We start from the raw sequence: 112,526 nt of genomic DNA, 5'->3' as shown, positions 1-112,526 counted from the left end.
CGGCCCGCAAGAATGACCCTCAGGTCATTGAAGCCCTCTGCAAGGTTGCAATCCTGCCAGGTTCACTGGTCGAACTCGATGCGACCGGGCAGTGGATTTACCACGCAACAGCAGGCGGCACTGGCGTACCTCTGGTGATGCAGCACAACTACATCGGCGGTGGTGATATCCGTGACGCAGTGCCAGCGGGCGATACTGGCGCGGCCATCATGTGTGAAGACGATGTTGATTACCATATGCGCGTCAAAGCAGGTGAAGTGCTGCTGGAAAATGAAGGTCTGGTGTCCGCAGGTGATGGCACCCTGGCTAAATCGACCGCCCCTACCACCGACCACATCCTCTTCTACTCACGCGAGAAATACACCGTTGGCGCTGAAGCCCAGCTCGTGAAAGTTCGCAAATCAGGGAAAGCAACCGCATGAGCATGATCGTATTTAACAAGAAACTGGTTACCGACTATAACCAGGTAAAACAGGCGTGGAACCAACTGCTGATGCAGCGTGAAGCGTTTAACGTCAACCAGAACACTATTTCCACCCAGTATGGCGGCGCGCTGGAAGTTAACCAGGCCGCGCTGATCTCCAAAGACTACTGGCGCGAAGTGGATAACATCACTACCCGAGTCTTCCGTAATGACGAAGGTAACGGTCTGCTGGACGACCTGCTGGGGCTGGGTACGCCGATTTCTATCGGTAAGACTGCCGCTCTGTATCGCGTAGCCAGCGATGCCGGTAAGGTTCATCGCACGCTGACCGGTCATGTGCCGGAAGAGCTGGATAAAGTCATCTACGACGAAGCTGGCGACCCGATCCCAATCTTCAACACTGGCTACAGCCGCGAGTGGCGAGAGTGGAACGGCATGCAGTCGGAAAATCTCGATGCCATGGCCGACGACCAGGAAGCGCACGTTGCCGCTATCCGCGAGGATATGGCCGACTACATGCTTTCCGGTGACTCGAAGGTGAAGGTGAAGGGCTACGTCGGCGCTGGTATCACCAACCACGCCAACACCAACCAGGTTGATCTGGGTGCGTCCGGCCTGAACATCAACCTGACCACAGCAACGCCTGATGAGATGGTCGCATTCTTCACTGGCCCGTTCGCGAAACTGCTGGACGATAACTATGTCCAGGAGAAGGTGAAGGTGTGGGTATCGCCTGACATCATGCGCAACATGAGCAAGCCGTACTCCTCCGCTGCTGGATTCAAAGAAGGCACCGTGCTGGAGTATATCCTGCGCTACGGCCGCATTGAGTCTGTTAACCAGACCTTTAAGCTGACCGGTAACCACTTCATCGCGTACGTGCGCAACTCGCAGTACATCAAGACGCGCATTGCCGCGCCGGTGGGCACCTTCATGATCCCGCGTCAGAATCCGTTCGACAACTACAACACTCTGGTCTGGAGTGCTGTCGGTCTTCAAATCAAGCGCGATTTCAATGGTCGCTCTAAAGTGTTCAACGCACAGGGTTAAGGGGCTTCGGCCCCTTCTCTACGGGAGAGAGCATGAAAAAGTTAAAGGTTGAGAAGACTGGCTGCTGGGGAACAATTAACGGCGTATTCCAGCAACTGCCAGTAGGTCATGAGTTTGTTGCGATTGAAGTTCCACCGGCTTTCGCTGGTCGTGTATCGGTGGTGAGCGAAGTTGAAGAGCAGGAGCTTGAAGTTGCCACGCCAGGTGCCGACGATAAACCTTCAGAGCAGGCAGAGCAGGCAGAGCAGGCAGGAACCACCGCTAAATCGAAAAAGGCGAAATAACCATGGAAACCCCGCTTACGCCAGAAGAAATTAAAGGCTTCCTCGCTGAGTTGGGGTACGCCATACCTGATGCCTTGCTTACGCCGATCCTCTGCGTGGTGAACAAGATTGTCCCGTGCCTCGATGGAGCCGGGTATGACGAGTGCACCGCGAAGCTGATCCTGATGTATGCCGCAGCGCTTATGGCTACGTCGTCCGGCGCTCGCCGTATCAAATCGCAGGGGGCACCGTCTGGCGCGTCCCGCTCGTTTGAATATGGCGACGACAGCATTACCTGGCTGCGCGACTCGCTGGCCCGGCTTGATACCAGCGGTTGCACTGGTGAACTGCCTATCAGCGCCGGTAACAGCGTGGGCCTGTTCCTTGTGGTTGGGGGCTGCTGATGACGTACAAATCAGTGACGGAAGGCAAGCCGAAGCCTCTCACCCGCGTCTGGGTGATGACTGACACCGGACGGGAAACTACCGGCTACGTCAAATCGGACGGTGAGTGGCATATCAACTGCCCGCGCATCCGGGCGACCGGCGCGAAAGTGCTGCGCTGGAAGGAGGGCTGATGTCGTCTACAGCTTCATGGTCCTACAACAAGCCATGCACGATATGGCGCAAGGGTGCAGGTGGCAATGATGAGTGGGGCGATCCTGTCGACCCATACGAACCGCCTGAAACCATCATGTGCGACTACATCGGCGGCCTGTCTGCAAAGCTCGGCTCAATAGGAAAAGAGGTTGTCGTTAAGAACACCTTCTTTACTGCGTATGCGTTAGCTGATGAGGGCGATTACATCCTGATTGGTGTTAGTGCTGAACCTGATCCGGTCGTGGCAGGCGCTGATGAGGTCCGTCACGTGACGCGCTGGAACGATACTCTCGACGGCCTGGAAGATGACTGGGCGATAATTACGGGAGTGTAGCCATGGGCATCAAAGTGCGCGGCGTTAAGCAGTCGAAAGCCGGGCTCAACCGCATTATCAACGACGTGAAAGGGCGCAAAGTTGTCCGGGCGTTACAGTCAGCGATGATAATCGGCAGCTCCCAGGCTGCGCTTTATACGCCTATCGACACCTCAACGCTGCTAAATAGCCAGCATCGTGAGTTGATAAACAACGGCGTTAGGCTGACAGGGCGGGTGGGGTACACGGCGAACTACGCTGTTTTCGTTCACGATCCGAATGTGCCGCAAACCTTCCGCCGCGCCACTGCACAGAAAGAGTTCCTCACTAAAGGCTTTGAAGACACCCGCAGCCAGATTGATGCCGTAATGCGCAAGGAGCTTTCAGTATGACGCCAGAAATGTATGAGCGCGTGCGCAATTTCTTTGTTGATGCTGGGCTTACTACTGGCTTCATCGTTCAGATGTTGGCTTGGGATGATACAAAGAAGTTAACCGATGCATTTATCGTATTCCGACCTAACGGTGGCACGGACATTCTTAACGATATTGGCTCGGATTTCTATGTGCTGGTAGACGTTATTTCAGCAAAGGATAAGCGTCGTGCAGCAGCGGAAAAAGCCAAGGAGTTAATCGAATACGCCACCCAAAATGATGTTAGCGATGAGTGCCTTGGGTTAATTCAGAACCGAGGAGGTTTTCCATCGCCCATCACGACCGAAGAGGGCCGCCTGGTCTTCCGACTCCAGTTCATGTGCGTCTACGGCGAATAACCCAATCATCAACCCATCAGGCTGCCATCCGGCGGCCTTTTTTATTTGAGAGGTACACATGCAAGGCTGTGCTAATGATTTTGGCAAGCTGATCGGGAAAGTAGCTGTGCTACGCATGGCCTTTGGCTGCCCCGACGCAGTGCCAGCGCTTTCCGAGTGGAAGCGTCTCGGCGCTATGACGACCAAGGGCATCGACTATTCGATGAACACCATCAACTCCGAGGCAGATGATGCTAAAGGGCTGGTGGAGAACCTGGTCAACAACATGGATCTGACGATCTCCGGCGAAGGGGAGTTTCGCAAGTCTGATAAAGATAACGAGATCGGCGCGTGGCGTCTGTCGAAGTACATCTTTGACGAAGTACAGGCAGGCCGTCAGCCTAACCTGTGGGTGCGTTTCGACTTCGCTGGTGAGAACGCTGGCACTTATATCCAGGGCTACATGAACACCACCTCATGGTCTGGTGACTTCGGTACCAACGATATCTCCACCTTCTCCGGCGAGTGGAAGGTCTACGACGCCGACACTGTCGTGTTTGAAGTTGCTGATTCCATCGCGGCCACTGGCGTTGAAGTTACCCCTGCAACTGCATCTCTGGTCGTTGGAGCAACCCAGCAGCTGAGCGGTGCAGTTCAGCCAACCAATGCGACTAACAAGGCGATCACCTGGACGACTTCTGCGGCATCTATCGCAACCGTCAGTTCAACCGGTCTGGTAACGGCCGTCGCCGCCGGAACCGCGACCATTACGGCCACAACCGCAGATGGTGACTTTACCGATACCTGCGCTGTTACCGTGACAGCCGCACCGTAATCACTACAAAGGGCGGCGTGCTGCCCTTGATACTGGTTACGGAGAGCAATATGACCCCTTTGAAAGAGATTGGCGAGTGCCTGATTGGTGCTGGCGGCCGTGAATACTTCTTCCGCCCATCGTTCCGTAACATGACTCGGATCGGCGAACCAGAACATATCGTCCGCACTTTCTATGCGCTGTTCAATGACGATGTAGCAAAGATGCTTGAAGCGGCGCGCGAAATTCACGGCGCGATACCAGAGCATCAGCGCAGATTTTACGCCCACTATTTCGGTGACGTTTCGCTGCCACGCTGGGCACTTGATGCAGCAGGCTCTGCCGCGTTTGTGCGTGATGCATTACTCTCGGCTATTAACGTCATTCAGTCCTGCTGTGAAGAGGAAGTTTCTGAGCTGACAGGCTGGCATGAGCCTTCACGTACTGGAAGGCGTACGTTTGTATGGCGCCGTGGCGCCCTCCCGCCTGAGAACCTGATTCTGATAGCTCAGTCGCTGATCATGCATGGCGTTATCGGACGAGCCAAGGTTCGTAAGTTGCAGAAGCACGAAAGCAAGGAAACGACGCCGGAGTTTCATGCGACTGAATACATCATGGCGGCGCGAAACCATTTCGGGATCAGCAGGGAAGAGGCTGAAAACCTTACAATGACCGAATTCGCCATGATGCTTAACGCCAAATACCCTGACCAGAAAGGCTTCACCAGGGAAGAGTACGACGCTGTTATGGACGATGACGATCGCCGCTGGCAGGAAATGATTGAGCGCGAAAAATCAGCAAAGAAAGCGGCCTGAGTTAATAATGGATGTACCGTAATCGCCTGACCGGGCGTAATATGGCTCGACAATAAAACTCAGGGGATAAGAGTGAAAAAAAATACTGTTGGCTTTGGTGATTCCACTGGTTCTTGCTGGCTGCAAGCCGGGCGAGGAAAAGGCTATTTCGCTGGCACAATCTGAAGTGTCCGCCAATCTACTGGATCCTGGCAGCGCGCAATTCCGCAACGTGAAAGTTGTGAAGATGACAGATGCCGATGATGGCCGTGTTAACGCAGTTGTTTGCGGGGAAATCAACGGAAAGAACGGTTTCGGTGCCTATGCAGGGTTTCATCCATTCTTCGTTGAGCTGAAAATGAAATCGAAGGGGATGTTCTCAAAAGGTGTCGACTATACCCTTGGTGATCACTTCCTCAGCTCGAAAGATACGCCTCCACCACTGGCCTACACAGAACGATGCCAATAAACGACACGAATAACTAACCCACCAATCGGTGGGTTTTTTTATGCCCGGAGAAAACTGATGTCTGAGAAAGCAGGCGAGATTTATTACGACATCGAGGCCGATGTATCTGGCTTGCTCAAGGCCCAGGGAAAGGCCAATAAGTCGCTCGACTCCATCGGCAACTCGGCGACCAATGCAGCCAAAAAGATGGATGAGTTGCAGACGAACATCAACCGCGTCGCCGGGGCAATTGCCGCCTCACTCGTAGTTGACTGGGGTAAGGCGTTTCTCGTTGCTGCTGACAACATGAGCCAGCTCAACGCGCGTATAGAAAGGCTCACTGGCAGCGCAGCGACAGCATCGCAGACTATGCAAAGTCTGATGCGCATCAGTTCGGCAACGGGTGGTTCGCTACAGGATACAGCGAAGCTGTGGGAGACTCTCAGCACGGCGTTGCGCGATACCGGCGCGACGAACGGTCAGATCATCCAGCTCACAGAAACACTACAGAAAATAGGTCGTATTGGCGGATCCTCGACAGAAGAAATGGCGAATGCTCTTCGTCAGTTCGGCCAGTCAATTTCATCCGGTACGGTTCGGGCGGAGGAGTTCAACTCCATCCTTGAGCAAATGCCTGAACTGGCGCGGCAGATTGCCGCCGGGATGGGCGTAAGTATCGGAGAACTTCGCCAGCTGATGCTGGACGGGAAGCTGACGGCAGAAGATGCTCTCAACGCCATTCAGAAGCAAACCGGCTCAGTGAATGCAGAGTTCGAGAAACTCCCGCGCACGCTTTCACAGGCTAATACCGCGCTGACAAACTCATTCCTGTCGATGATCGATTCAGTTAACCAGGCAACAGGAGCCAGCAATGGCCTGGTTGCGGTTATCGACTCGATGACGGCGGCACTGGACAGACTGGTGGGGAAGGCAATCTCAGCGGATTCGCAAATTTCAGATCTGAACAGCACAGCAGAAATGTTTACCCGCCGGGCCCGCACCTGGTCATGGCTTGGGCTTGATGGCTGGGAGGCGCAAAACAAAGCGCTGGCGGGACTGAGTAATAAAGCCGCTATGCTGGTTGGCGATTTAGCAGCTGTAAGTAAAGCGTCACAGACCGCCGTCAACACCAAGCCGATCGAGATAAAGACCACGGCAACGACCACCGGGAGCAAGTCGAAGGGTGGACCGTCAGTCGCACAGAAAGAGGCGGTTCAGTACGCTAAAGCGCAGGAAACTGTTAACCAAAAACTGGACGAGCTGAGGCAGAAGGCCGAGCTCTCAGCTGGCAGTGTCGGTGAACTGTCCAGAGCTCAGGCCGTGCTTAATGCGCAGCAGTCTCTCGGCAACACAGCCACGCAGGAGCAACTTCTGCTGGCCGGCCAACTGGCAGGTAAAGCTTGGGACAATGCCAACGCATTGCGTGAGCAGGCTAAGGCTGAACGGGAGCGCACAGAGGCAGCCAATAAGTTCAGTACCATCCAGGGTAAAACCAGCAAAACTGCCGGGCTGGATAGCCAGTATCAGAAAGACATTGCTGACATCCAGCTTTACGCGCAGCTTTATCCGCAGAAGATCGGGGAGGCTGAGGCAGCGCGCGCCGCTATCGAGCAGCAGTATCGTGATCAGCGTAACGCTGCGATGTGGGAAGAGTGGGCGCAACAGAACGCGGCCACTCAGGCAGCGGCTGCGGCTTTCGACTCTCTTGGTTCGGTGGCCAGCAATGCGCTGACAGGCATTGTCACCGGAAGTATGTCGGCCAGCGATGCAATGCGCAGCATCGGCATGACCGTCCTGAACAGTGTGGTTAACTCTTTCGTGCAGATGGGCCTCGAGTGGGTTAAGTCGGCGATTATGGGTCAGACCGCTACGACATCAGCTGTGGCAGTTTCGACAGCAGCTCAAACCGCAGGAATTGCTACCACTACGGCAGCAAGTACCGCGGCAGCTGCGACACAAACGGCGGCCTGGACGCCTGCGGCAATGCTGGCGTCTATCAGTACACTCGGTGGAGCAGCTGCCATAGGAATTGGTGCTGTTCTCGGTGCGCTGGCTATGGGGGTTGCTGGTAAGCGTAAGAATGGCGGGCCTGTCTCTGCTGGCGGGATGTATCAGGTCGGCGAAGGCGGCATGCCGGAGATTTACCAGGCCAGCACCGGTAAGCAGTACATGATACCGGGCGACAACGGCAAGGTAATCAGCAATAAGGAGATGAATGCCGGCGGAGGTGGAGGAGTGGTAATCAACATCCAGAACTACACGTCATCCTCGGTCGATGCGCAGGCAGGTACGGATGCTAATGGTGGAGTGACGGTGGATGTAATTGTCGCCGACCTGAACAACGGCGGGCCAATCAGTAACGCCATAACCAGCAACATGAACGTTAAACGCACGCCAAGAGGGCAGGGCTGATGCCAATTATCGACTATCCCGACTGGCTTCCGCTGGCGCAGAAGGCCAGCAAAAACATGACGCTCGATACCGGGTTCCAGACCGATCAGCCAGCGGTCGGGCCGGCTATCTTTGAGAATCAAACTGATGACCTGAAAGTGACCTGGTCACTGACGTGGATCTTCACTCTTGCGCAGGAGCGCGCTTTCCAGCAGTGGCTACGCAGCCCGAACTATCTCAACCGGGGCCTGAACTGGTTCCGGATGAATATCAATCTGGGCGGCAGTGGCCTGCAATTGCAGGAGCTTCACTTTACGCAGATGCCAGTCCAAACCAGTATCGACGGTGGGGTGGTAACCTGGACGGGGACGGTTATTGCGAACCACCTCTACAATGCCGACGACGAGTTCGACGACATCATTGTTGAGCTGCCGCCGCCTTGGGATTCGCGGCTGGATATCGTTGTAACGGGTTATCCGGACAACAGAGACCCAGAATCACTGCCGAGGGTGCCGTAATGCCGAGCTTCAGGGAGTACAAGCAGCAGCGCCCCACGCGCGGACTGTACGACACCATTACGTTCTACCACCCATCCTTTGGTTACGTTCGTCTTGTCGACAAGCAGTTCTTCCCGAAGACGCTTGGTGGCCAAACGTTCACGCCAGCGCGCTTTGAAATCGAAGAGAGTCAGCAGAGCGGTACGCCGGTGATCGACGCGACGGTGAAGTTAGGGCGGCTGTCGTCGGATATCAAAGCGCTGATGAAACAGTGGAAGGGTGCGGCCAGGCTGACTGCCATCACGGCCACGCGGCAGATCTTCGACAGCGGGGATGTGTCGGTGCCGATTAAGTCGTGGCAGCTTTACGTCAAGACGGTGGATATCGACGCTGATTCCGCATCGGTCACTCTCTCCGTCACCAACCCTCTGAACAACAACATTGGTCGCCTTTATGATCCAGTCGAATACACGGGACTTCAGTACCTCTGATTTTATCAGCAGGATGATCGGCGTGTCGTGGGCTAACCGGGCCTGTTCGTTCGAAAAGGTGGATTGCTGGGGGCTGGTAGTGCTGTATTACCGGCATGTTCTCGGCATTGAACTGCACCAGACTCCGGACTACGAAGCCGGGGCAGATTTCTTTACCTGCTATCAGGGAGACGTCGTTTTCTGGCGCCGGTTCGATAAGCCAGTCGAGGGCGGGATATTCGTCGGGTATCGCGGTGCGCAACCGGCACACGTTGGGCTGGTGCTTAACAGGCAGGCGCTGCACTCTCGCGGCGAGAATGGAAGCGTGCGCATGGACTCGTTACTGGTCATTCAGAGGGCATTTACAAAGGTGGAGTTTTTCGAATATGGCGCTGGTTGAGATATCGAATTTTCCAGGAACGCCTAAGTTGCGTTGCAGGGTGCCAAACGGCACCCTTTTTTATGACTGGCTGGCGTCCAATGACGCTACTTTCCACCACGACCTGCTGATCGTCCGCAATGGAGTGAAGCTGTGCGATGACGATGAGCTGGCGTTTGAGCTGAGCGAACTGGACCATATCCGGATTTTCGACCAGCCAAAGGGCATTGTCGGCGACATCCTGAGCCCGATATTTAAAGTGGTGGGCCAGGTGTTTTCGTTCCTGGCGCCGAAGCCCGCTATAGCAAACAACGGCGGTAATACCGTAGATTCGCCCAACAATAGCCTGACCGGTCAGACAAACACCGCGCGCGTCTACAAAGCCAAGCCGGATATCTACGGCCAAATCCGTTCGTTCCCGGATCTGATTCAGGAATCGGTATTTGAATACGTTCACCAGACTTCCACAGACGGCGGCCTGAAGTACGTCACTGAATGGATGTGTATCGGGATCGGCAAATACGATTACGAGTCCGTGCGCTACTCAGAATCCAGCTTGGGCTCTCTGGCTGGTGCCGAGTTCCAGTTTTTCCAGCCTGGCGAAGTAATCCCGCAGATCGTCGAGGGATACGGGTTCGATGACGTTGACGGCCAGGAGGTTCCCGGGCAGAACGAAGCCAGCGACTTCCCGATCGAAACAGCAACGGCAAACACGGTGGTCAGCGGAACGTATTCCGGCGGCCAGATAGCGATGAAAATCGTGAAACAAGCCGAGTTCGACTATTTCATGGGCCTGGTTCTGCCGCATGCTGTAACCTTCACCATCAATGTGACGTATAGCACGGCCTCCGGCAACGTGACTACCGATGCGACATTCTCCGGCACGCTGATCTCCGCCGTTGAAACAAACGACGGCGCGGTTGTTAACCCGGTGCGCTGGTACACGTTTACGATGAACCAGCTGGAGGGGCCGCAGGACATTCCGGCTAACGCCACGATCAACACTACGAAGTTTATCCTGAACGATAACGAGGCGCTGGTAGTGGGGCCGTTCTTCTCCCCGGTCGAGTCAACGCAGCTGTGGCTGCATACCCAGTCCAGCCTCGGCGGGAAGAAAGAGACCAACTGGAAGGTTGTCATCTGGAAAATCGACGACGACTACAACCAGGTGCCGGGAACGCAGCAGACGTTTACGTACCGGCAGACGACGCCGCACCAGTCGACGAGCGAGGTGTTTTATCGCACTGACAAGATCACTCCGACCGGCGGGTTCGGGAAATACGCGGTCAGCTTCCAGCGCACGGATAACTCCGGTGACGCGTCACTGCTCAAGGTCGAAGAGATCCACAGCATCAACATCAGGACAAACGTCGTTCACCCGACGGACACGCTGGTGCGGGTGAAGGTGAGGGCGACGGAGAACGCGCTGGGCAGCCGTGAGCGGAAATATAACGCGCTGGTGACGCGCCATACCATCACATACGACCTGGACACGCAGGCGGTGGATTACACGCTGCGTCCGTCGCGCTCGTTCGCTGATGCGGTGGCGCATACCTGGCTCATTATGGGCGAGCAGCCGGTAAGCAGCATTGACCTGTACGGGCTGTATTCGATTGCCGAAAGCCTGCTTGACGAGCGTCTGGGTTACTTCGACTACACATTTGACGATGAGAATGACTCTCTCGGTGACCGCGTGCAAGCGATATGCAATGCGGCTTCAGTGGTGGCTTACTGGGATGACGGCGTGCTGACGTTCACCAGGGATCAGAAAGTGGATTACCCGGCGGCGGTATTCAACCGTGCGAACATGAAGACGGACGAGTACAAAATGACGTACGAGGCCACTCTTCCTGGCGGTTATGACGGCGTGCAGGTGTCCTACGTGCATCCAACCACGAACAACAAGACTTACATCAATTACCGCGTACTGAACGGAGCCATCGTCGAACAGGAAGCGGAAAACCCGAACAAGCTGGAGATAGTCGGCTTCCGTAACGAGTATCAGGCCCGGGAGCGCGCATTACGCGAAACCAAACGCCTGATCTACTCGCGCGTGAAGATGAACGCCAAAGTGTTTGAGGACGGCATTATCCAGGTTGGAAGCGTCATTCAGATGCCTGACATCTACGACAGCAACCAGCAACAGGGTTATATCACAGGCCGCGCCGGGAATAACTTCGATACCAGCGAGCCGATCGCGTTTACCGGTTCAATGTACGTGCTGGTGACCGACAGCATGGGTAGTCCGACGCAGCGCTATCCGGCCACGGCCCGGAGCGACACGAAGTATGGTTTCACCGCGGCTATACCCGACATTCAGCTCAATATCTGGAACGGAGACACTGTGCAGCTCCCGTCGCGCTATCTCATTGCGACAGTGGAGGAACTGGACAGTCAGCTATGGACGGTCAACAGCATCAAACCGAACACAGATAATACGGTTTCACTGACGGTCGCGGAGTACAGCGACGCCATCTACCAATAAGACCGTCTCCGACCAACCGAACCCGGCCACCGTGCCGGGTTTTTTTATGGAATCAATATGGTTACGACACCAACAAACCTGCCTGTTCCAAGCGAATCACCGCGCGATCTGAAGTTTAATGCGGGGAAAATTGACGAGTTCGTTACGTCATTTTCACAGTGGTACATCGACCGCTTCGGGATTCAGCACTATACGATTGAAGGACTGAAGCAGCTTGTGCTTCAGCAGATCTACAATCTTGGCTGGAACCTGAAAGGTACATTCCAGGGCGGTGGAACCGTGTCCGCAGCTGGAGATCTGCTACAGGATACCGTTTCTTTAATTTGGTACCGTTGGGATGACCTTGCTACCCTACCGAAAACTGTTCCTTCCGGGTCAACCCCTTCATCTTCTGGCGGAACCGGACCTGGCAAATGGCAACCTGTAGATGTTGCTGATGTGCTGAGGAAAGACCTGGCTGCTGCTGATGGATTCAAACTGATAGGCCGCTGCGCGACGGTAACTGCTCTGCGCCTGGTAGAACCTACCGTCAATAAACAGATGATCAGTCTGGTCGAGTACACTGCCGGCACTGGGTATGGTGGCGGGATTTTGTGGTACGACAACACAGACGCGACCAGCGCCGATAATGGTGTTGATGTGTTTGTTACTGCTGGCGGCAAGCGCTGGAAGCGCCTATCTTCTCGCGTTACGCTACTTGATGCTGGCGGGGTACCAGGAACAGACAGCAGCGTTGCTTTGCAGCGGCTGGTTGATGCCAAAAAAGGGAAACTGGTTGTCATTCCTGAAGGCGAATTCATCGTCGCCGGGGTAATGCTCAATAACAGCGCCTATAACAATACTCGCTTCCAGTGCGAGGGTATATTGAAGTTAAAGCAACGAGCTTCTACTTCAGAAAACAATGCCGGAATGCCAGCTTACATGGGCATCTTATTGAGAGATGTTTTCGATGTTACAGGGCATCTCAGATTCGATGGGCAGAGAACTGTTCAGCCAGATGAGGAGCACATTTATTGTGTCGGCATAGCAGGTGGTGGTGGTCATGACTTTACCGTTGACATAAAAGAAATTAAAGGTGATGGTTTTTATATATCACAGTCTGACTGGCTGGCTAATAGCACCATCACAGATGGCATCCGAATCAGCGGTACTATTTCTAACACTGCGATCGATGGGCGAAACGCAATCTCAGTTATCAGCTGTAAAAACTTCAATATTGATGTATCCATTAAAAATGTTGGTGGTGTAGTTGGCGGTGTTCAGCAGCCTGGTGGAATTGATTTGGAACCGAATTCCGACTATCAGATTGTTGAAAATGGTAACATTAATGTAGTTGCAGATAATAGCGCATTTGGAATATGCATATTTGGTAAGTCATATAATGTCAATAATGTTAAAGTCAAGGCAATCCTTAGCACTAACTGCAAGCCGTATCTTACACGTTTTAAAAATTGCGAAATTAATATCCAAAATAAAGATGGAGGTGTAGCTGCTGAAGTTGATACATGTATGGATAGCAAGATTAAAGTTCGACACCATAATTGCAACTCTGGTGCTATTTACGGCTTTAACGGGCAAGTAGTTGGATGTGAAATTGAGACAATCGGGACGCAGTGGAAGGATTCAGTTGCAGGACATTACGACATTCAATCATGTGTATTCAAAGTTTCAGCTTATGATTGTCTGGGCACAGGCACCGGATTCGCCTGGATAATAGGTATTCCTAATGGAAAAACATCAGCGTACATACCTGCATATAATCGTTACAGCATTGACTGCCCAAGGCAGACCAACGTAGTGTATGCAATTCGTAACGTAAGCAATCTTGTATTAACCCGGTGTATTCTATGTAACAGTAATCTTGGCGGATGGAACAACTGGGGAGAGGCAGTACTTGGTCAGGTGGCGAACGTCATTGAAAGTACAATATGTAATACTCTCAGCAGCTCAAACGCTATGCCAGGTTCTGGCTATTATCCTCAGGGAGTTATCGTTAAAGCAAACTCTAATACGGTTACCTCAGGGCAGGTGCTCTATGGATGGCTGAGACTAACAACAGGCAATAGTCACATTTTAGATACAGACTGGAAAGCCGTGAAATTGTTGTGGTGAAACAGGCCCCGTCAGGGGCCTGTTTTGTTATTTGCATTTCTTGTCGAAATCAACAATTGCAATATCTTTAACGATATGTAGATCAAATAATCTCTCATTTCGAGTAAAGCTGGAAGTACACATCTCGCTCAATGCATTTTTCACCGTATCTTTATCAGGCACCCTTGGAAGGTACAAGCCTTCAAAGTTGAATCTATTGTAAGGCCACGACCAATTGTAAAAATAATTTGGTATATTGAACTTGAAAATCGGGAAGTTATTTTCTGAATTCAGCAGAACCGGCGATTTCGCATGTGATCCATTGAAAGCAATATAGTTATAATCTATTCCTCTTAAGCTATGCTTTATATCATTAATAATAACAGAGCTATATTCGGACTGAGCTTTGGATGCAGCGCCAAATGCATAGATATACACTGTAAAATAAGTGAGTGGAATTAGCAGTAAAAGGATTAAATATTTTGCTTGAGTGTTTTTAGTTAATACGTAAACACAATAAAAGACAAGCAGGTTTATTCCACTAAACCCTACGTATAACCGTGAAAAATAAGGTACGGCACTCTCAAGAGGTAGCAGGGAGCCCATCGTGGAAATCAAAGAAATAAAAGGTAGTGAAACTAATGCTAGGTATGTGAATATTAATGAAACACTTTTCTGAGTCCCCTTTTTTTTCTTTGCAAGCTTGATGCAACAAAGCAATATTAAGCATGTAACTGCTAAGAAATAAATTGCCGCCATACCATGAAAGAAAAATCTATCAACGAAGTTATAATATGCAGTGAGATTGTTGACAGCATTACTAAACAAGCCACCTCCATCTATTCCTGGATGGCTGGAATTGTGTGACCCTGAAAATGTATTCGGTAGGATAATTTTCAAGTATAAGAATGCTGATAAAGCAAGGGCCAAAATTCTGGATGCAGCAAGCATTAACGCATATTTATGCTCATTCCTATGCTCAATAGTGTGCATAAACTGTATTATGCTGCAAAAAATGTAAAGATTTATAGATGGCTGGTAGGTGCAAAAAACCAAAATTACAGTGGCTAATGATAATAAAAAGTCTAATTTATAGTCATTCTTATTTGCACTGATCAGTAGAAGTGGTGCGCATAATGAAACACACATCGGCAGCACATCAAATCTATAAGACAGTATCTCTGGTAGTGATGGCGTCAACACATATCCAAGAGGAACGATAAAATAAATACCTCCGGAGGCTATGTATTTCTTATGAAACATATAAAGTGCTAAGGCTATCAATGAGCATGACAAAATCAGAGGTAAAGGGAAAATGTCAATTAATCTATGATTAAAAGATAGCAACTGCATTAACCAGTCTGAAACTGGTCTGCCATCAACCCCCCACCTAGTATAACCTTTTGTTGCCCTCCCCATGTCGTCAATATAATATTGAGAAGACAAAAATATTGGAAGAGAAAGAAATAATATAGCGATTAAGTAATCTTTATATTTTATTGTTTTCATTTTCCAATCCCAGCCTTTGATTTTAGTATGTAACGTGGTCGATTTTTAACTTCTATATAAATCCTGCCAATGTACTCACCAAGAACACCAATCCCTATAAGCTGAATGCCGCCAAGGAAAAGAATTGAAACGAGAAGAGATGGGTAACCTCGCACAGCATTGCCAAAGGCGAGGGTGTCTATAATCATCCACGCACCGTAGAGGAACGCCACGCCAGCAACCAGTAAACCTATGTAGGTCCACATGCGGAGAGGGAAGGTTGAAAAGCTCGTAATCCCCTCGAGAGCCAGGTTCCACAGTTTCCAGCCGTTGAATTTCGTGCTTCCGGCTACACGTTCTGCGCGGGCATATTCAACAACATCAGTGCGGCCACCAACCCAGCTCAGCACACCTTTCATGAACAGGTTTCGCTCCGGCATGAGTTTGATGTTTTCCACTACCTCGCGAGACATCAGGCGGAAATCGCCAACGTTTTCCTCGATCTTTGGATTGCTGATTTTGTTGTGTAGCTTATAGAACCATTCAGCGGTCTTGCGCTTCAGTCTGCCATCTGTAGAGCGATCAGAGCGTTTGGCCAGCACCATATCAGCCCCGGCCTGCCACTTTTCAATAAGGTGAGGAATAACCTCGATAGGATCCTGCAAGTCTACGTCAATTGGGATAATCGCTTCACCGGTGGCGTGATCAAGCCCAGCGAACAGGGCTGGCTCTTTACCAAAATTACGGGTGAATGAAAGAGGAACTACAAGCGGATCGGCAACAGCAAGCGCGCTGATAATTGATTCTGTCGCGTCTTTGCTGCCGTCGTTTATGAACACTATCTCGACTTCGTGCTGCTGAAGCCCTTCAAATTCCCGAACTGTTTTATAAAAAATCGGTATCGCGTCTTCTTCGTTAAAGACGGGAACGACTAGAGAAATTTTCATTTCGCATCCCTAAAGACAATGAACTTAGAATAAATAAAACCGCACACCAGACTGATGGAGGAGAAAAGAATGAGAGTCACGATTGGAGCCATTCCGGATTTATCGGCAGCCCAACCAACAGCTGCGCTAAGCGAGCCCATGAATCCAACGTAGAGCATGTAGCGCATCGTTGTTGTCGAGGACTTAAAGGTGAATCTAGCGTTTGCAAAGAAACTGAATGACACTGCCACGACGAATCCGGCGAAGTTACCAAGCGCCTGACCTGTGTGAAACCCGTATATGCAGATAGCAAACACAACCCAGTGAATGAGCGTGTTAATGACGCCGATTGATGTGTACTTAGCAAAGAGCTTTAACATTATATAAATCAGTCAATTCAGAAAGGTCTGAAGTTTAGCACCACTGTGAAACTTGATCGACCCTCATATTTGACGATACTGTATATACATACAGTTATTTTGTGAGGTGATTATGCCACGCACAGCAGACATTCATGCCGCTTTTATAGCGGCAATAGAGGTTAACCCAAAAGGGTACCGCTATCTACGAACAGACAGCTTCATCAAAAAGCTGCGGGGGTTAAACTGGCACTTCAGCCGTGCAGAAGCAAACTCATGGATAGAACGCTACCAGTCCGACTTTGCAGATAAGACAACTGATGGCAGTGATAATAGATACTGGATCCTGCGTAACATGGGGAGGGTGCACTGATGGGATTTGCCTCGCCAGCTGCTGATTATGTTGAGCGTCAACTGTCCCCAGCAATCCTGTGCAACATCGGGGCGGATAGTAGGGTGCTCGAAACTGATATGGGGTTCGCGATAATCGAACCTGTTGTTAAGAAGACGCCGGGCAATGTATTACTGATTCTGTGCGACGGTCATACGCAGTTTGCCAAACTGATGGGTAAGGCGTTAATCACGGACGATGGCGAGGCGATAGAGGGCCCGGCACTGGAAGAGGTGGAGGTAATGGGGCGGGTGACGTTCTTCATCAACCGTGCGAGGGATGACGACGACTGCCCGGTGATGTGATGGGGCATGGGTGGGGCACAAAACAGCACTCGATCTAAGGTGAACTTAGACGACTGACGTTTTCGACGACTATAACCATCTGTTATTTGGTGCGCTCTTGGACGATCTTTGTCGATTATGAAAATTGTATGCTCATGTGATGGGCATGCAGGTGTAATCATTACCCATCTTACGCTGGCAGCCTGAGGGCTTTAATGCCACAATATTTTTTTCTTCGCATGCAGGAAAGATGATGAAAAAAGTAGCAATTGTGGCTGCGATGCTGACCTTAGCGGGATGTGTTCAGGTTGATAACTATCAGGAAGTGATTAAGCACCCTGTCCCTTCGCAACTGGCAGGTTACTGGCAGTCGAAAGGGCCGCAGAGCGCGATGGTGAGCCCGGAAGCGATCGCCACGCTGGTGGTGACGCCGGAGGGGGATACGCTGGATTGCCGTCAGTGGCAGCGCGTTATCGCGGTGCCGGGTAAGATCATGCTGCGTTCAGATGATTATTATAACGTGACCCGTAAGCTGGATGTCTATCCGCTGGAGCGTGATGGGGCGGCGCTGGAGTATGACGGTATGGAGCTGTACAAGGTTGACCGTCCAACGGTGGAATGCGCCGATTACCTGAGCAAGAATCCGCTGGAGAGTAAGCTTCCGTAACTTTTAACCCGAAGCAAAAAACTTGTTTGAGAACGACTGAAGGCTTTCAGCGATGCTCTGGTCCGGCTGTAAATCGCTGAGGCGTTTCCTGTAGGCCGGGGCGAGGCGCAGGGATGCGCCGAGAGGGCGGGCTTTACAGGGATGTTACCTCCGCCCGTCCCCGATAAGCCGGAAGGAATAAGCCGAAGGCACCGCGAAGCGGCGATTTTCCGCCGGAAGCCCGGGTCGCCAGGGTGGTGGCGACTGAGCCACCCTGGCACGTTCACCGGTTATGTTGTGACAGAGTAGCAAGGAACATAAAGTGAACGGAATGACCACCAGAGCCGTATGTTCCCCCTCACCCCAGCCCTCTCCCTCAAGGAAGAGGGGGCCGTCTGTGCAGACATTATTTTGTGAGGATGGCGTACGCTTCGGGAGCGGGTCCGCAGACCGCACTGTTCCAGCACTACAGCGCGTCCTCAATCACCCACACGCTAACGCTCCCCCCGTTACAGAAGAACGTCCCTTCGCCATCCGCTGCCGTGGTCACGGTTTCTTCACGGTTGCCTAAAAAATCACGCCAGGTTTTATTGCCGTAATTCTCTCCGAGGCAGATCGTCTTCTCGCCGTTATCCCCATTCGACAGCACCACCACACAGCCTGGATGATCCTCAGTCCCGCTGCGGCTGAACGCAATACAGTTTGGATGATCGAAAAAGAGGGTCTGCACGCCGTGGGCAAAACGCTGCCGGGCGAGGATCAGCTCGTGGAGCTGTTCAATCACCGGCATATCAATGTGATACGTTTCGCCATCTCCTCCGGTGTCGTCATAGCTGGCGCCAAAAAGATCCGGGTAGAACACGCTCGGCACGCCGTTTTCACGCAGCAGGATGAGCGCGTAGGCCAGCGGTTTGAACCAGGCTTCTACCGGGGCTTCCAGCGCCTGCAAGGGTTGGGTGTCGTGGTTGGCAACCAGCGTCACCGCATGGAACGGATCGGCTTCCACCAGCGTACCGGTGAAAATCTGGCTCATATCGTAGTCGCGTCCCTGGCGTGACGCTTCGTGAAATTTCATTTGCAGCGGCGCATCAAACAGCATGGTTTTGCCGTCCACCTGATTGATGTAGTGCTGCAATTTATCCACTTCGTGAGACCAGTATTCCGCCACGATAAACAGCGGTTGCGGGGCCACCTCCTGGACGTGCTCAATCCACTCTTTATAGAACCAGGCCGGGATGTGTTTTACCGCGTCCAGGCGGAAGCCGTCGCAGTGGGTTTGCTCCATCACCCAGCGCGCCCAGTATTTGATCTCCTCCGTCACCGCGTGGTTGCGAAAATCAATATTTTCACCCATCAGGTAATCGAAATTGCCCATCTCATCGTCGACCTGATCGTTCCAGCCTTCCCCGGTGTAGTCGTTCACGATTTTGAAGATACCGTCCTCATTAGGGTTTTCAATGTGGTCGATACCGCTGAAGCATTTGTAATCCCAGACAAACTGCGAATACTGCCCGGCCCGAACGGGGAAGGTGTAGCGCGTCCAGGCTTCACATTCGATGATCTCATCGCTGATTTGGGTGCGATCCTGCGCATCCACGCGCTGCACGCGGACGGGTTCCTTTTCATCGGCCCCCATTTTGTGGTTGACCACCACGTCCAGAAGCACCGCAATCTGGTTGCTTTTTAAGGCGTTAACGGCCTCCAGCAGCTGGGCTTTATCGCCGTATTTGGTGGCAACGCTGCCTTTCTGGTCAAACTCACCGAGGTCGAAAAGGTCATAAGAGTCATACCCGACGGAATAGCCGCCGGACGCGCCTTTGTACGCCGGCGGTAGCCAGACCATATTAATGCCGATTTCGTTCAGGTTGGGGGCTAATGCCGTGACTTCTCGCCACAGTTCACCGCCGGTGGGGTAGTACCAGTGAAAGCATTGTAAAAGTGTTGGGTTGCGCATGCACCATCTCCATGAGGTCGCGAAACTCAAGTATGGAGCAGGTTTGGCAGAAATGCCTGGCGAACGAAACGGTTAACGCTCGCACGCCAGTTAAATGGCTAATTGATATCGCTATTACTTTGCGGAACCAGTACATGACCGCCCTGGTTACCGTAGGTGGAGAGCACGGTTTTCTGGATGGAAGATTGCCCAACCAGCTTCGCCAGCTCATCCATTCTGGCTTGTAGCAACGTTTTCACCTGACTTTCGTTGTCCAGGATCACCCGCAGCGTCGGGCGAAGCTGCTCCTGAATCTGCGTCGAAGGTTCACTTTCCTGAGTGAGACGAGCCAGTGAGTGCACCGCATTAACATAGTCGGTTTCACAGATGATCAGATCATCCCATAGTCCCTGCCGGGCCAGTCGCAACATCAACTGGCTCTGCTCAAGGAGTTGCTGATAAAGGGCATAAAGTTGCGGTGCGTTACTCATTAGACGGCGTCCTGCATCAGTTGTGGCGTACCGGCAACCTCCTTCCACCCGTCAGCGATATTGCGCAGCAAGGTTTCCACCTCTTCGATGGCGCTGGCGTCGTTATTCACGTTGGCGTGCAGGAGGCGACGTACCATATAGGCATATAGTGCAATCAGGTTTTGCGTAAGCTCATCCCCGTTATTTTCCACCAGGCCAACCTTCAGCCCGTTTTCGATAATGTTGATGGCTTTTGAGAGCGCCAGCCCTTTTGCCGGAATATTACCGTCTGCCAGGAACAGACGCGCGCGTACCAGTGCGCTGAGGGCCCCGTCAAATAGCATGATAACCAGCTGCTGCTGGCTGGCGCTCATCACCGCGCTTTCAACTTCTATCTTTGCGTAGGCTTGCGTGCCTTTTGCGCCGTACATGTTATCCCCCTCGGGTCTGATTAGCGTTTACTACTTGTTGCTGGACGTATTTTCAAACTGCTGCGTCAGGTAGCTGCTGGTGTTGTTCAGCGAGGTCATCAGTACGTCCAGCTGGGTAAACTGGGCTTTGTACTGTGCCACTCTCGCGTCAATACGTTCACTCACTGAGTTGTATTGATCCGTCAGCTTGTTCAGCGTTTTGCTGACGCCATCTTTGGCCGCCTGGATAATCCCTTTGCTGGAAAGCCAGTCAGTCAGATGGGTGGCCATGGTGGTGGTGATCCCGGTGGTTTTACCGTCACCCACAACCAAATCTTTCACCGCAGACGGGTTCTCTGTCAGCGTTTTTTTCAGCTTGTCGCTGTCCAGCTCCAGCTTGCCCGTGCTTGGATCGGAGGTAATGCCCACCTGAGTCAGCGTTTTATAGGCGGTTCCGCCGACGGTGCTGCTCAGCATGGTTTTCAGCTGCGTCTGGATAGTACGCAGCGTGTTGTCCCCGAGCAGGGCGCCGTTGCTGGAATCCTGCGCATCCTTACCCGGATCGACAGCGGTGTATTTTGTCAGTGACGCGAAGCTGTCTTGCAGGGTATTGTAGGCATCCACCCAGGCTTTCATCGCCGTTTCCGCTTTTGACGTATCTTTAGTAATCGTCAGCGTCTGGTTACCGGTGGTGACGTCGTTCAGGTTCAGGGTGATATCTTCCAGCGCATCGCTGATGGTGTTGCTGCTGTTTTCGATATCAACGTTATTCACCTTCAGCTTTGCGTTCTGCGCGGTGACGCTTTCCGTCATGCCGTTGCTGGCGTCGGTGCTGGTGCCGTTGTAACCCATAAAGGATTGCAGGGCGCTGTCGCCGCTCACGCTGATGCTGACCGCGTTATCCGCCCCGGTTTCGGTGGAGGTGATGGACAGACGATACTGACCGTTACCGACGTTAATAATACTGGCGGTCACGCCCGCATCAGCTTTGTTAATCGCATCGCGAATGCCGTTCAGCGAGGAGTTTGCCGCGCTGATATCGACGGTCACCGGATCTTTTCCGTTACCGGCGGTAAACGTGATCTTGCTGTCAGCCGTGGCAATTGCGGTTTTGGCGTCTGCCTGGGTGTTTTTTGTGGTCAGCGTCTGCGCCTGCGCCAGCTGTGACACGCTGATGGTATATTTACCTGCAATCGCGCTGCCGGTGGTGGTGGCGCTGAATGCCGTGGTGCTGCTTGCCGTGCTGGTCGCCGTAAACAGGTCGGCTTTATTCAGCGCGGTGTTGGCAGTCTGAAAGGCTTCCAGTGAACTCTTCAACGTGCCGTAAGCGCTCAGCTTGGCGGTATAAGATGACTGTTGTTTGGAAATCGGCGTCAGCTGCTCTTTTTCGGCCTTAGTCAGACTATCCAGAATGTCTGCTAACTGAAGACCCGAGCCAATCCCCAATGATGAAATACTTGCCATATTTATTCCTTAATCTATCGACACGTAGAACGAATAGTGGGGTTATCGGCCTTAATGGGGGAAAGTTTACGGTTAATTTCTTTTTTTTAATGGCGGGAATAACGGTAATAGAGAAGAGCTTTTCCGTGGCTAAAAAAATTAACGCGATCCTGAAAAAAAATCTAAAGGTTGTTTTGGACCAGACGATAACACCTTTGACGGCGATGAAGCCGAAGGGTGGAAACCCAAATCTAACCAAACAGATTTGATGAACAACAGGAATCGAAATCATGGCACAGTACATTAATACCAACAGCCTCTCGCTGATCACTCAGAACAACATCAACAAGAACCAGTCCGCTCTGTCTTCTTCTATCGAGCGTCTGTCTTCTGGTCTGCGTATCAACAGCGCGAAAGATGACGCTGCGGGCCAGGCGATTGCTAACCGCTTCACCTCTAACATCAAAGGCCTGACTCAGGCTGCACGTAATGCTAACGACGGTATCTCTGTTGCTCAGACTACGGAAGGCGCACTGTCTGAAATCAACAACAACTTACAGCGTATTCGTGAGCTGACCGTTCAGTCTCAGACTGGTACTAACTCCGATTCCGACCTGGCTTCAATCCAGGACGAAATCAAATCCCGTCTGTCTGAGATCGACCGTGTATCTGGCCAGACTCAGTTCAACGGCGTGAACGTACTGGCTAAAGACGGTAAAATGAACATCCAGGTCGGCGCGAATGATGGCGAAACCATCACCATCGACCTGAAGAAAATTGATTCAAAAACTCTTGGCCTGGATAGCTTCAACGTTAATGGTCCTAAAGATGCAAAAGGAACCTTGGGTACAGCTGCTAACACAGACTTTACCTCTTACTACGGTTCTACCACCAGCGTCACCAAAGCGACTGTAGAAGAAAAAAGCGCTAACGACTTAGCGACCCGTCTTGGTGTGGCGAATGGCAGCGTTGCGTTAACAGCTGACGAAGTTTACAAAGATGACAATGGTAATCTGTTTGCAAAAGTAACGATTACTCCTGCAAGTGCTGCGGAAGTTAACAACCTGAAAGCAAACGGTTTTGAAAGCGAATCAGGAAAGGCTAAAGAGTATTTCATCGCTCTGGATCCTCAGTCAGCAGATACTAAGACTGCCGCTGACACAGCAGCGTTCACTATCGATACTTCTAGCCTGAGCCTGAAAAACCTGACTACCGGTTCTTCTTCTAACCCACTGGCTAAACTGGACGAAGCGATCGCGTCTGTTGACCAGTTCCGTTCTTCACTGGGTGCGGTACAGAACCGTCTGAGCTCTGCGGTTACCAACCTGAACAACACCACCACCAACCTGTCTGAAGCGCAGTCCCGTATTCAGGACGCCGACTATGCGACCGAAGTGTCCAATATGTCTAAAGCGCAGATCGTTCAGCAGGCCGGTAACTCCGTGCTGTCCAAAGCTAACCAGGTTCCTCAGCAGGTTCTGTCTCTGCTGCAAGGCTAATCACCTGATTACGCTTAAACCCCGCTTCGGCGGGGTTTTTTCTGTCCGCATTCACGCGTAACCCCCCAAATAACCCCTCATTTCACCCACTATTCACCCGATTAAAACCCCTCCAGAATCGGATAATCATGCCGATAACTCAACTAACGCAGGGCTGTTTATCGTGAATTCACTCTATACCGCTGAAGGTGTAATGGATAAACACTCGCTGTGGCAGCGTTATGTTCCGCTGGTGCGTCACGAAGCATTGCGCCTCCAGGTGCGTTTGCCGGCGAGCGTGGAACTGGACGATCTGCTACAGGCGGGCGGTATCGGGTTATTGAATGCAGTTGACCGGTACGACGCTCTGCAAGGAACGGCATTTACGACTTACGCAGTGCAGCGTATTCGTGGTGCGATGCTGGACGAGCTGCGCAGCCGCGACTGGGTGCCGCGCAGCGTTCGCCGCAACGCGCGCGAAGTGGCGCATGCGATGGGGCAGCTGGAACAGGAGCTGGGGCGCAACGCGACGGAAACCGAAGTGGCGGAACGTCTGGGCATTCCTGTTGAAGAGTATCGCCAGATGTTGCTCGATACCAATAACAGCCAACTCTTCTCTTATGATGAGTGGCGCGAAGAGCATGGCGATAGCATCGAGCTGGTGACGGATGAGCATCAGCAAGAAAACCCGTTACACCACTTACTGGAAGGGAATTTGCGCCAGCGCGTGATGGAAGCCATTGAAGCTTTACCGGAACGTGAGCAGCTGGTGTTAACCCTCTATTACCAGGAGGAGCTCAATCTCAAAGAGATTGGCGCCGTACTGGAGGTGGGCGAGTCACGGGTGAGCCAGCTGCACAGCCAGGCCATTAAACGCCTGCGCACCAAACTGGGTAAGTTATAGGTGAGTGATTCGCCTTGGTAATGCCGCACAACGTATTGACAACCAGGAGTTATCATGACGGTGCAGCAATCTAAAAGACGGCCTTTAAGCCGCTACCTGAAAGACTTTAAACACAGCCAGACGCATTGCGCCCACTGTAAAAAATTACTCGACCGCATCACGCTGGTCCGACGCGGTGAAATCGTGAATAAGATTGCGATTTCCCGCCTCGACACGCTGATGGATGAAGCCGCCTGGCTTGAAGAGCAAAAAGAGTGGGTAGCGCTTTGCCGTTTCTGTGGCGATCTCCACTGCAAAGAGCAAAGCGACTTCTTCGATATTATCGGCTTCAAGCAATTCCTGTTTGAACAAGCGGAGATGAGTCATGGCACCGTTCGCGAGTACGTCGTTCGCCTGCGCCGCCTTGGCCAACATCTGGCCGTAAACAACATTTCCCGCGATCTGCTGAAAACCGGTTATCTGGATGAAAATCTGGAGCCGTGGCTGCCTGCAACCAGCACCAACAACTACCGCATTGCGCTGCGCAAATATGCGCAATATAAGGTGCAAATGCCGGGTGCAGTGAATCAGAAAGACCACGTCGGAACAACTTCTGATATATATTAAAAAAGAATAACATGTAGCGCAGTCGCCTTTAACGTTGCAGGCGATTTCTCTACACTACGTAAAAATTCCACTGTATCGGGGTATTTATGAAATTAGCACTTCTGGGTCGTCAGGCATTGATGGGTGTTATGGCCGTTGCGCTGGTTGCGGGGATGAGCGTAAAAACGTTCGCCGCAGAAAACCTGCTGAACAAAGTCAAAGAGCGCGGCACGCTGCTGGTCGGGCTGGAAGGAACCTATCCTCCGTTCAGCTTCCAGGGCGACGACGGTAAACTGACCGGTTTTGAAGTGGAATTCGCTGAAGAGCTGGCGAAACACCTCGGCGTTAAAGCCTCCCTGAAACCAACCAAATGGGACGGTATGCTGGCGTCGCTGGACTCCAAACGTATTGACGTGGTGATTAACCAGGTAACCATTTCCGACGAGCGTAAGAAGAAGTATGACTTCTCCACGCCGTACACCGTGTCCGGTATTCAGGCGCTGGTGAAGAAAGGTAACGAAGGCAGCATCAAATCCGCAGCGGATCTGAAAGGTAAGAAAGTCGGCGTCGGTCTGGGGACCAACTACGAAGAGTGGCTGCGCCAGAACGTGCAGGGCGTGGACATCCGTACCTATGATGATGACCCGACGAAATACCAGGATCTGCGCGTAGGCCGTATTGACGCCATTCTGGTCGACCGCCTGGCAGCGCTGGATCTGGTGAAGAAAACCAACAATACCCTGGCTGTCGCGGGCGATGCGTTCTCCCGTCAGGAATCCGGCGTGGCGGTGCGCAAAGGTAACGAAGATCTGCTTAAAGCCATTGACGGTGCCATTGCTGAGATGCAAAAAGACGGCAGCCTGAAGGCGCTTTCTGAGAAGTGGTTCGGCGCAGACGTGACGAAATAAGTCTCTGACTGACAAAAAAAGGCGCTTTTAAAAGCGCCTTTTTTATTTCTCGCGCGTCTGCGTGCATAATGAAATAACAATTGTTTGCGTGACCGGAGGAACCATGTCACTACAGAATTTAACGCGCTTTCCTCGTCTGGAATTTATCGGCGCACCCACGCCGCTGGAGTACCTGCCGCGATTCTCTGACTATCTGGGGCGCGATATTTTCATTAAGCGTGACGATGTGACGCCCATGGCGATGGGTGGAAATAAGCTGCGCAAGCTGGAATTCCTCGCCGCTGATGCTCTGCGCGAGGGGGCGGACACGCTGATCACCGCCGGGGCAATTCAGTCTAACCACGTTCGCCAGACGGCGGCCGTGGCGGCAAAGCTGGGTCTCCACTGCGTAGCCCTGCTCGAGAACCCGATCGGGACGCAGGCAGAGAATTACCTGACTAACGGTAACCGTCTGCTGCTGGATCTGTTCAACGTGCAGGTTGAAACGGTCGACGCCTTGACCGACCCGGCTGCTCAGCTTGACGAGCTGGCGACGCGTCTGGAGGCGCAGGGTTTTCGTCCGTATGTGATCCCGGTTGGCGGCTCGAATGCGCTGGGTGCCCTCGGGTATGTTGAGAGTGCGCTGGAAATCGCTCAGCAGTGCGACGGCGCGGTAGGTTTATCCTCGGTGGTGGTGGCGTCCGGCAGTGCGGGTACCCATGCCGGTTTAGCGGTCGGGCTTGAGCAGCTGATGCCGGACGTCGAGCTGATTGGCGTGACGGTTTCCAGAAGCGTTGCGGACCAGAAACCGAAAGTCGTCACGCTGCAACAGGCGGTGGCTGAACAGCTTGCGCTTCAGGCGAAGGCGGAAATACTGCTGTGGGATGACTATTTCGCACCGGGCTATGGCACCCCCAATGATGAAGGGATGGAGGCCGTTAAGCTGCTGGCCCGTCTCGAAGGTATTCTGCTTGACCCGGTCTATACCGGCAAGGCAATGGCGGGCCTTATCGACGGCATCGCCCGCAAGCGCTTTAAGGATGAAGGACCCATTTTGTTTGTTCATACTGGCGGGGCGCCTGCGCTGTTTGCCTATCATCCTCATGTCTAAAATCAGGTAGAAAAATAATAATGCAAGAAAGTATTCAACTGGTTATTGATTCGCTGCCGTTCTTGCTAAAGGGCGCGGTGTTTACTTTACAGCTCAGTATCGGCGGGATGTTCTTCGGGCTGGTGCTCGGGTTTGTGCTGGCACTGATGCGCATGTCGAGCATCTGGCCAGTGCGGTGGCTGGCGCGGTTTTACATCTCCGTATTCCGCGGAACGCCGCTTATCGCCCAGCTGTTTATGATTTACTACGGGCTGCCACAGTTCGGTATCGAACTGGATCCGATCCCGGCGGCGATGATTGGCCTGTCGCTGAATACGGCGGCGTACACCTCTGAAACGCTGCGTGCGGCGATCTCGTCCATCGATAAAGGGCAGTGGGAAGCCGCGGCCAGTATCGGGATGACCCCGTGGCAGACGCTGCGTCGTGCGATCCTGCCCCAGGCGGCGCGCGTGGCGCTGCCGCCGCTGAGCAACAGCTTTATCAGCCTGGTGAAAGACACCTCGCTTGCGGCGACCATTCAGGTGCCGGAGCTGTTCCGTCAGGCGCAGCTGATCACCTCGCGCACGCTGGAAGTGTTTACCATGTATCTGGCGGCCTCGCTGATTTACTGGGTGATGGCGACGGTGCTGTCCGCTCTGCAAAACTATTTTGAAAACCAGCTTAACCGCCAGGAGCGTGATCCAAAATGAGTGCAATTGACGTCAAAAACCTGGTGAAAAAATTCCACGGGCAAACGGTGCTGCATGGCATTGATCTTGAGGTTGAGCAGGGCGAAGTGGTGGCAATTATCGGCCCGAGCGGCTCAGGCAAAACCACGCTGCTGCGCAGCATCAATTTACTGGAGCAGCCCGAAGGCGGGACGATCCGCGTGGGTGACATCACCATTGATACCGGGAAACCCATGAGCCAGCAAAAAGGGCTGATTCGCCGCCTGCGCCAGCATGTCGGCTTCGTGTTTCAGAGCTTTAATCTCTTTCCGCACCGCACTGTGCTGGAAAACATTATCGAAGGCCCGGTTATCGTCAAGGGTGAATCTAAGGAAGACGCGACGGTCCGCGCCCGCGAGCTGCTGACGAAGGTTGGCCTGGCCGGGAAGGAAACGAGCTATCCGCGTCGCTTATCGGGCGGGCAACAGCAGCGTGTCGCCATTGCGCGCGCGCTGGCGATGCGCCCGGATGTGATCCTGTTTGACGAACCCACATCCGCGCTCGATCCTGAGCTGGTCGGGGAAGTGCTGAACACTATCCGACAGCTGGCGCAGGAGAAACGTACGATGGTGATTGTGACGCATGAAATGAGCTTCGCTCGCGATGTTGCCGATCGGGCTATTTTTATGGATCAGGGGCGGATAGTTGAGCAAGGGCCGGCTAAAGCGCTTTTTGCTGATCCGCAGCAGGCCCGAACCCGTCAGTTCCTTGAAAAATTCTTAATGCAGTAGCATTTTCACGTCCAATTTGCTCCAGATGCCGCTTCTGGGGCAAATTATCTTCCCTTAAACACAGTTTTGTTGCTTTTTTATTCCGCCCGATGTGGATAAGCCATCGCCAAATTAAAGATAATCTGCCTGGGGCCGATATTTTATATAAATAATCATGCTTTATGTGTTAGGTTATATTCACCATAATAATGATTATCTTTATCAGAGGCTTCATTCAGTAAGTATGAGGGATATAGACTTTTTCACCTGGCGACGGGAATGCTTTCTCCGGTTTCAGGAAATGACCTGTGCCGAAGAGGTATATCAGGAACTTCAGCGACAAACGCAGGCGCTTGAATTTGATTATTATGCGCTTTGTGTTCGACACCCTGTGCCATTTACCCGCCCGCGAACGTCCGTCCATTCCAGTTATCCGCAACAATGGATGGCGGAATATCATTCTGAGAATTATTTCGCCATCGACCCGGTACTTAAGCCGGAGAATTTCATTCAGGGACATTTGCCCTGGACGGACGAATTATTCGCGGATGCCCAGCAATTATGGGACGGTGCGCGGGACCACGGTTTACGTAAAGGAATAACGCAGTGTCTGATGTTGCCAAATCATGCGCTCGGTTTCCTCTCGGTATCACGTAACAACTTACAGGCAAACGCCATATCCAGTGAAGAAGTTGAGCTGCGTTTGCAAATGCTGATCCAGATGGCGCTCACCACACTGTTGCGCTTTGAACACGAGACGGTGATGCCGCCTGAGATGAAATTCAGCAAGCGTGAACGGGAAATTCTGAAGTGGACCGCAGAAGGGAAGACGTCGGCAGAAATCGCCATCATTCTCTCGATCTCGGAAAATACCGTGAACTTCCACCAGAAGAATATGCAGAAGAAATTCAACGCACCGAATAAGATCCAGATAGCGTGTTATGCCGCAGCGACGGGGCTTATCTGACTGATATCACGTTCTGCGTGTCAGACGAGAAAACGGCTGAATGCTCTGCATCCAGCCGTTTTTGTTACTGGCGGTAGGCTTGTTTAATCTGCTTAACAGTATTGGCAAAAACAGCGGATTCCGCCTGGTCTTCCATCAGCGCGATCTGTTTTTCCATTTTAATGATCACACGACCAGCATCAGCCTGACCCATCGCTTGTAGCATAAGCGTCAGCAGTGATTTCAGGCAGTTTACTTCCTGTGCCAGTTCCTGGTTATTCTCGGCAGTGGCAAATTCAGGTGTGCTCATTTATTTTCCTCATTATAAAACAGCGCATGAGCGCGACGATGAAAGTTAAGGCGGCGGAGTATACCACAAGCTATGGCAAAAAATGCAGTGGTTGTTTTTCATACTTTTCCGCGTATTGTTTATTGGCCGGGGCGGATTATGAAGGTAATCTGTCCAATATGTTAGCGACAATTAAATGTTTATTGCCGGTGCGCTATTCGTTAATTGTTGTTACAAAAAATCGCTCGCTCTTTTTCGATTGAGTTAACAACTGTTTTGGTAAGTTTTTGAATGTCGATGCTAAAAAATAGCGCTAACATCGCAGCGTACAAGGGTTTTCTTTCCACTTTCTGTACAGTCTAATTTCCAAAAACGAGACCAGAATCGAATAGCGGATTTTTTAGCGTTTTAATCTTGCCCGGAAAACCGTTAATATAAACCCAATTAGCAGTCAGTAGCGTTATCCCTATTCTGGAGACATTTCCTTTGATCAACGTCCTTCTTGTTGATGACCACGAACTGGTGCGCGCAGGGATACGACGCATTCTTGAAGATATAAAGGGTATTAAAGTTGCCGGCGAGGCGTGCTGTGGCGAAGATGCCGTCAAATGGTGCCGCGCTAACTCCGCAGACGTGGTGCTGATGGATATGAACATGCCCGGTATTGGCGGGCTTGAAGCCACGCGCAAAATCGCGCGCATGTTCGTTGATACCAAAGTCATCATGCTGACCGTCCATACCGAAAATCCGCTGCCGGCCAGGGTTATGCAGGCAGGCGCTGCCGGCTATCTCAGCAAAGGTGCCGCGCCGCAGGAAGTCGTCAATGCGATCCGCACCGTTTTCGCCGGGCAGCGTTACATCGCTTCTGATATTGCTCAACAGATGGCCCTGAGTCAGATTGAACCGGAAAAAACGGAATCTCCGTTTGCCAGTTTGTCTGAGCGCGAATTGCAGATTATGCTGATGATTACTAAAGGTCAGAAGGTGAATGAGATTTCAGAGCAGCTGAATCTCAGCCCGAAAACGGTCAACAGCTATCGCTATCGTATGTTCAGTAAACTAAACATACACGGTGATGTCGAACTGACTCATCTGGCCATTCGCCATGGTTTGTGCAATGCGGAGTCGTTAATAAGTCAGTGAGTGAAGCGTTCGATTCAAAAGCATTTCTGAAAACCGTCACCAGCCAGCCAGGCGTCTACCGTATGTACGATGCTGGCGGTACGGTTATCTATGTCGGTAAGGCAAAAGATCTGAAGAAACGCCTTTCCAGCTATTTCCGCAGCAACCTTGCCTCCCGTAAAACCGAAGCGCTGGTCGCTCTCATACACAACATTGATGTCACCGTCACGCACACGGAAACGGAAGCGCTGCTCCTTGAGCACAACTACATAAAGTTGTATCAGCCGCGCTACAATGTTCTGCTGCGCGATGATAAGTCCTATCCGTTTATCTTCCTGAGCGGCGACACGCACCCGCGGCTGGCGATGCATCGTGGCGCTAAGCATGCGAAAGGTGAATATTTCGGTCCTTTCCCGAACGGTTATGCCGTGCGGGAAACGCTGGCGCTTTTACAAAAAATCTTCCCTGTTCGCCAGTGCGAAAACAGCGTTTATCGCAACCGCTCCCGGCCGTGCCTGCAATACCAGATTGGCCGCTGCCTGGGGCCGTGCGTTGAAGGGCTGGTAAGCGAAGACGAGTACGCGCAGCAGGTGGAATATGTCCGCCTGTTTTTAGCCGGGAAAGACGATCAGGTGTTGACGCAACTGATTGCCCGTATGGAAAAAGCCAGCGCGGCGCTGGAATTTGAGGAAGCCGCACGCATCCGCGACCAGATCCAGGCGGTGCGTAGGGTGACCGAGAAGCAGTTTGTTTCCAATACGGGTGATGACCTTGATGTAATCGGCGTAGCCTTTGACGCCGGTCTGGCCTGCGTTCACGTGCTGTTTATTCGTCAGGGAAAAGTGCTCGGCAGCCGCAGCTACTTCCCGAAAGTGCCGGGCGGCACCGAACTGGGTGAAGTGGTGGAGACGTTTGTCGGCCAGTTTTATTTGCAGGGTAGCCAGATGCGTACGCTGCCATCCGAGATCCTGCTCGACTTCACGCTGGATGATAAAACCCTGCTGGCGGACTCGCTTTCAGAGCTGGCGGGCCGGAGGGTGAATGTCCAGACGAAACCGCGTGGCGATCGCGCGCGTTATCTGAAGCTGGCGCGAACCAATGCCGCCACGGCGCTGACCACCAAACTGTCCCAGCAGTCAACCGTCAGCCAGCGTTTAACCGCGCTTGCGACGCTGCTCAAACTGCCGGAAGTGAAACGCATGGAATGCTTCGACATCAGCCATACGATGGGCGAGCAGACCGTGGCGTCGTGCGTGGTTTTTGATGCCAACGGTCCGCTGCGGGCAGAGTATCGTCGCTATAACATCACCGGCATTACGCCCGGTGACGATTATGCCGCCATGAACCAGGTGCTGCGTCGTCGCTATGGTAAAGCGATTGAAGAGAGCAAAATTCCGGATGTTATCCTTATCGACGGCGGGAAAGGTCAACTGGGGCAGGCGAAGGCGGTATTCGAATCGCTCGATGTGGAGTGGGATAAACACCATCCGCTGCTGTTAGGGGTGGCGAAAGGGGCGGATCGTAAGGCTGGCCTGGAAACGCTGTTCTTTGAGCCGGAAGGTGAGGGCTTTAGCCTGCCGCCAGATTCCCCGGCGCTGCATGTGATCCAGCATATCCGCGATGAGTCGCACGATCACGCCATCAGCGGTCACCGCAAAAAACGGGCGAAAGTTAAAAATACCAGTACCCTTGAGACGATTGAAGGCGTCGGACCAAAACGTCGCCAGATGCTGTTGAAGTATATGGGCGGATTGCAAGGATTACTCAATGCCAGCATGGAGGAAATTGCAAAAGTGCCGGGTATTTCGCAAGGGCTGGCAGAAAAGATCTACTACTCGTTGAAACATTGAGGGCTCTGTAGCAACATAGAGCTAAATTTTACTGACAACAGACAGTTACCGTCATCATGCGATTTAATATCCCTACGTTGCTCACTCTCTTTCGCGTTGTGCTCATTCCGTTCTTCGTCCTGGCATTTTACCTGCCGGTCGTCTGGGCGCCTTTTGCCTGTGCGCTCATTTTCCTGATCGCTGCCGTTACGGACTGGTTTGACGGTTATCTGGCGCGTCGCTGGAATCAGAGTACCCGTTTTGGCGCGTTCCTCGATCCGGTTGCGGATAAGGTGATGGTGGCAATCGCGATGGTGCTGGTGGCGGAACATTATCATACCTGGTGGGTGACGCTGCCCGCCGCGACCATGATTGGACGTGAAATTATTATCTCTGCCCTGCGCGAGTGGATGGCGGAGCTGGGTAAACGCAGCAGCGTGGCGGTCTCCTGGATCGGTAAAGTCAAAACCACCGCACAGATGGCGGCGCTGGTGTGGATGCTGTGGCGTCCAAATGCGTGGGTAGAGTGGGCGGGCATTGGTCTGCTGTGGGTTGCAGCGGTGCTGACACTGTGGTCAATGCTGCAATATTTGAACGCTGCGCGCGGTGATTTGCTTGAACAGTGATCGTTTCGGCTTAATTTTCAGCAAACGATCCTGAGATGCAAAAAATAACGTTGACTCAAAACGTCATATCAGTAGAATGCAACGCATCGAACGGCGGCACGGTTAGCCGGACGATAATGAAATCAAGTATTTAGCAAGTGGCTTGATGATATGCGGGAATAGCTCAGTTGGTAGAGCACGACCTTGCCAAGGTCGGGGTCGCGAGTTCGAGTCTCGTTTCCCGCTCCAAATTAAAGCATCGGCAGTTTGCGGGTGCAGGTCGAAAGACAAAAGATTTAAGGCGCGTTAGCAAAGCGGTTATGTAGCGGATTGCAAATCCGTCTAGTCCGGTTCGACTCCGGAACGCGCCTCCACTTTCTTCCCTGGCCGGATGGTGGAATCGGTAGACACAAGGGATTTAAAATCCCTCGGCGTTCGCGCTGTGTGGGTTCAAGTCCCACTCCGGCTACCATGGGAAAAGTAGAATAAAATCAATGATAAGCAGTGTCGTATAAACCACCGAAAGGTGGTTTTTTATTGCCTGATTTTCGCTATTTGCTATTCTTTCGCCATTCGGCTTCGCCACAAAAAGAGGGCATTACTTCCCCCCCGACTACCGGAACAACAGGAATTTTTTCTATCACAGACGCGCGGTCTGTGACGCGTATTTGTGACCAGCGATTCCCTGTTTTTCGTTAAGTGTGTCTCCCGGATCCGATATCCCTTTTACTTTTAAATCGTGGAAAGTGAACATGAAGTCAGGCTCAGGAAATTTCTCTGCGGCAATGGCGTTCGCTTTTCCCTGCTGCGCATTAAAGGCATCTCTTGTGGCTCTCAAACGGAATGGACAGAAAGCAGGTGGCAATTATCTATGATGTTGCTGTCTGTACGCTTTATAAAAAATTTCCTGCATCCAAACCGGCTTAAATTTGTGCACATAGGGTTTCAACCGGAAAATTTACAAAAATAATAATTCGAAGCCTGATAGAAACTTAGAAACGAAGCGGTGAAGCTTTAAACAGTCGCTACGACTCAGATGTATTGCGCGTTAACAGAAACAAAACTACTGTATATAAAAACAGTATTTGAGGTATGTGCAATGGAATTCATCAGGCCTACAGAACTGCGAGAAATTCTCGCACTCCCACTGTACAGCGATTTGGTGCAATGTGGTTTCCCCAGTCCCGCAGCTGATTATGTAGAGCAGCGTATTGATCTTAATGAGTTGCTTGTTTCCCATCCCAGCTCAACGTATTTCGTTAAAGCCGCAGGGGATTCGATGACAGAAGGGGGGATCAGCGACGGTGATCTGCTGGTGGTTGATAGCTCACGGGTTGCTGAACATGGAGATATCGTCATTGCGGCCGTGGATGGTGAATTTACTGTTAAACGCCTTCAACTGCGTCCGACTGTTCAACTCAATCCGATGAACAGTGCTTACAATCCGATTGTGGTGGGCAGCGAAGATACGCTGGACGTTTTCGGTGTAGTTACTTTCATCGTTAAATCGGCGAGCTGAGTATGTTTGCGCTCTGTGATGTGAATTCGTTCTACGCATCATGCGAGACGGTGTTCCGTCCCGATTTGAGGGGACGGCCGGTGGTCGTTCTCTCGAACAATGATGGCTGTGTAATCGCACGCAACGCCGAGGCCAAAGCTGCCGGAATTACAATGGGAGAGCCTTTCTTCAAGCAAAAGGACTTATTCCGGCGCGCTGGGGTTGTTTGCTTCAGCAGTAACTACGAACTCTATGCTGACATGTCCAATCGGGTGATGACAACGCTGGAGGAAATGAGCCCTCGCGTCGAGATTTATAGCATCGACGAAGCTTTTTGCGACCTGACAGGAGTTCGCAACTGCCGGGATCTGACGGAGTTTGGCAAAGAAATCCGCGCTACCGTTATGAAGCGGACGCATCTGACCGTCGGGGTTGGCATTGCGCAGACAAAAACACTCGCAAAGCTGGCGAATCACGCTGCCAAGAAATGGCAGCGCCAGACTGGAGGGGTAGTTGATTTGTCCAATATTGACCGACAGCGTCGGTTGCTGGCTATCGTACCGGTAGAGGAGGTGTGGGGTGTAGGGAGGCGCATCAGCAAGAAGCTAAACGCTATGGGCATCAAAACGGCTCTGGACCTTTCTGAGCAAAGTACGTGGATTATCAGGAAAAACTTTAACGTCGTACTCGAGCGAACCGTGCGAGAGCTGCGCGGAGAGCCATGTCTTGATCTTGAAGAGTTTGCTCCTGCTAAACAGGAAATTGTATGCAGTAGGTCATTCGGCGAACGCGTTACTGAGTATGAACAGATGCGCCAGGCTATTTGCAGCTATGCGGCGCGTGGTGCCGAAAAGCTTCGTGGCGAGCATCAGTATTGCCGCTTTATCTCCGTATTTGTGAAAACGTCTCCCTTTGCGCTTAAAGAGCCGTATTACGGTAACAGTGCGTCCATGAAGCTTCTTACCCCCACTCAGGATTCACGGGACATCATCAATGCTACTGTAAAATGCCTGGACAAAATCTGGAAAGATGGCCAACGGTACCAGAAGGCCGGCATTATGCTTGGGGACTTCTTTAGCCAGGGTGTGGCCCAGCTCAATTTGTTTGACGAGAACGCGCCGCGTGCCGATAGCGAAAGGTTGATGGAAGTGCTCGATCATCTGAACGCTAAAGAGGGAAAGGGAACCCTTTACTTTGCCGGACAGGGCATACAGCAGCAGTGGCAAATGAAGCGTGAAATGCTTTCGCCGCGTTACACTACCAGGTATTCCGATCTTCTCAGGGTCAGATAATCTTTTGAGCACTCAGGGACATTTCGTGTCAGGAGCGGACGTTGCAAAAGCCAGCTGTTTCAAATAACAGACGTATTCTCGAACCGGATACGCATGTTTTTCAACAACCCCTCTCTGGCTCGGGCGGTAGTACCCCATTTTCGCGGTTTATTTCTGTTGCAGCCAGCGCTGAACGCCCGTTGATGCCGAGTCAATTGCGCCAGCCAGATAGCCCGAGAACTGCGGCGACCATTCACTGGCGATACCGGTTATCTCGGCAGACCATTCTCCCCTGGCAGGAAGTTGCTCAGGCATTGCGTGCCCGACTTCCTGCTGGAGATCAAATTCCGTTGCTGTAAACGGATCGGCTGCCCAGTCTTTTATATACTCAGCTTCGGGTTCTGCCGCCTCCTGTCCAAATAAGCGTACAAGCTGTTCCCGGCAAAGGTCTTTGAGCACAGCGTCGCTGACGGTCCATCGCGATTTTGCCGGTACGCCAATAAAACCAAAAATCGCCGTTTTACCCGAATCTGGCTCAGATACATCGTGGATCTCTACCATTGGCCCAACGCGGCTTCCTGCATTTCCTGAAAGCTGTCGCTCATGTAATAAGTCTGTTTTATATACAGCGACATATTTTGCATGGGGAGCCATCCATGTCGGGATTTTCCGCCAGTTTGACAGCACCTGTTCCGCCATCGCCGGTCTGAAATCTATTTTAGCTGCCAGGGCAGGAGGCAAAGCGAGGAAGACATGCTCACCGGAAAACACGGCCTTTTTACTGCCTTCGGACCGGGTATGGACCTGCACTTCCTTGCCAGCCCGGGAAACCGCCACCACCTGATGGCCGGTTTTAATCTTCTCAGCCGGGATCTGACTTTTAAGTGCCGCCGTCAGCGCCTGCATTCCTTCCTTCAGCCCGAAAGACGCCGGGGAGCTCTCCCATGCCGGATAGCGTTCGGGGGGCGAAGTCAGCTGGCGTTCGTAGAGCATGTCACCCGGACGGCCGTGCGCGATTACCGGAAGGTTAAGCCGCGCGATCAGTTGCGCGAAGTCCGGTTGAATATCAGGCCAGAACCACGCTGCCCCCATATCTACATGATTGCCAGCGGAGGTGCCCGCCAGTTCCAGGCCTGACAGCACGCGCCCGCCCGTTCTGTCACGAGCCTCAAGGATCACATAATCCACACCCGCTTTTTCAAGCAGCGTGGCGGCATAAAGGCCGCTGATGCCCGCACCAATGATTACAGCGCTCTGCTTCATAATGTCGCTCCGGTCAGGGTTGTCGGGCTGAGATGTCCCGTTTTCAGATAAAAAAGTGCGCCAGAGGCGGTGGCCATCAGAGCAGGCCTGTCACCCGGTGGAAACCGCAGCCAGCTTCCTGCCTCATAGCAACCTTCCGGCGCATGGAGTTCCCCTTGCAGAAGAAGGAGCTCTGCTCCGCCAACAAGCGGCGCACGGAAAACCCGCTCGCCCGGAGCAAGCTTCTGAAGCAGAACGGTTTCCAGGGGGCCGGAGTATAAAGGGCAGATTTGTCTTTGCGGCTGACCGTGCCAGTTAGCTGCCTCCTGGGTATTTATCCTGACCGGCTGGCGTTCATCGGCAGACATCTGGCGCAGCTTGACAAAAATCGTCGTGCCGTCGCGACTTGAGGGCTGGTGAGAAGAACCGTCCGGGCTGCGCAGGTACCAGCCGGCAGGGTGATCGACACCGTTTTCGGTAAAAGTCCCCTCGAGCACCAGAATCTCCTCTCCGCCGGGATGGCTGTGTGCGGGAAATTCGGATCCGGGCGCATACCTGACAAGGCTGGTTGCACGGGCCTGCTCACGGCCTATCCGGTCGAGCATGACGCGTTCCACACCCGGCTGCGGGGAAGGCACCCAGCGATAATCATCCGGCGTGATGATGGCTCTTTGCGAGAAATCAGAATTCAGTAACATCATAATCAGTCAGTTGACGGCACCCATTGGGATGCCGTCTGCGGGCCTATTTATTCGGCAGGTTATCGTAAACATCCAGAGCACGCGCGGTATAGGTCAGCGCAGCACCGGTATTGAGGTTGATGGCGACGGCAAGCGCTTCGGCAATCTCCTCGCGTGTGGCACCGTGCTTAACCGCAGCATCCACGTGCACCGCCAGGCATCCGTCGCAGCGGGTGGTGACGGCCACGGCCAGCGCGATCAGCTCATGGGTTTTAGGATCAAGGTGCTTGTTTTCAGACGCGCCTTTATCCATTTGCTGAAAGCCTTTCATAAACTCAGGTTGCAGTTTGGCAAATTTGCCAATGGTGGCGAGCAGGCCGCTGCGATATTCATTCCAGTTTAAGAACATTGAAAACTCCGGTTTGTTGTCTCAGAAAAACATAATTACATAACGTCGTAGATACGTACGTCAGGGTCGCTGTTCAGGTAAGGTTTCAGGCCTGCAACCACATCCTGGGTAAAAAGCGGGCTGTTAAGATAGGCCTGCGCCTGGGCTGTGGTCGCAAAACCGTGCAACACCTGCACGTCCTGGTCGCGGATAAGCAGTTCTTTCGAGGTGGCGCCGTCGATGGTGGTCAGAAACGGGGTTTTGTACTTCTGATAGACCCCCGCGGCTGCCGCACGGTTTTCATTGCTGATATCAAGGGTGATTTGCAGATAGGCCATCGTTCTCTCCTTCGCTCAGGTTAAGGCAATGCCGTCAGGGCCACTGCCGTTCGTTGAGAGGGATTATCGGAAAGCTCGCGAGCGCCAACAAATCAGATAATCTTGCGAAGCGGAGAAGAAATTCTATGTCGCCTGGTTTTGCGGTCCGGAAGGCATCAGGTAGTCTCAGACACAACGTCCTGCACAAGCCAGTCGTGAAAAACTTTGACTTCTTCACGCATGACGTTCTGCTGCGGAGTGACCAGGTAGTAAGACCAGGTCAGCGGCCAGCGATGATCGGAGTGCAGCTGAACCAGCTGGCCCGTTTCAATCAGCTGCTTCACCAGGGCGTAGCGCACCACGGCCACCCCCCGGCCACTCAGTGCGGAGAGAATAACGGCAGAGGTGGAGTTAATATGCAGGCCGCTTTCCTGCGCTTCAGGCGCACCAACCGCGCTCAGGACATCGTCCCATGAGGGAAAATTCGCCCCCGGATGCGGCGTGTCATCGTGGATCAATTTCTGGGTGGCAAGCCACTCAGCGCAGGTGATTTTCTCTGCCGGAACCAGCCGCGGACTACAGACCAGTACCGCCTCTTCATCCATCAGCCAGGTCTTATTCACGCCGGGCCAGTCCCCCTGGCCGCAGCGGATGCCGATATCCGCCTCGCCGTGCGACACGTCCATCAGCTTCTCCGTCACGTTAAGACGCAGGTCGATTGTCTCATGGGTTTCTGAGAAGCGGTTCAGGCGTTCCATCAGCCAGTTCATGACCAGAACCTGTGAGGCGGTGACGAGAACAACGGATCGTGCCCGGCGGCCGCGCAGTTTATTTAGGCCGGTTTCCAGCTTATCCAGCCCCTGAGTGATGTCCTGTAAGGCTTCCTGCGCTTCATCCACGAGGGTCAGACGCTCTTTCCCGGAGCGGGTGCGGTGGAGCAGCGGGTGTCCTACCCAGTCCTCCAGCGAGCGGACCAGCTGACCCACGGCGGCTGGCGTAACGCCCAGCTCCCGGGCGGCGCCGGTGAAGCTGCCGTGTCGGGCAGTGGCCTCGAAAGCATGCAGCCACTTCAGTCGGTTTAGCGATCGCATTGCAGGGATCCTTATTCAGCGTTTTTTTCAGTATACCTGAGCGAGAAAGATTTTCTTTCCTGCATCGCAATTTCTTCTCAGTCGTCAATCCGGCTTCAGGGTGGCATTCTGGCTTCACACGATGAGGAGCAGCGCTTTTCATCAATGACAACCAAATGAATTTAAAGAGGTTAGCGATGAACGCATCTTTTGCCGGTAAAAAACTGTTAGTGGTTGGTGGTACCAGTGGAATGGGCTTTGAAACAGCGAAGCGGATTCTGAAAAACGGCGGCAGCGTTGTACTGGTTGGTAATCGTCAGGATAAAGCCGAGCAGGCCCGCCAGGCGCTGGCTGCTGACGGTCAGGTTTCCATCATCGTTGCCGACCTAATGAAAGAAGAAGGTATGCAGCACGTGGTGAACACCATTAATGCCGAACACAAGGATATCAGCCTGCTGGTCAATGCGGCCGGTGTATTCTTCCCGAAACCGTTCACCGAACACGAAATGTCTGATTACGACATGTACATGAACATCAACCGTGCAACCTTCTTCATTACCCGCGACGTGGTGCGCAACATGGTTGAGGGCGGCATTAAAGGCTCAATTGTCAATATCGGCTCCATGTGGGCGCAGCAGGCCATCGGTGCCACACCGTCTTCAGCCTACTCTATGGCAAAAGCCGGTCTGCACGCGCTGACCAAAAACCTGGCGATTGAGCTGGGCGAAAAAGGGATCCGCGTGAATGCCGTTTCTCCGGCCGTTGTTCACACGCCGATTTACGAAGGCTTCATTCCGAAAGACGACGTGAAGGACGTGATGAACAGCTTCGACAGCTTCCACCCGATTGGTCGCGTGGGTACCCCTGTTGATATCGCGGAGACCGTTGCCTTCCTGCTTTCTGACAAGACTGGCTGGGTCACCGGCGCCATCTGGGATATCGATGGTGGCGTGATGGCTGGCCGTAACGCCTGATGACTCTGCCGCACGCGGGCGACCGCGTGCGGCACTGGAGTACTTATGCAAATCCAGACCGTAAACTATGACCTTGTCACTACGTGGTGTGGTGGCATGGCGAGCCGCACGCGTTGCCAGTCCATCACGGGTGACAGAAGTCAAAGCCACGTTATCGATTCCGATGAACCTGTCTCGCTGGGTGGCGAAGGGCGGGCGCCCGGTCCTCAGGATCTGCTGCTGGCCGCCTTTAACACCTGCATGACGGCCGCCTTTGTTCAGGAAGCCATTGGTGCGGGCATCACGCTGACCCATCTTGATATTGAGACCCACGGTGAGCTTCTGACGGGAATATCCCGATACTGTGAAAAAACCACAGATGCCTCTGCTGGCAGGCTGCAATATGTCATTCACGTCAGCGGGAATGGAACGGCCCATCAGTTTGAATACGTCCATCAGCGGGTCATTAACGCCTCCTTGAACCGGTGGTTACTGGCTCAGAACATGTCGATAGAGGGTGATTTAATTCTTATCTGACGCGGTCCGGACACCCTGATTATCCTGAAGAAAATACGATGACCACACCACGAGTGCCCCCTGGCAGGATGGCGAGCCCATCGATACGGATCTACTTAATGCGATGAAAGCCCGACGTCCCGGTAGGGAACTGATTGGCATTGACCGCATATTGCTTAAAAGCTTTCCGCTGGCCACAGGCTGGAATGAACAGATGGTGCGGGTTCGTCAGCATTTCTCACTCAGCCTTGAATAGCGGGAAATCATCATGCTGCGCGTTGCCTGGCTGAATAAAGCAGAATTTGAATGGACCTGCTGGGTACCGGAAAAACGCCGCTGCATGTCACGCCGGGTATGATGATCGGCGCTGAACGAACCCTGACAAGTCCCTTCGTCAGCACACCGGCGCAAACCGAACGCGCGCTACAGTTCAGTCACCTGTTTCAGTCGTTGCCCGTCACAGAACTGCTGCCGTTTGAAAGGGCAAATGAGGCGCTCAGCAGACTTAAGCAGGGTCTGGCACGATACCGGATAGTGCTCACCATGAATCATGGTTGATTTATCACATGTCCAAAGTACATTTTCTTCCCGTTGCAGACCAGAAAAAGAATATCATCCGCCTGTCGGCCGCACAGGCTCCCGGCAGTTCGCTGGCTACGCTTCCCGCCACTGTGTTTGTGCTGGGGATGGCAGCCTGTATTCTGCCGTGAGGTTCACTGGCGCGAAAAAAGGTCGTAACGCCACCTTTATGGTCGGCACCGGGGCAGGCGTCATCACCGGCCTGACGCAGCCTGAGTTAGTTAAAAAACGCAACGGCATCTATCTGCGATGTGGCACACCCTGGTTTGAGGGGGGATACCGGATAACTTACTGGCATTGCCCCTCAGGGCGGGCATGTCCGGCGGGGAAAGGAACAGTATGAGACAGGCCATTTCACCAGCAGTCAAATGCTGTTCCAGGGCGATATAAGCAAACTGCCGATCAAGCAGGGCACACTTTCGTCATTCGTGAAATAGTGCATAGATATTCTGGAAAATGTGTTTGATAACGGGAAGACTCATTTCGAAATGATTCCCGCACAGGTAAATACGCCTGTACGGGAATGGCCATTCAGTAATTTTACTTGCTCATAACTTTACCGTCTGGATATCAATCCTGGCCGTGAACCATATCCGCACAATATTGAATGCCAATACCGAACGCACCGCCGTGTTTCTGGCTGATCGAGGTGGTCAGATCGTACGTTTCATGACGCGCCCAGTCCCGCTGTAGTTCAAGCAGGTATGTCAGTGCAGTAATCGGTTTTGCGCCTGCCTGAATCATACGCTGCACGGCGCGTTCATGAGCTTCCGCGCTCATGTCACCGCTGGCGTCGGTAACGATATATACGTCGAAACCCTGCTCGATAGCAGTCTGGACCGGGCCATTCAGACAGACGGATGTCCACAGACCCGCAAACACCAGACGGTCGCGACCCAGTGTGTTGACAGCATCGACAAAGTTACGATCTTCCCATGCGTTAGAGGTCGAGCGGTTAATGTACGCGGTATCATCCGGGAACACCGCGGCTACTTCAGGGAATACCGGGCCGGCAAAATCATGACGTGAAATCGTTGATACCAGCGTTGGGATATTAAATCCTTTTGCCGTTTCGGCGAGAATAGCGGTATTTTGTCTCAGCAGACCAATATCAATATTTTTCACGTTAAACGCCATCTGACTCTGGTGATCAAGTAAAATCAGTGCATGGTTTTGAGGGCTTAACAGATTATTGGCAGCAGCAGGTGTGGCGTTGATAGTCATAATATTTCCGCGATGATTGTTTGATTTAAAAGATGTATTAATAAACAGCCTTGTGAACGCAGGAAAACTATACAAAAAATAGTTTTCATTTGTCTGTTCATTTTTGCAATAGTGCCTTTGCAAAAATGAACAGTGTGAAGAATCAATGAATTTTATATAAAAAGAGATTCAAACTATCGTTTGAAAATAGATTTTCTGTTTTCGGATAAATAGTTCGTACAGTGATTCATAAACTCTCTTATTCTTGCCGATTTCCTCACGTCAGGATGCGCGAGCAGCCAGATGTCTTCGCCAACGCCCTCAACCTCTGGGCTGATTTGCTTCAGTTTATCTATTTGATTGCCATGCATGCAGGGTAAAAGACCGAGCCCCATTCCACTGGCTATTGCTGAGGCCACGTTAAGCACGGAATCGCCGCGAAAGATGATATTTTTCTCGGGGATATTTTTTTCAATCCACATAAAAGCGTTCAGCCGGGACATGGCGTAACTAAAAGAGACCCAGCGATGCTCCGACAGCGTTGCAAAGTCGAGCCGTTTTTCCTCCCAGCGTTCACGTAAACCGTACACGGCCCAGCATGCTGCCCCCACTTTGCGGCCGGAAAGGTGTTCAGGAATAGTGGTGGTGGCACGAAAAGCGATATCTGCGCCGCCGTCGAACAAATTCACTGATTCGTTACCAGTCGAAACCTGGAAGGAAATGCGCGGATTGAGGTGGATAAATGATGCAATCAGGGGGTTTAGGTAATCCTGTAAGAGGGCGTCCGATGTGGTCACGCTTATTTCACCGGATAACCCGCACTCCTCCTCTTCGATATTTTGCAGAACATAGCTGATATCTTCTTCAATACGATGCCCCAGTTCAATCAGAGCCGCACCTGCTTTCGTGGGAACATACTGCGTACGATGCCGCAAAAAAAGGGCGAGCGACAGAGAGGACTCTATTGCCCCCAGTCGGCGAAACAGGGTTGAGTGGTTGATGCCCAGCGCGTCAGCGGCGCGCGATAAATTGCCGTGCTCGCCAATGGAGATAACGGTTTTCAAATCATCCCATGAAAAATTCTGTGGGGTTGTTTTCTTCATACTCTCTAAATCCTGTGAGTTTATCTACCTGTCAGCTGCGACAACAAAATGACATGTGAAAAACGGATGATCAAAAAAATGGGAATTCATCTGAGAAGCCATGACCTGCTTTCCTGATGCTAACGAATGTCACCCTATCGATTGCCGGCACCGTAAATCGTTTTGACGAAAAATGGTAAGAACCGTTGAACACGCTTTTAGAAGTCAGTCTGGATATCGAAGATGAACCGTTACACGGCCGGACTGGAAGGCAGTATGAGCCGTCGCGGTAACTGCCATGACAACGCGGTTGCAGAAAACTTTCTCCAGCTACTGAAGCGTGAACGGATAAAGAGATTGATCTACGCCGCGAGAGGCGAAGCCAGAAGCGATACTCTTGATGACCTGAAATGTTTTATAACAGCAGGCATCGGCCTGTTTCAGGCGAGCAGACACCACCGGCTGAATATGAAAACCTATTTTTTCAACGGCTGAGAAATGCCTGGATTATCCGTGGTGATCCAACCCTTTTGAAGGGAATTAAACAGACTGGCATTATGCTATCGTGTAGCGGGCGCGATATGCACTGTGGAAATTTGCAGGTTTGCGATACCGACGCCCCATGCCATTACCTCATTTAAGGGACGCTATGTCTTTACCGCCATTGTACGCGTTGCGTGCGTTTGAAGTTGCTGCACGGTTGAACTCCTTTAGTAAAGCCGCTGAAACGCTCAATATTACGCCGGGCGCGGTCAGCAGACATGTTCGTACCCTTGAACTGTGGTTCGACTGCGAGCTTTTCAAAAGGCAAGGTCCTCGGGTGGAAGTCACTGAAGCCGGGCGAGTGCTTGCCGGGCAGCTTAATGAAAGCTTCACGAGCATTGAATGGGCCTGCCGGGCATTTCGTAGTGAAAACCATCTGCTGCGGCTAAAAGCACCCAGTACCCTGACCATGAGATGGCTTCTCGACGTGCTGCGGTCCTTTCGTCATCACCATGCGAAGCCGCAGGTTGAGATTGCCAGCGTCTGGATGGATATTGATACCGTTGATTTCAATCTTGAGCCATACGACTGCGCCATTCTTCTGGGTAATGGGCGTTTTGGTGACACAACGGAAAGCCAGCTGCTTTTTCAGGAATGGCTTATCCCGGTTTGCGCCCCGTCGCTTATCGAACCTGCCCGACAGCACCTGACGCAATGCGATTTGATCCATCCTTCACCGGACAGACGTGACTGGCGGCGCTGGCTGCGAAGAACAGGAATGTTCCCTGGGCTCGATATGAGTAGCGGTATGGTGTTTGATACTCTTGAACAGGGAAGTATCGCCGCGATGAATGGGCACGGCATCGCTATCGCCGACCTGCATCTCACGCTTGATGCCTTGAAAAGCGGCCTGCTGGGGCTGCCTTTCAGGGAAGCTATCGCGACGGGGGATGGCTATTATCTCGTCTGGCCAAAAAATTCGCTCAAAAGAGAAAGCATTCAGCATCTTTTGGCCTGGCTGCATAATCATACCCCGGTCGTTCCGGCGCTGGATATCGATTATCTGGAATATGATGACAATCGGGTTTATGAATACCGTTATGAATAAGATATGTTTGCCATCTTTTTATAACGTTCCGGTAAAGCGCTGTTCAGGTTGAGCACCTTATCCAGAATATAAAACGCTGGCGTGTTTTTTTGCTGCTCAGCATCAATGATTGCCGCGCGTAATAGCGTGGCGGCAGACGAAATTTTGTGAAAATACGCTTCAGACTCGGGTGTCTGTAATTCACCAGACGTGGCGTAACGCACGTCCGGCCAGCCAGAGAAGTTAAGCAATGGAAGGGGGTTACCTTCTTCAGGCTGACAGGATGAAAGCAACGCAGCTGCTTTTTTGGGATCGCTATGGGCAGCTGAAAGCATGTACACGCGCTGCGAAAACGGTAACAGGGCATCAGAATGATTTTTGATGGAGAGAAGCATGGACATAAAATTCGTTATATCGCCATCGGATGGCGTTTCGGATGGCGATATAACTTTCATTAACTGAAATAAAGCATCAAGCGTCATGTTTGCCTCGGTTCCTCTCATTATTACCTTTCAGTTTGTGCCTGAACGTTTGAGCCCCCCGTCAGGAGGGTCGAGAGGATAATATTTGAAGGGGGGCGTTTTTGAAAAACGATTAATAATGGCAATCACTGTGAGTTTTTCTCACTATAGCGTCATCGTTTCACACTCCACCCAGGTACGCCTTTCTCACCTCCGGATCCTTCAGCAACGCCTCGCCGCTGCCGCTTAACCGAATCTGCCCGTTAACCATCACATAGCCGCGGTCAGACAACTTCAGCGCATGGTGCGCGTTCTGCTCTACCAAAAAAATCGTCATCCCGTTACGAGCCAGTTCGCGTAGCGTCTGGAAAATCTGTTTAACCACGATGGGCGCGAGACCGAGGCTGGGTTCATCCAGCAACAAAAGTTTAGGACGGCTCATTAGCGCGCGGGCGATAGCCAGCATCTGCTGTTCACCACCGGAGAGCGTCATCGCCCGCTGGTTACGTCGCTCTTTGAGGCGGGGGAAGAGGTCGAACATGCTTTGCATATCTTCCGCTGCGTGCTGATTGCCGATGGGGATTGTCCCCATCAGCAGGTTCTCTTCTACAGACATATCCGGGAAAATGCGGCGCCCCTCTGGAGCCTGCGCGATGCCACCGGTGGCAACATAGTGGGTGGATTTCTGAGTGATATCCTCGCCGCAGAAGAGGATCTGCCCGTTGCGGATCCGGGGCTGACCAAAGACAGACATCAGTAATGTTGATTTCCCCGCGCCGTTAGCGCCAATCAGGGCCACGGTTTCCCCTTTGTTTACCTCAAGCGAAACCTGCTTCAACGCCTGAATCACCCCGTAGAAAACATCCACATCATGAAACTGAAGCATCGGTTCGCTCACAGATTTACCTCGCTTTCGTCGGTGCCCAGATACGCGGCAATCACTTTTTCATTGTGCTGGATCTCAGCTGGTTTACCTCTGGCAATGACATCGCCGTGATCGAGCACAATGATGTCATCTGAAATGCCCATCACCATCCCCATATCATGCTCGATCAGCAAAACCGTGATGTCGTGATGGTCGCGCAGAAACCGGATGATCTCGCTCAGCTTATGCGTCTCCACGGGGTTCAGGCCGGCAGCTGGCTCATCGAGACAAATCATCTCCGGGCCGGTACACATGGCCCGGGCGATTTCGAGGCGTCGCTGCTGGCCGTAGGACATTTCTCCGGCCAGACGGTTCGCGCAATCCACCAGACCCACCACTTCCAGCCAGTAAAACGCCCGGTCCAGCGCATCGTTCTCTGCCCGACGATAAGCCGGGGTGTTCAGCACCCCCGCCAGCAGGTTACGGTTGACGCGCATGTGCTGTGCCACCAGCAGGTTTTCTACAACGGACATCTCGCGGAACAGGCGGATGTTCTGAAACGTGCGCGCAAGACCCGCGCGGTTCACCAGGTGCGTGCCGCCAAACATCTTATAGAACAGGCGTTGACCAAGCTGCGCCGGGTTGAGCCAGTCGCCCGGCTGGAATTTCTGGCCGAGCACCTGAATGACATTGGTGGTTTTATTTCGTGTATTGAACAGAATGTTGCCGCCCGAGGCCCGGTAAAAACCGGTCAGGCAGTTAAAAACGGTCGTTTTTCCCGCACCGTTAGGCCCAATGAGAGCGGTAATGGAACCGCGCTGCACCTCAAGATTGACGTCGTTTAAGGCCTTGATCCCGCCGAAGTGCATCATCAAATGTTCTACACGCAAAATCGTTGCGTTCATGGCGCCACTCCTTTCCGTACGGAAAATCCGCTGCGGTTGATGCGAATCAGACCGCGAGGACGCCAGATCATCATCACCACCATCAGCATGCCAAACAGCAGCACGCGGTATTCCGCAAAGCTGCGCAGCAGCTCCGGCGTGACGGTCAGCACAAAGGCGGCCAGCACAACGCCCAGGGTAGACCCCATCCCGCCCAGAACCACGATCGCGAGGATCAGCGCCGATTCAAAAAAGGTGAAGGAGGTCGGGTTAACAAACCCCTGATAGGTGGCAAAAAACACCCCGGCGATACCTGCCGTTGATGCGCCCAGAGTGAAGGCCGAAAGCTTGACCAGAACGTGATTAAGCCCCAGGGAACGGCAGGCAATTTCATCCTCACGGAGTGCTTCCCACGCCCGTCCAATGGGCATTCGGGTCAGCCGGTGTTTAATGTACAGCACCAGCATGACTACCAGGAAAAGCACCGCATAGATGAAGATAAACTTCATGTTGGGGTTATAGGTCAGGCCGAAGAACTCGTGGAAAGGGACGCCGCCTTCTTTGGCGCGTCGGCCAAATTCAAGGCCAAAAAAGGTCGGGGCAGGGGCTGAAACGCCGTTAGGCCCGCCGGTGAAGGTGAGCCAGTTGTTCAGCACCAGGCGGATGATCTCGCCAAACCCGAGCGTGACGATGGCAAGATAATCCCCATGCATGCGCAGCACCGGAAAGCCGAGCAGAGCGCCCGCGCCCGCGGCCATTAGCGCCGCCAGCGGCAGCATGCTCCAGAACCCAAGCCCCAGATACTGATACCCGAGCGCCAGCCCGTAAGCGCCAATGGCATAGAAAGCGACATAACCCAGATCCAGCAGTCCGGCGAGCCCGACGACAATGTTCAGCCCAAGACCGAGCAGGACGTAAATCAGCCCGAGAATGGCAACCGTCAGAACGTATTTAGTGGCCACAAACGGGAAGCAGATCGCCAGTGTGATTATCAGCGGAATGATCCAGCGCATGCGGCTTTTATACGCCGGTGGCCGAACATACACCCCCGCATTGTCGGATTCAAAGCGCGCATGCAAACGTCTTCCGGCCGCCGTAGCTGAAAAGGCGCTCAGCAAAAAGCGTCCCACCATCACCGTGCCTACAATCCACGCCAGCCGCTGGCCGTCAAAGGTAAAGCTGTAACCATCCAGTATCACGCCCGCAATCGGGCCGAAAATAATCAGGGCGATCATTCCGGAAAAAATCGAGTCCAGAATGCAGCGCTTCAGGGAAAAACCGTCAGAGGTCATCGCGTTGTTCCTTACACTTTAGCCACGACAGGGCGGCCCAGCAGCCCCTGAGGACGGAAGATCAGAATTAAGACCAGTAATCCGAAGGAGAAGACGTCCTTATAATCCGAGTTCACCATCCCGGAGAATTGCGCTTCTGCGACGCCCAGAATCAGCCCGCCAAGCATCGCGCCGGGCAGAGATCCGATGCCGCCCAGTACCGCCGCCGTAAAGGCCTTGATGCCGATAACGAACCCGACGTAGAAATCAAAGGTGCCGTAATTCATGGTGATGAGCACACCCGCCAGCCCGGCCATGGCTGCGCCGATAACAAACACCAGCGAAATAATTCTGTCGGTGTTGATACCCAAAATGGAGGCCATCTTACGATCCTGCTGCACCGCACGGCACATGCGTCCTAAGCGGGTACGGTTGATAATCCAGGTCAGCACCAGCATGCCCGCGAACGAGGCGATGAGAATAAAAACTTTGGTATAAGTTATCTGGACAAACCCTTCTCCAAGGTGAAAACGCAGCACGCCATCCAGCATGGTGGGCACGCCCTGCTGCCGCGGACCCTGGCTGAGCTGGACGTAGTTTTGCAGTATCAGCGACATCCCGATGGCCGAAATCAGCGGCGCCAGACGCGTCGAGTTGCGTAGCGGCTTGTAGGCGATGCGCTCAATCGTCCAGCCATAAACGCCGGTGACCACAATGGTGAAAACCAGCGTGCCCAGGATCAGCAGCGGAAAGGAGTGGAGCCCAAAAAACGCCAGCAGGGCCAGGCCAATGGCCGAGAGATAGGCGGAGATCATATACACTTCGCCGTGGGCGAAATTGATCATACCGATAATGCCGTACACCATGGTGTAGCCGATGGCGATAAGACCGTAGACCGAACCCAGCGTTAAGCCATTAATTAACTGTTGCAGGAAGAATGTACTCATGGTCGCGCACCTGAATAAAGGGGTTACGCCGACAGGCAAACCTGCCGGCGCAGAGCAGATTCCGTCCCGTTATGGCACTTCTTTGTATTTGCCTTTGTCGTCCCACTGGTAGACCACGTAGTCTGACACCTTGAGGTCACCTTTGCTGTCCCAGGCTTTTTTACCCATCACCGTGTCGACAGGATTAGCCTTCAGCCACTCGCTGGCTTTTGCGGAATCCGTCCCATTCGTGGCCTTGAATGCCGCCGCGATAGCCTGTACCGAAGCGTAGGCGTATAGGGTATATCCTTCTGGTTCAAACTTACCGGCGCGGAATTTCTCAATGACGGCTTTTCCGTCCGGGATCAGGCGCGGATCTTTACCGAAGGTCATGTAAATACCGTTGGTGTATTGCGGCCCGCCGGCGGCGGTAACCATCTCTTCATTGACGATACAGTCACCCGAAAAGAACTTCGCCTGCACGCCCTGTTCACGCATCTGGCGAACCAGCGGGCCTGCTTCCGGGTGACAGCCCCCGAAGAACACCACGTCCGGTTTTTGTGCGCCAATCTTGGTCACCAGCGCGTTAAAGTCTTTTTCCCCGCGCGATAGCCCTTCGTACATCACATCCTTAACGCCGCGTTTCGCCAGGGCCGCTTTGGTGGCGTCCGCCAGTCCCTGACCGTAGGTGTCTTTATCGTGGATGATGACCACCCGTTTGGCGTTCAGCTTATCGATAATAAAATCGCTGGCAATCTGGCCCTGCTGGTCGTCACGACCGCACATGCGGAACATATCGCTCATGCCGCGCTCGGTAATAAGCGGGTTCGTAGAGCCGGGGGTAATAGAAAGGATCCCGGCATCGCTATAGACCTCGGAGGCGGGCATGGTCGACGAGGAGCAGAAGTGGCCGACGACCGCTTTCACGTTATCCTGATCGACTAAGCGGTTGGCAACGGCGACGGCCTGCTTGGGTTCGCAGGCGTCGTCACCCTGTATCAGTTTGATTTTCTCACCATTGATCCCGCCTGCGGCGTTAATGTCTTCTGCCGCCTGCGTAGCGCCATGCCAGTATTGATCGCCATAGGTTGCGTTTGGGCCTGTGAACGGCCCGGCAACGCCGATCACAATATCGGCCTGCGCGGAAAAGGCCGTCACCAGACAACCGGCCAGCACCAGGGAGAGGGGAGTTTTGGTAAATTTCAGCGACATTATTATGTTCCTTAGCAAAGAGGTTTTTGCACCAGGTATAAACCCGAACGCCTGATGGCATCGTTAATCCAAAAACAAGAGCGAGAACAAAATGCACTTTAGAAGCAATCTCCTGCTTAATACGGCGAGGATCCTACGCACCGCGAAGCGCGCAGAACATTAAGCAAAAAGGTTGCCAGAATGGTTAATCCCTTGACCGGGTCACAACACGTTGAGTATAGAGCGCCGTTTTATGCGCCTTTGTGGGATGAGATGAATTTACAGCGGAGATCACATCTCCTTAACAACAAAGCCCATAAGTTGTGCAACGGTCACGATTTGCACGTTTTTGCAGCAGTAAAGACCTAAACTTAAGATAGGCACGCACGGCGATATATGTCAGGATCGTTTTTTTTATCAGGAGTATCAGCAATGGCTGAAGGCCCATTAAATGAAAGCGAGATGGCGTGGCTGGAAGAGACATTAATCTCTTACGGTCACGACGATGCATCCGTGATTGACGTGTCCGAACTGGACGGCATGCTTACCGCAGTACTTTCCGGTCCCGTTGTGGTGGAGCCCGACACCTGGCTGGTGGCGGTCTGGGGTGGGGAGAAATATATTCCGCGCTGGAAAAACGATCGTGAGATGAACCGTTTTATCGATCTCTGCTTTAAGCACATGAACGATATTGCCGAGCGTTTGAGCGAATACCAGGATCAGTTTGAACCGCTGTTTGGCTATAACGACGTTGACGGTCAGAGCTATACCGTGGTGGAAGAGTGGTGCTATGGCTACATGCGCGGCGTGGCGCTGACGGACTGGTCATCCCTGCCGGAAGCGCTGGAAGCGGACCTGGCCGTGATTGCCCTGCACGGAACGGAAGAGAACAGCGAGAAGCTGGATGCGCTGACCGAAGAGGAGTATATGGCCAGCATCGAGAGCATTCAGCCTGCGGCGCTGCGTTTGTATAACTACTGGGTGGCTAACCCGCAGCAGCAGGAAGTGAAAAAGCCTGTCGTGAACGGGTCGAAGGTGGGGCGTAACGACCCGTGCCCGTGCGGGAGTGGGAAGAAGTTTAAAAGCTGCTGCCTGCATTAAATCATTAATTACTGTGGCCTGAATGGGGCACGGGTGTTGAGTCCCCGCTAAAATCGGCGAACCGGAGACCAGATGACAAGGGCTGGACGCCATGGATGGCGGCCAGAGGCGAATCGAGACAGGATGTCGAGTTGAGCCGACCGCAGGCAGATGGTCGGGAGGTGAGCGCAGTGCGAAGCACCGATTTTCCGCGGGGCCGCGGGGATTGATAAGGGGGCCGCGGCGGCCCCCTTATCCCGTTCACATGCTGTGAAAAAATTATATTCTGTTGATCTTAAGGTGAACGGAACAGTACCTTAGGACCTGTATAAATAAGTTATCCCACTTCCGGCAGCATTCCCGCTGCAATCAGCACCTGCACCAGAATAATCACCACCCCACAACCAAACACCGCGCACAGCATTGGCGTACCGCCCGCTACGCGATACCCCTGCTGCGGATGCTGCATGCGGCTCTTCCACGCCAGCAGGGAAGGCAGCAGCAGCGCCAGTACCGATAACGCCACGCCGGCATACCCCAGCGCCATCACAAACCCGCGCGGGTAAAAGAGCGCGAAGGCCAGCGGCGGCAGGAAGGTCATTGCCCCCGTCTGTAAGCGTCCGGCAACGGTGTTGCTACGCTGGAACAGGTCTGCCATGTAGTCAAACAGGCCAAGCGCCACGCCGAGGAAGGAGGTTGCCAGCGCCAGGTCTGCAAACAGATGTACCGCCAGCTCCACGTGTGGAGAGGCCACCACGTTACGCAGGGCTACCAGGAAACCATTTAAACCAGAATGCTCTGCCATCAGGCCGATAAAGGTATGGGAATCTATACTGCCCAGCGTCACCAGCTGCCAGAACAGGTAGGCAATCAGCGGAATAGCGCTACCGATAACAAAGACGCGGCGCAGCTTGCGGATATCGCCCTTCATATAGCTCACGATGCTCGGCACGCTGCCGTGAAAGCCGAAGGAGGTGAAGATCACCGGGATGGCCGAAAGCGCCAGACCCTTCTCCAGCGGCAGGGAGAGCAGGTTAACCTTGTGAACATGCGGTGCCAGCAGCACCAGCATCACAACAAGGAAGAGAATTTTTGCGCTGAATAAAAAGCGGTTAAACAGATCGACCAGCGACGTGCCCGCGCAAACCACGCCGCCACCAATCAGCGCAAAGACAATGGCGCCTGTTTCTGGGGAAAGCGACGCACCGAAGCCGTCATTGATACTTGACGCGATCAGTTCCCCGGCGCCGCTGATGTAAGCGGCAGTCAACGCGTACATCAGGAACATCATGCTGAAACCGGTGATCCACTGCCCGTAGCGTCCAAGATAGCGTGCCGCCAGAGAGCCTAAGCCGGTATCGGCAGGGACATGCTGATAAACTTCCAGCAATAATAGCGCGGTGTAGCACATCAGGGCCCACAGACCGCCCAGCAGCGCTACGGTAACCCCAAACCCGACGCCGGCGGCAGCCAACGGCATGGCCAACATTCCTGCGCCAATTGTCGTTCCGGCAACGATAAAAATACTTCCCAGAGTTCTGTTCTTCACGCTTTCCTCTACAACGCTTCCATACCGCGACTCATTCTGCGGCGCAGAGTAAGGGAAAAGCCCCATCTCGTCAAATCACCGTTACATAGGGTGTAATGATTAATTTACAAAAAGAGAAGCGTTACCTGCGCCAGCGCAAAGCGTGTCCTGGAAGGAGCGTTTAGTCTGCTTTTTATTTATGAGAGGTAACCATGTCAATTCACGGACACGACGTACTTAATATGATGATTGAGTCAGGTGAGCGCTATACGGAGGAGAGTCTGGTAGAGGCGATACATGCCCGCTTTGGCGAAGCGGCGCGTTTCCATACCTGTTCAGCTTCCGAGATGACAGCCGCGGAGCTGGTGGCGTTTCTGGCGGCGCGCGGAAAATTCATTCCGGCAGCAGACGGATTTTCCACGCACGAAAGCAAAATTTGCCGACATTAAATAAAGCGGTGCTGAAAACTCAGCACCGTTTTTCTATTAATTCTGGGTATCAAGCGTCGACAGTTCTTTATCGATGAAGTACAGGCCTTCCCCGGATTTGCCCGCCAGAGATAATTTATCCAGCACGGATTTAAACAGCTTCTCTTCTTCGTGCTGTTCAGCCACATACCACTGAAGGAAATTAAAGGTTGGATAATCCTGGCTGGTCATAGCGGCATGAGCCAGTTCATTAATTTTCTGAGTGATCAGCTGTTCGTGCTCATACGTGGCGCGGAACAGTTCATCAAGAGAGCCGTATTCTGCGAAAGGTGATGCCACGTTATCAATGCGCGGCAGGCTGCCGGTATCCGTAAGGTAATCAAACAGACGCTGCATGTGCGTCATCTCTTCCTGAGCATGACGACGCAGGAAAGCGGCCGCGCCTTCAAAGCTGTGATAGCTGCACCAGGCGCTCATCTGCTGATAAAGCAGGGAAGAAAACAGCTCAAGATTCATTTGCGCATTGAGCTTGTCGATCATTTCAGTTTTTAACATGGTGCAGCTCCGGTTTATTAATTCTGGTTCACGATGAGCGACACTATAATTTGTTATTTAATTATTTGCAAAAAGTAAAATAAATATCTCTTTATTAAAAATACGAATGGGAATAAAACGCATTGCCACCATTTTTATTTATTAATGAGAATTGTTTGTGTTCTTATTAAATAAACTGCCAGCGTGGCTGGCAGTAGCGGTTAATACCATGGATTCTGGCTGGAAGAGGTAACAGCGTACCCCAGACATTTATACTGAATGGTCACACTTTCGTTCAGACATAGCGAACCGCTGATCAGAGTGCAGGTTTTAATGGGCTGCCCGTAGGCTGATGCGGTGGCATAGCCCATGTTTTGACAGGCTTTGGTTGCCGTACCGTTATTAACATAGTCATCAGACCAGGCGTTTTGCAGCATGGCCTGGCCATAGTCGAGGCGCACAATTCCGTTTAGGGCATCCGTACTGCTGACTTCTGCCTGACGGTTGATACTGCACCCGGCGAGCAACAGGATCGTTCCGGCTATGATTACACGTTTCATGGTTCACTCTGCATGACGGGAAATACGCTATTGTAACCAACGTGATGGGATGCAATGACCGGAATAGCCGGAGGATCTGCATTCTCACTGTGCAACGAGACGGGCAAGTACGCAAAACTGTGAGCGCATCTTTGTTTTTTTAAAACAATTTTTCACTTAATTTGAAAGCACGTTTGTTTGATAGTAAGGTTAAGTTGAAAAGGTATCCACAGCGGGATTGCCCGCCATGCATTCAGGAGAGACAAGATGAAAATTGCACTGATGATGGAAAACAGCCAGGCCGCTAAGAATCCCATCATCCTTAATGAGCTGAAAGCCGTTGCTGATGAGAAAGGTTTCCCGGTCTATAACGTCGGTATGAGTGATGAGAACGATCATCATCTCACCTATATTCACCTGGGCATCATGGCGAGCATCCTGCTGAATGCAAAAGCCGTCGATTTTGTTGTTACCGGCTGCGGTACCGGGCAGGGCGCGCTGATGTCCCTGAACATTCATCCGGGTGTGATTTGCGGCTACTGCATCGATCCTGCGGATGCTTTCCTGTTCGCGCAAATCAACAACGGTAACGCGCTTTCTCTGCCGTTTGCGAAGGGCTTTGGCTGGGGGGCAGAGCTGAACGTACGCTTTATCTTTGAGAAAGCGTTTACCGGACGCAATGGCGAAGGTTATCCACCGGAGCGTAAAGAGCCGCAGGTACGTAACGCCGGTATTCTGAACCAGGTGAAAGCGGCAGTGGTGAAAGAAAACTATCTGGATACCCTGCGCGCAATCGATCCTGAGCTGGTTAAAACTGCCGTCTCAGGCCAGCGCTTCCAGCAGTGCTTCTTCGAGAACTGCCAGGACAAAGAGATCGAAGCGTTTGTGCGCGGTCTTGTTGGCTGATTCCCTTTGCCGGGCGGTGCGTTGCCTGCCCGGCACAGAACCTTACTTTTTCGTTGAGACCGCGCTACCCGCATCTTTGCTCAGACGCAGCGTGTCAAACATTCCCACCAGGCAGATCAGTGCGATCGCCACAAATGCCAGCCGGAAGCTCATTCCAGGCATGTCGGCAAACCCTATCGCTTCACCGACTTTTTCTCCGATACGAATACCAATTGCCCCGAGCGTGATCCCAAGCCCCACGGCAAGCTGCGTTGCGGTTGAAAACAGGGTGTTGGCATAGCTCATCTGCGCCGATGGCACATCCGCAAAGGCCAGCGTGCTGATGGCCGTAAACTGAATAGAACGGAAAACGCCGCCGAGAAAGAGGATCAGCATGACGATCCACGCGGGAGTCTGTGGCGTGAGAAACGCGCAGGCCAGCAACGCCAGCACATTCAGCGCACCGTTAATCAGCAACAGCCGCTTAAACCCCAGGCTGCGGATCAGAGGCGTTGTCGCCGGTTTAACGGTGAGATTGCCTACGAAAACAGCCAGCACCAGCACGCCCGAGTGAAACGCATTCATGCCAAAACCGACCTGGAACATCAGCGGTAACAGGAACGGAACCGCGCTGATGGAGGCGCGAAACAGCGATCCGCCGTACAGGGTGACGCGAAATGTCGGCACCTGCATTGCATCAAGCCTGATCATCGGCCAGGTAGCCCGCTTAAAGTGACGCAGCGCCAGGCTCAACGCGACGATACCGACGATGAACAGCGTGGCCGTTAATCCTGCCCGCAGTGGCTCTCCGCCCATGAGCTCCATCGCATAAACCAGGCTCACCATGGCAAGGGTGGTAACAACAAAACCCGGTAAATCAAACGGACGACGGGTATCTTCATGCAGGTCTGGAATGATGCGCAGTGCCAGCAAAATGGCGATTATCCCCAGCGGCACGTTAATAAAGAAGATCCAGCGCCAGTCGGCATAGCTTGTAATGAACCCGCCCAGCGGCGGACCGATGATCGGCGCAACCAGTGCAGGCCACGTCAGGGTGGCGATAGCCGTGATAAGCTGGTGTTTTGGCGTGGTGCGTAACACGGCAAGGCGACCCACGGGCACCATTAGCGCGCCACCCATGCCCTGGAGCACGCGCATCGCAACGAACTGATCGAGCGTGGTGGACAGGCCGCAAAATACCGAGGCCAGCGTGAAAATCGCCAGCGCGAGGGCAAACACTTTTCGCGCGCCGAAGCGGTCGGCGATCCAGCCGCTGGCGGGGATCAGCACGGCCAGAGTGATCAGATAGGCGCTGATGCCGATATTCAGATCCACGGCCTGAACGCCGAAGCTTTTTGCCATATCCGGCAGCGCGGTGGCAATCACCGTCCCGTCCAGAAACTCCATAAAGAAAGCACCTGCAACCAGCAGCGCCGCAGGCGATAATCCACGGCTCTCTTTGCCGGATACGTTTTCACTCATTCTCTTCCTGCCCGCTCAAAAAATTTTATAAACATTTACTGGAATTTATAAGCCTGTAACGTGCGGATCTTTCACGGCTTTTTTAACAAACCAGCAGCACTGAGGATTCAGTAACCGTGATGCAGGTCACAAAATGGTTGATTTTTGTGACGGTGGTCATATTATAAGCGCATTGATGATAACACCTGCATAACACGTTACTGGAGCAACATAATGAAACTGCGCAAAATCCTGAAAAGCATGTGGGCAAACTACTGCACTACGTTTAAAGACGTCCCACCGGGTGCGATGTTCTGATAAAAAAACCTGCTTCGGCAGGTTTTTTTATGTCTGCGGACGACGGGAGGGAGATGGAAGGGCGTCTGTTTTGCTACTATGGCGGCCTTTGAATAAGGAGAATCCCATGTCACAAAACCTGAGCGCCGATCAGGAACTGGTATCTGACGTCGTCGCCTGCCAGCTGGTTATCAAACAAATCCTTGATGTGATTGACGTTATCGCGCCGGTTGAGGTACGCGAAAAGATGTCGACCCAACTGAAAAACATCGATTTCACCAACCATCCTGCTGCGGCGGACCCGGTTACGCTCCGTGCGATCCAGAAAGCGATCGCGCTGATTGAACTCCGCTTCACACCGCAGGGTGAGTCACACTAAAATAAACCGATGTTTTAAAATTAGAAACTTTTTTCTGATTTTACGTCGAAGGGCGACAGAGCCTGTCGCCCGCAGAAGGGTCAGAAGAACGTCTGCACCAGCAAATAGCTCACCACGCAGGCACAGCTTACGCCAATCAGCCCCGGCAGAATAAAGCTGTGGTTGATGATGAATTTACCGATGCGGGTGGTGCCGGAGCGATCGAATCCGATACAGGCCAGATCGCTCGGATAGGTCGGCAGCACAAAGTAGCCATACGACGCCGGGAAGAAAGCCACCAGCATTTTAGGGTCGATGCCCAGCATCAAGCCCATTGGAGCCACCGCGGTTAAAGCGGCAGCCTGGCTGTTAACCAGTTTTGAGACCAGAAACAGCACGATGGCATACGTCCAGGGATGACTCTTCACTACCCCCTCCAGCGCCATTTTCAGCTCGTCGAGATGCGCCTGAAAAAAGGTATCGCTCATCCATGCCACGCCAAACACCGAGAAAATCGCGACCATCCCCGCCTTAAATACCGCCCCGTTTGAAATGGCCGATGCATTCACCTTGCAGGTCATCAGCATAATGGCCCCGGCGATCAGCATCATCATCTGAATGACAAGGTTCATCGACAGGGCCGTCATTTTACCTTTGATCTCAAACGCCGGACGCAGCTCGGGCAGCGCACCCAGCAGGACCACAACGGCAATCCCGGCGAAGAAGATCCACGTGGACCAGTAGGCCTGTTTCGGGAAACGCTGATCCATCAACGTCTCCGTTCCTCCATAGATAAACTCCCGCTGTTTCGGATCTTTCAGTTTTTCCTGAAATTCAGGATCGTCTGCGAGGTTTTTCCCGCGACGCAAGCTCCACAGTGCCGCAATGGCGACGCCAGACAGTGAGGCCGGTACGGAGACCGCAAGAATTTCGAGGATCCCCCACGCGTGGCCGATGCCGTGCTGCGCACCCAGAATGGAGACCAGCGAAACGACGGCCACGGAAACGGGGGAGGCGGTGATCGCCATCTGCGATGCCACCGAGGCCACCGCCATCGGCCGTTCCGGGCGGATGCCTTTTTTCAGGGCGATATCCGCGATAATAGGAAACATGGTGTAAACGACGTGCCCGGTTCCGCAGAGGAAGGTCAGCATCCAGGTGGTGAAGGGCGCCAGCAGAGTGATGTGCTGCGGATGTTTACGCAGCAGGCGCTCTGCGAATTGCATCATTACGTTCAGGCCACCGGCGGTCTGTAGCGTGGCCGCACAGCCGATGACGGCGAGGATTGTGAGCATCACGTCAACCGGCGGTTTACCGGGTTGCAGACCAAAGATAAAACTCAAAACAAACAGGCCAATGCCGCTTATCAGCCCCAGGCCCATCCCGCCGAAGCGGGTGCCTATCAGCAGGCAGAGGATAATGACAATAAACTCAATGGTGATCATGATGCTCCCTCGTCAATGAATGTAATTAAACAAATCATTACACGATGTGTGGTTATTCATTGGGAGCAAGATCTGATTTGTTAAATGTCAGCAAAAGCAGGGAGTTGGTACCCACTCCCTGACGGGAGTGGGTGAAGGGACCTAGTGGTGTTGCACGGTAGCAATGTCGAGAAGATGGCGGTCCGTCTGCTCCAGACAAATCCCCGCGCGCTTCGCGTTGCGGATTTCATCTGCGAGCGTCTTCAGCAGCATGCCATCCTGCTGCTGCTCTCTGTCCATATCACGTAAAAACTTGAGGGTAGTGATGTCCTGTTGCGCCTTGGCTTCATCAGCCAGTTTGCTCAGCTTCGCACAGCGTTGCTCATACTCTTCGAGCGTTTTCTGAAACAGTTCTTCCAGAGAAGTGTAATTATCTTCAATCGTTTCAAGCTCTTTGACGGTAGGGTTTGCCCCGACGGCTTTCAAAAAGTTAAAGACACGCATCATGTGCGTGACGTTACTTTGCGCCTGAGTACGAAAGAAGGTGGCAGTGCCGTTGAGGCTTTTTCTGGAACACCACGCGCTCAAATGCAGATGCAGATTTGAAGCATAAAACTCCAGGTTCATCTGGGCATTCAGCTTTTGCATCATCGTTTGGGTAGTCATTCTCATATCCTTATTGACTGTGGGACTTGATGTCCACTACTTAACCTGACCCGGCAGGTATTGACGATTGAATGGCAGAAATAGATTTCTGCAAGGTAAAAAAACTCGAAAATTCACTTCCTGTGTTCGATTTAAATAAGCATACGCTGCTCTTCGACGTAAGAAAACTCTTAATCGAGCTGTGTTTACCATACATTACAAATTTAAATATAGCCCAAAATGGACAGAGGGTGACGAGATTGGCTTTTATGTAAGCTATTGATGTAAGTAAGTTAAAAGTAACTTATGTTCATTTTTAACGTTTCAGGAAACATTCTTTGGCGGGAAATTCTGTAGAAGTGTTAAATCAGAAATAATATCTGCAAATATATCCTGTCGTATCAAATTTGAGCTAAATCAATTTTCACTCAATATACGGTTCTGTGATCGCGTCGCAAGATCGTGATCTGATAAAGCGAGAAAATGAAACACTGTTTTACATCGTTTCATTCGTTGAGGTTTATGATGGCTAACGTTGCGGTGCTGCTGGCACCCGGTTTTGAAGAAGCAGAAGCGATTATCACTATTGATATTCTGCGACGTTTACAGATTGAGGTGGAGACGCTGGCCTGCGCGGAGACCCGTGCGGTAGTGAGTTACCACAATATCCCCATGGTGGCTGACAGTGCGTTAACGGAGCGCATTAATACGCTGTATGACGCGGTTGTGCTGCCCGGAGGGCCGCAGGGGAGCGTCAATCTTGCGGCTAACGAGGAGGTGATCCGCTTTGTTTCCGCGCACGACGAGCACGGCAAGCTCATCTGCCCGATCTGCTCTGCGGCCGCGCGGGTGCTGGGCGGTAACGGGCTACTGAAGGGGCGCCGCTACGTCTGTTCCGGCGATCTCTGGCAGAGCGTTGATGATGGAGTATATGTGGATGCGCCGGTCGTGGTGGATAATAACCTCATTAGCGGCAAGGGGCTGGGGCACGCTTTTGACTTTGCGCTGACGCTCTCTGCTCGTCTGTTGGGTGATGAGGCCCCCGTACGGGATCATGCTGAACACATTTATTATCCCTGGTAATTTTTCTGCCGGGCGCTAAGGCGCCCGGGTTACAGGGATTTCTTAGCTGACCTTATGGATAATCCTGCTTAATTCCTTTCGATTTGTAGGACAATTACGTCCTTTTTTATGTCATTTTTCGCTGAATTTATGTACGCAATTACTGTAATTCTGCGGTGTGATGGCGCTCTCTTATGGATGATTAATTTCCCGCTAAAACTATCTCCAGCAATAACGCTTATGACGAGCTAAGCGCTAATGCCTTGTTTTACGTCCGATTAAATATTTTGTTCGCCATTATTCCCTACAGATAAGAATGCTAAAGCTGGAGTTTACCATGCACAAATTTACTAAAGCGCTGGCGGCCATCGGCCTGGCTGCCGTTATGTCACAATCCGCTATCGCTGAAAATTTAAAGCTCGGTTTTCTGGTCAAACAGCCTGAAGAACCGTGGTTCCAGACCGAATGGAAATTTGCTGATAAAGCCGGAAAAGATTTGGGATTTGAGGTAATTAAAATCGCCGTGCCAGACGGCGAGAAAACGCTGAACGCCATTGATAGCCTGGCGGCCAGCGGCGCGAAAGGTTTCGTTATCTGTACCCCGGATCCAAAACTGGGTTCGGCCATTGCAGCGAAAGCGCGCGGTTACGACATGAAGGTCATCGCGGTGGACGATCAGTTCGTGAATGCCAAAGGCAAACCGATGGATACCGTTCCGCTGGTAATGATGGCGGCCACCAAAATCGGTGAGCGTCAGGGCCAGGAGCTCTATAAAGAGATGCAAAAACGCGGCTGGGATGTCAAAGAGACCGCCGTGATGGCGATTACCGCAGACGAGCTGGACACTGCCCGTCGTCGTACTACCGGGTCCATGGACGCGCTCAAAGCGGCCGGCTTCCCGGAAAAACAGATCTACAGAGTCCCCACTAAATCCAACGATATTCCGGGCGCCTTTGATGCGGCGAACTCCATGCTCGTCCAGCATCCGGAGGTGAAGCACTGGCTGGTAGTGGGGATGAACGACAACACCGTGCTGGGCGGCGTGCGTGCAACGGAAGGCCAGGGCTTTAAAGCGCCGGACGTGATCGGGATCGGCATCAACGGCGTTGACGCCGTGAGCGAACTGTCTAAAGCGCAGGCGACCGGCTTCTACGGCTCTCTGCTGCCAAGCCCGGATGTTCACGGCTATAAATCCAGCGAAATGCTCTACAACTGGGTGACCAAAGGGGTTGAACCGCCGAAATTCACGGAAGTGACCGATGTGGTGCTAATCACCCGCGATAACTTCAAAGAGGAGCTGGCGAAAAAAGGACTGGGCGGTAAGTAATACGCTGTGATTGCGCCCCTCACTCACCGTGAGGGGCCAGACGTACACACTACAGGAATCACGGAGTCGTTATGCAACAGTCTGATCCGTATCTCTCTTTCCGCGGCATCGGTAAAACGTTCCCCGGTGTAAACGCGCTGACCGATATCAGCTTCGACTGCTATGCCGGCCAGGTTCATGCCCTGATGGGGGAGAACGGCGCGGGAAAATCCACGCTGCTAAAAATTCTCAGCGGCAACTACACGCCCACCACCGGCACGCTGGCCATTCGCGGCGAAGAGGTGGCCTTCGCCGACACCACGGCAGCGTTAAATGCGGGCGTCGCCATCATCTATCAGGAACTGCACCTCATTCCCGAGATGACCGTGGCGGAGAACATTTATCTTGGCCAGCTTCCGCATAAAAGCGGTGTGGTCAACCGTTCGCTGCTCAACTATGAAGCGGGCTTGCAGCTCAAGCACCTTGGGCTGGATGTCGATCCGCAAACGCCCCTTAAGTATCTCTCCATCGGCCAGTGGCAGATGGTGGAAATTGCCAAAGCGCTGGCGCGCAACGCCAAAATTATCGCTTTTGACGAGCCAACCAGCTCGCTCTCGGCGCGTGAAATAGAAAATCTTTTTCGCGTGATCCGCGAGCTGCGCAAAGAGGGCCGCATCATTCTGTACGTTTCTCACCGTATGGAAGAGATTTTTGCCTTAAGCGATGCCATCACCGTGTTTAAAGATGGCCGCTATGTGCGCACCTTCACCGATATGCAGCAGGTCAATCATGACCAACTGGTGCAGGCGATGGTCGGACGCGATCTGGGGGATATTTACCACTGGAAACCGCGCGAGTATGGCCCGGAGCGTCTGCGTCTGGATAACGTCAAAGCGCCGGGCGTGCGCACGCCCATTTCACTCTCGGTGCGCAGCGGCGAAATCGTCGGGCTGTTTGGCCTTGTGGGGGCAGGGCGCAGCGAGCTGATGAAAGGGCTGTTTGGCGGCACGCGCATAACCCAGGGCCAGGTTTTCGTCGACGGGAAAAAGGTTGATATTCAGAAGCCTGCGCAGGCGATTAACGCGGGGATTATGCTCTGCCCGGAGGATCGAAAGGCCGAAGGCATTATTCCGGTGCACTCGGTGCGCGACAACATCAACATCTCTGCCCGGCGCAAGTTCATCCGCGCGGGATGTCTGATTAACGATGGCTGGGAGGCGAGCAACGCGGATCACCATATCCGTTCGCTGAATATCAAAACCCCCGGCGCTGAACAGCTGATCATGAACCTGTCCGGCGGCAACCAGCAAAAAGCCATTCTGGGGCGCTGGCTGTCGGAAGATATGAAGGTCATTTTGCTGGATGAGCCAACGCGCGGTATCGACGTGGGGGCGAAACACGAAATCTATAACGTCATCTATGAACTGGCAAAACGCGGTGTGGCGGTCCTGTTCGCCTCCAGCGATCTGCCCGAGGTGCTGGGCGTCGCCGACCGCATTGTTGTGATGCGTGAAGGCGAAATTGCCGGTGAATTGCTGCATGAACAGGCGAATGAACAACAGGCGTTGAGTCTCGCCATGCCTAAAGTTAGCCAGGCTGTCGCCTGAGTAAGGAGTCAATGATGTCCTCTGTTACTACATCCGGAGCGCCGAAGTCGGCTTTCAGTTTTGGCCGCATCTGGGACCAGTACGGCATGCTGGTGGTCTTTGCTGCCCTGTTCGTCGCCTGCGCGATTTTTGTGCCGAACTTCGCCACGTTCATCAATATGAAGGGGCTGGGGCTGGCGATCTCTATGTCCGGCATGGTGGCCTGCGGAATGCTGTTTTGCCTGGCCTCCGGCGATTTTGACCTGTCGGTCGCCTCGGTGATTGCCTGTGCAGGCGTCACCACTGCCGTGGTGATCAACATGACCGAAAGCCTGTGGATCGGCGTGCTGGCCGGTCTGCTGCTCGGCGTGTTGAGCGGCCTGGTGAACGGGTTTGTCATTGCGCGTCTGAAGATTAACGCCCTGATAACGACGCTGGCGACCATGCAAATCGTGCGCGGTCTGGCCTATATCATCTCCGATGGTAAAGCGGTCGGGATTGAAGACGAACGTTTCTTCACGCTGGGCTATGCCAACTGGCTGGGTTTGCCTGCGCCAATCTGGCTGACGGTCGCGTGTCTGATCCTGTTTGGCTTCCTGCTTAACCGCACCACGTTTGGGCGTAACACGCTGGCGATTGGCGGCAATGAAGAGGCGGCGCGTCTGGCGGGTGTCCCGGTCGTACGGACCAAGATCATTATCTTCGTGCTTTCCGGGCTGGTATCGGCGGCGGCGGGGATTATTCTGGCGTCGCGTATGACCAGCGGCCAGCCAATGACCTCCATTGGTTATGAGCTCATCGTCATCTCAGCATGCGTTTTAGGGGGCGTTTCCCTCAAGGGTGGCATCGGAAAAATCTCATATGTGGTGGCGGGGATCCTGATTCTGGGGACCGTGGAGAACGCCATGAACCTGCTTAATATTTCTCCGTTCTCTCAGTACGTCGTACGCGGCCTGATCCTGCTGGCAGCGGTGATCTTCGACCGTTACAAGCAAAAAGCGAAGCGTACCCTCTGATTTATTTATAGCCACTACCTGGTCAACTATTAACCATAGTTGACCCCCTGACCGGCCCGCCAGTTTTGCTGACGGGCCGGTTGCCAAATGGCGAGCGCCGTCACACTGTCTATACTTACATGGCTGTTTTGTTCACTGTAAGGAGGATTAGGGTGGCTGACTTGTTAACCGCACCGCCTGTACTGCCCGGAAAATTTGCTTTCTTTTTTGACCTCGACGGGACGCTCGCCGGGATTGAACCGCATCCGGATGACGTTGTTGTACCGGACATGGTGTTAGAGAATTTGCAGCAGCTCTCCCGACAGAACGAGGGGGCACTGGCATTGATTTCAGGGCGCTCAATGGCCGAGCTGGACGTGCTCGCCAGTCCTTATCACTTTCCGCTGGCCGGTGTGCACGGAGCGGAGCGCCGCGATATCCATGATCAACTGCATATAGTTTCACTCCCCGACACGCTGATTCAGGCGCTGCATACGCAACTCTCTTCGGCTCTGGAAATGCTTCCCGGTACGGAACTGGAAGCCAAAGGCATGGCCTTTGCGCTGCACTACCGTCAGGCGCCCCATCATGAAGCGGCGATCTTTGCGGTAGCAAGAAGCCTGGCGGAAGCCCATCCGGAGCTGGCCTTACAGCCGGGTAAATGTGTGGTCGAGATTAAACCGGCAGGAATTAATAAAGGCGCTGCCATTGCCGCATTTATGGCGGAAGCGCCGTTCAAAGGGCGTACGCCCGTCTTTTTTGGGGATGACCTGACCGACGAGGCCGGGTTCAGGGTGGTAAACCAGGCTCAGGGCATGTCTGTCAAGGTAGGTCCTGGTGAAACCATTGCCGGATGGCGGCTGGAAAATGTCACCAGCGTCTGGCAGTGGATATCTGACGTCGCTAACCAGCAACAACAACAAATAGCGCAAAACAACGGGAGAAATCATTATGGGTCGCTTAGTCGTCGTCTCTAATCGCATCGCACCGCCGGATGATAAAAAAGCCAGTGCCGGTGGCCTGGCGGTCGGGGTATTAGGTGCCCTTAAAGCCGCCGGGGGGCTCTGGTTTGGCTGGAGCGGGGAAATCAGTAATGATGAAAAACCGCTAAAAAAGGTGTCACGGGGCAATATTACGTGGGCCTCCTTCGCCCTTAGCGAGAAGGACTACGATGAATATTATTCCGAGTTCTCAAACGCCGTGCTGTGGCCAGCGTTTCACTATCGTCTGGATCTGGTGAAATTCCAGCGTGAATCCTATGAAGGCTATATGCGCGTAAACGCGCTGCTGGCAGATAAACTGCTGCCGCTGATCGAAGAAGACGATATTTTATGGATCCACGATTACCATCTGCTGCCTTTCGCCAGGGAACTGCGAAAACGGGGTGTGAATAACCGGATCGGCTTCTTCCTGCACATTCCTTTTCCGACGCCGGAAATTTTCACCGCGCTGCCGCAGCATGAAGAAATTCTTGAGGCGCTATCCGATTATGACCTGCTCGGCTTCCAGACGGAAAATGACAGGCTGGCCTTCCTCGACAGCGTGTCGGGTAAAACCCGGCTGGTCACTCACGGCGGGAAATCTCACACCGCGTGGGGACGAAACTTCCATACCGAAGTTTACCCGATTGGTATTGAACCAGACGAAATTGCCGAGCAGGCCTCCGGTCCGCTGCCGCCGAAGCTTGCCCAGCTCAAGGATGAACTCAAGCACGTTAAGAATATCTTTTCTGTTGAACGACTGGACTATTCTAAAGGATTGCCGGAGCGGTTCCTCGCTTACGAAACCCTGCTGGATAAATTCCCGCAGCATCACGGTAAGATCCGCTACACCCAGATAGCGCCGACCTCGCGCGGTGAGGTTCAGGCCTATCAGGATATTCGTCATCAGCTGGAAACCGAAGCAGGGCGCATCAACGGGCGCTATGGTCAGCTCGGCTGGACGCCGCTTTTCTATCTCAATCAGCACTTTGAGCGCAAAATCCTGATGAAGGTATTCCGCTATGCGGACGTCGGGCTGGTCACGCCGCTGCGCGACGGGATGAATCTGGTGGCAAAAGAGTATGTAGCAGCACAAGATCCTGCTGACCCGGGCGTGCTGGTGCTGTCGCAATTTGCCGGGGCGGCAAACGAGCTTACCTCAGCACTGATTGTCAACCCTTACGATCGCGATGACGTGGCAAATGCCCTCAACCGCGCGTTAACCATGCCGCTTGCGGAACGTATATCACGTCATGCGGAGATGATGGAGACCATCGTCAAGAATGATATCAACCGCTGGCAGGCGCGTTTTATTGACGATTTACGCGCGATCCAGCCGCAAAGTCAGGAAGGTCATCTGCAAAAAAAGATCGCGACATTCCCTAAACTCGCCTGATTTTCTCCGGGGGCATTAATTGCCCCCGAGAGGCACCAGCAGGACATCCACCTGGCTTGACGAAACGATAGTTTTTGCTGAGCACGCCGCGCGAGAAATAAAGCTCTGGTTATGATTTCCGCAAATCACCAGATCGATATTCTGTTTCTGACACATGTCGAGAATATGCGCACTCAATTCCCCTGTGGCAATCACCGTTTGATGGACTGGATATTTTGCCCGCTCGACCAGCTCGCGCAGAAATTGCTGCGTTTCTTCCTGAAGAACCTCACGAATGTCTTCCAGCATCGGCGCTGCCAGTTGATTATACATCTCGGGTTCAGCAGCAAGGGTGATCAAACTAATGCGGGCGCTGGTCGGGCGAGCGATTGAAACGGCACGGGCGACGAGTTGATGACTTTCTGGGGAAACGGCAACAGAAACAAGAAGATGGGAGTAACTCATCACACACTCCTTTTATGCCAGAATGACACGTTTCTCAAGCTTTACCGCGAATCTGCCGCTTCTGCAAGAGGCGTACGCGACAATAGTGTGAACCTTATCATAATTATTCATTAATTATTCTTATAAGAAGAATAACGAAAAGAGGGCGCCAAATGAAAGTAATTAACAACTTAACGTAAATCACACATTTAGCCTTCCGTGCTGTTAAATCGTGTTAACCGTTCGTCAACGCAAGCGTGATGGTTACGTAGCGAAACTGCTTTCATAAAACGAAATGGTAAGTTACTGTTTTTAATTAATTAACTCGGCATTCGCCTGACATTTATGCGCATTAACACGCGAAGGAGCGGTGCTTCTTCGAATCCGCAATATTCATACCCGATCCCCTTATCCATCTGCATGCGTATTCGTTCCATAAGAATATTAACGAGCTTCGGTTGCTCAAAAAATGGCCAAATTACAAGTCACGCTGATGGATTTATGGGTTACATTCGCGTAAATTATGTGACGAAGATCACATTTTTTTTAAATTTCAGGTGGGGCTGCATTGTATGTGTCAAAACTGACGAGTAGAGTTTGCGTCGAATTAGGAAAAATCTTAGTTATTTGTAAGAAAAGATAAAATGTGTAACCGACATTTTGGCCATGTTTACCGGTAACGCGCTTTACGACGTACAAACCTAAATTCAACTATGCATTTGGCCTTTTCTTTTTATACCGGGTGATTTCCCGGCGACATCACGGGGTGCGGTCTTTCCGCATAAAAATAATAGTTGGTTATTCTGGATGGGAAAAATGCATACATCCGAGTTGCTAAAACATATCTATGACATCAACTTGTCGTATTTATTGCTCGCGCAGCGTTTGATTAGTCAGGACAAACCGTCAGCGATGTTCCGTCTGGGTGTTAACGAAGAGATGGCAACCATGCTGGGTGGATTAACACTTCCGCAAATGGTCAAGCTGGCTGAAACCAATCAACTTGTCTGCCAGTTCCGTTTCGATAACCCGCAGACCATTACGCGTCTGACTCAGGAATCCCGCGTGGACGATCTGCAACAGATCCACACCGGTATTCTTCTCTCCACCCGTCTGCTCAACGAAATCAGCCAGCCTGATGACGTAGCCCGGAAGAAAAGGGCTTAACAATGAGCGAGAAAAGCATTGTTCAGGAAGCCCGTGATATCCAGCTGGCAATGGAACTCATCACACTCGGTGCGCGTTTACAAATGCTGGAAAGCGAGACGCAGCTTAGCCGTGGTCGTCTGATCAAGCTGTATAAAGAATTGCGTGGTAGTCCGCCGCCAAAAGGCATGTTGCCGTTTTCGACTGACTGGTTCATGACCTGGGAGCAGAACATCCATGCTTCCATGTTCTGCAACGCCTGGCAGTACTTGCTTAAAACGGGCTTATGTAGCGGCGTTGATGCCGTGATTAAAGCCTACAAACTTTACCTTGAACAATGCCCGCAACAGGAAGAGGGACCGCTGCTGGCGCTGACCCGCGCCTGGACGCTGGTGCGTTTTGTAGAAAGCGGAATGCTTGAGTTGTCGCGCTGCAACTGCTGTGACGGCAATTTTATTACCCACGCGCACCAGCCTGCGGGCAGCTTCGCCTGTAGTTTGTGCCAGCCTCCATCCCGAGCCGTAAAAAGACGTAAACTTTCCCGGGATGCTGCCGATATTATTCCACAACTGCTGGATGAACAGATCGAACACGCTGTTTAACCCGAACCTGTGGGCAAGATTCCAGCAGCGGTAAGCCATTACCGCTGCTTTTTTTTACCCTGCGTTCAGGTCATGCGCTCGAAATGAACGTCCTGCCATAGTCACTAGCGGAAGGATGATGTCGTGCTTATCTTATTAGGTTACCTGGTAGTTCTCGGTACAGTTTTCGGCGGTTACATGATGACCGGCGGGCACCTTGGAGCACTCTATCAACCGGCTGAACTTGTCATCATCGGCGGTGCAGGGGTAGGGGCTTTTATCGTTGGTAACAACGGTAAATCGATTAAGGGCACGCTGAAGGCGATTCCGCTGCTGTTTCGTCGTTCAAAATACACCAAAAGCATGTATATGGACTTGCTGGCGCTGCTTTACCGCCTGATGGCGAAGTCACGTCAGCAGGGGATGTTCTCGCTGGAGCGGGACATCGAAAACCCGAAAGAGAGCGAAATTTTCGCAAGCTATCCGCGTATTCTGGCCGACGCGATGATGCTCGATTTTATCGTCGATTACCTGCGGCTGATCATCAGCGGCAACATGAACACGTTCGAAATTGAAGCGCTGATGGACGAAGAGATCGAAACCCACGAGAGCGAATCTGAAGTGCCGGCCAACAGCCTGGCGCTGGTGGGGGACTCCCTTCCGGCATTCGGCATCGTGGCGGCGGTCATGGGCGTCGTTCATGCCCTGGCCTCGGCGGATCGCCCGGCGGCCGAGCTGGGCGCGCTGATTGCCCACGCGATGGTGGGGACGTTCCTCGGTATTTTACTGGCCTATGGCTTTATCTCTCCGCTGGCGAGCGTGCTGCGCCAGAAGAGCGCCGAGACCACCAAAATGATGCAGTGCGTGAAAATTACGTTGCTCTCAAACCTCAACGGTTATGCCCCGCCGATCGCCGTCGAATTTGGTCGTAAGACGCTCTATTCCAGCGAACGTCCGTCGTTTATCGAACTGGAAGAGCACGTGCGTGCGGTGAAAAACCCAAACCAACAGACGACAACTGAGGACGCATGAAAAACCAGTCCCATCCGATCGTCATCGTAAAAAAGCGCAAGCATAAGGGGCACGGGCACGGTTCTCACGGCTCCTGGAAGATCGCGTACGCCGACTTTATGACCGCCATGATGGCCTTCTTCCTGGTGATGTGGCTGATCTCCATCTCCAGCCCGAAGGAGCTTATTCAGATTGCGGAATATTTCAGAACGCCGCTGGCGACGGCGGTCAGCGGCGGGCCGCGCATTTCGAACAGCGACAGCCCGATCCCTGGCGGCGGGGATGATTACACCCAGCAGCATGGGGAGGTTAAAAAACAGCCAAATATCGACGAGCTGAAAAGACGGATGGAGCAGGTGCGGCTGAAAAAACTGCGCGGGGACCTGGATCAGCTGATTGAAGCGGACCCAAAGCTGCGCGCGCTGCGTCCGCACCTGAAGATCGACCTCGTGCAGGAAGGGCTGCGTATTCAAATTATCGACAGCCAGAACCGGCCGATGTTCAAGACCGGCAGTGCCGACGTAGAGCCATATATGCGCGATATTCTGCGTGCGATTGCGCCGGTGCTTAACGGTATTCCTAACCGTATTAGCCTGTCCGGACACACGGATGATTTCCCGTACGCCACGGGAGAGAAGGGATACAGCAACTGGGAGCTTTCTGCCGATCGCGCCAACGCCTCGCGTCGCGAGCTGGTGGCGGGTGGGCTTGATGATGGCAAGGTCCTGCGCGTGGTCGGCATGGCTGCAACCATGCGCCTTACCGACCGCGGACCGGATGACGCCATCAACCGTCGTATCAGTCTTTTAGTGCTGAACCAGCAGGCGGAGCAGGCCATCCTGCATGAAAACGCCGAAAGTCAGAATGAGTCACTGGACGATTTAAAACAGCCTGGGGCCGTCCCTTCGGCTGCCGTTCCAACATCGCCACCAGCCAATCCGAGGTGATAGCGTGAGCATGGATATTACCGATTTTTACCAGACATTTTTTGATGAAGCCGACGAGCTGTTGGCCGATATGGAGCAACATTTGCTGGATCTCGTGCCCGAGGCACCGGACGCCGAACAGCTCAATGCCATCTTCCGTGCGGCGCATTCCATTAAAGGCGGAGCCGGCACGTTTGGATTTACCATTTTGCAGGAAACCACCCATTTAATGGAAAACCTGCTGGATGAAGCACGACGCGGTGAGATGCAGCTCAATACCGACATTATCAACCTGTTTTTGGAAACGAAAGATATTATGCAGGAACAGCTCGACGCCTATAAAAGTTCGGCAGAGCCTGATGCCGCCAGCTTTGAATACATCTGCAACGCGCTGCGTCAGTTAGCGCTGGAAGCCAAGGGTGAGGCGTCTGCGCCCGTTGTCCCTGCGGCAAAACTGAGCGTTGTTGACGCCGTGGCGGAACCCGAAACGGCACCTGACGCGCCCGCAGGAAAACTGCGCGTGGTGCTGTCACGTCTGAAAGAGAACGAGGTCAACCTGCTGGAAGAGGAGCTGGGGAACCTGGCGACGCTCAGCAACGTGGTGAAGGGCAAAGACAGCCTGGCCGCGACGCTTGACGGCGGGATCGGCCAGGATGACATCGTGGCGGTGCTGTGCTTCGTGATTGAAGCGGATCAGATTGCTTTTGAAACCGAGTCGGTGGCCGTTGAAGCGCCTGCTCCGGCAGAGAATCCCCCTGCGGTAGTTGCCGCTGCCCCGGCACTCAAAGCCGTGCCAAAAGAGACGGCTGCCCCGGCCCGCGGTGAAAAACCGGCGGCGCGTTCCAGCGAATCCACAAGCATTCGTGTGGCGGTAGAGAAAGTGGATCAGCTGATCAACCTGGTGGGTGAACTGGTGATCACCCAGTCGATGCTGGCCCAGCGCTCTAACGAGCTGGACCCGGTGACCCACGGCGATCTCATCACCAGCATGGGCCAGTTACAACGTAACGCCCGCGATTTGCAGGAATCGGTGATGTCCATCCGCATGATGCCGATGGAATATGTCTTCAGCCGATTCCCGCGCCTGGTGCGCGACCTGGCCGGCAAGCTCAACAAACAGATCGAACTCACGCTGATGGGCAGCTCCACCGAGCTGGACAAGAGCCTGATCGAACGCATTATCGACCCGTTAACGCACCTGGTGCGTAACAGCCTCGACCACGGCATCGAGCTGCCGGAAAACCGCGTGGCAGCCGGAAAATCGCCAGTGGGCAACCTGATCCTGTCAGCAGAACATCAGGGCGGCAACATCTGCATCGAAGTGACCGATGACGGCGCGGGCCTTAACCGCGATCGCATTCTGGCGAAGGCGATTTCTCAGGGGATGGCGGTCAACGAAAACATGACCGACGAAGAGGTGGGCATGCTGATTTTTGCCCCGGGCTTCTCAACCGCGGAGCAGGTCACCGACGTTTCCGGCCGCGGCGTGGGTATGGACGTGGTGAAACGTAATATTCAGGAGATGGGCGGTCACGTTGAGATCCAGTCTAAGCAGGGGGCGGGCACCACCATTCGTATCCTGCTGCCGCTGACGCTGGCCATTCTTGACGGCATGTCCGTCAAAGTGGCGGACGAAGTCTTTATTCTGCCGCTGAACGCGGTGATGGAGTCCCTCCAGCCGCGCGAAGAAGATCTGCATCCGCTGGCGGGCGGCGAGCGCGTGCTCGAAGTGCGCGGCGAGTATCTGCCGCTGGTGGAACTGTGGAAAGTGTTCGAAGTGGACGGGGCAAAAACCGAGGCCACGCAGGGTATCGTTGTGATCCTGCAAAGCGCCGGACGCCGCTACGCGCTGCTGGTCGATCAGCTGATTGGTCAGCATCAGGTGGTGGTTAAGAACCTGGAAAGTAACTACCGCAAAGTGCCGGGGATCTCTGCTGCCACCATCCTGGGTGATGGTAGCGTCGCGCTGATCGTCGATGTATCGGCACTTCAGGGATTAAATCGTGAACAACGTGTGGCGAACACAGCCGCCTGATTAAGTAAAAGGTAATAACATGACCGGTATGAGTAACGTAACGAAACTGGCGGGCGAGCCATCTGGACAGGAATTCCTGGTTTTCACTTTAGGTGATGAAGAGTACGGTATCGACATCCTGAAAGTGCAGGAAATTCGCGGTTACGACCAGGTAACGCGCATTGCGAACACGCCAGCGTTTATCAAGGGTGTGACCAACCTGCGCGGTGTGATTGTGCCTATCGTGGATCTGCGCGTAAAGTTCAGCCAGGGCGATGTGGAGTACAACGATAACACGGTGGTGATCGTCCTGAATCTGGGTCAGCGCGTGGTGGGGATTGTCGTGGACGGCGTGTCTGACGTGCTGTCTCTGACCGCCGATCAAATCCGCCCTGCGCCGGAGTTTGCGGTCACGCTGTCAACGGAATACCTGACGGGGCTGGGTGCGCTCGGCGAGCGTATGCTGATTCTGGTGAATATTGAGAAGCTGCTTAACAGCGAAGAGATGGCGCTGCTGGATATTGCGGCGAATCATGTGGCATAGGTGAATGCAAAACGGCAACCTGGTTGCCGTTTTGAGTGTTTGCACCCTCTCCCGTGGGAGAGGGAGGGGGTGAGGGCAACAGACCTCACCTTTTTTACGTCCTTACGCTTCCTGCTCCACCAGCTCTGCTTCCGCTTCCCGCGCCCCTTCATTCTGCGAGAGCATCGCCGTTGCAATCCCATTCCCCAGTACGTTAATGGCGGACCGCCCCATATCCAGGAAATGGTCGATCCCCATCAGCAGCAGGATCCCGGCTACAGGAATGTTAAAACTCGGAATGGTTGCCGCCAGCACCACCAGCGACGAGCGCGGTACGCCCGCGATCCCTTTCGAGGCCAGCATCAGCGTTAACATCAGCACCGTCACCTCGGTGAAACTCAGGTGAATATTGTACGCCTGGGCGATAAACATTGAGGCGAACGAGCAGTACACCATGGAGCCGACCAGGTTAAACGAGTAGCCGATCGGCAGGACGAAAGAGGCGATATTACGTGAACAGCCGAAGCGCGCTAACTGCTCCAGGGTTTTTGGGTACGCCGCTTCTGAACTGCTGGTGGTAAAGGCGACCAGCACCGGATCCTTCAGCATCGCCACCAGTCGGAAAATCTCTTTTTTCAGCACCATGTAACCTACTGCCAGCAATACCAGACAGGTCAGAAGGATCGCCACATAGTAACCGCCAATAAACGAGGCATAGTTCAGCAAAATGCCCAGACCCTGGGTGGCAATCACGGACGAAATCGCGGCAAAAATGGCCAGGGGCGCAACGTACATCACATAGCCCGTCACTTTAAGCATGATATGAGAGACCACATCCAGCGCCGCCACCAGCGGGGCGTTGAATTTTTGGCCTAATGACGCGCCGCCAATACCGAAGAACATCGAAAAGACCACAATTTGGAGGATCTCATTGTTCGCCATCGCGCCGGCAATGCTGGTTGGAATGGTGTGTGACAGGAAGGCTTTCAGCGACATCCCGCTAACGGCCAGGCCGGTATCAACCGTTTCTGTCGGAATGCTCAGGTTCAGGCCGCTGCCGGGTTGTTCAAGGGTAACAATAAACAGCCCCACCAGAATAGAAAGCACGGATGAGCTGATAAACCATATCATCGCTTTACCGCCAACCCGTCCAATCGTTGACGTTTCACCCAACTTCATAATGCCCACCGTCAGAGTACTGAACACCAGCGGGGCAATCACCATCTTAATCAGCCGCAGGAAAATATCGGTCAGCAGCGTAATGTTCTCCGACCAGGCCTGTATCGCGTCGGGCGACGCGTACTCATGGATCGCCGCACCTGAAAGAATACCCGCCAGCATGAAAATCACGATGAAGAGCGTGAGTTTGTTTGCACTTGCCACAAAAAGATCCTCTATGCGCTAAAAGAGTTTCCTGCGTCAATGCATACAAAATTTTTATTTAAGCGCAGGAAAATATTCGAGTAATAAATTGAAGTAAAGCTGCGTGAGTTACAACTTGTTTTTAATTTTTATGAAATTAGTTGTTTTAAGGGTGACGATATATTGTGATACAGATCACATTACAGGCGATATATCCTCAGGACGAACAAGAAGAATGCCCGTTTTATTTTGCTAAGCCTTTGTAATGTTTGTTAATAGTCTGTTAATTGATGCTGAGGTGTCCCCCACCGGTTGAAAGTGGTTGAAGCGTTATCCATAAACTAAATTCTCAGTAACCGCGCCGGAGAATGTTTAAGCGGGGCTAACATACTGAACAGTATGAATAAAATAGGGTAAGCGGACCATTATTTCTTCTGGAGGGTGGTAAATGAAAAGAAAACTTCTTTTTATCTGCGCGGGTACACTGCTGACGGCGGCGACTGTCGGCCAGGCGCTGGCAGTCACCAGTAGCGGTACTATCGGGGCGACGCTGACGTTGACGAACGGTTGTTTGATCAACGGCTCGCCAACGCAAAACGGCATCAATTTCGGGACACTCGATTTCGGGACCCATCCTGCGACATTCTCCACTCTGACAACCCAGCTAACCGGGGCCAGCGGCGGAAACACCTTTACCATTCAATGTACCACTGCCAGTTACACGGTGGCGATCACTGGCAACACCAACGCGACCGCACCCGGAACCGTTGTCGGCACCCCAGGAACGCCCGCCCGCTATCTGGTGAACACCGCCAATGCGGCACAGGGCGTGGCATATAGTCTCTATAGCGACAGCGGATACAACAACGTGATCGCTAACAACGCCGCGTTACCCGTTGCCTCCACGGCGGGCGGAGTGAACAGCTATACCCTCTACGGACGCATAACGGGCGGCGGCAACAGCGTAACGGTTGTACCGGGAACCTATACCGACACGATTAACGTCAGCGTCACCTACTGATTCAGGCATGAAGGCATTGTGTTTATGTCTGCCCGAAAGGGCAGAGGGCGTCGTGCACCCCTTTTTAGCCCTGATCGTCGGGATGATGATGTGCCCCGGCGTTGGGGCGGTGACCTCGCAGTCCTTCAGGGTGAGCGCGACGGTAGTACCGGGATGCTCGGTGAGCACCGGCACGGGCGGGCGCTTTGGGACGCTGGATTTTGGAACCCGCAATGGCGTGGACAGCACACCGGTCAGCACCAGCTTTGTCGCCGACGGCGCGTTGTCCATCGCCTGCACGCCGGGTGTGGCGCTGAGTATGACCATTGACGGCGGCCAGAACTACAGCTCGGTACGACGGATGACGCGTTCAGGCGGGACCGAGGTGGTCGGTTACCGGCTCTACAGCAGCAGCTCTCTGGCGGCGAACAGCGAAATTGGGGTTAACCAGGCAATACCGATTACCTATACCAATAGCAATACCATCGCGCTGCCTCTTTTTGGCGTCGCGCTCCTGACAGGATTTAGCCCGCCGGGAACATATTCAGATCAACTCACCGTGACCTTGTCATGGTAGGAAAGGGAGAACATCGATGAAGCCATTTTTCAGGCGGTCAGGCCTGGTGGGGCTGTTGGGGGCCGTAGCCCTGTCAGCGGGCCAGGCGCATGCAGCGGCAACCATTCTTTTGTGGCCCATCGATCCGTGGCTTTCGGCAGAGGCCAGAGCAACTGAGCTGTGGATCCAGAATCAGGGCAACAGCGCTACGACTATGCAGGTACGTATTGTGCGCTGGAAACAGGAGGGCGGATACGAACGTTACACTGCCCAGCAGGATGTGGTCGCCAGTCCGCCGATCGTGACCATCGCTAAAGGCAGTAAACAGCTTATTCGCCTCATTAAGCAGGGGACGATCCCGACGGGGGTTGAACAGGCCTACCGCATCATTGTGGATGAAATACCTCAGCCGGATGCTAAAGCGGAACCGTCCATGGGCCTCAAACTGCAAATGCGCTATTCCATTCCTTTATTTGTTTATGGACAGGGGATCCCCACGCTTAGCGAAGGGGCGCATCACGCCCTGGCAAACACCGAACAGCTGAGCTGGCAGGTCGTTCAGGAGGGGGGAAAACCCGCGCTTCAGATCCGCAATCAGGGGAATGTACACGTCAGGCTCAGCCAGGTTGCGGTTGAGCAGGGCGGGCAAACACGCACGGTTGCCGAGGGGTTGCTGGGCTATGTGCTGCCAGGCAGCACCCGAAGCTGGCCGCTTCCGGCAGGGATTTATCAGCCGAATCGGATGAGCGCGCAAATTAATGCCAGGGATACGCAATGGCAATCGACGCCCGTCAACTGAACCCGGCAATGATGATCCTGCTTTGCGTCAGTACGTGCGCCTTTGCTGAAACCGGCGACGACAGTTTACCGCCGCCGCCGGATGCACGGACGATGAACGGCGAAGCCGTATTCCAGCTCGCCCTGGTGCTGAACCACTATGACACAGGTCTGGTGGTGCCGGTGACGCAGCGCGAGGGTGCCTGGTTTATATCGGGCGCGGATCTGCTCCGCGCCGGGCTGCCGCCCGGGCATGTGCCTGCCGGAGAGGTGAATCTCTCGACGCTGTCGTCGGTACGCGCAGAGTACGACAGCACGGCCCAGCGCCTGTTGCTTACGGTCCCCCGGGACTGGGTCGCAGCGCGGATCACGCCGTTCAGCGAACAGAGCACGCAAAGCAAGCCGCACTATGGCCGCGGCGCGCTGCTCAACTACGACGTTTATACCAACCATTCCGAACACACGGGCGGGCAGGCGTCGGTCTGGCACGAGTTCCGCTATTTCAATGAGGACTATTCGTTTTCATCGACGGGGTACGCCCGGCAGAATTTCACCGGTAACAGCGGGCAGCAGGAAGGGTACGTGCGCTATGACTCAACGTTACTGATCACCAACGAGGAGGATGCCACCACCTGGAGCGCCGGGGACGTCATCAGCGATGCGCTGAGCTGGAGCACCAGCGTGCGCATGGGCGGGATCAGCTACGGGCGCGACTTCTCCCTGCGTCCGGATCTGGTGACCTGGCCGCTGCCGGCGTTTTCCGGCGAGGCGGCCGTCCCGACCTCGGTCGATCTGTTTATCAATGGCTACCGTTCCGGCTCCACCCGTCTTCAGCCGGGGCCCTTTACTCTCACCAATCTGCCCTATATCAACGGTGCCGGGGATGCGGTGCTGGTTACCACTGACGCGCTGGGACGTCAGGTGAGTACCACGCTGCCGTTTTATGTCAGCAGCGATCTGCTGAAGCAGGGATTAAGCGACGGCGCCGTGACGCTGGGCAGCCTGCGGCGTAACTACGGGATTGAGAATTTTGACTATGGACCGGCGGCGGGCAGCGGATCGTACCGCTACGGGGTGACCGACTGGCTGACGCTGGAGGGGCATGCGGAAGGGGCGGAGTCGCTGGCGCTCGGCGGCGCAGGCACGGTGCTGAAGCTCGGGCGTTTTGGGGTGGTAAATACCTCATGGACCCAAAGCCGCATGCGCGGCGATAGCGGGGGGCAGACAAACTGGGGCTATCAGTACAACACCAGCGAGTTTAGCGTAGCGACCCAGCATACCCGACGCGACCGTGGCTTCGGCAACCTCGCCCTGTACGATCAGCCTACCGTTTATGATGAAAATGATAACCCCGTGGCCAGCCTGAGCCGCAATACCGACCAGTATTCCTTAACCTTTAACCTGGGCGAATATGGCAATATCGGCGCGGCGTGGATCGGGGTTGAGAGTTTTGACGACAAAAAAACTGAGCTGCTCAACCTCTCCTGGAGCCGTAATCTGTGGGGCTCAAGCAGTATTTATCTGGCCGCCAGCCGTGACCAGCAACGTGGCGACTGGACGGTCGCGCTGTCGTTGCAGGTCCCCCTCGGCGAACGTGACAGCGCCGCCGTCACCTTTGAAAACACCCCTGACGCAGGCAGTACTCAACGCATTAACTACAACCACTCGATGCCTTCTGACGGCGGCTTTAGCTGGAACATGGCCTGGGCTAACCAGTCGCGGTCAAGTAACTATCAGCAGGCCACGCTTGGCTGGCGGAATAACAACGTTGAACTACAGGGCGGCGGCTACGGTGAGAAGGGCATGATGACCTGGTGGGGCGAGGCGATGGGTTCTGTCGTGCTGATGGACGGTGAGCTGTTTGCGGCGAACAAAATCAACGATGCGTTTGTGGTGATCAGCACCGACGGACATCCGGATGTTCCCGTCAGCTACGAAAACCAGCCGGTCGGTAAAACCAATAACAAAGGTTATCTGCTGGTGAGCGGCGTTTCCGCCTATTACCCGGCAAGCTACCGCATTGATACCCTGAACTTACCCGCGGATACCCGGCTGAAAGAGACCGAGCGTCGGGTGGCGATCCGTCGGCATAACGGTTATCTGGTGGATTTCCCGATGGAGCAGGAGCGGGTTGCCAGCGTGATCCTGCACGATGCGCAGGGCAATGCGATCCCGGTGGGAAGCCAGGTCAAGCGCACGTCCCGCAGCAGCGCGGTTGTCGGCTATGACGGCCTCGCCTGGCTGGAAAACCTCAACGACGTGAACCCGCTCGAGGTCATCACCCCGGAGGGTAAACGCTGCACGGCAACGCTCACCGTTGGCGCAAACCCTGAGCATAAGCTGCAAACCTACGGTCCGCTGACCTGTCGGGAGGCGCCGTGAGACGCCTGTTAATCGCCTTCCTGCTGCTTTGCTCTGGTGGCAGCTGGGCTGCCTGCACCGTCAGTACTGTGAATGCCTCGTTTGGTAGCGTTACCTCGTTCGCGCTGAGCGGAACCGGGGAGGTCGAAACCACGGGCACGCTGGTGGTGACATGCGATACCGTCCTCAACCTGTTAACTAACGACTCGGTGACGCTGAATTACACTTCGGCATCCGTCTTCGCAAATAGCCGGGCGACCATGAAGCGTACGGACAACGCGGCGATCACCGATGTCATTCCCACGCGCCTGTGCGGGGCATCCGGCTGCGGTGGAAACAGTGAAGTACAAATCAGCAAAGCCTATACCTGGAGCGGAAACACGCTGCTCGGGCTACTGGGTTCAAGGCGCTACAATATCCCTCTGTATTTCCGCACCGTAATGGGGCAGAACGTCACGGCCGGGCCGTACCAGGTGTTGTTAACGTTTAGCATCAACTACAACGTGTGCGCCGTGGGTGCGGCCGGGCTTTGCCTGACCCCGCAAACCGGCACGGCAACTACCTCTATTCTCCTCAACATGACCGTCACTAACGATTGCAGCACTATGACCACGCCGGACGTGAATTTTAACAGCGCACCGCTGGTACAAAATTTTCCCACCGTTTCGCAGTCGGTCGCCGTCACCTGCACCAAGGGCAGCACCTACACCATAGGCATTAACAACGGGGCAAATGCCCTGAACAACGTGCGTCGTATGGTCAGCGGCAGTAACTTTATGAGTTACGACATCTATAAGGAGGCGACCAGCAACCGCTGGGGCAGCAGCGGCAGCGAGCGCTGGGCCAGCGCCAGTTCGTCACAGGTTAGCACTGACGGGCTTCTACGCACCTACAACTACACCGCTAAAGTTCTTAGCAGCCAGGCCACGCCGCCTGCCGGAACCTACACCGACACGCTGATTGTCGACGTCGCATTCTGACCCCCACGCTTTTCCCTTTCGCAAATGTAAAGTTCCTGTGGCCTGTGCCGATAACACCGTTAATCAATCTATGAGAAGGTGTTGTATGTTGAACCGTATCCGCGTTGTCACAATGCTTATGATGGTGCTGGTCATTTTCGCACTTCTTCAGCTTATTTCCGGCGGCCTCTTTTTCTCGTCGTTAAAACAGAACCAGGACAGCTTCGCGGCCTCGAACGATTTGCGAATGCAGCAAAGCGAACTGACTACGACCTGGGATCTGATGTTGCAGACGCGTATCAACCTGAGCCGCTCGTCTGCCCGCATGATGATGGATCCGAACAACCAGCAGAGCAGCGCAAAAACGGAACTGCTGAAGAATGCACGCGCCACGCTGGCAGACGCGGCGAAACACTACGACGCCTTCAAAAATATTCCTCCTCAGCCTGCAATGGCACAGGCGAGCGCGAACATAGATGAAAAATATCAGGCCTACTTCGCCGGCCTGACGGAGCTGGTACAGTTCCTGGAGAACGGCAATATGGAGGCCTATTTCGCGCAGCCAACCCAGGGAATGCAGAACGCACTTGGCGCGGCACTCGGCGAGTACGCCAAAGCCAGCGGCGAGCTTTATCACTCCGCGTTCACGCAAAGCCAGAACGACTACCGTTTCGCGAAATGGCAGATGGCGGTTCTCGCCCTCGCGCTGGTCATCGTGCTGGTGGCCGTGTGGTACGGCATTCGTCATATCCTTCTTAACCCGCTTGGCCGCGTCATTGCTCATATCCGTGATATTGGGCGGGGCGATCTCACGAAAACGCTGACCGTTTCTGGCCGCAATGAGATCACCGAGCTGGCAACCAGCGTCGACCATATGCAGCGTTCGCTGATTGATACCGTCGCCAACGTGCGCGAGGGGGCGGATGCCATCTATACCGGCACGAGTGAAATCGCGATGGGCAACAACGATCTCTCGTCCCGTACCGAACAGCAGGCGTCCGCTCTGGAAGAGACGGCGGCTAGCATGGAACAGCTCACCGCGACCGTGAAGCAGAATGCCGACAACGCCCGCCAGGCGTCGCAGCTTGCAGAAAGCGCGTCCGACACCGCCCAGCGCGGCGGTCGGGTGGTCGACGGCGTGGTAAAAACCATGCATGACATTGCCGACAGCTCGAAGAAAATCGCCGACATCATCAGCGTGATCGACGGTATCGCCTTCCAGACCAACATCCTGGCGCTGAACGCGGCTGTTGAAGCGGCGCGAGCGGGCGAGCAGGGGCGCGGGTTTGCCGTAGTTGCTGGCGAAGTGCGCAACCTCGCCAGCCGCAGCGCCAATGCGGCGAAAGAGATTAAAGCCCTGATTGAAGACTCTGTTTCACGCGTGGATACCGGCTCGGTGCTGGTGGAAAGTGCGGGTGAAACCATGAATGACATCGTGAATGCCGTGACGCGCGTGACGGACATCATGGGTGAAATCGCCTCTGCATCGGATGAGCAGAGTCGTGGTATTGACCAGGTTGCCCTGGCGGTATCGGAAATGGATCGTGTGACGCAGCAAAACGCCGCCCTGGTGCAGGAGTCCGCTGCCGCGGCCGCTGCGCTGGAGGACCAGGCGAGCCGCCTGAAAATGGCCGTCTCGGCGTTCCGTCTTACTTCAAAAACGACTAATACGGTCAGCTCGCGGTCGGCGTACAGCGAAGCAATCCCGGCGCCCGTGACAACACGTACGCGCGCAGCGGTGACCGGACAAGATGAAAACTGGGAAACATTTTGACTGACAATTAAACCGCGGCTGCTTGCCGCTTGATGGGAGCGTGGATGTTAAATCGTATTCGTATCTCGACCACACTGTTTTTGATTCTGATCCTGTGTGGGGTTTTGCAGGTTGGCAGTAACGGGTTGTCTTTCTGGGCGTTTCGCGATGGCTATCAGAATTTGCAGGAAGTTGAGACGAGTAATCAACAGCGCTCCGCACTGGCACAAACGCGTGCCGTGCTGTTGCAGGCAAGCACTGCGCTGAACAAAGCAGGGACGTTAACCGCGCTGAGCTATCCGCCGGAGGATATCAAGGCGCTGATGGTTTTGGCCCGCAGCAGCCTGAAGCAGGCCGACGCGCAGTTTAAGGCGTTTACGGCGCAGGAGGCGGTCAGTGAGAAAGAGAAAGCGCTGAAAGTCGCCATGAAAAAGACCTTTGATGCGTGGTACGGCGATCTCGACCATCAGGCGACGTGGCTGGAGAACAACCAGCTTTCTGATTTTCTGACCGCGCCGGTGCAGGCGTCTCAGGCGGGGTTTGACGGCAGCTTTAACGCATGGCAGCAGGATATTAACCAGTTTGTGGCGCGAGCCGGCGCCGACAGCCGTACCAGCTACCGCATGTCAGGGGTGATTTTCCTGACCATGGTGATCCTGGCGGCCCTGCTGACCGGCGGCTCGCTGTGGTGGTCGCGCAAAACGATCGTCCAGCCGCTGGCGATCGTCAGCAGCCACTTCGACAGTATAGCGAAGGGCGACCTGGCGCGTCCGGTGGCCGTGTATGGCAGGAATGAAATATCAGCGATTTTCGCCAGCCTGAAGGCGATGCAGGGTTCGCTGCGGGAAACGGTAAACAACGTTCGCCAGGGCAGTTACGCCATGCATACCGGGATCTCAGAGATTGCGGCAGGCAATAACGATCTGTCGTCCCGCACCGAACAGCAGGCGGCATCGCTGGCGCAGACGGCGGCCAGTATGGAGCAGCTGACTGCGACGGTAAGCCAGAACGCTGATAACGCGCGTCAGGCCTCTGACTTGTCAAAACAGGCGGCGATGACGGCGAAACGTGGGGGTGACCAGGCTTCTCACGTTGCCAGCACGATGCAGGAGATTGCCGCCAGCTCGCAGAAAATTGGCGACATTATCAGCGTCATCGACGGTATCGCGTTCCAGACTAATATTCTGGCGCTGAATGCTGCGGTCGAAGCGGCGCGTGCCGGGGAGCAGGGGCGCGGGTTCGCGGTGGTTGCCGGTGAAGTGCGTCACCTCGCCAGCCGCAGCGCCAACGCGGCGAAAGAGATCAAAGGGCTGATAGAAGAGTCGGTCTCCCGTGTTCAGCAGGGCTCCGCGCTGGTGGATACCGCCGCGCAGACCATGCACGAGATTGTCACCTCCGTGACGCGGGTAAACGACATTATAGGCGAGATTGCTTCGGCGTCTGATGAACAACGCCGTGGCATCGAGCAGGTGGCGCAGGCCGTTACGCAGATGGATCAGGTTACGCAGCAGAACGCCTCGCTGGTAGAAGAGGCGGCGGCGGCTACCGATCAGCTGGCAAACCAGGCGGATCGCCTTACCGGGTTAGTCGCCGTATTTAATGTGAAAGAGCACGTTGAAGCAGTAACAGAAGTCGGACGGTCACTGGCCGTGCCCGTTGTATCCTGAATGTGATAAAGAAGGCGCTATGACATCACCCATGCCCTCAGGGCAAACGTCATTATTGTTACAGATGACACAGCGCCTCGCGCTGTCCGACGCGCATTTTCGTCGGATATGTCAGTTAATCTACCAGCGTGCGGGGATCGTGCTTGCGGACCATAAGCGAGACATGGTCTACAACCGGCTGGTGCGGCGCTTGCGCACGCTGGGGCTGGACGATTTTGGCCGCTATCTGAGCATGCTCGAAGCGAACCAGAACAGCGCCGAATGGCAGGCATTTATCAACTCATTAACCACCAACCTGACCGCGTTTTTCCGCGAGGCGCATCACTTCCCGGTGCTGGCGGAACACGCCCGTCGCCGTAGCGGAGAGTATCGCGTCTGGAGCGCGGCGGCCTCTACCGGGGAAGAGCCGTACTCGCTGGCCATCACCCTGGCGGATACCCTGGGAATGGCGCCGGGACGCTGGAAAGTTTACGCCAGCGACATCGACACCGAGGTACTGGAAAAAGCCCGTAACGGCGTTTATCGCCAGGATGAGCTTAAAACGCTGTCTCCGCAGCAGCTACAGCGTTACTTCATGCGCGGTACCGGCCCGCATGAAGGACTGGTGCGCGTACGCCAGGAGCTGGCGAACTGCGTGGAATTTGCCCCCGTTAATCTACTGGATAAGCAGTACAACGTTCCGGGGCCATTTGACGCCATATTTTGCCGTAACGTAATGATTTATTTTGATAAAACGACGCAGCAGGACATTTTGCGTCGCTTTGTTCCGTTGCTCAAGCCTGACGGTTTACTGTTTGCCGGGCACTCGGAAAACTTCAGCAACCTCGTGCGTGAGTTTAGCCTGCGTGGGCAAACGGTATATGCGCTGAGTAAGGAAAAAGCATGAGTAAAATCAGGGTATTGTCTGTCGATGATTCGGCGCTGATGCGTCAGATCATGACTGAAATCATCAATAGCCACAGCGATATGGAGATGGTGGCGACAGCGCCCGATCCGCTGGTCGCGCGGGATTTAATCAAAAAATATAACCCCGACGTGCTGACGCTGGATGTGGAAATGCCGCGCATGGATGGCATCGATTTTCTGGAAAAATTAATGCGCCTGCGCCCGATGCCGGTGGTGATGGTCTCTTCCCTCACCGGGAAAGGGTCGGAGATTACCCTGCGCGCGCTGGAGTTGGGGGCGGTGGATTTTGTCACCAAGCCGCAGCTCGGCATTCGCGAAGGGATGCTCGCTTATAGCGAGACGATCGCCGAGAAGATCCGCACCGCGTCCCGGGCGAAGCTTGCCGCGCACAAACCGATGGCGGCCCCGGCTACGCTGAAGGCGGGACCGTTACTCAGCTCTGAAAAACTGCTGGTGATTGGCGCGTCAACCGGAGGAACAGAGGCAATTCGCCATGTACTCCAGCCATTGCCGCTTTCAAGCCCGGGTATCCTGATTACGCAACATATGCCGCCGGGCTTTACCCGCTCGTTCGCAGAGCGCCTGAATAAGCTGTGCCAGATCGGCGTGAAAGAGGCGGAAGACGGCGAGCGCGTGCTGCCGGGGCATGCCTATATCGCCCCGGGTGACAAGCACATGGAGCTGGCGCGCAGCGGGGCGAACTATCAAATCAAAATTCATGACGGGCCGCCGGTTAACCGGCACCGTCCGTCGGTGGATGTGCTGTTTCATTCGGTGGCGAAACATGCGGGGCGCAACGCCGTGGGAGTGATCCTGACGGGGATGGGCAACGACGGCGCCGCCGGAATGCTTGCGATGCACCAGGCAGGCGCCTGGACCATTGCGCAGAATGAAGCAAGTTGTGTGGTGTTCGGCATGCCGCGCGAGGCCATCAATATGGGTGGCGTGAGCGAAGTGGTCGATCTTAGCCAGGTAAGCCAGCAGATGCTGGCGAAAATCAGTGCCGGACAGGCAATACGTATTTGACTCAGGAGTATTATTTTATGGCGGATAAAGAGCTTAAGTTTTTGGTTGTGGATGACTTTTCCACCATGCGTCGCATTGTACGCAACCTGCTTAAAGAGCTGGGCTTCAACAATGTTGAAGAAGCCGAAGACGGCGTGGATGCGCTGAACAAACTCCAGGCTGGCGGGTTTGGTTTTGTGATTTCCGACTGGAACATGCCGAACATGGACGGTCTCGAACTGCTGAAAACCATCCGCGCGGATGCGGGCATGGCCTCTCTGCCGGTGCTAATGGTGACCGCAGAAGCGAAGAAAGAGAACATTATTGCCGCTGCACAGGCGGGAGCAAGTGGCTACGTGGTGAAGCCATTCACCGCGGCGACTCTGGAAGAGAAGCTCGGGAAGATCTTCGAGAAACTCGGCATGTGAGGTGATGGATATGTTGCAACCTGCTATGAAACCCGTTGAAGAACATTCGCCGAGCGACATTATTGCCCGCATTGGTAGCCTGACCCGCATGCTGCGCGACAGCCTTCGTGAGCTGGGGCTGGACCAGGCTATCGCCGAAGCGGCGGAAGCCATCCCTGACGCGCGCGACCGTCTGGACTACGTCGTGCAGATGACCGCGCAGGCGGCCGAGCGAGCGCTGAACAGCGTTGAAGCCTCACAGCCGCACCAGGATGCGATGGAGAAGGGGGCGAAAGCGCTGAGCAAACGCTGGGATGAGTGGTTTGAGAACCCTATCGAGCTGGCGGATGCCCGCGAACTGGTAACGGATACCCGTCAGTACCTGGGTGACGTGCCGGGACATACCAGCTTCACCAATGCCCAGCTGCTGGACATCATGATGGCGCAGGATTTCCAGGATCTTACCGGCCAGGTGATCAAGCGCATGATGGATGTGATTCAGGAGATTGAACGCCAGCTGCTGATGGTGCTGCTGGAGAACATTCCGGAACCGGCCGCCCGTCCGAAACGCGAGAACGAAAGCCTGCTCAATGGTCCCCAGCTTGACGCCAGCAAAGCGGGCGTGGTGGCAAGCCAGGATCAGGTGGACGATCTGCTGGACAGTCTTGGTTTCTGATTGCCCTTTCTACCTCAGACCGTTAACGCGGCCTGAGGTAGCGTAGGACAAAAACAGCGAAAAGAGCCCGAATAAACGGGCTTTTCCCGCCATTGGATTTTTTCTGCGCTGGCATGATACCCGTGAATTAATGGGCTGCGAGCAGGCACAGTGGCAGAAGAGAACGACGACAAAACAGAAGCCCCCACACCCCACCGACTTGAAAAAGCCCGTGAGGATGGGCAGATCCCCCGATCCCGAGAGCTGACATCCCTGCTGATCCTGGTGGTGGGCGTGTGCATAATCTGGTGGGGCGGGGAGATGCTCGCCCGCAGACTGGCGGGAATGCTCTCTGCTGGCTTACGTTTTGATCACAGCATGGTCAACGACCCCAATCTGATCCTCATTCAGATCATCAACCTTGTGAAAAGTGCGATGCTCGCCCTGCTGCCTCTGATCGCGGGCGTGGTGATCGTGGCCCTTGTTTCGCCGGTCATGCTCGGTGGCCTGGTGTTCAGCGGTAAATCGCTGCAACCGAAATTCTCTAAGCTCAACCCGCTACCCGGTATTGCGAAAATGTTTTCCGCGCAAACGGGCGCTGAGCTTCTTAAAGCAATCCTGAAATCGCTTCTTATGGGCAGCACTGCCGGGTTTTTTCTGTGGCACCACTGGCCGGAGATGATGCGCCTGATCAGCGAATCCCCGATGACGGCAATGAAGAATGCCCTGAACCTGGTCGGGTTATGCTCGCTGCTGGTGGTACTCAGCATTATTCCGATGGTGGCGTTCGACGTTATCTTCCAGATCTATTCCCATATCAAAAAGCTGCGAATGTCGCGTCAGGACATCCGCGACGAATACAAACAGATGGAAGGCGACCCGCACGTTAAGGGCCGTATCCGCCAGATGCAGCGCGCCGCCGCGCGTCGGCGCATGATGGAAGATGTACCGAAAGCCGACGTCATCGTCACCAACCCGACCCACTACTCCGTGGCGCTTCAGTACGACGAAAACAAAATGAGCGCGCCGAAAGTGGTGGCGAAAGGGGCCGGGCTGATTGCGCTGCGCATTCGTGAAATCGCGACGGAAAACCGCGTACCGATCCTTGAAGCGCCGCCGCTGGCCCGTGCGCTGTATCGCCACGCGGAAATTGGACAACAGATCCCAGGCCAGCTCTACGCCGCTGTTGCAGAAGTGCTGGCCTGGGTGTGGCAACTGAAACGCTGGCGTTTAGCGGGCGGTCAACGACCTGTAAAACCTGAGAACCTTCCGGTGCCTGAAGCACTGGATTTTTTGAACGAGAAGGACACTGATGGCTAATCTGGTGGCAATGTTGCGCCTGCCCGGCAACCTGAAATCGACGCAATGGCAGATCCTTGCCGGACCGATTCTGATCCTGCTAATTCTGTCGATGATGGTGCTGCCGTTACCGGCATTTATCCTCGACCTGCTTTTTACCTTCAACATCGCGTTGTCCATTATGGTGCTGCTGGTGGCGATGTTCACCCAGCGCACGCTGGAGTTCGCCGCGTTTCCAACGATCCTGCTCTTCACCACGCTGCTGCGCCTCGCGCTGAACGTTGCCTCCACGCGCATCATTCTGATGGAAGGGCACACCGGCGCGGCGGCGGCGGGCAAGGTGGTCGAAGCCTTCGGTCACTTCCTGGTGGGCGGTAATTTTGCCATCGGTATCGTGGTGTTCGTTATCCTCGTTATCATCAACTTTATGGTTATTACTAAAGGCGCGGGGCGTATCGCGGAAGTGGGCGCGCGTTTTGTGCTGGACGGTATGCCGGGCAAGCAAATGGCGATCGACGCCGATTTGAACGCCGGGCTTATAGCCGAAGATGAAGCGAAAAAACGCCGCGCGGAAGTGACCCAGGAAGCGGACTTCTACGGTTCGATGGACGGTGCGAGTAAGTTTGTGCGCGGTGACGCCATTGCGGGCATCCTGATTATGGTGATTAACGTCGTCGGCGGCCTGCTCGTCGGCGTGCTGCAACACGGCATGGACATGGGCCACGCGGCGGAAAGCTATACGCTGCTGACCATCGGTGACGGTCTGGTCGCCCAGATCCCGGCGCTGGTGATCTCCACTGCGGCAGGTGTGATTGTGACCCGCGTCAGCACCGATCAGGACGTGGGCGAGCAGATGGTGGGGCAGTTGTTCAGCAACCCGCGCGTTATGCTGCTCTCCGCGGCGGTACTGGGCCTGCTCGGTATGGTGCCGGGCATGCCGAACCTGGTATTCCTCCTGTTTACCGCCGCGCTGCTGGGGCTTGCCTGGTGGATGCGTGGCCGTGAAACTCAGCCTAAGGCAGAGCCAGCGCCGGTCAAAATGCCTGAGAACACCCAGGCGGTGGAAGCGACCTGGAACGACGTTCAGCTGGAAGATTCGCTGGGGATGGAAGTGGGGTATCGCCTGATCCCTATGGTGGATTTCCAGCAGGATGGCGAGCTGCTTGGCCGTATTCGCAGTATTCGTAAAAAATTCGCTCAGGAAATGGGCTTCCTGCCGCCGGTGGTTCATATCCGTGACAACATGGATCTCCCACCCGCGCGCTACCGCATTCTGATGAAAGGGGTGGAGATCGGCAGCGGCGATGCGTACCCCGGCCGCTGGCTGGCGATTAACCCGGGCACGGCCGCAGGCACGTTGCCGGGTGAGCAGACGACCGACCCGGCCTTTGGTCTGGCGGCAATCTGGATTGAGAGCGCCCTGAAAGAGCAGGCGCAGATCCAGGGTTACACGGTCGTTGAGGCCAGTACCGTGGTGGCGACGCACCTCAACCATTTGATTGGCCAGTTCTCAGCGGAACTGTTTGGTCGTCAGGAGGCGCAGCAGCTGCTCGACCGCGTAACGCAGGAGATGCCGAAGCTGACCGAAGATTTGGTGCCGGGCGTGTTGACATTAACCACGCTGCACAAAGTGCTACAAAATCTGCTCGACGAGAAGGTGCCCATTCGCGATATGCGTACCATCCTTGAGACGCTGGCCGAACATGCGCCGCTGCAAAGCGATCCGCACGAACTGACGGCGGTGGTGCGCGTGGCGCTCGGACGCGCTATTACACAGCAATGGTTCCCGGGAACCGGCGAAGTGCAGGTGATTGGCCTCGACACCCCGCTGGAACGTCTGCTGCTTCAGGCGTTGCAGGGCGGCGGCGGGCTGGAACCGGGTCTGGCGGACAGATTACTGGCGCAAACTCAGGAGGCGCTGGCGCGTCAGGAGATGCTGGGCGCGCCGCCGGTACTGCTGGTGAATCACGCGCTGCGTCCGCTGCTGTCGCGCTTCCTTCGCCGGAGCCTGAACCAGCTGGTGGTGCTGTCGAATATGGAGCTGTCCGATAACCGCAATATTCGCATGACCGCGACCATAGGAGGGAAATAATGCGTAAGTGGCTGTGGATCTTACTCTTCCCGCTGGCAGCGCAGGCCGCAGGCGAGGGGGCATGGCAGGCCAGCAGTATCGGCTTAACGCTCAACCATCGGGGGGAGTCGATCTCCTCCCGGCCGCTGTCCGCCTCTGAGCCCGTGTCCGGGCAGATGACGCTGGTTGCCTGGCATTACACCCTGACGGGCCCCACGCCGGCCGGATTGCGGGTGCGGCTGTGCTCCCTGACCCGCTGCGCGGAAATCGAGGGACAAAATGGTACTACCCAGGCCTTCAACGGGGTGTCTGCTCAGGAACCTCTCCGCTTTATCTGGGAAGTGCCGGGCGGTGGACGGCTGATCCCGGCGCTGAAGATTCAGCGTAACGAGGTCCTCGTCAACTACCGCTAACTGCCTGCCTTTTCGCCAGCTTTCAGGCATTTCTGAAGGCTGGATCGCAAAATTGACCTTCCCTTTTGATACAAAAGAAACGCTGTTTTATAAATCAGTGACACGCGTATTGACACTCTTTGCATTTTTGCCATGCACCACTATGTGATGGCAGAAACAGAAAGGTATCAACAGGTCGATGCTTTTACTGTAGCCGTGTAAAAACTCCCGGACGAGGTTTGCTTACAGGGAGTCTCCCAAAACTGATTAGGGTTGACGGCAATGAAAACACGTAAAATTGGACTCGCAAATTATCTTGCTTACGGGTCAGGCGACTTCCTCGGGGCGGGGACTACCGCCCTGACGGCCGCCTGGCTTTTGTATTTTTATACCACCTTCTGTGGACTCACACCGATTGAAGCAACCTTTATCTTCGCCGCCGCAAGGGTGCTGGATGCGGTTGTCAGCCCGTTAATGGGTTTTTTAACCGATAACTTTGGCACCACCTGGCTGGGCAAGCGTTTTGGCCGTCGTAAGTTCTTCATCCTGCTCGGTATTCCCTGCGTTTTCAGCTACTCGCTGATGTGGGTAGGGGACATGAGTTTCTGGTACTACCTGCTGACCTATCTGATATTTGATATCGTCTACACTATGATCCTGGTGCCGTACGAAACGCTGGTGCCGGAGATGACGGACGATTTCAAGCAGAAAACCAAATTCTCCGGGGCGCGTATCTCTATGGCGCAAATGTCCGCCATTCTGGCCTCCTTCCTGCCGGGGATACTGCTCACGCATTTCGGCAAAGACAACGCGATCTCCTTCTTCTATGCAAGCCTGGTCTTCTCCGTACTCTGCGCGCTGATGCTCACTTTCGTCTGGTTCTTCACCTGGGAACGTCCGCGTGAAGAGTGGTCTGAAGCGGCCCTGCGCGCCGAAGAAGAGAAGAAAAAGCTGACTCTGGGTCAGAGCCTGAATCGTCTTTTTGTTGAATTAAGCTCGACGCTGCGTATCAAGATTTTCCGCCAGCACCTTGGCATGTACCTCGGCGGCTATATTGCCCAGGACGTGTTCAACGCCGTTTTCACCTACTACGTGGTGTTTGTGCTGATGCAGGAAGCGTCAATGGCGTCCAACCTGCTGGGCACGATGGCCATCTTCCAGTTCCTGGCTGTTATCGCGATGATCCCGCTGTGCATTCGCTTCGGACCTGCGCCGTCTTACCGCATGGTGGTCGTGCTGTTTGGCCTGGCGTCGCTTTCTTACGCGGTGCTTTATTACGCGGGCATGAGCGACGTTTATGCTCTGCTGCTGCTGATCTCTGCGGTTGCCGGTCTTGGTCGCGGGGGTATCAACTACGTACCGTGGAATACCTACACCTATATTGCTGATGTAGACGAAGTGATCACCGGTCAGCGTCGCGAAGGTATCTTCGCGGGCATCATGACGCTGACGCGTAAAGCGTCTCAGGCCGGCGCGGTGATGCTGGTGGGGATCGTGATGCAGATGTCCGGATTTGTTAGCGGTCAGAAGGTACAGCCTGCGGAAGTGAGCCACACCATTCTGATGATCCTGAGCGTTGGCACTATTCTGGTGCTGTTCTGCGGCTTCCTGGTCTCCCTGCGCTTCAAACTCAATTTGCAGACCCACAGCACCCTGCGTGAAGAGACAGCAAAAATGCGTGAGTCTGGCCATGTGATGCCGGAGGCGGTGACACCGCAGGCCCGCGCCACCGTGGAGATGCTGGCCGGTATGCCGTATGAATCCCTGTGGGGCAACAACAATATTGGTTATCTGAATCGCAATAAACCGGCGGCCCCTTCGCTGAAGGATCGTGCGGTACTGAATTCGACATACAACAGAGGTTAAGATGATGAAAGTTTGGCCTGTCAAACATAGCCCGTTATTGCGCCAGCCTGAACGCTTTATCGCCAGGGATGAGCTGAAATCGCTGATCCAAAAGGTGACGCAAAACCTGGTCAATATCCACGACAAAACGGGTGAGTTTTTGCTGCGGCTGGACGACGGGCGCGTGATCGACACCAAAGGCTGGGCCGGATGGGAATGGACCCACGGCGTCGGTTTATACGGTATCTGGCAGTATTACTGCCAGACCGGTGACGAAGGCATGCGCGAGATTATCGACAGCTGGTTTGCTGACCGTTTCGCTGAAGGCGCAACCACCAAAAACGTGAATACCATGTCGCCGTTTCTGACGCTGGCGTATCGCTACGAAGAGACTAAAAACCCGGCCTGGCTGCCGTGGCTTGAAAGCTGGGCGGAATGGGCGATGAATGAGATGCCGCGCACCGAACATGGCGGCATGCAGCACATCACCCTGGCGGAAGAGAACCATCAGCAGATGTGGGATGACACGCTGATGATGACGGTGCTGCCGCTGGCGAAAATCGGCAAGCTGCTGAACAAGCCGGAGTACGTCGAGGAGGCGATCTATCAGTTCCTGCTCCACGTACAGAATCTGATGGATCGGGAGACCGGGCTGTGGTTCCATGGCTGGAATTACGAAGGGAACCACAACTTTGCCAAGGCCCGCTGGGCGCGCGGCAACAGCTGGCTCACCATCGTGATCCCGGATTTCCTCGAGCTGGTGGATCTGCCGGAAAACAACGCCGTTCGTCGCTATCTGGTGCAGGTGCTGAATGCGCAGATCGCCGCACTGGCAAAATGTCAGGATGAGAGCGGATTGTGGCATACGCTACTGGACGATCCTGATTCTTATCTGGAGGCGTCGGCCACGGCGGGGTTTGCTTACGGCATTCTGAAAGCCGTGCGCAAGCGCTATGTCGGCGCAGAGTACGCAGAGGTGGCGGAGAAAGCGATTCGCGGCATCGTGCAAAACATCTCGGCGGAAGGGGAACTGCTGCAAACGTCCTTCGGGACGGGGATGGGGAGCGATCTGGCGTTTTACCGTCAGATACCGCTGACGTCGATGCCCTATGGCCAGGCAATGGCGATTCTGTGCCTGACGGAATATTTGCGAAAATATTTCTGATGATAAAAAACCCGGCGCTCGCCGGGTTTCTTTTTTTACATACGTTCTACGGTTTCGATACCCAGCGTGTCCAGACCGAGCTTCAGGGTCTTCGCCGTCAGCTGCGCCAGCTTCAGGCGGCTGTGGCGCACCGCTTCGCTCTCGGCAGACAGAATAGGGCAGTGTTCGTAGAAGCCAGAGAACAGACCAGCCAGATCGTACAGGTAAGCACACATAACGTGCGGCGTACCGTCACGCGCGACCACGGAGAGCGTTTCTTCGAACTGAAGCAGGCGGGCAGCCAGCTGTGCTTCACGATCTTCGGTAAGGGTCACCGTGGCGTTTGCCAGCACGCTTTCGTCGATATTGGCTTTACGGAAGACGGAGAGTACGCGGGTATAAGCGTACTGCATGTATGGCGCCGTGTTGCCTTCAAACGCCAGCATGTTATCCCAGTCGAAGATATAGTCGGTGGTACGGTTCTTGGAGAGATCCGCGTATTTCACCGCGCCGATGCCGACCGCGTTAGCCAGTTTCTCCAGCTCGTCAGCAGGCATGTCCGGGTTCTTCTCGGCCACCAGGCGACGCGCGCGTTCCAGCGCTTCATCCAGCAGATCGGAAAGCTTCACGGTGCCGCCCGCACGCGTTTTAAACGGCTTACCGTCTTTACCCAGCATCATGCCGAACATGTGGTGTTCCAGCGGCACGGAATCCGGCACATAACCCGCTTTACGCACAATAGTCCACGCCTGCATCAGGTGCTGGTGCTGACGGGAGTCGATGTAATACAGCACGCGATCCGCATGCAGGGTTTCGTAACGGTATTTCGCACAGGCAATGTCGGTGGTGGTGTAGAGATAGCCGCCATCCTTTTTCTGAACGATCACGCCCATCGGTTCGCCTTCCTTGTTTTTATACTCATCAAGGAACACTACCGTTGCGCCTTCGCTTTCCACCGCCAGATTTTTAGCTTTCAGGTCCGCCACAATGCCTGGCAGCATTGGGTTATACAGGCTTTCACCCATCACGTCATCGCGGGTCAGGGTCACGTTCAGGCGGTTATAGGTAAGCTGGTTCTGGGACATGGTAATGTCAACCAGCTTGCGCCACATCTCGAGGAAGTACGGGTCGCCACCTTGAAGTTTCACCACGTAGCTGCGCGCGCGCTCGGCGAAGGCTTCGTCTTCGTCATAGTGCTTTTTGGCTTCACGGTAGAAACCTTCCAGGTCTGCCAGCGCCATTTCGCCTGCGTTTTCCTGCTGCTGTTTTTCCAGATACGCGATCAGCATGCCGAACTGCGTACCCCAGTCGCCTACGTGGTTAGCGCGGATCACCTTGTGACCAAGGAACTCCAGGGTACGCACCGCCGCGTCACCGATGATGGTGGAGCGAAGATGACCGACGTGCATCTCTTTCGCCACGTTTGGTGCGGAGTAGTCAACCACCACGGTCTGCGCCTCTGGCTGAGTCACGCCCAGACGGTCAGATTTCAGCGCCGCGTCAACGTGGCTTGCCAGGAATGCAGGCTCAAGGAAAATGTTGATAAAGCCCGGACCGGCGATTTCAGTTTTGCTGGCGATGCCGGTGAGATCCAGATGCGTCAGTACCTGCTCAGCGAGCTGTCGCGGCGGCATGCCCAGTTTTTTAGCCACTGCCATCACGCCATTAGCCTGATAGTCGCCAAACTGTACTTTCGCTGACTGACGAACCTGTGGTTCGCAATCCGCAGGCGCGCCTGCGGCAATCAGTGCCTGACTGACTTTTTCTGAGAGAAGAGCCTGAATATTCACCTGGATACCTTACGTTTTTGATGCGGGTAAAAAACACCCGCGCCAGTTTAAGAATTTAGGGCGGGAGTATACTGCAAATGCCTTCGGGCGTCAGCCCTGCGGGGGGCGAAGATCGCTCAGAATCCAGGCGAAGACGGTATGCATAATCATGCAGTCGAAAAAACCGTGATTCTGCGGTTGGTCGACAGAGGGCAACAGAGTAAATTAGCGGCTTTGCGACACGAAACGAGACTGACCTATGGCGAACTGGCACACCATTGACGAACTGCATGATATTTCCGCAGATTTACCGCGCTTCACCCAGGCGTTCACAGAACTTGCCACCCGTCTCGGGCTGGAGATCGCGCCGCTTGAGGCCGATCACATTTCTTTGCGCTGCCACCAGAATGCCACCGCCGAACGCTGGCGGCGTGGCTTTGAGCAGTGCGGAGAACTGCTGTCGGAGAATATCATTAACGGTCGCCCGATCTGCCTGTTCAAACTTCACGCGCCGGTAACGGTGGCGCACTGGCAATTCACCGTTGTGGAACTGCCCTGGCCAGGAGAGAAGCGTTATCCGCACGAAGGCTGGGAGCATATCGAAATTGTTCTGCCTGGGGAGCCCGAGATGCTGAACGCCCGTGCGCTGGCGCTGCTTTCCGACGAGGGGTTAAGCCAGCCGGGTATTTTCGTCAAAACCAGCTCGCCAAAAGGGGAGCGCGAGCGTTTGCCAAATCCTACGCTTGCCGTAACGGACGGCAACGTGACGGTGAAATTCCATCCCTGGACTATCGAGCAGATCGTCGCCAGCGAAGCGTAAGCATTGTGAGCGTCGATCCAGACATCAGTCGGGCAACATGCCACGATGGGACGCTGAGTGAAATTTAAGGAGGATCACATGGCGCTGCTGGAAATTTGTTGTTACAGCGTGGAGTGTGCCGTCACTGCGCAACGGCAGGGAGCCGATCGCATCGAGCTGTGCGCGGCACCGAAAGAAGGGGGACTGACCCCGTCATTTGGGGTGCTGAAAACAGCACGCCAGGCCATCACCATTCCGGTGCACCCGATTATTCGTCCGCGCGGCGGTGATTTTTGTTATACGGCGGGTGAGTTCAGTGCCATGCTTGAGGATATCGCCCTCATCCGTGATTCCGGCTTCCCGGGGCTGGTTATCGGTGTGCTGGACGAAGACGGCAACATCGATCTTCCGCGTATGCGTCAGGTGATGCGCGCCGCCCGGGGGATGGCGGTCACTTTTCATCGTGCGTTCGATATGTGTCAAGATCCGGTACAAGCCTTTGATACGCTGTCAGAACTGGGCGTGGCGCGCGTTCTGACATCGGGCCAGCAGTCCTCGGCCGAAAAAGGACTGAAATTAATTACGGAACTAAAAGCACATTCCGGTGTTCCAATAATCATGGCGGGCGCAGGAGTACGCGCCAGCAATCTGAAACTGTTTTTAAACGCAGGGGTGGAAGAGCTGCACAGCTCGGCGGGTAAATGGATACCTTCACCCATGCGTTATCGCAATACAGGGTTGTCAATGTCGACGGATGCTGAAGCGGATGAGTACTCGCGCTACGGTGTGGATGGAGAGTCGGTTGCGGTAATGAAATCGTTGATTGAACGTCATCACGTGTAGCAACGTACCGATTTTTACCGCGCATCATGTCGCCCAATATGATGCTTGCTTGTACCAGGCCCCTGCAATTTCAACAGGGGCCTTTTTTTCTCCTTCATATTTCAAGCCGTAGCCGCGTTGTCCGCCTCGCTCACCCCGGTCACTTACTGATGTAGCTCCGGGGATTCGCTGCGTTGCCGCCTTGCTGCAACTTGAACTATTTTGGAGAAAACGTGCGACGCGTAGGCCAGGTAAGGCGCAGCCGCCACCCGGCTAAAGTCTACGGCTTCGTCGCAATCAACACCGCACGCATCGGGGCCGGATAGCCTTCGATGGTTTTACTGCGATCGTCCGGGTCGAGGAACTGCTCCAGCGATTCGGTGATCATCCAGTCGGTGCGGCGCTGTTCCTCAACCGACGTCACGCACACATCGGCGATGCGTACATCGACGAACCCACATTTCTCCAGCCAGTTCTTCAGCGCCAGCGCGGAAGGGATGAAGTAAACGTTGCGCATCTGCGCATAGCGATCGCCCGGCACCAGAACGGCATGTTCATCGCCTTCGATGACCAGCGTTTCCAGCACCAGTTCGCCGCCGCTGACCAGCTGATCTTTCAGCTGCCAGAGATGCTCCAGCGGGGAACGACGATGGTACAGCACGCCCATCGAGAACACGGTATCAAACGCTTTCAGGGCAGGGAGCTGCTCGATGCCCAGCGGCAGCAGGTGCGCACGCTGGTCGTTGCCCAGCAGTTTACGCACCGCCTCAAACTGGCACAGAAACAGCTGCATCGGATCGATACCTACTACCAGATGCGCGCCTGCGCCGATCATGCGCCACATGTGATAGCCGCTACCGCAGCCTACGTCCAGAATGGTGCGCCCGGTCAGATCTGACAGATGAGGCAGAACGCGATCCCACTTCCAGTCGGAACGCCACTCGGTGTTAATGTTCACGCCGTACAGCGAGAATGGACCTTTGCGCCACGGCATCAGGTTACGCATCAGCGTTTCGATGCGGTTGATCTGCCCGGCCGGGAGCGGCTCTTCGCTTTCCGCCGTCACGCTGTGCAGTAAATCCAGACGATGAGGCGTGAGCTCAGGCAGAAATTCCACGGCGTTGGACCACTGCTTCAACAGACCATGCTGCTGATCGCGCTGCCAGGTGGCAATTTGCGCAGGCAGGGTTTCCAGCCAGTGGGAAAGGTGGTTTTTGGCAATCAGCTGATAGAAATTACCGAACTCGATCATGCTGCGTCTCCGGCTTTCAGCGCCACCAGAGAACCAAAGTTAAAGCACTGGAACCACAGTTCGCTGTGTTCAAATGCGGCTTTACGCAGACGCGCTTTGTGGGTTTCAACGGAATCCGTCAGCATGACGTTTTCAAGCATGCTGCGCTTCTGGCTGATCTCCAGCTCGCTGTAGCCGTTTGCACGCTTGAAATCATGGTGCATGTTGAACAGCAGTTCGCCCACGCTGGCGTCTTCAAAGCTGAATTTCTCAGACAACACCAGCGCGCCGCCTGGGTTCAGACCCTGATAAATTTTGTCCAGCAACCGCTGACGATCGTCCGGCACAAGAAACTGAAGGGTAAAATTCAGGACCACCATTGAGGCGTTCTGAATGTCGATATCGCGGATATCGCCTTCCACCACTTCAACAGGCGTAGGGGCTTTATAGGCGTCAATGTGGCGCCGGCAGCGTTCAACCATGGCCGGAGAGTTATCGACAGCGATGATTTTACAACCTTCGTGATGAACGTTACGACGAATGGACAGCGTTGCCGCACCCAGCGAACAGCCCAGGTCATAGACCCTGGTGCCGGGTTGAACAAAACGCTCCGCCAGCATGCCGATCATGGAAATAATATTGGAATAACCGGGAACAGAGCGCTGGATCATATCCGGGAAGACTTCGGCTACCCGTTCATCAAAGGTCCAGTCGCCCAGGCTGGCGATAGGCGCGGAAAAAAGCGTGTCGCGATCTGACATAACGTAAAAATCCGGGAAAAATAAAGGGGCATATTGTGCGCTAATGCAAGGAGAAAACCAACTCCCACGGCATATACCAAAGGTTAGCCAGCACCATCAGCAAAAGCGAGCACCAGGTCGCGCTCATGCCGGAACGACGCCAGCGGATCAGGCGGTGGTGAAAACCATAATAATGCATCAAACGGCCAGCAATCAGCAGCAGCCCACAGACGTGCACCATCCAGGTTTCAGCGCCATCCATCTCCATTAACAGCAGTAAAATTAACGCGACGGGAATGTACTCGACCGCGTTGCCGTGGATCCGGATTGCGCTTTGCAGCTCAGAAAAGCCCCCGTCACCGTACGAGACGCGGTACTGCATTCTCAGGCGCACAACATCAAATGAAAATTTAATCAGCAGTAATGCACCTAACACCGCATACAGCGCGCTGACCATACTAACTCCCTGTTTTTGGCTGATGGCACGTCTCTATGATAGGGGGTGATTTCAGAAAAGAGAAGATTGTTGTGGGATGGACGGCGCGGGGCCAACCGACGGAACCGCCTGCTGCAAGGTCTGCCAGAGAGCATCGACCAGTTCAGGCGCCTGCGCGATATCCGGCGTATGCAAAAAAAGGTACGGCGTGGTGGTGTGCTCCCATTTCGCCAGCGTTTGCAGCCAGACCGTGAACATCTCTTCATTTTGCTGCATGTTATCGCTGCCGATAAACCGGACCATCGGGTTCTGCGCCGTTACGATCGCATGGACGGGCACCTTCGGTTTTTTGCGTTGGGCATCAACAACGGCTTCGCTGTGCGGGATTGCGCTGTGTACGGGACGGCTGTCGAGGATCACGCGGTTGACCGTTCGTTCATGCAGGCCGCGATTGAGCGCTTTCTCCGCATCACCCTTGGCAAAGAATTCCGGATGCCTCACTTCCACGCCGTAGGTGAAGTCATGGGGCAGGGCGTCGAGAAACTGCCAGAGGGCAGGCAGGTCGCGCGGACCAAACGTGGCGGGAAGCTGGAGCCAGTACTGGCCAATACGGCTGGCCAGAGGCGACATACGGGTTAAAAACTCGTGGGTTAAATCATCGCAGTTGCGCAGCCCAGCGTTGTGGGAGATGGTTGCCGGGAATTTAAAACAAAAGCGAAAGTCGTCGGTGGTTTGCTCGCGCCAGCGTTCGACAATCTCTGCGCGGGGCAGGGCGTACAGCGTGGTGTTGCCCTCCACGCAGTTAAAGTGCCGGGCATACTCTTCAAGGCTGGTAATACCCAGGCGCACCCATTTCGGGTGCGACCACTGGGGCAGGCCCACGTACATCATAGCGCGCTCAGGATCTCATCCGTGCTGCGCACGCGACCAATGCGCGGGAAGATATGGGTTATGCTACCTTGATGCTGATCCGCAGAGGCTGCGCTGCATGCATCTTCGGCGATCACCAGGTTAAAACCCAGCTCCCAGGCATTACGGGCGGTGGATTCCACACCGATATTGGTGGAGATCCCGCACAGAATGATCGTGTCGATCCCGCGTCGGCGCAGCTGTAGCTCCAGGTCGGTGCCGTAGAATGCGCCCCACTGGCGTTTGGTGACTTCTATATCGCTGTCGCGTTTACCGAGCGAGACAGGATATGTCCACCAGTTGTCCGGCAGCGCATGCGCCGGGGCCTGGGCATCAACCGGCTGTTTTAACGCTTCGGCGAAATCAGCGGACCAGCCGACCCGCACCATTACAACAGGCGAGCCGCTGGCGCGGCATTTTTCTGCCAGGCGCGCAGCGCGGCTGACCACATCGTCAGCGGTGTGTGGACCACCGGCAAAAGGCAGGATGCCTTCCTGTAAATCAATGACCACAAGGGCGGTTTTGGTGGCATCTAATTTCAACATTGTCACTCCAGTCAAATGAATCGCTTACGCTACACCTTACGACGTGATGGCCTGTTATCGGGCGGATAATTTTGTTAATTTTTGTGAGAATAGGCAATAAGAGCACAGCAAACGCGCGTCAGGCCGTGCTTCACTCTTATCGTGCGGCAGAATTTCCAGTATAATAGCCGCCTTTTTTCATCCAGTTGTGACATACAAAAGCTGCGACATCGTAGCCTGCAAGACAGGCAACAATCAGCCTGCGGCTAATTAAGGGATATCTCATGCGTACAGAATATTGCGGGCAGCTGCGTCAGTCCCACGTCGGGCAGCAGGTTACCCTGTGTGGTTGGGTCAATCGTCGTCGCGATCTTGGTAGCCTTATCTTTATTGATATGCGTGACCGCGAAGGTATCGTTCAGGTGTTCTTCGATCCGGATCGCGCTGATGCGTTGAAGCTGGCTTCTGAGCTGCGTAATGAGTTCTGCATTCAGGTGACGGGCACCGTGCGTGCGCGTGACGAGAAAAACGTTAACGCCGAGATGGCGACCGGCGCTATCGAAGTGCTGGCATCCGATCTGACGATCATCAACCGCGCGGAAGCGTTGCCGCTGGATTCCAACCACGTCAATACCGAAGAAGCGCGTCTGAAATACCGCTACCTGGATCTGCGTCGCCCGGAGATGGCCCAGCGCCTGAAAACCCGTGCGAAAATCACCAGCCTGGTGCGTCGCTTTATGGATGACCACGGTTTCCTCGATATCGAAACCCCGATGCTGACCAAAGCCACGCCGGAAGGCGCGCGCGATTACCTGGTCCCATCCCGCGTCCATAAAGGCAAATTCTACGCGCTGCCGCAGTCTCCACAGCTGTTCAAACAGCTGCTGATGATGTCCGGTTTCGATCGCTACTATCAAATCGTCAAATGTTTCCGCGACGAAGACCTGCGCGCTGACCGCCAGCCAGAATTTACCCAGATCGATGTGGAAACCTCCTTCATGACCGCCGAGCAGGTGCGTGAAGTGATGGAAGCGCTGGTGCGTAGCCTGTGGAACGACGTGAAAGGCGTTGAACTGGGCGATTTCCCAATCATGACTTTCGCCGAAGCCGAGCGTCGCTACGGCTCCGACAAACCAGACCTGCGTAACCCGATGGAGCTGGTGGACGTTGCAGACCTGGTGAAATCCGTCGAGTTCGCGGTATTCGCAGGTCCGGCTAACGATCCGAAAGGCCGCGTGGCAGCCCTGCGCGTTCCGGGTGGTGCGGCACTGAGCCGTAAGCAGATCGACGACTACGGCAACTTCATCAAGATCTACGGCGCGAAAGGTCTGGCCTATATTAAAGTGACCGAGCGTGCAAAAGGCCTGGAAGGCATCACCAGCCCGGTGGCGAAATTCCTGAATGCGGACATCGTTGACGCGATCCTTGAGCGTACCGGCGCGCAGGACGGCGACATGATCTTCTTCGGCGCAGACAACAAGAAAGTGGTTGCGGATGCGATGGGCGCACTGCGTCTGAAGCTCGGCAAAGACCTGAACCTGACCGACGAAAACAAATGGGCGCCGCTGTGGGTGATCGACTTCCCAATGTTTGAAGACGACGGTGAAGGCGGCCTGACCGCAATGCACCACCCGTTCACGTCGCCAAAAGACATGACGGCGGCAGAGCTGAAGGCAGCACCGGAAGACGCGGTGGCGAACGCCTACGATATGGTCATCAACGGCTACGAAGTGGGCGGTGGTTCCGTGCGTATTCACAGCGGTGAAATGCAGCAGACCGTGTTCGGCATTCTGGGCATTAACGAGCAGGAGCAGCGCGAGAAGTTTGGCTTCCTGCTGGACGCCCTGAAATACGGTACGCCTCCGCACGCGGGCCTGGCCTTCGGTCTTGACCGTCTGACCATGCTGCTGACCGGCACCGATAACATCCGCGACGTTATCGCCTTCCCGAAAACCACCGCAGCGGCGTGTCTGATGACTGAAGCGCCAAGCTTTGCCAACCCGGCCGCGCTGGCTGAGCTGGGCATTGAGGTGGTGAAGAAGGAAGAGAAAAACTGATATGGCATATAAGCGTCCCGTTTCGGTTCTGGTGGTCATTTATGCAGAAGACACGAAGCGGGTGCTGATGTTGCAGCGGCGCGACGATCCGGATTTCTGGCAGTCGGTTACCGGCAGCCTGGAAGAGGGGGAGACCGCGCCGCAGGCCGCCGCGCGTGAAGTAAAGGAAGAGGTCGCCATTGACGTTGCTCGCGAGCAACTGACCCTGAAGGACTGTCAGCGCACGGTGGAGTTTGAAATTTTTAGCCATTTACGTCATCGCTATGCACCGGGAATTGAGCGCAATATGGAATCATGGTTCTGCCTTGCGCTTCCCCATGAGCGGGAGATCGTGTTCACCGAACATCTGACCTACCGCTGGGTGGATGCGGCGGATGCCGCCGCACTGACCAAGTCGTGGAGCAACCGGCAGGCGATTGAAGAATTTGTAATTAACGCTGCCTGAGAAGGCGCGATTTTTGGAGAACTTTTTATGGCAGGTCATAGTAAGTGGGCCAACACCAAACACCGCAAAGCGGCACAGGATGCCAAGCGCGGTAAAATCTTTACCAAAATCATTCGTGAGCTGGTGACAGCGGCGCGTCTGGGCGGCGGCGATCCGGCGTCTAACCCACGTCTGCGCGCAGCGGTGGATAAAGCCCTGTCCAACAACATGACGCGTGACACCCTGAACCGTGCAATCGCACGTGGCGTGGGTGGCGACGAAGACGCGAACATGGAAACCATCATCTATGAAGGTTACGGCCCTGGCGGTACGGCGGTAATGGTTGAGTGCCTGTCCGACAACCGTAACCGTACCGTTGCGGAAGTGCGTCACGCGTTCACCAAAACCGGCGGCAACCTGGGCACTGACGGTTCTGTTGCTTACCTGTTCAGCAAAAAAGGCGTCATCTCCTTCGAGAAAGGCGACGAAGATGCGATCATGGAAGCGGCGCTGGAAGCCGGTGCGGAAGACGTGGTGACCTACGACGACGGCGCTATTGATGTTTACACCGCATGGGAAGAGATGGGGGCCGTGCGCGATGCGCTGGAAGCGGCTGGCCTGAAGGCGGATAACGCAGAAGTCTCCATGATCCCGTCCACCAAAGCGGACATGGATGCGGAAACGGCACCGAAACTGCTGCGTCTGATCGACATGCTCGAGGACTGCGACGACGTGCAGGAAGTGTATCACAACGGTGAAATCTCTGATGAGGTTGCAGCGACTCTCTGATGAGAGCCTGTAAACCGTTTACGGGAGACGCGTGATGTCGATTATTCTCGGGATTGACCCCGGCTCACGCGTCACCGGCTATGGCGTTATCCGTCAGGTGGGACGCCAGCTAACCTACCTCGGCAGCGGCTGTATTCGCACCAAAGTGGACGATTTGCCGTCGCGCCTGAAGCTCATCTATGCGGGCGTGTCGGAGGTCATCACCCAGTTTCAGCCGGACTATTTCGCCATCGAGCAGGTCTTTATGGCGAAAAACGCTGACTCGGCGTTAAAGCTCGGTCAGGCGCGCGGCGTGGCAATTGTTGCCGCCGTCAACCAGGATCTGCCGGTGTTTGAGTATGCGGCCCGTCAGGTTAAGCAGACGGTGGTGGGCATTGGTAGCGCAGAGAAAAGCCAGGTGCAGCACATGGTACGTACCCTGCTGAAGCTTCCTGCGAACCCGCAGGCCGACGCCGCGGATGCGCTGGCCATTGCGATTACCCACTGTCACGTCAGCCAGAATGCGATGCAAATGAGCGAGTCGCGGCTCAATCTGGCGCGAGGCAGGTTACGATAATGACAAATCAGGCTGGATGTTTATCCAGCCTTTTTTTATTATGTCGGCAGTTAATTTCTTCCAGAACGCAGGAGCGTCATGTGATAGGCAGACTCAGAGGCATCATCATTGAAAAACAACCCCCGTTAGTGCTGCTGGAAGTGGGTGGCGTGGGCTATGAAGTCCATATGCCGATGACCTGCTTCTACGAGCTGCCGGAGGCGGGCAAAGAGGCGGTTGTCTTTACCCAGTTTGTGGTGCGTGAAGACGCTCAGCTGCTGTACGGATTCAATAACAAACAGGAACGCACCCTGTTCCGCGAATTGATCAAAACCAACGGCGTCGGGCCGAAGCTGGCGCTGGCGATTTTATCGGGTATGTCAGCGCCACAGTTTGTGAATGCCGTTGAGCGTGAAGATCCGGCTGCGTTAATTAAACTTCCGGGCATCGGGAAGAAAACCGCCGAGCGTTTGATTGTCGAGATGAAGGACCGCTTCAAAGGTCTGCATGGCGATCTGTTCACTCCGGCAGCCGATCTGGTGCTGACTTCCCCGGGCGCGCCTGCATCGGATGATGATGCCGAGCAGGAAGCGGTTGCCGCTCTGGTGGCGCTGGGCTATAAACCTCAGGAGGCCAGCCGGATGGTGAGCAAAATTGCTAAACCGGATGCCAGCAGTGAAACTCTGATTCGTGAAGCGCTGCGCGCTGCATTGTGAGGTAAAGGATGATTGAAGCAGACCGCCTGGTATCGGCAGGCACCATTCAGCCAGATGACGTGGTGGATCGCGCGATCCGTCCCAAACTGCTGGATGAGTATATCGGCCAGCCGCAGGTTCGTTCTCAGATGGAGATTTTCATCCAGGCGGCAAAGCTGCGCGGCGATGCGCTCGATCACCTGCTGATTTTTGGTCCGCCGGGGCTGGGTAAAACCACCCTGGCGAATATCGTCGCCAACGAAATGGGCGTAAACCTGCGTACCACCTCCGGCCCGGTGCTGGAGAAAGCAGGGGACCTGGCGGCGATGCTGACCAACCTCGAACCGCATGACGTGCTGTTTATCGACGAGATCCACCGTCTGTCGCCGGTGGTGGAAGAGGTGCTCTATCCGGCAATGGAGGATTACCAGCTGGATATCATGATCGGTGAAGGCCCGGCCGCGCGCTCGATCAAAATCGATCTGCCGCCGTTTACCCTGATTGGCGCCACAACCCGCGCCGGGTCGCTGACCTCTCCGCTGCGCGACCGTTTTGGCATCGTGCAGCGTCTGGAGTTTTATCAGGTGCCCGACCTTCAGCACATTGTGGGGCGCAGCGCGCGCTACATGGGGCTGGATATGAGCGAAGAGGGGGCGTTTGAAGTGGCGAAGCGCTCCCGCGGTACGCCGCGTATTGCCAACCGTCTGCTGCGCAGGGTGCGTGATTTTGCCGAGGTGAAGCACGACGGCACTATATCGGCCGAGATCGCCGCCCAGGCGCTGGATATGCTGAACGTTGATGCCGAAGGCTTTGACTATATGGATCGTAAGCTGCTGCTCGCGGTGCTGGATAAGTTCTTTGGCGGGCCGGTAGGGCTGGATAACCTGGCGGCTGCGATTGGTGAAGAGCGTGAGACTATCGAAGATGTGCTGGAGCCGTATCTGATCCAGCAGGGCTTCTTACAGCGTACCCCGCGTGGTCGTATGGCGACGGTGCGGGCGTGGAATCATTTCGGCATTACGCCGCCCGCGATGCCGTAGGTAGCGATAAAGTGTAGCCCCGGTAAGCGAAGCGCCACCGGGGACAAGCTGACTACTGCGCGGTCTTTTTCATCATACTGAAAATAAACAGCACCGCCGCGCACAACACCACCGACGGCCCGGCTGGCGTGTCATAAAACGCCGAGAAGGTTAACCCGCCCGTCACCGCAATCATCCCAATAATCACGGCGATACCGGCCATTTGTTCCGGCGTACGCGCAAAACGGCGCGCCGTGGCGGCAGGGATTATCAGCAGCGACGTGATGATCAGCGCGCCAACAAATTTCATCGCTACGCCGATGGTTAACGCCGTCACCAGCATCAACAGCAGCTTCACGCGCTGAAGCTTCACGCCGTCGACAAAGGCCAGATCCGGACTGACGGTCATAGCCAGTAAACTTCGCCACTGCCACAGCAGGATCCCCAGTACCACCGCCACGCCAATGGCAATGGAAATCAGATCTTCGGGCGTGACGGCCAGCAGATCGCCAAACAGGTAGGCCATCAGGTCCACGCGGATGTTTGACATCAGGCTCACCACCACCAGGCCCAGCGACAGGGCGCTGTGCGCCATAATGCCGAGCAGGGTATCAATCGCGAGATGAGGGCGTTTTTCCAGCCAGACCAGACCGGCGGCCAGCAGCAGCGTGACGACAATCACCGCATAAAACGGGTTCACGTCCAGTAACAAACCAAACGCGACACCCAGCAATGAAGCATGGGCCAGCGTATCGCCGAAATAGGACATTCTGCGCCAGACGACAAACGAGCCGAGTGGACCCGCGGCGCAGGCAAGCATAATCCCGGCCAGCCAGCCGGGCAGTAACAGTTCAATCATGAGTGTCCGTTTCCCCGACGCAGGACAATTCGTCCCTGTAAATCATGGCGGTGATTGTGATTATGGCGATAGATACCCAGCTGTTCGGCGCCGCGATGGCCAAACATGGAGATAAACTCCGGGTGCATTGACACCACTTCCGGCGTGCCGGAACAGCAAATATGATGGTTCAGGCACAGCACTTCGTCGGTTTTCGCCATCACCAGATGCAGGTCATGGGACACCATCAGCACCGCGCAGTTAAGCTCCCGACGAAGCTGGTCGATGAGATCGTATAGTGCAACCTGGCCATTGACGTCGACACCCTGCGTCGGTTCGTCCAGCACCAGCAGCTGAGGGCTGCTGAGAAGAGCGCGGGCAAGCAAGACGCGCTGGGTTTCACCGCCCGACAGTTTTTGCAAAGGCGCATCAACAAGATGACCCGCCTGTACGCGTTTCAACGCCGGGAGGATATCTGCCTTACACGTACGAGGGCGCAGGCGCAGGAAGCGGCTCACCGTCAGGGGCAGGGTGGCATCGAGGTGTAATTTTTGCGGCACATAGCCGATACGCAATTTGTCTTCACGGACGATAACCCCTGCATCAGGGGCTACCAGACCTAATACAACGCGCACCAGCGTCGACTTACCTGCACCGTTAGGGCCGAGCAGCGTAAGTATTTTGCCGGGCTTCAGATTCAGCGACACGTCAGAAAGGACGCGGCGTTGACCAAATGAGACCGAAACATTTTCAAGAGAAACTAAAGTCGTCATGTCAATTTAAGCTTGCAGAAGTCATCGAATGTTATAATATCACATTCCACGCATTCATTACGATGATTAGACGCATTATGTTACAGAAAAATACGCTTCTTTTCGCAGCTTTATCTGCTGCACTTTGGGGTACAACCGCACAAGATGTTAACGCCGCCGTAGTCGCTTCGCTTAAACCGCTTGGATTTATCGCTTCTGCCATCGCGGATGGGGTCACTGAGACGCAGGTTTTGCTGCCTGACGGGGCTTCGGAGCATGATTATTCCCTGCGCCCGTCTGACGTAAAACGCTTACAGAACGCGGACTTAGTCGTCTGGATTGGTCCTGAGATGGAAGCTTTCATGCAGAAATCAGCCAGGCAGGTTCCCGCAGAGAAACAGGTGACCATTGCCGCGCTGTCCGGCGTGAAACCGTTGCTCATGAAAGGGTCTGAGAATGAGGGTGACGAACACGACCACGATCATGCTCACGATGAAAAAGGTGACGACCATCACCATCACGGCGAGTACAACATGCATCTCTGGCTTTCCCCAGAGATAGCGCGGCTTACAGCGGTTGCAATCCACGACAAATTAGTGGAACTTATGCCGCAAAGTCGAATCAAACTCGACGCCAACCTGAAGGATTTTGAGGCTCAATTAGCCGCAACCGATAAACAGGTGGGTAACGAGCTCGCACCGCTTAAAGGAAAAGGGTACTTCGTTTTTCATGATGCCTACGGCTATTACGAAAAACATTACGGTTTGACCCCGCTGGGGCATTTTACCGTAAACCCTGAAATTCAGCCTGGTGCGCAGCGTTTACATGAAATCAGAACACAGTTGGTTGAGCAAAAAGCGACATGCGTTTTTGCTGAGCCACAGTTCAGGCCAGCGGTCGTAGAAGCCGTGGCCAGGGGAACATCCGTGCGCATGGGAACCCTTGACCCGCTAGGTACGAACATCCAGTTGAGCAAAGCGAGCTATTCGCAGTTCCTCAGCCAACTGGCGAATCAGTATGCGAGCTGCCTGAAAGGAGATTAACGAGGAAGTGAATACGTGCAACAGATAACCCGCTCTGTCGCCCTGGCATTTAACAATCTGCCTCGACCCCACCGCGTTATGCTGGGGTCGCTTACAGTTCTCACGTTAGCGGTCGCCGTCTGGCGACCCTATGTTTACCACCCGAGTTCTGCCCCTATCATCAAAACTATCGAACTGGAAAAGAGCGAGATCCGCTCACTGCTGCCTGAGGCCAGCGAGCCTATCGATCAGGCCGCTCAGGAAGATGAAGCGATTCCCCAGGATGAACTGGATGACAAGATCCAGAATGAAGCCGGCATTCACGAATATGTCGTTTCTACTGGCGATACGCTGAGCAGCGTCCTGAACCAGTACGGTATCGACATGGGCAACATCAGCCAGCTCGCCGCATCCGACAAAGAGTTACGTAACCTGAAAATCGGTCAGCAGCTTTCCTGGACCTTAACGCCAGACGGCGATTTGCAACGTCTGACCTGGGAGATGTCCCGCCGCGAAACCCGCACCTACGATCGCACTGCAAACGGTTTCAAAATGACCAGTGAAATGCAGCAGGGCGATTGGGTGAACAGCGTCATGAAAGGGACCGTAGGTGGTAGCTTTGTTTCCAGCGCACGCGATGCTGGCCTGACCAGCGCTGAAATCAGTTCAGTAATCAAAGCCATGCAGTGGCAGATGGATTTCCGCAAACTGAAAAAAGGCGATCAGTTCTCTGTCCTGATGTCCCGCGAAATGCTGGACGGTAAGCGCGAACAGAGCCAGCTGGTGGGTGTTCGTTTGCGTTCTGACGGCAAAGACTACTACGCCATTCGCGCAGAAGATGGAAAGTTCTATGACCGTAGCGGTACGGGCCTTGCAAAAGGCTTCCTGCGTTTCCCTACGGCGAAACAGTTCCGCGTCTCCTCCAACTTTAATCCGCGTCGTCTGAACCCGGTAACTGGCCGCGTAGCGCCGCATCGTGGCGTTGACTTTGCCATGCCGCAGGGCACGCCGGTGCTGGCCGTAGGGGATGGTGAAGTGGTCATGGCGAAACGCAGCGGTGCTGCCGGCTATTACGTTGCTATTCGTCACGGTCGTACGTACACCACTCGCTACATGCACCTGCGTAAACTGCTGGTGAAACCGGGCCAGAAAGTGAAACGTGGCGATCGCATCGCGCTGTCCGGTAACACCGGCCGGTCGACGGGTCCGCACCTGCACTACGAAGTATGGATCAACCAGCAGGCGGTTAACCCGCTGACGGCGAAACTGCCGCGTACTGAAGGGCTGACCGGAAAAGATCGCAAAGATTACCTGGCGCAGGTGAAAGAGGTAATGCCGCAGCTGCGCTTCGACTAAGCTCACCTGATTCAGAAAGCCGGCGTCAGTGTGCGCCGGCTTTTTCTTTTGTACGCGGACAGCTGCCTCGCTACACTATCTGAATATATTTTTGCGTCACCAGACCCTGGAACCCGCATGGAAACCAAAAAAAACAATATTGAGTACATTCCTGAGTTTGAAAAATCCTTTCGCCACCCGCGTAATTGGGGCGCCTGGCTTGGCGTATACGCATTTGCTGGCATGGCGTTGCTACCTGCTTCCCTCCGCGATCCGGTGCTTGGCAAAGTGGGACGGCTGGCAGGGCGCTTGGGTAAAAGCGCACGCCGCCGCGCGCAAATAAATCTGTTGTACTGTTTTCCGGATAAAAGCGACGCCGAACGCGAGGCAATCATTGATGACATGTATACCACCGCGCCACAGGCCATGGCGATGATGGCGGAACTGGCGCTGAAGGGGCCAGAGAAGATCGTCGAACGCGTTGACTGGAAAGGGCTGGAGATCATCGACGAGATGCGTCGCAATGATGAAAAGGTGATTTTCCTGGTGCCGCACGGTTGGGGAGTCGACATTCCGGCAATGTTAATGGCGTCGCAGGGCCAGAAAATGGCGGCGATGTTCCATAATCAGGGAAACAAAATCTATGATTTTGTCTGGAATACCGTGCGCCGTCGCTTTGGTGGGCGTTTGCACGCCCGAAATGACGGCATTAAACCTTTCATTCAGTCCGTACGTCAGGGGTATTGGGGATATTATTTACCCGATCAGGATCACGGTCCGGAGCACAGTGAGTTTGTCGATTTCTTTGCGACCTATAAAGCGACGCTCCCCGCGATTGGTCGCCTGATGAAAGTCTGCCGCGCCCGCGTGATCCCACTGTTCCCGGTTTATAACGGTAAAACGCATCGCCTGAGCATTGAGGTACGTCCGCCGATGGACGATCTGCTGACCGCAGACGATCGCACCATTGCGCGCCGTATGAATGAAGAGGTGGAACGGCTGGTAGGGCCGCATAAGGAGCAATATACGTGGATCCTGAAGCTACTTAAAACGCGTAAACCGGGTGAAACAGAGCCGTATAAACGCAAAGAGCTTTATCCAGGGAAATAAAAAAGCCCTCTCCAGATGGAGAGGGCTTTTTAACACAGACGAGATTACTCGACGGTCAATACACGGGTGGTGTTGGTCGAGCCGATGGTGCTCATCACGTCACCCTGCGTCACGATAACGATATCACCGGACACCAGATAACCTTTGTCCCGCAGCAGGTTGACGGCATCGTGC

The 112,526-nt window shown here is 54.3% G+C and carries 121 protein-coding genes, 3 tRNA genes and 2 pseudogenes (2 of these 126 only partly in view); 87 read left to right on the top strand and 39 right to left on the bottom strand.

The window, feature by feature from the left end; genetic code table 11:
* The 17 genes from G6Q29_RS03325 to G6Q29_RS03245 form a co-directional block, all read left to right on the top strand.
* Nucleotides 1-422, top strand: the 3' portion of a protein-coding gene (locus tag G6Q29_RS03325) for a hypothetical protein (RefSeq protein WP_126504002.1). It extends 40 nt beyond the left edge of the window; only the last 422 of its 462 coding nucleotides appear in the window; its start codon lies beyond the left edge, outside the window; its stop codon occupies nt 420-422.
* Nucleotides 419-1,474, top strand: a complete 1,056-nt coding sequence (locus G6Q29_RS03320; RefSeq protein WP_165464506.1) for a major capsid protein — start codon at nt 419-421, stop codon at nt 1,472-1,474. Before G6Q29_RS03325 ends, G6Q29_RS03320 begins: the two co-directional genes overlap by 4 nt.
* A 32-nt stretch (nt 1,475-1,506) precedes the next feature.
* Nucleotides 1,507-1,758: a hypothetical protein gene (locus G6Q29_RS03315; protein WP_165464505.1), complete on the top strand. Its 252-nt coding sequence runs from the start codon at nt 1,507-1,509 to the stop codon at nt 1,756-1,758.
* A 2-nt stretch (nt 1,759-1,760) separates the two neighbouring features.
* Nucleotides 1,761-2,141, top strand: coding sequence for a DUF7370 family protein (locus G6Q29_RS03310; RefSeq protein ID WP_165464504.1), 381 nt, complete (start codon nt 1,761-1,763; stop codon nt 2,139-2,141).
* Nucleotides 2,141-2,314, top strand: a complete 174-nt coding sequence (locus G6Q29_RS03305; protein WP_165464503.1) for a 50S ribosomal protein L13 — start codon at nt 2,141-2,143, stop codon at nt 2,312-2,314. Before G6Q29_RS03310 ends, G6Q29_RS03305 begins: the two co-directional genes overlap by 1 nt.
* Nucleotides 2,314-2,670 (top strand): hypothetical protein, encoded by a 357-nt coding sequence (locus G6Q29_RS03300; RefSeq protein WP_032668718.1) that lies wholly within the window; start codon nt 2,314-2,316, stop codon nt 2,668-2,670. Before G6Q29_RS03305 ends, G6Q29_RS03300 begins: the two co-directional genes overlap by 1 nt.
* Before the next feature lie 2 nt (nt 2,671-2,672).
* Nucleotides 2,673-3,041 (top strand): HK97 gp10 family phage protein, encoded by a 369-nt coding sequence (locus G6Q29_RS03295; protein ID WP_165464502.1) that lies wholly within the window; start codon nt 2,673-2,675, stop codon nt 3,039-3,041.
* Nucleotides 3,038-3,421 carry a phage tail termination protein gene (locus G6Q29_RS03290; protein ID WP_115875616.1) on the top strand — a complete coding sequence of 128 codons (384 nt, stop codon included), beginning with the start codon at nt 3,038-3,040 and terminating at the stop codon, nt 3,419-3,421. Before G6Q29_RS03295 ends, G6Q29_RS03290 begins: the two co-directional genes overlap by 4 nt.
* A 58-nt stretch (nt 3,422-3,479) precedes the next feature.
* Nucleotides 3,480-4,235, top strand: a complete 756-nt coding sequence (locus G6Q29_RS03285; RefSeq protein ID WP_165464501.1) for an Ig-like domain-containing protein — start codon at nt 3,480-3,482, stop codon at nt 4,233-4,235.
* Nucleotides 4,236-4,285: 50 nt separating this feature from the next.
* Nucleotides 4,286-5,029 carry a DUF6246 family protein gene (locus G6Q29_RS03280; protein WP_165464500.1) on the top strand — a complete coding sequence of 248 codons (744 nt, stop codon included), beginning with the start codon at nt 4,286-4,288 and terminating at the stop codon, nt 5,027-5,029.
* Between the two features lie 97 nt (nt 5,030-5,126).
* Nucleotides 5,127-5,477, top strand: coding sequence for a hypothetical protein (locus tag G6Q29_RS03275; RefSeq protein ID WP_242637195.1), 351 nt, complete (start codon nt 5,127-5,129; stop codon nt 5,475-5,477).
* A 57-nt stretch (nt 5,478-5,534) separates the two neighbouring features.
* A complete protein-coding gene (locus tag G6Q29_RS03270) occupies nt 5,535-7,868 on the top strand; it encodes a tape measure protein (RefSeq protein ID WP_165464499.1) in 2,334 nt (777 codons plus the stop codon).
* A complete protein-coding gene (locus G6Q29_RS03265) occupies nt 7,868-8,365 on the top strand; it encodes a hypothetical protein (protein ID WP_165464498.1) in 498 nt (165 codons plus the stop codon). Before G6Q29_RS03270 ends, G6Q29_RS03265 begins: the two co-directional genes overlap by 1 nt.
* Entirely contained in the window at nt 8,365-8,835 is a 471-nt protein-coding gene (locus tag G6Q29_RS03260) for a hypothetical protein (protein WP_165464497.1), read from the top strand. Before G6Q29_RS03265 ends, G6Q29_RS03260 begins: the two co-directional genes overlap by 1 nt.
* Nucleotides 8,836-8,848: 13 nt before the next feature.
* Nucleotides 8,849-9,214: an NlpC/P60 family protein gene (locus G6Q29_RS03255; protein ID WP_165464642.1), complete on the top strand. Its 366-nt coding sequence runs from the start codon at nt 8,849-8,851 to the stop codon at nt 9,212-9,214.
* Nucleotides 9,201-11,678 (top strand): host specificity factor TipJ family phage tail protein, encoded by a 2,478-nt coding sequence (locus tag G6Q29_RS03250; protein ID WP_165464496.1) that lies wholly within the window; start codon nt 9,201-9,203, stop codon nt 11,676-11,678. The genes G6Q29_RS03255 and G6Q29_RS03250 overlap by 14 nt, the downstream gene beginning before the upstream one ends.
* Before the next feature lie 57 nt (nt 11,679-11,735).
* Nucleotides 11,736-13,790 (top strand): hypothetical protein, encoded by a 2,055-nt coding sequence (locus G6Q29_RS03245; protein WP_165464495.1) that lies wholly within the window; start codon nt 11,736-11,738, stop codon nt 13,788-13,790.
* A gap of 27 nt (nt 13,791-13,817) precedes the next feature.
* Here the strand turns inward: G6Q29_RS03245 and G6Q29_RS03240 are convergent, their stop codons facing one another.
* The 3 genes from G6Q29_RS03240 to G6Q29_RS03230 are packed head-to-tail and all read right to left on the bottom strand — an operon-like array spanning nt 13,818 to nt 16,563.
* Nucleotides 13,818-15,278, bottom strand: coding sequence for a glucosyltransferase domain-containing protein (locus G6Q29_RS03240; protein ID WP_165464494.1), 1,461 nt, complete (start codon nt 15,276-15,278; stop codon nt 13,818-13,820).
* Nucleotides 15,275-16,204: a glycosyltransferase family 2 protein gene (locus G6Q29_RS03235; protein ID WP_165464493.1), complete on the bottom strand. Its 930-nt coding sequence runs from the start codon at nt 16,202-16,204 to the stop codon at nt 15,275-15,277. Before G6Q29_RS03235 ends, G6Q29_RS03240 begins: the two co-directional genes overlap by 4 nt.
* Nucleotides 16,201-16,563, bottom strand: a complete 363-nt coding sequence (locus G6Q29_RS03230; RefSeq protein ID WP_165464492.1) for a GtrA family protein — start codon at nt 16,561-16,563, stop codon at nt 16,201-16,203. The genes G6Q29_RS03235 and G6Q29_RS03230 overlap by 4 nt, the downstream gene beginning before the upstream one ends.
* 112 nt (nt 16,564-16,675) lie before the next feature.
* On the opposite strand from G6Q29_RS03230, the gene G6Q29_RS21660 reads away from it, so the two are divergent.
* The 3 genes from G6Q29_RS21660 (at nt 16,676) to yedD (ending at nt 17,884) form a co-directional block, all read left to right on the top strand.
* Entirely contained in the window at nt 16,676-16,915 is a 240-nt protein-coding gene (locus G6Q29_RS21660) for a hypothetical protein (protein WP_242637187.1), read from the top strand.
* Entirely contained in the window at nt 16,915-17,238 is a 324-nt protein-coding gene (locus G6Q29_RS03225; RefSeq protein ID WP_165464491.1) for a hypothetical protein, read from the top strand. The genes G6Q29_RS21660 and G6Q29_RS03225 overlap by 1 nt, the downstream gene beginning before the upstream one ends.
* 232 nt (nt 17,239-17,470) lie before the next feature.
* Nucleotides 17,471-17,884, top strand: coding sequence for a lipoprotein YedD (gene yedD, locus G6Q29_RS03220; protein ID WP_003859613.1), 414 nt, complete (start codon nt 17,471-17,473; stop codon nt 17,882-17,884).
* 445 nt (nt 17,885-18,329) lie between these two features.
* On the opposite strand, the gene amyA is transcribed toward yedD, so the two are convergent.
* From amyA to fliD, 4 genes are all read right to left on the bottom strand, one after another.
* On the bottom strand, nt 18,330-19,817 hold the full coding sequence (gene amyA / locus G6Q29_RS03215; RefSeq protein ID WP_165464490.1) for an alpha-amylase: 1,488 nt from the start codon (nt 19,815-19,817) through the stop codon (nt 18,330-18,332).
* Nucleotides 19,818-19,915: 98 nt separating this feature from the next.
* Nucleotides 19,916-20,287 (bottom strand): flagella biosynthesis regulatory protein FliT, encoded by a 372-nt coding sequence (gene fliT / locus G6Q29_RS03210; RefSeq protein ID WP_165464489.1) that lies wholly within the window; start codon nt 20,285-20,287, stop codon nt 19,916-19,918.
* A complete protein-coding gene (gene fliS, locus G6Q29_RS03205) occupies nt 20,287-20,697 on the bottom strand; it encodes a flagellar export chaperone FliS (protein ID WP_047063139.1) in 411 nt (136 codons plus the stop codon). Before fliS ends, fliT begins: the two co-directional genes overlap by 1 nt.
* A gap of 30 nt (nt 20,698-20,727) precedes the next feature.
* A complete protein-coding gene (fliD, locus tag G6Q29_RS03200) occupies nt 20,728-22,140 on the bottom strand; it encodes a flagellar filament capping protein FliD (protein WP_165464488.1) in 1,413 nt (470 codons plus the stop codon).
* 269 nt (nt 22,141-22,409) lie between these two features.
* On the opposite strand from fliD, the gene G6Q29_RS03195 reads away from it, so the two are divergent.
* The 8 genes from G6Q29_RS03195 (at nt 22,410) to sdiA (ending at nt 29,468) form a co-directional block, all read left to right on the top strand.
* Nucleotides 22,410-23,618: a FliC/FljB family flagellin gene (locus tag G6Q29_RS03195; protein ID WP_165464487.1), complete on the top strand. Its 1,209-nt coding sequence runs from the start codon at nt 22,410-22,412 to the stop codon at nt 23,616-23,618.
* Nucleotides 23,619-23,781: 163 nt separating this feature from the next.
* On the top strand, nt 23,782-24,501 hold the full coding sequence (locus G6Q29_RS03190; RefSeq protein WP_003859623.1) for an RNA polymerase sigma factor FliA: 720 nt from the start codon (nt 23,782-23,784) through the stop codon (nt 24,499-24,501).
* Between the two features lie 54 nt (nt 24,502-24,555).
* A complete protein-coding gene (gene fliZ / locus G6Q29_RS03185) occupies nt 24,556-25,107 on the top strand; it encodes a flagella biosynthesis regulatory protein FliZ (protein ID WP_165464486.1) in 552 nt (183 codons plus the stop codon).
* Nucleotides 25,108-25,193: 86 nt separating this feature from the next.
* Nucleotides 25,194-25,994 (top strand): cystine ABC transporter substrate-binding protein, encoded by an 801-nt coding sequence (gene tcyJ, locus G6Q29_RS03180; protein ID WP_165464485.1) that lies wholly within the window; start codon nt 25,194-25,196, stop codon nt 25,992-25,994.
* Nucleotides 25,995-26,097: 103 nt separating this feature from the next.
* The gene (gene dcyD, locus G6Q29_RS03175; protein ID WP_165464484.1) at nt 26,098-27,084 is read left to right on the top strand and encodes a D-cysteine desulfhydrase; all 987 of its coding nucleotides are present in this window, start codon (nt 26,098-26,100) and stop codon (nt 27,082-27,084) included.
* Between the two features lie 20 nt (nt 27,085-27,104).
* The gene (gene tcyL, locus G6Q29_RS03170; RefSeq protein WP_165464483.1) at nt 27,105-27,773 is read left to right on the top strand and encodes a cystine ABC transporter permease; all 669 of its coding nucleotides are present in this window, start codon (nt 27,105-27,107) and stop codon (nt 27,771-27,773) included.
* A complete protein-coding gene (gene tcyN, locus G6Q29_RS03165; RefSeq protein WP_165464482.1) occupies nt 27,770-28,522 on the top strand; it encodes an L-cystine ABC transporter ATP-binding protein TcyN in 753 nt (250 codons plus the stop codon). Before tcyL ends, tcyN begins: the two co-directional genes overlap by 4 nt.
* 223 nt (nt 28,523-28,745) lie before the next feature.
* Nucleotides 28,746-29,468, top strand: coding sequence for a transcriptional regulator SdiA (gene sdiA, locus G6Q29_RS03160; protein WP_165464481.1), 723 nt, complete (start codon nt 28,746-28,748; stop codon nt 29,466-29,468).
* A gap of 64 nt (nt 29,469-29,532) precedes the next feature.
* On the opposite strand, the gene G6Q29_RS03155 is transcribed toward sdiA, so the two are convergent.
* Both G6Q29_RS03155 and G6Q29_RS21820 read right to left on the bottom strand, forming a co-directional pair.
* Nucleotides 29,533-29,757, bottom strand: coding sequence for a DUF2594 family protein (locus tag G6Q29_RS03155; protein WP_165464480.1), 225 nt, complete (start codon nt 29,755-29,757; stop codon nt 29,533-29,535).
* A complete protein-coding gene (locus G6Q29_RS21820) occupies nt 29,744-29,824 on the bottom strand; it encodes a hypothetical protein (RefSeq protein WP_418235935.1) in 81 nt (26 codons plus the stop codon). The genes G6Q29_RS03155 and G6Q29_RS21820 overlap by 14 nt, the downstream gene beginning before the upstream one ends.
* A 398-nt stretch (nt 29,825-30,222) precedes the next feature.
* Between G6Q29_RS21820 and uvrY the strand changes: the two genes are divergently transcribed.
* The 9 genes and pseudogenes from uvrY to G6Q29_RS03110 all read left to right on the top strand — a co-directional run bounded on the left by uvrY (nt 30,223) and on the right by G6Q29_RS03110 (nt 36,082).
* A complete protein-coding gene (uvrY, locus tag G6Q29_RS03150; protein WP_006811135.1) occupies nt 30,223-30,879 on the top strand; it encodes a UvrY/SirA/GacA family response regulator transcription factor in 657 nt (218 codons plus the stop codon).
* On the top strand, nt 30,876-32,708 hold the full coding sequence (uvrC, locus tag G6Q29_RS03145; RefSeq protein ID WP_165464479.1) for an excinuclease ABC subunit UvrC: 1,833 nt from the start codon (nt 30,876-30,878) through the stop codon (nt 32,706-32,708). The genes uvrY and uvrC overlap by 4 nt, the downstream gene beginning before the upstream one ends.
* Nucleotides 32,709-32,764: 56 nt before the next feature.
* Complete coding sequence (pgsA, locus tag G6Q29_RS03140) at nt 32,765-33,313, top strand: CDP-diacylglycerol--glycerol-3-phosphate 3-phosphatidyltransferase (RefSeq protein ID WP_003859652.1); 549 nt, start codon at nt 32,765-32,767, stop codon at nt 33,311-33,313.
* Nucleotides 33,314-33,465: 152 nt separating this feature from the next.
* A tRNA-Gly gene (locus G6Q29_RS03135) sits at nt 33,466-33,541 on the top strand.
* 51 nt (nt 33,542-33,592) lie between these two features.
* Nucleotides 33,593-33,666 (top strand) — tRNA-Cys (locus G6Q29_RS03130).
* Nucleotides 33,667-33,677: 11 nt separating this feature from the next.
* Nucleotides 33,678-33,764, top strand: a tRNA-Leu gene (locus tag G6Q29_RS03125).
* 359 nt (nt 33,765-34,123) lie between these two features.
* Nucleotides 34,124-34,219 (top strand): annotated as a pseudogene (locus tag G6Q29_RS03120) (helix-turn-helix domain-containing protein); the annotation flags it as partial.
* A 172-nt stretch (nt 34,220-34,391) separates the two neighbouring features.
* Entirely contained in the window at nt 34,392-34,811 is a 420-nt protein-coding gene (locus G6Q29_RS03115; RefSeq protein WP_165464478.1) for a translesion error-prone DNA polymerase V autoproteolytic subunit, read from the top strand.
* A 2-nt stretch (nt 34,812-34,813) separates the two neighbouring features.
* On the top strand, nt 34,814-36,082 hold the full coding sequence (locus tag G6Q29_RS03110; RefSeq protein ID WP_165464477.1) for a Y-family DNA polymerase: 1,269 nt from the start codon (nt 34,814-34,816) through the stop codon (nt 36,080-36,082).
* Between the two features lie 147 nt (nt 36,083-36,229).
* Here the strand turns inward: G6Q29_RS03110 and G6Q29_RS03105 are convergent, their stop codons facing one another.
* The 5 genes from G6Q29_RS03105 to G6Q29_RS03085 all read right to left on the bottom strand — a co-directional run bounded on the left by G6Q29_RS03105 (nt 36,230) and on the right by G6Q29_RS03085 (nt 39,779).
* Nucleotides 36,230-37,324 (bottom strand): flavin monoamine oxidase family protein, encoded by a 1,095-nt coding sequence (locus G6Q29_RS03105; protein WP_165464476.1) that lies wholly within the window; start codon nt 37,322-37,324, stop codon nt 36,230-36,232.
* Complete coding sequence (locus G6Q29_RS03100) at nt 37,321-38,004, bottom strand: cupin domain-containing protein (protein ID WP_165464475.1); 684 nt, start codon at nt 38,002-38,004, stop codon at nt 37,321-37,323. Before G6Q29_RS03100 ends, G6Q29_RS03105 begins: the two co-directional genes overlap by 4 nt.
* A gap of 43 nt (nt 38,005-38,047) precedes the next feature.
* Nucleotides 38,048-38,392, bottom strand: coding sequence for a carboxymuconolactone decarboxylase family protein (locus G6Q29_RS03095; RefSeq protein ID WP_007712977.1), 345 nt, complete (start codon nt 38,390-38,392; stop codon nt 38,048-38,050).
* Between the two features lie 35 nt (nt 38,393-38,427).
* Nucleotides 38,428-38,709 (bottom strand): hypothetical protein, encoded by a 282-nt coding sequence (locus G6Q29_RS03090; RefSeq protein WP_165464474.1) that lies wholly within the window; start codon nt 38,707-38,709, stop codon nt 38,428-38,430.
* 155 nt (nt 38,710-38,864) lie between these two features.
* Nucleotides 38,865-39,779, bottom strand: coding sequence for a LysR substrate-binding domain-containing protein (locus tag G6Q29_RS03085; RefSeq protein WP_165464473.1), 915 nt, complete (start codon nt 39,777-39,779; stop codon nt 38,865-38,867).
* Nucleotides 39,780-39,955: 176 nt separating this feature from the next.
* Here G6Q29_RS03085 and G6Q29_RS03080 point away from each other — a divergent pair, with 176 nt between their 5' ends.
* From G6Q29_RS03080 to G6Q29_RS03065, 4 genes are all read left to right on the top strand, one after another.
* Nucleotides 39,956-40,732 (top strand): SDR family NAD(P)-dependent oxidoreductase, encoded by a 777-nt coding sequence (locus G6Q29_RS03080; RefSeq protein ID WP_165464472.1) that lies wholly within the window; start codon nt 39,956-39,958, stop codon nt 40,730-40,732.
* A gap of 45 nt (nt 40,733-40,777) precedes the next feature.
* A complete protein-coding gene (locus tag G6Q29_RS03075; protein WP_165464471.1) occupies nt 40,778-41,248 on the top strand; it encodes an OsmC family protein in 471 nt (156 codons plus the stop codon).
* Nucleotides 41,249-41,533: 285 nt separating this feature from the next.
* Nucleotides 41,534-41,785, top strand: coding sequence for a hypothetical protein (locus G6Q29_RS03070; RefSeq protein ID WP_242637186.1), 252 nt, complete (start codon nt 41,534-41,536; stop codon nt 41,783-41,785).
* A gap of 8 nt (nt 41,786-41,793) precedes the next feature.
* Entirely contained in the window at nt 41,794-41,937 is a 144-nt protein-coding gene (locus tag G6Q29_RS03065) for a hypothetical protein (protein WP_431732530.1), read from the top strand.
* 439 nt (nt 41,938-42,376) lie between these two features.
* Here the strand turns inward: G6Q29_RS03065 and G6Q29_RS03060 are convergent, their stop codons facing one another.
* Complete coding sequence (locus tag G6Q29_RS03060; protein ID WP_165464470.1) at nt 42,377-43,030, bottom strand: isochorismatase family protein; 654 nt, start codon at nt 43,028-43,030, stop codon at nt 42,377-42,379.
* Between the two features lie 173 nt (nt 43,031-43,203).
* The gene (locus G6Q29_RS03055; protein ID WP_165464469.1) at nt 43,204-44,112 is read right to left on the bottom strand and encodes a LysR family transcriptional regulator; all 909 of its coding nucleotides are present in this window, start codon (nt 44,110-44,112) and stop codon (nt 43,204-43,206) included.
* 243 nt (nt 44,113-44,355) lie between these two features.
* Between G6Q29_RS03055 and G6Q29_RS03050 the strand changes: the two are divergent.
* Together G6Q29_RS03050 and G6Q29_RS03045 are read left to right on the top strand one after the other, a co-directional pair.
* Nucleotides 44,356-44,585, top strand: a pseudogene (locus tag G6Q29_RS03050) (IS3 family transposase); the annotation flags it as partial.
* A 155-nt stretch (nt 44,586-44,740) separates the two neighbouring features.
* Nucleotides 44,741-45,682 carry a LysR substrate-binding domain-containing protein gene (locus tag G6Q29_RS03045; RefSeq protein WP_165464468.1) on the top strand — a complete coding sequence of 314 codons (942 nt, stop codon included), beginning with the start codon at nt 44,741-44,743 and terminating at the stop codon, nt 45,680-45,682.
* Here G6Q29_RS03045 and G6Q29_RS03040 read toward each other — a convergent pair.
* From G6Q29_RS03040 to G6Q29_RS03015, 6 genes are all read right to left on the bottom strand, one after another.
* Nucleotides 45,673-46,143 carry a hypothetical protein gene (locus G6Q29_RS03040; protein ID WP_165464467.1) on the bottom strand — a complete coding sequence of 157 codons (471 nt, stop codon included), beginning with the start codon at nt 46,141-46,143 and terminating at the stop codon, nt 45,673-45,675. The genes G6Q29_RS03045 and G6Q29_RS03040 overlap by 10 nt on opposite strands.
* Before the next feature lie 160 nt (nt 46,144-46,303).
* On the bottom strand, nt 46,304-47,020 hold the full coding sequence (locus G6Q29_RS03035; protein WP_165464466.1) for an ABC transporter ATP-binding protein: 717 nt from the start codon (nt 47,018-47,020) through the stop codon (nt 46,304-46,306).
* Nucleotides 47,017-47,892 (bottom strand): ATP-binding cassette domain-containing protein, encoded by an 876-nt coding sequence (locus G6Q29_RS03030; RefSeq protein WP_165464465.1) that lies wholly within the window; start codon nt 47,890-47,892, stop codon nt 47,017-47,019. The genes G6Q29_RS03035 and G6Q29_RS03030 overlap by 4 nt, the downstream gene beginning before the upstream one ends.
* Nucleotides 47,889-49,163: a high-affinity branched-chain amino acid ABC transporter permease LivM gene (gene livM / locus G6Q29_RS03025; protein ID WP_165464464.1), complete on the bottom strand. Its 1,275-nt coding sequence runs from the start codon at nt 49,161-49,163 to the stop codon at nt 47,889-47,891. The genes G6Q29_RS03030 and livM overlap by 4 nt, the downstream gene beginning before the upstream one ends.
* An 11-nt stretch (nt 49,164-49,174) precedes the next feature.
* Nucleotides 49,175-50,089 (bottom strand): ABC transporter permease subunit, encoded by a 915-nt coding sequence (locus G6Q29_RS03020; RefSeq protein WP_003859667.1) that lies wholly within the window; start codon nt 50,087-50,089, stop codon nt 49,175-49,177.
* A gap of 69 nt (nt 50,090-50,158) precedes the next feature.
* Nucleotides 50,159-51,280, bottom strand: coding sequence for a branched-chain amino acid ABC transporter substrate-binding protein (locus G6Q29_RS03015; RefSeq protein ID WP_165464463.1), 1,122 nt, complete (start codon nt 51,278-51,280; stop codon nt 50,159-50,161).
* A gap of 411 nt (nt 51,281-51,691) precedes the next feature.
* On the opposite strand from G6Q29_RS03015, the gene G6Q29_RS03010 reads away from it, so the two are divergent.
* Entirely contained in the window at nt 51,692-52,360 is a 669-nt protein-coding gene (locus G6Q29_RS03010) for a YecA family protein (RefSeq protein WP_165464462.1), read from the top strand.
* A 316-nt stretch (nt 52,361-52,676) separates the two neighbouring features.
* Here G6Q29_RS03010 and tyrP read toward each other — a convergent pair whose 3' ends face one another.
* Entirely contained in the window at nt 52,677-53,888 is a 1,212-nt protein-coding gene (tyrP, locus tag G6Q29_RS03005; RefSeq protein ID WP_207309769.1) for a tyrosine transporter TyrP, read from the bottom strand.
* A 191-nt stretch (nt 53,889-54,079) separates the two neighbouring features.
* On the opposite strand from tyrP, the gene G6Q29_RS03000 reads away from it, so the two are divergent.
* Nucleotides 54,080-54,316, top strand: a complete 237-nt coding sequence (locus G6Q29_RS03000) for a YecH family metal-binding protein (protein ID WP_003859673.1) — start codon at nt 54,080-54,082, stop codon at nt 54,314-54,316.
* Between the two features lie 36 nt (nt 54,317-54,352).
* Here G6Q29_RS03000 and ftnA read toward each other — a convergent pair whose 3' ends face one another.
* Both ftnA and yecR read right to left on the bottom strand, forming a co-directional pair.
* Nucleotides 54,353-54,850 (bottom strand): non-heme ferritin, encoded by a 498-nt coding sequence (ftnA, locus tag G6Q29_RS02995; protein ID WP_003859676.1) that lies wholly within the window; start codon nt 54,848-54,850, stop codon nt 54,353-54,355.
* 200 nt (nt 54,851-55,050) lie between these two features.
* Nucleotides 55,051-55,389 carry a YecR family lipoprotein gene (yecR, locus tag G6Q29_RS02990; RefSeq protein ID WP_165464460.1) on the bottom strand — a complete coding sequence of 113 codons (339 nt, stop codon included), beginning with the start codon at nt 55,387-55,389 and terminating at the stop codon, nt 55,051-55,053.
* A 246-nt stretch (nt 55,390-55,635) separates the two neighbouring features.
* Here yecR and G6Q29_RS02985 point away from each other — a divergent pair, with 246 nt between their 5' ends.
* A complete protein-coding gene (locus G6Q29_RS02985) occupies nt 55,636-56,274 on the top strand; it encodes an RpiB/LacA/LacB family sugar-phosphate isomerase (RefSeq protein ID WP_165464459.1) in 639 nt (212 codons plus the stop codon).
* 42 nt (nt 56,275-56,316) lie between these two features.
* On the opposite strand, the gene G6Q29_RS02980 is transcribed toward G6Q29_RS02985, so the two are convergent.
* Nucleotides 56,317-57,735 carry an MFS transporter gene (locus G6Q29_RS02980; protein ID WP_165464458.1) on the bottom strand — a complete coding sequence of 473 codons (1,419 nt, stop codon included), beginning with the start codon at nt 57,733-57,735 and terminating at the stop codon, nt 56,317-56,319.
* Nucleotides 57,736-57,948: 213 nt separating this feature from the next.
* On the opposite strand from G6Q29_RS02980, the gene azuC reads away from it, so the two are divergent.
* A complete protein-coding gene (gene azuC, locus G6Q29_RS02975; RefSeq protein ID WP_003859682.1) occupies nt 57,949-58,032 on the top strand; it encodes a stress response protein AzuC in 84 nt (27 codons plus the stop codon).
* Nucleotides 58,033-58,138: 106 nt separating this feature from the next.
* Nucleotides 58,139-58,390: a DUF2766 family protein gene (locus tag G6Q29_RS02970; RefSeq protein WP_003859683.1), complete on the top strand. Its 252-nt coding sequence runs from the start codon at nt 58,139-58,141 to the stop codon at nt 58,388-58,390.
* Between the two features lie 80 nt (nt 58,391-58,470).
* Here the strand turns inward: G6Q29_RS02970 and G6Q29_RS02965 are convergent, their stop codons facing one another.
* Both G6Q29_RS02965 and G6Q29_RS02960 read right to left on the bottom strand, forming a co-directional pair.
* On the bottom strand, nt 58,471-59,814 hold the full coding sequence (locus G6Q29_RS02965; RefSeq protein ID WP_165464457.1) for an anaerobic C4-dicarboxylate transporter: 1,344 nt from the start codon (nt 59,812-59,814) through the stop codon (nt 58,471-58,473).
* Nucleotides 59,815-59,955: 141 nt separating this feature from the next.
* A complete protein-coding gene (locus G6Q29_RS02960) occupies nt 59,956-60,459 on the bottom strand; it encodes a non-heme ferritin-like protein (protein ID WP_165464456.1) in 504 nt (167 codons plus the stop codon).
* Nucleotides 60,460-60,963: 504 nt separating this feature from the next.
* Here G6Q29_RS02960 and G6Q29_RS02955 point away from each other — a divergent pair.
* From G6Q29_RS02955 to otsA, 6 genes are all read left to right on the top strand, one after another.
* Nucleotides 60,964-61,521, top strand: coding sequence for a DJ-1/PfpI family protein (locus G6Q29_RS02955; protein ID WP_165464641.1), 558 nt, complete (start codon nt 60,964-60,966; stop codon nt 61,519-61,521).
* A gap of 316 nt (nt 61,522-61,837) precedes the next feature.
* The gene (araF, locus tag G6Q29_RS02950) at nt 61,838-62,827 is read left to right on the top strand and encodes an arabinose ABC transporter substrate-binding protein AraF (protein WP_165464455.1); all 990 of its coding nucleotides are present in this window, start codon (nt 61,838-61,840) and stop codon (nt 62,825-62,827) included.
* 71 nt (nt 62,828-62,898) lie between these two features.
* Nucleotides 62,899-64,413, top strand: a complete 1,515-nt coding sequence (araG, locus tag G6Q29_RS02945) for an L-arabinose ABC transporter ATP-binding protein AraG (RefSeq protein ID WP_003859688.1) — start codon at nt 62,899-62,901, stop codon at nt 64,411-64,413.
* 14 nt (nt 64,414-64,427) lie between these two features.
* Nucleotides 64,428-65,408, top strand: coding sequence for an arabinose ABC transporter permease AraH (gene araH / locus G6Q29_RS02940; RefSeq protein WP_165464454.1), 981 nt, complete (start codon nt 64,428-64,430; stop codon nt 65,406-65,408).
* Between the two features lie 152 nt (nt 65,409-65,560).
* A complete protein-coding gene (gene otsB / locus G6Q29_RS02935) occupies nt 65,561-66,364 on the top strand; it encodes a trehalose-phosphatase (protein WP_165464453.1) in 804 nt (267 codons plus the stop codon).
* Nucleotides 66,339-67,763, top strand: coding sequence for an alpha,alpha-trehalose-phosphate synthase (otsA, locus tag G6Q29_RS02930; RefSeq protein ID WP_165464452.1), 1,425 nt, complete (start codon nt 66,339-66,341; stop codon nt 67,761-67,763). The genes otsB and otsA overlap by 26 nt, the downstream gene beginning before the upstream one ends.
* Nucleotides 67,764-67,778: 15 nt before the next feature.
* On the opposite strand, the gene uspC is transcribed toward otsA, so the two are convergent.
* Nucleotides 67,779-68,207, bottom strand: a complete 429-nt coding sequence (gene uspC, locus G6Q29_RS02925) for a universal stress protein UspC (protein ID WP_165464451.1) — start codon at nt 68,205-68,207, stop codon at nt 67,779-67,781.
* A 795-nt stretch (nt 68,208-69,002) separates the two neighbouring features.
* Between uspC and flhD the strand changes: the two genes are divergently transcribed.
* From flhD to cheW, 6 genes are all read left to right on the top strand, one after another.
* Nucleotides 69,003-69,353, top strand: a complete 351-nt coding sequence (gene flhD, locus G6Q29_RS02920) for a flagellar transcriptional regulator FlhD (RefSeq protein WP_003859693.1) — start codon at nt 69,003-69,005, stop codon at nt 69,351-69,353.
* A gap of 2 nt (nt 69,354-69,355) precedes the next feature.
* Nucleotides 69,356-69,934, top strand: coding sequence for a flagellar transcriptional regulator FlhC (gene flhC, locus G6Q29_RS02915; RefSeq protein ID WP_003859695.1), 579 nt, complete (start codon nt 69,356-69,358; stop codon nt 69,932-69,934).
* Between the two features lie 123 nt (nt 69,935-70,057).
* Nucleotides 70,058-70,945 (top strand): flagellar motor stator protein MotA, encoded by an 888-nt coding sequence (motA, locus tag G6Q29_RS02910; RefSeq protein ID WP_003859696.1) that lies wholly within the window; start codon nt 70,058-70,060, stop codon nt 70,943-70,945.
* The gene (gene motB, locus G6Q29_RS02905; protein WP_165464450.1) at nt 70,942-71,871 is read left to right on the top strand and encodes a flagellar motor protein MotB; all 930 of its coding nucleotides are present in this window, start codon (nt 70,942-70,944) and stop codon (nt 71,869-71,871) included. The genes motA and motB overlap by 4 nt, the downstream gene beginning before the upstream one ends.
* A 4-nt stretch (nt 71,872-71,875) precedes the next feature.
* On the top strand, nt 71,876-73,885 hold the full coding sequence (gene cheA, locus G6Q29_RS02900; RefSeq protein ID WP_165464449.1) for a chemotaxis protein CheA: 2,010 nt from the start codon (nt 71,876-71,878) through the stop codon (nt 73,883-73,885).
* A gap of 19 nt (nt 73,886-73,904) precedes the next feature.
* Entirely contained in the window at nt 73,905-74,408 is a 504-nt protein-coding gene (gene cheW, locus G6Q29_RS02895) for a chemotaxis protein CheW (protein WP_003859699.1), read from the top strand.
* Nucleotides 74,409-74,510: 102 nt separating this feature from the next.
* Here cheW and G6Q29_RS02890 read toward each other — a convergent pair whose 3' ends face one another.
* Entirely contained in the window at nt 74,511-75,770 is a 1,260-nt protein-coding gene (locus G6Q29_RS02890) for a dicarboxylate/amino acid:cation symporter (RefSeq protein ID WP_165464448.1), read from the bottom strand.
* Between the two features lie 427 nt (nt 75,771-76,197).
* On the opposite strand from G6Q29_RS02890, the gene G6Q29_RS02885 reads away from it, so the two are divergent.
* The 16 genes from G6Q29_RS02885 (at nt 76,198) to G6Q29_RS02810 (ending at nt 94,567) form a co-directional block, all read left to right on the top strand.
* A complete protein-coding gene (locus G6Q29_RS02885; RefSeq protein WP_003859701.1) occupies nt 76,198-76,770 on the top strand; it encodes a Csu type fimbrial protein in 573 nt (190 codons plus the stop codon).
* A 7-nt stretch (nt 76,771-76,777) separates the two neighbouring features.
* Nucleotides 76,778-77,326, top strand: a complete 549-nt coding sequence (locus G6Q29_RS02880; protein WP_165464447.1) for a Csu type fimbrial protein — start codon at nt 76,778-76,780, stop codon at nt 77,324-77,326.
* Between the two features lie 16 nt (nt 77,327-77,342).
* A complete protein-coding gene (locus tag G6Q29_RS02875; RefSeq protein WP_165464446.1) occupies nt 77,343-78,104 on the top strand; it encodes a fimbrial biogenesis chaperone in 762 nt (253 codons plus the stop codon).
* Entirely contained in the window at nt 78,080-80,464 is a 2,385-nt protein-coding gene (locus G6Q29_RS02870) for a fimbria/pilus outer membrane usher protein (RefSeq protein ID WP_165464445.1), read from the top strand. Before G6Q29_RS02875 ends, G6Q29_RS02870 begins: the two co-directional genes overlap by 25 nt.
* A complete protein-coding gene (locus G6Q29_RS02865; protein ID WP_165464444.1) occupies nt 80,461-81,423 on the top strand; it encodes a Csu type fimbrial protein in 963 nt (320 codons plus the stop codon). The genes G6Q29_RS02870 and G6Q29_RS02865 overlap by 4 nt, the downstream gene beginning before the upstream one ends.
* A gap of 85 nt (nt 81,424-81,508) precedes the next feature.
* Nucleotides 81,509-83,176: a methyl-accepting chemotaxis protein II gene (gene tar / locus G6Q29_RS02860; RefSeq protein ID WP_165464443.1), complete on the top strand. Its 1,668-nt coding sequence runs from the start codon at nt 81,509-81,511 to the stop codon at nt 83,174-83,176.
* A 44-nt stretch (nt 83,177-83,220) separates the two neighbouring features.
* On the top strand, nt 83,221-84,822 hold the full coding sequence (tap, locus tag G6Q29_RS02855) for a methyl-accepting chemotaxis protein IV (protein WP_165464442.1): 1,602 nt from the start codon (nt 83,221-83,223) through the stop codon (nt 84,820-84,822).
* A gap of 19 nt (nt 84,823-84,841) precedes the next feature.
* A complete protein-coding gene (gene cheR, locus G6Q29_RS02850) occupies nt 84,842-85,708 on the top strand; it encodes a protein-glutamate O-methyltransferase CheR (RefSeq protein WP_017384409.1) in 867 nt (288 codons plus the stop codon).
* On the top strand, nt 85,705-86,754 hold the full coding sequence (locus tag G6Q29_RS02845) for a protein-glutamate methylesterase/protein-glutamine glutaminase (protein WP_165464441.1): 1,050 nt from the start codon (nt 85,705-85,707) through the stop codon (nt 86,752-86,754). Before cheR ends, G6Q29_RS02845 begins: the two co-directional genes overlap by 4 nt.
* A gap of 17 nt (nt 86,755-86,771) precedes the next feature.
* Nucleotides 86,772-87,161: a chemotaxis response regulator CheY gene (gene cheY, locus G6Q29_RS02840; protein WP_000763862.1), complete on the top strand. Its 390-nt coding sequence runs from the start codon at nt 86,772-86,774 to the stop codon at nt 87,159-87,161.
* Nucleotides 87,162-87,171: 10 nt separating this feature from the next.
* Entirely contained in the window at nt 87,172-87,816 is a 645-nt protein-coding gene (gene cheZ / locus G6Q29_RS02835; RefSeq protein WP_165464440.1) for a protein phosphatase CheZ, read from the top strand.
* Nucleotides 87,817-87,966: 150 nt separating this feature from the next.
* Nucleotides 87,967-89,115: a flagellar biosynthesis protein FlhB gene (flhB, locus tag G6Q29_RS02830; RefSeq protein ID WP_126340120.1), complete on the top strand. Its 1,149-nt coding sequence runs from the start codon at nt 87,967-87,969 to the stop codon at nt 89,113-89,115.
* Nucleotides 89,108-91,186, top strand: a complete 2,079-nt coding sequence (gene flhA / locus G6Q29_RS02825) for a flagellar biosynthesis protein FlhA (RefSeq protein WP_165464439.1) — start codon at nt 89,108-89,110, stop codon at nt 91,184-91,186. Before flhB ends, flhA begins: the two co-directional genes overlap by 8 nt.
* The gene (flhE, locus tag G6Q29_RS02820; protein ID WP_165464438.1) at nt 91,186-91,578 is read left to right on the top strand and encodes a flagellar protein FlhE; all 393 of its coding nucleotides are present in this window, start codon (nt 91,186-91,188) and stop codon (nt 91,576-91,578) included. The genes flhA and flhE overlap by 1 nt, the downstream gene beginning before the upstream one ends.
* Before the next feature lie 261 nt (nt 91,579-91,839).
* The gene (locus G6Q29_RS02815) at nt 91,840-93,423 is read left to right on the top strand and encodes an MFS transporter (protein WP_165464437.1); all 1,584 of its coding nucleotides are present in this window, start codon (nt 91,840-91,842) and stop codon (nt 93,421-93,423) included.
* 4 nt (nt 93,424-93,427) lie between these two features.
* Nucleotides 93,428-94,567, top strand: coding sequence for a glycoside hydrolase family 88/105 protein (locus G6Q29_RS02810; RefSeq protein ID WP_165464640.1), 1,140 nt, complete (start codon nt 93,428-93,430; stop codon nt 94,565-94,567).
* Between the two features lie 35 nt (nt 94,568-94,602).
* Here the strand turns inward: G6Q29_RS02810 and argS are convergent, their stop codons facing one another.
* On the bottom strand, nt 94,603-96,336 hold the full coding sequence (gene argS / locus G6Q29_RS02805; protein ID WP_165464436.1) for an arginine--tRNA ligase: 1,734 nt from the start codon (nt 96,334-96,336) through the stop codon (nt 94,603-94,605).
* A gap of 238 nt (nt 96,337-96,574) precedes the next feature.
* On the opposite strand from argS, the gene G6Q29_RS02800 reads away from it, so the two are divergent.
* Nucleotides 96,575-97,135 (top strand): VOC family protein, encoded by a 561-nt coding sequence (locus tag G6Q29_RS02800; RefSeq protein WP_165464435.1) that lies wholly within the window; start codon nt 96,575-96,577, stop codon nt 97,133-97,135.
* A gap of 78 nt (nt 97,136-97,213) precedes the next feature.
* Entirely contained in the window at nt 97,214-97,957 is a 744-nt protein-coding gene (gene cutC / locus G6Q29_RS02795) for a copper homeostasis protein CutC (RefSeq protein ID WP_165464434.1), read from the top strand.
* 259 nt (nt 97,958-98,216) lie between these two features.
* Here the strand turns inward: cutC and cmoB are convergent, their stop codons facing one another.
* From cmoB to G6Q29_RS02770, 5 genes are read right to left on the bottom strand one after another with little or no spacing between them, the layout of a single operon-like run.
* Nucleotides 98,217-99,188 carry a tRNA 5-methoxyuridine(34)/uridine 5-oxyacetic acid(34) synthase CmoB gene (cmoB, locus tag G6Q29_RS02790; RefSeq protein WP_165464433.1) on the bottom strand — a complete coding sequence of 324 codons (972 nt, stop codon included), beginning with the start codon at nt 99,186-99,188 and terminating at the stop codon, nt 98,217-98,219.
* Entirely contained in the window at nt 99,185-99,928 is a 744-nt protein-coding gene (cmoA, locus tag G6Q29_RS02785) for a carboxy-S-adenosyl-L-methionine synthase CmoA (protein WP_165464432.1), read from the bottom strand. The genes cmoB and cmoA overlap by 4 nt, the downstream gene beginning before the upstream one ends.
* A gap of 40 nt (nt 99,929-99,968) precedes the next feature.
* Complete coding sequence (locus tag G6Q29_RS02780) at nt 99,969-100,364, bottom strand: MAPEG family protein (protein ID WP_090278694.1); 396 nt, start codon at nt 100,362-100,364, stop codon at nt 99,969-99,971.
* Between the two features lie 51 nt (nt 100,365-100,415).
* Nucleotides 100,416-101,234, bottom strand: coding sequence for a DUF72 domain-containing protein (locus G6Q29_RS02775; protein ID WP_165464431.1), 819 nt, complete (start codon nt 101,232-101,234; stop codon nt 100,416-100,418).
* A complete protein-coding gene (locus G6Q29_RS02770) occupies nt 101,231-101,797 on the bottom strand; it encodes a hydrolase (RefSeq protein ID WP_165464430.1) in 567 nt (188 codons plus the stop codon). Before G6Q29_RS02770 ends, G6Q29_RS02775 begins: the two co-directional genes overlap by 4 nt.
* 263 nt (nt 101,798-102,060) lie before the next feature.
* Here G6Q29_RS02770 and aspS point away from each other — a divergent pair, with 263 nt between their 5' ends.
* The 6 genes from aspS to ruvB all read left to right on the top strand — a co-directional run bounded on the left by aspS (nt 102,061) and on the right by ruvB (nt 107,316).
* The gene (gene aspS, locus G6Q29_RS02765; protein WP_165464429.1) at nt 102,061-103,833 is read left to right on the top strand and encodes an aspartate--tRNA ligase; all 1,773 of its coding nucleotides are present in this window, start codon (nt 102,061-102,063) and stop codon (nt 103,831-103,833) included.
* A gap of 1 nt (nt 103,834) precedes the next feature.
* Nucleotides 103,835-104,278 (top strand): dihydroneopterin triphosphate diphosphatase, encoded by a 444-nt coding sequence (nudB, locus tag G6Q29_RS02760; RefSeq protein WP_165464428.1) that lies wholly within the window; start codon nt 103,835-103,837, stop codon nt 104,276-104,278.
* Nucleotides 104,279-104,305: 27 nt separating this feature from the next.
* Nucleotides 104,306-105,046, top strand: coding sequence for a YebC/PmpR family DNA-binding transcriptional regulator (locus G6Q29_RS02755; RefSeq protein WP_003859747.1), 741 nt, complete (start codon nt 104,306-104,308; stop codon nt 105,044-105,046).
* A gap of 34 nt (nt 105,047-105,080) precedes the next feature.
* Nucleotides 105,081-105,602, top strand: coding sequence for a crossover junction endodeoxyribonuclease RuvC (gene ruvC, locus G6Q29_RS02750; RefSeq protein WP_165464427.1), 522 nt, complete (start codon nt 105,081-105,083; stop codon nt 105,600-105,602).
* An 80-nt stretch (nt 105,603-105,682) separates the two neighbouring features.
* Entirely contained in the window at nt 105,683-106,297 is a 615-nt protein-coding gene (gene ruvA, locus G6Q29_RS02745) for a Holliday junction branch migration protein RuvA (RefSeq protein ID WP_003859751.1), read from the top strand.
* A gap of 8 nt (nt 106,298-106,305) precedes the next feature.
* On the top strand, nt 106,306-107,316 hold the full coding sequence (gene ruvB / locus G6Q29_RS02740) for a Holliday junction branch migration DNA helicase RuvB (RefSeq protein WP_003859753.1): 1,011 nt from the start codon (nt 106,306-106,308) through the stop codon (nt 107,314-107,316).
* Nucleotides 107,317-107,368: 52 nt separating this feature from the next.
* Here ruvB and znuB read toward each other — a convergent pair whose 3' ends face one another.
* On the bottom strand, nt 107,369-108,154 hold the full coding sequence (gene znuB, locus G6Q29_RS02735; RefSeq protein ID WP_003859755.1) for a zinc ABC transporter permease subunit ZnuB: 786 nt from the start codon (nt 108,152-108,154) through the stop codon (nt 107,369-107,371).
* A complete protein-coding gene (znuC, locus tag G6Q29_RS02730; RefSeq protein WP_165464426.1) occupies nt 108,151-108,906 on the bottom strand; it encodes a zinc ABC transporter ATP-binding protein ZnuC in 756 nt (251 codons plus the stop codon). The genes znuB and znuC overlap by 4 nt, the downstream gene beginning before the upstream one ends.
* 77 nt (nt 108,907-108,983) lie before the next feature.
* Here znuC and znuA point away from each other — a divergent pair, with 77 nt between their 5' ends.
* The 3 genes from znuA (at nt 108,984) to lpxM (ending at nt 112,352) form a co-directional block, all read left to right on the top strand.
* Nucleotides 108,984-109,928 (top strand): zinc ABC transporter substrate-binding protein ZnuA, encoded by a 945-nt coding sequence (gene znuA, locus G6Q29_RS02725; RefSeq protein WP_165464425.1) that lies wholly within the window; start codon nt 108,984-108,986, stop codon nt 109,926-109,928.
* 15 nt (nt 109,929-109,943) lie between these two features.
* Complete coding sequence (gene mepM / locus G6Q29_RS02720) at nt 109,944-111,263, top strand: murein DD-endopeptidase MepM (protein ID WP_165464424.1); 1,320 nt, start codon at nt 109,944-109,946, stop codon at nt 111,261-111,263.
* 117 nt (nt 111,264-111,380) lie between these two features.
* A complete protein-coding gene (gene lpxM, locus G6Q29_RS02715) occupies nt 111,381-112,352 on the top strand; it encodes a lauroyl-Kdo(2)-lipid IV(A) myristoyltransferase (RefSeq protein WP_165464423.1) in 972 nt (323 codons plus the stop codon).
* A 44-nt stretch (nt 112,353-112,396) separates the two neighbouring features.
* Here lpxM and pyk read toward each other — a convergent pair whose 3' ends face one another.
* A protein-coding gene (pyk, locus tag G6Q29_RS02710) for a pyruvate kinase (protein ID WP_003859767.1) crosses the window boundary here: on the bottom strand, nt 112,397-112,526 show its end. 1,313 nt of this gene lie beyond the right edge of the window; 130 of the gene's 1,443 nt are visible here — the last part of the coding sequence; the start codon falls outside the window, past its right edge; the stop codon is at nt 112,397-112,399.

Origin of the sequence: Enterobacter cloacae (genome assembly GCF_011078175.1) — a bacterium.
Lineage (GTDB): Bacteria > Pseudomonadota > Gammaproteobacteria > Enterobacterales > Enterobacteriaceae > Enterobacter > Enterobacter cloacae_Q.
This window is presented reverse-complemented; position numbering and strand designations above follow the sequence as displayed.

Bases quoted from the DNA above. Each gene is read 5' to 3' on its own strand.
- G6Q29_RS03320 (WP_165464506.1), top strand. From the start codon at position 419: ATGAGCATGATCGTATTTAACAAGAAACTGGTTACCGACTATAACCAG.
- G6Q29_RS03315 (WP_165464505.1), top strand. From the start codon at position 1,507: ATGAAAAAGTTAAAGGTTGAGAAGACTGGCTGCTGGGGAACAATTAAC.
- G6Q29_RS03310 (WP_165464504.1), top strand. From the start codon at position 1,761: ATGGAAACCCCGCTTACGCCAGAAGAAATTAAAGGCTTCCTCGCTGAG.
- G6Q29_RS03305 (WP_165464503.1), top strand. From the start codon at position 2,141: ATGACGTACAAATCAGTGACGGAAGGCAAGCCGAAGCCTCTCACCCGC.
- G6Q29_RS03300 (WP_032668718.1), top strand. From the start codon at position 2,314: ATGTCGTCTACAGCTTCATGGTCCTACAACAAGCCATGCACGATATGG.
- G6Q29_RS03295 (WP_165464502.1), top strand. From the start codon at position 2,673: ATGGGCATCAAAGTGCGCGGCGTTAAGCAGTCGAAAGCCGGGCTCAAC.
- G6Q29_RS03290 (WP_115875616.1), top strand. From the start codon at position 3,038: ATGACGCCAGAAATGTATGAGCGCGTGCGCAATTTCTTTGTTGATGCT.
- G6Q29_RS03285 (WP_165464501.1), top strand. From the start codon at position 3,480: ATGCAAGGCTGTGCTAATGATTTTGGCAAGCTGATCGGGAAAGTAGCT.
- G6Q29_RS03280 (WP_165464500.1), top strand. From the start codon at position 4,286: ATGACCCCTTTGAAAGAGATTGGCGAGTGCCTGATTGGTGCTGGCGGC.
- G6Q29_RS03270 (WP_165464499.1), top strand. From the start codon at position 5,535: ATGTCTGAGAAAGCAGGCGAGATTTATTACGACATCGAGGCCGATGTA.
- G6Q29_RS03265 (WP_165464498.1), top strand. From the start codon at position 7,868: ATGCCAATTATCGACTATCCCGACTGGCTTCCGCTGGCGCAGAAGGCC.
- G6Q29_RS03260 (WP_165464497.1), top strand. From the start codon at position 8,365: ATGCCGAGCTTCAGGGAGTACAAGCAGCAGCGCCCCACGCGCGGACTG.
- G6Q29_RS03255 (WP_165464642.1), top strand. From the start codon at position 8,849: ATGATCGGCGTGTCGTGGGCTAACCGGGCCTGTTCGTTCGAAAAGGTG.
- G6Q29_RS03250 (WP_165464496.1), top strand. From the start codon at position 9,201: ATGGCGCTGGTTGAGATATCGAATTTTCCAGGAACGCCTAAGTTGCGT.
- G6Q29_RS03245 (WP_165464495.1), top strand. From the start codon at position 11,736: ATGGTTACGACACCAACAAACCTGCCTGTTCCAAGCGAATCACCGCGC.
- G6Q29_RS03240 (WP_165464494.1), bottom strand. From the start codon at position 15,278: ATGAAAACAATAAAATATAAAGATTACTTAATCGCTATATTATTTCTT.
- G6Q29_RS03235 (WP_165464493.1), bottom strand. From the start codon at position 16,204: ATGAAAATTTCTCTAGTCGTTCCCGTCTTTAACGAAGAAGACGCGATA.
- G6Q29_RS03230 (WP_165464492.1), bottom strand. From the start codon at position 16,563: ATGTTAAAGCTCTTTGCTAAGTACACATCAATCGGCGTCATTAACACG.
- G6Q29_RS21660 (WP_242637187.1), top strand. From the start codon at position 16,676: ATGCCACGCACAGCAGACATTCATGCCGCTTTTATAGCGGCAATAGAG.
- G6Q29_RS03225 (WP_165464491.1), top strand. From the start codon at position 16,915: ATGGGATTTGCCTCGCCAGCTGCTGATTATGTTGAGCGTCAACTGTCC.
- yedD (WP_003859613.1), top strand. From the start codon at position 17,471: ATGAAAAAAGTAGCAATTGTGGCTGCGATGCTGACCTTAGCGGGATGT.
- amyA (WP_165464490.1), bottom strand. From the start codon at position 19,817: ATGCGCAACCCAACACTTTTACAATGCTTTCACTGGTACTACCCCACC.
- fliT (WP_165464489.1), bottom strand. From the start codon at position 20,287: ATGAGTAACGCACCGCAACTTTATGCCCTTTATCAGCAACTCCTTGAG.
- fliS (WP_047063139.1), bottom strand. From the start codon at position 20,697: ATGTACGGCGCAAAAGGCACGCAAGCCTACGCAAAGATAGAAGTTGAA.
- fliD (WP_165464488.1), bottom strand. From the start codon at position 22,140: ATGGCAAGTATTTCATCATTGGGGATTGGCTCGGGTCTTCAGTTAGCA.
- G6Q29_RS03195 (WP_165464487.1), top strand. From the start codon at position 22,410: ATGGCACAGTACATTAATACCAACAGCCTCTCGCTGATCACTCAGAAC.
- fliZ (WP_165464486.1), top strand. From the start codon at position 24,556: ATGACGGTGCAGCAATCTAAAAGACGGCCTTTAAGCCGCTACCTGAAA.
- tcyJ (WP_165464485.1), top strand. From the start codon at position 25,194: ATGAAATTAGCACTTCTGGGTCGTCAGGCATTGATGGGTGTTATGGCC.
- dcyD (WP_165464484.1), top strand. From the start codon at position 26,098: ATGTCACTACAGAATTTAACGCGCTTTCCTCGTCTGGAATTTATCGGC.
- tcyL (WP_165464483.1), top strand. From the start codon at position 27,105: ATGCAAGAAAGTATTCAACTGGTTATTGATTCGCTGCCGTTCTTGCTA.
- tcyN (WP_165464482.1), top strand. From the start codon at position 27,770: ATGAGTGCAATTGACGTCAAAAACCTGGTGAAAAAATTCCACGGGCAA.
- sdiA (WP_165464481.1), top strand. From the start codon at position 28,746: ATGAGGGATATAGACTTTTTCACCTGGCGACGGGAATGCTTTCTCCGG.
- G6Q29_RS03155 (WP_165464480.1), bottom strand. From the start codon at position 29,757: ATGAGCACACCTGAATTTGCCACTGCCGAGAATAACCAGGAACTGGCA.
- pgsA (WP_003859652.1), top strand. From the start codon at position 32,765: ATGCGATTTAATATCCCTACGTTGCTCACTCTCTTTCGCGTTGTGCTC.
- G6Q29_RS03115 (WP_165464478.1), top strand. From the start codon at position 34,392: ATGGAATTCATCAGGCCTACAGAACTGCGAGAAATTCTCGCACTCCCA.
- G6Q29_RS03110 (WP_165464477.1), top strand. From the start codon at position 34,814: ATGTTTGCGCTCTGTGATGTGAATTCGTTCTACGCATCATGCGAGACG.
- G6Q29_RS03105 (WP_165464476.1), bottom strand. From the start codon at position 37,324: ATGAAGCAGAGCGCTGTAATCATTGGTGCGGGCATCAGCGGCCTTTAT.
- G6Q29_RS03100 (WP_165464475.1), bottom strand. From the start codon at position 38,004: ATGATGTTACTGAATTCTGATTTCTCGCAAAGAGCCATCATCACGCCG.
- G6Q29_RS03095 (WP_007712977.1), bottom strand. From the start codon at position 38,392: ATGTTCTTAAACTGGAATGAATATCGCAGCGGCCTGCTCGCCACCATT.
- G6Q29_RS03090 (WP_165464474.1), bottom strand. From the start codon at position 38,709: ATGGCCTATCTGCAAATCACCCTTGATATCAGCAATGAAAACCGTGCG.
- G6Q29_RS03085 (WP_165464473.1), bottom strand. From the start codon at position 39,779: ATGCGATCGCTAAACCGACTGAAGTGGCTGCATGCTTTCGAGGCCACT.
- G6Q29_RS03080 (WP_165464472.1), top strand. From the start codon at position 39,956: ATGAACGCATCTTTTGCCGGTAAAAAACTGTTAGTGGTTGGTGGTACC.
- G6Q29_RS03075 (WP_165464471.1), top strand. From the start codon at position 40,778: ATGCAAATCCAGACCGTAAACTATGACCTTGTCACTACGTGGTGTGGT.
- G6Q29_RS03070 (WP_242637186.1), top strand. From the start codon at position 41,534: ATGGACCTGCTGGGTACCGGAAAAACGCCGCTGCATGTCACGCCGGGT.
- G6Q29_RS03065 (WP_431732530.1), top strand. From the start codon at position 41,794: ATGTCCAAAGTACATTTTCTTCCCGTTGCAGACCAGAAAAAGAATATC.
- G6Q29_RS03060 (WP_165464470.1), bottom strand. From the start codon at position 43,030: ATGACTATCAACGCCACACCTGCTGCTGCCAATAATCTGTTAAGCCCT.
- G6Q29_RS03055 (WP_165464469.1), bottom strand. From the start codon at position 44,112: ATGAAGAAAACAACCCCACAGAATTTTTCATGGGATGATTTGAAAACC.
- G6Q29_RS03045 (WP_165464468.1), top strand. From the start codon at position 44,741: ATGTCTTTACCGCCATTGTACGCGTTGCGTGCGTTTGAAGTTGCTGCA.
- G6Q29_RS03040 (WP_165464467.1), bottom strand. From the start codon at position 46,143: ATGACGCTTGATGCTTTATTTCAGTTAATGAAAGTTATATCGCCATCC.
- G6Q29_RS03030 (WP_165464465.1), bottom strand. From the start codon at position 47,892: ATGAACGCAACGATTTTGCGTGTAGAACATTTGATGATGCACTTCGGC.
- livM (WP_165464464.1), bottom strand. From the start codon at position 49,163: ATGACCTCTGACGGTTTTTCCCTGAAGCGCTGCATTCTGGACTCGATT.
- G6Q29_RS03020 (WP_003859667.1), bottom strand. From the start codon at position 50,089: ATGAGTACATTCTTCCTGCAACAGTTAATTAATGGCTTAACGCTGGGT.
- G6Q29_RS03015 (WP_165464463.1), bottom strand. From the start codon at position 51,280: ATGTCGCTGAAATTTACCAAAACTCCCCTCTCCCTGGTGCTGGCCGGT.
- G6Q29_RS03010 (WP_165464462.1), top strand. From the start codon at position 51,692: ATGGCTGAAGGCCCATTAAATGAAAGCGAGATGGCGTGGCTGGAAGAG.
- G6Q29_RS03000 (WP_003859673.1), top strand. From the start codon at position 54,080: ATGTCAATTCACGGACACGACGTACTTAATATGATGATTGAGTCAGGT.
- ftnA (WP_003859676.1), bottom strand. From the start codon at position 54,850: ATGTTAAAAACTGAAATGATCGACAAGCTCAATGCGCAAATGAATCTT.
- yecR (WP_165464460.1), bottom strand. From the start codon at position 55,389: ATGAAACGTGTAATCATAGCCGGAACGATCCTGTTGCTCGCCGGGTGC.
- G6Q29_RS02985 (WP_165464459.1), top strand. From the start codon at position 55,636: ATGAAAATTGCACTGATGATGGAAAACAGCCAGGCCGCTAAGAATCCC.
- G6Q29_RS02980 (WP_165464458.1), bottom strand. From the start codon at position 57,735: ATGAGTGAAAACGTATCCGGCAAAGAGAGCCGTGGATTATCGCCTGCG.
- azuC (WP_003859682.1), top strand. From the start codon at position 57,949: ATGAAACTGCGCAAAATCCTGAAAAGCATGTGGGCAAACTACTGCACT.
- G6Q29_RS02970 (WP_003859683.1), top strand. From the start codon at position 58,139: ATGTCACAAAACCTGAGCGCCGATCAGGAACTGGTATCTGACGTCGTC.
- G6Q29_RS02965 (WP_165464457.1), bottom strand. From the start codon at position 59,814: ATGATCACCATTGAGTTTATTGTCATTATCCTCTGCCTGCTGATAGGC.
- G6Q29_RS02960 (WP_165464456.1), bottom strand. From the start codon at position 60,459: ATGACTACCCAAACGATGATGCAAAAGCTGAATGCCCAGATGAACCTG.
- G6Q29_RS02955 (WP_165464641.1), top strand. From the start codon at position 60,964: ATGGCTAACGTTGCGGTGCTGCTGGCACCCGGTTTTGAAGAAGCAGAA.
- araF (WP_165464455.1), top strand. From the start codon at position 61,838: ATGCACAAATTTACTAAAGCGCTGGCGGCCATCGGCCTGGCTGCCGTT.
- araG (WP_003859688.1), top strand. From the start codon at position 62,899: ATGCAACAGTCTGATCCGTATCTCTCTTTCCGCGGCATCGGTAAAACG.
- araH (WP_165464454.1), top strand. From the start codon at position 64,428: ATGTCCTCTGTTACTACATCCGGAGCGCCGAAGTCGGCTTTCAGTTTT.
- otsA (WP_165464452.1), top strand. From the start codon at position 66,339: ATGGGTCGCTTAGTCGTCGTCTCTAATCGCATCGCACCGCCGGATGAT.
- uspC (WP_165464451.1), bottom strand. From the start codon at position 68,207: ATGAGTTACTCCCATCTTCTTGTTTCTGTTGCCGTTTCCCCAGAAAGT.
- flhD (WP_003859693.1), top strand. From the start codon at position 69,003: ATGCATACATCCGAGTTGCTAAAACATATCTATGACATCAACTTGTCG.
- flhC (WP_003859695.1), top strand. From the start codon at position 69,356: ATGAGCGAGAAAAGCATTGTTCAGGAAGCCCGTGATATCCAGCTGGCA.
- motB (WP_165464450.1), top strand. From the start codon at position 70,942: ATGAAAAACCAGTCCCATCCGATCGTCATCGTAAAAAAGCGCAAGCAT.
- cheW (WP_003859699.1), top strand. From the start codon at position 73,905: ATGACCGGTATGAGTAACGTAACGAAACTGGCGGGCGAGCCATCTGGA.
- G6Q29_RS02885 (WP_003859701.1), top strand. From the start codon at position 76,198: ATGAAAAGAAAACTTCTTTTTATCTGCGCGGGTACACTGCTGACGGCG.
- G6Q29_RS02880 (WP_165464447.1), top strand. From the start codon at position 76,778: ATGAAGGCATTGTGTTTATGTCTGCCCGAAAGGGCAGAGGGCGTCGTG.
- G6Q29_RS02875 (WP_165464446.1), top strand. From the start codon at position 77,343: ATGAAGCCATTTTTCAGGCGGTCAGGCCTGGTGGGGCTGTTGGGGGCC.
- G6Q29_RS02870 (WP_165464445.1), top strand. From the start codon at position 78,080: ATGGCAATCGACGCCCGTCAACTGAACCCGGCAATGATGATCCTGCTT.
- tar (WP_165464443.1), top strand. From the start codon at position 81,509: ATGTTGAACCGTATCCGCGTTGTCACAATGCTTATGATGGTGCTGGTC.
- tap (WP_165464442.1), top strand. From the start codon at position 83,221: ATGTTAAATCGTATTCGTATCTCGACCACACTGTTTTTGATTCTGATC.
- cheR (WP_017384409.1), top strand. From the start codon at position 84,842: ATGACATCACCCATGCCCTCAGGGCAAACGTCATTATTGTTACAGATG.
- G6Q29_RS02845 (WP_165464441.1), top strand. From the start codon at position 85,705: ATGAGTAAAATCAGGGTATTGTCTGTCGATGATTCGGCGCTGATGCGT.
- cheY (WP_000763862.1), top strand. From the start codon at position 86,772: ATGGCGGATAAAGAGCTTAAGTTTTTGGTTGTGGATGACTTTTCCACC.
- cheZ (WP_165464440.1), top strand. From the start codon at position 87,172: ATGTTGCAACCTGCTATGAAACCCGTTGAAGAACATTCGCCGAGCGAC.
- flhA (WP_165464439.1), top strand. From the start codon at position 89,108: ATGGCTAATCTGGTGGCAATGTTGCGCCTGCCCGGCAACCTGAAATCG.
- flhE (WP_165464438.1), top strand. From the start codon at position 91,186: ATGCGTAAGTGGCTGTGGATCTTACTCTTCCCGCTGGCAGCGCAGGCC.
- G6Q29_RS02815 (WP_165464437.1), top strand. From the start codon at position 91,840: ATGAAAACACGTAAAATTGGACTCGCAAATTATCTTGCTTACGGGTCA.
- G6Q29_RS02810 (WP_165464640.1), top strand. From the start codon at position 93,428: ATGAAAGTTTGGCCTGTCAAACATAGCCCGTTATTGCGCCAGCCTGAA.
- G6Q29_RS02800 (WP_165464435.1), top strand. From the start codon at position 96,575: ATGGCGAACTGGCACACCATTGACGAACTGCATGATATTTCCGCAGAT.
- cutC (WP_165464434.1), top strand. From the start codon at position 97,214: ATGGCGCTGCTGGAAATTTGTTGTTACAGCGTGGAGTGTGCCGTCACT.
- cmoB (WP_165464433.1), bottom strand. From the start codon at position 99,188: ATGATCGAGTTCGGTAATTTCTATCAGCTGATTGCCAAAAACCACCTT.
- cmoA (WP_165464432.1), bottom strand. From the start codon at position 99,928: ATGTCAGATCGCGACACGCTTTTTTCCGCGCCTATCGCCAGCCTGGGC.
- G6Q29_RS02780 (WP_090278694.1), bottom strand. From the start codon at position 100,364: ATGGTCAGCGCGCTGTATGCGGTGTTAGGTGCATTACTGCTGATTAAA.
- G6Q29_RS02775 (WP_165464431.1), bottom strand. From the start codon at position 101,234: ATGATGTACGTGGGCCTGCCCCAGTGGTCGCACCCGAAATGGGTGCGC.
- G6Q29_RS02770 (WP_165464430.1), bottom strand. From the start codon at position 101,797: ATGTTGAAATTAGATGCCACCAAAACCGCCCTTGTGGTCATTGATTTA.
- aspS (WP_165464429.1), top strand. From the start codon at position 102,061: ATGCGTACAGAATATTGCGGGCAGCTGCGTCAGTCCCACGTCGGGCAG.
- nudB (WP_165464428.1), top strand. From the start codon at position 103,835: ATGGCATATAAGCGTCCCGTTTCGGTTCTGGTGGTCATTTATGCAGAA.
- G6Q29_RS02755 (WP_003859747.1), top strand. From the start codon at position 104,306: ATGGCAGGTCATAGTAAGTGGGCCAACACCAAACACCGCAAAGCGGCA.
- ruvC (WP_165464427.1), top strand. From the start codon at position 105,081: ATGTCGATTATTCTCGGGATTGACCCCGGCTCACGCGTCACCGGCTAT.
- ruvB (WP_003859753.1), top strand. From the start codon at position 106,306: ATGATTGAAGCAGACCGCCTGGTATCGGCAGGCACCATTCAGCCAGAT.
- znuB (WP_003859755.1), bottom strand. From the start codon at position 108,154: ATGATTGAACTGTTACTGCCCGGCTGGCTGGCCGGGATTATGCTTGCC.
- znuC (WP_165464426.1), bottom strand. From the start codon at position 108,906: ATGACGACTTTAGTTTCTCTTGAAAATGTTTCGGTCTCATTTGGTCAA.
- znuA (WP_165464425.1), top strand. From the start codon at position 108,984: ATGTTACAGAAAAATACGCTTCTTTTCGCAGCTTTATCTGCTGCACTT.
- lpxM (WP_165464423.1), top strand. From the start codon at position 111,381: ATGGAAACCAAAAAAAACAATATTGAGTACATTCCTGAGTTTGAAAAA.